This window comes from Microtetraspora fusca (assembly GCF_001570365.1).
GTDB lineage: Bacteria > Actinomycetota > Actinomycetes > Streptosporangiales > Streptosporangiaceae > Microtetraspora > Microtetraspora fusca.
The window spans coordinates 56,506-170,200 of the sequence record NZ_BBYK01000038.1; the positions used below are offsets into that span (position 1 = coordinate 56,506).

Genomic DNA, 113,695 nt, shown 5'->3' on the forward strand with positions numbered 1-113,695 from the left:
GGACCCGCAGCCCGGGCCGCATCGCCTTGGCGGCGCCCGCGTCCACCGCGTGGACGAGCGAGGTGTCCGCGCCGTCCATCCTGATCGTGGCCCAGGCGAACGGCCGGTCGAGGGGGTGGCCCGCGCGCGGCGCGCTCACCCACGCCCACGCCTGGACGGTGCCGGCCGGGCCGACCTCGACGTACTCGCCGGTCACGGCCTCGCCGGTGTCCGGGTCGTACTCCAGGGGAGGCACCAGCACCCGGGCGCCCGCCGTGCGGACGCCCACGATGCGCCGGTCGCGCAGCTCCGTGAGGAAGCGGCCGATGACGGGGCCGGTGCTGCGGGTGTAGCCGCCGGGGAACTCCAGGACGTGCCGGGCCTCCAGCGGGTCGGACACGGCGGGCGGAGTGTCGGCGGGTAAAGCGGACGGCGGGTCAGATGGCACGGTCCCTGCCCTCCCAGTAGGGGTCGCGGAGCTTGCGCTTGAGCAGCTTGCCGTTCGGCTCGCGCGGCATTTCCTCGATGAAGTCGATGCTCCTGGGCCACTTCATCTTGGACAGGCGGCCCTTGAGCGAGTCGAGGATCTCGGCGGCCAGCTCGGGCCCCGGGGTGGAGCCGGGCGCGGGCTCGACGACGGCCTTGATCTGCTCGCCCCACTCGTCGTCCGGGATGCCGAAGACGGCGGCGTCGGCGACCTTGGGGTGGACCAGCAGCTCGTTCTCGATCTCGGCGGGGTAGATGTTCGCCCCGCCCGAGATGATCATGTCCGCCTTGCGGTCGCAGAGGAACAGGAAGCCGTCCTCGTCGAGGTAGCCGATGTCCCCGACGGTGAAGTAGTCAGTGTCTCCCCCGACCCCCCTTCGGGCACCCACCCCCACCGGCAACCGGGCCGCCTCGGTCTTGGCCGGGTCGCCCTTGTACTCGAAGACGGCGCCGGCCATCTTCATGTAGACGGTGCCCGGGGTGCCGGCGGGCACCTCACGCAGGTCGTCGTCCACGATGAGGATCTCGCTGATCGGCCAGGCGTTGCCCACGGTGCCCGGGTGCTTCTTCCAGTCCCCGGGGGTCGCGATCGTGCCGCCGCCCTCGGTGGCCGCGTAGTACTCGTAGATCACGTCGCCCCACCACTCCAGCATCTGGAGCTTGACCGGTACCGGGCAGGGCGCGGCCGCGTGGATCATCCACCGCAGCGAGGACAGGTCGTACGCGCGGCGGGTCTCCTCGGGCAGCGACAGCAGCCGCTTGAAGTGCGTCGGGACCATGTGGGAGTTGGTGACCCGGTACTTCTCGCACAGGCGCAGGGTCTCCTCGGCGTCCCACTTGTCCATGTAGACGAGGGTGTGCCCCATGTGCAGGGCGGTGCCGCCGAACTGCGTGACCGCGGTGTGGTAGCTCGGCGAGGTGACCAGGTGGACGTTGGGCCGTCCGCTCGTGATGCCGAAGAACCCGAGCAGGAACGACAGGAACTCGGCCGCGTCGTCCGGGTCCAGGCCGCTGAGCGGACGCCGCACGCCCTTGGGGCGGCCGGTCGTGCCCGAGGTGTAGTGCATGGTCGCGCCGGCGGTGCGGTTCTCGGGGAGGGTGTCCGGGCGGCCGTCGGTCAGTTCGGCGAACGGGCGGAACCCCTCGACCCGGCCGAACGCGAAGCACCGCTCCGGCGCGATGCCGGACTCCTCGGCGCCCTTCGCCCCTTCGGCCGCGTACCGCTCGTGGACGAAGAAGGCCTTGGCCTCGCTGTCCGCGACGATGTAGCCGATCTCGGGTCCGGTCAGGTGCCAGTTGACGGGGGTGTAGTACCACCCGGCCTGCAACGCGGCGAGATAGAGGGTCAGGCCGTCCACGCCGTTGGGCACCAGTCCGCAGATGCCGTCCCCCGGCTGGAGGCCGAGCTCACGGAGGCCGTGGACCAGACGGTTCGCCCGGGCGAGCAGGTCTCCCGCCCGGTGTTCCGTGCCGTCCGGATCCACCGCGGCGATCCAGTCCGGATCGGCCTGCGCGATCCTCCAGAAACCAAGCGAGCCCATGTCCATGCTCCCTGTCCGGTGCGTTTCGGCGCGCCCCATCCGTGAGCCGAGGACTCCGTCGCGGCGCGGTCTCTCCCCCTGTTTCTGCCCCCAGAACACGCCAGGCTGTGTCGGCCCCTGGCCCGACCGGCGATGCCAAACGAGAATCGGTTCTAGTACGTTGCGGGCAGACTAACCCGGGCATGCTCGCCGATCAAGCGCTCGTTTTGTCAATCTGGCGGCGGCGGGCGGGGCCGATCTAGGATCAGGTTCTCTCTTGCGTGACCAAGCGCTTGACTAAGCGGAGGTGTCCGTGGATCTCCTGCCGATCAGCACGCCGCACTGCCGGGTCGAGAGGGACGGCCCCGTCGTGATCGTCACAATGGACCGCCCCGAGGCCAAGAACGCGCTCTCGACCGACATGCTGGTCGGCCTGGCCGACGCGTGGGCCTACATCTCGGCCGAGCCGGAAGTCCGGGTGGGCATCCTGACCGGCGCGAACGGCACGTTCTGCGCCGGAGCCGACCTCAAGGCCATGGGGTCGCCCTCGGGCGACGAGCGGACCCGCCGGCGGGCCGCCGAGATCGGGGACTACCACTGGAAGGGCCTGCTCCGCGACACCGCGTCCCTGCCCACCAAGCCGATCATCTCCGCGGTCGAGGGGTACGCCGTGGCCGGCGGCACCGAGCTGCTGGTCGGCACCGACCTGCGGATCGTCGCCGACAGCGCCACCCTCGGCCTGTTCGAGGCCCGGCGGGCGCTCTTCCCGATGGGCGGCTGCGCCATCCGGCTCCCGCGCCAGATCCCGTACGCGTTCGCGATGGACATCCTGCTCACCGGCCGGGCGATCACCGCGTCCGAGGCGCTGGCGATGGGCCTGGTCAACCGGGTCGTCCCGGACGGCACGGCCCTGGAGCACGCCCGCGAGCTGGCCGCGGAGGTGGCCGCGTGCGGGCCGCTCGCCGTCCAGGCCATCCTGCGGACGTACCGCGAGACGCTCGGGATGGGCGAGGCCGAGGCGCTGGAGGTCTCCGACGCCATCGGATGGCCGGTCATCGGCTCGCAGGACGCCAAGGAGGGCGCGCTCGCCTTCCGGGAGAAGCGCCCGCCGGTTTACCGCGGAGCGTGACAGGGGCGTCGCGACCGTTGTGAATTGGGACTGTTCGCGACACCGGGGGCACGTTACGATCCCTCCCGCCATTACCAAGCAGTAGCTTGGTTCACCCCCCGAGGAGGACGTCACGATGCCCCCGCGTATCGCGATCACGACCGCCGTCGGCGCCGCCCTGCTGGCGCTCGCCCCGGCCGCCCCCGCCCAGGCCGACGACGTGACCTACTACCTCGCCCTCGGCGACTCCCTCTCCGTCGGCGCGCAGCCGCTCGGACAGGACAACGCGACCGTCCCGACCGACGAGGGCTACGCCGACCAGCTCTACGCCAAGCTCAGGGCGGAGGAGCCCACGCTGCGGCTGGTCAAGCTCGGCTGCCTCGGCGAGACCACCAAGTCCTTCGTCCAGGGCGGCGTCTGCTCGTACGACGGCGCGAAGTCGCAGCTCGCCGCGGCCAGGAAGTTCCTGCGCGAGAACGGCGCCAAGGTCAGGTACGTGACCGTCAGCATCGGCGCGCAGGACGTCTACGGCTGCATCACGCCCGACGGCGGCGCGAACACGGGCTGCATGCTCAAGGGCACCGCCTCGGCCGCCCTCCACATGCCGGAGGTCGTCGGCGGCCTGAAGCTGGCCGCGCACCGCTCGACCCGGCTGATCGGCATGGACTGGTACAACCCGGGCGTGGCCGCCTGGCTGCTCGGCGACGACGGCAAGAGCCAGGCCAAGCAGTCCGTGCTGCTCAACGACACGCTCAACAGCACCCTGAAGGTCAACTACGGCGCCTGGGGCTTCAAGGTCGCCAAGGTCAACGCCGACTGGCAGTCCAAGAACTGGACCGAGGACACGCCGTTCGGCTGGCCGCGCAACGTCTGGGAGCTGGTGGCGCGGAGCTGGATCGCCAACGTGCCCGGCGTCTGGCTGCCGAAGGGCCACGGGTACGGCAACATCGCCGACACGTTCTACGCCGTGGCCCGCTGACCCGGGTCACGGCCTTCCCGCGGGACCACTTCATGGAGTTGGTGCTCGACGAGGCGGCCGAGCCAACGCCCGACGGCGCCCGGACATGGGCGGGGGCGTCCGGTGACCATCTGCCCCCCGTCACCGGCGGGAAGAACGCCCGCCCTCCCCGTGACGGGAGGGCGGGCGTTCTTTCTGTGAGATCATGAGCACGCTACTTGCTCTTTTCGTCTAGCGGCCCAGGACACCGAGCACCCGCAAGGGACTCGGAAACGCCGGTTCGAATCCGGCCGAGAGCACCGTGATCATGTAGCTATATGTGATGACCGACCATGACGGGTTCCGGGCGTAGCCGTATTCCTGTCTGCCGCATGACCTGGCCGGCCAGAGTGCGCAGCGCGGTGGCGAACGCCGTGGCGGTGGCGCCGTCGCTGGCAACCAAGGTGAGGGTGCGCCGGGTAGAGCAGTACACGCCCGGGGCCAGGCGCTGACCTGGGTGGTGACCACACTGCTGCAGAAGCCATCCGGCGCTGGCACGGACGATCTGCCGCCCGTCGGTGCTGTCGTGGCGGTTGAGCGGTCCGCCGGAGGCCCCCACCATGGCCGCCTGGTTGGGGGTGAGCGGAGGGTTGAGGAAGACCGATCCGACCTGGCGGGCGTCCGGACCGTCGATGGGAAGCAGCAGGCCCCGGGAGCGTCGGTCTGCCAGGACACCGTCTACGGCCTCGGCCAGCGGCGGCCGGGTCCCGAGCGGCACACCAAGCGTGTCGGCCAGGTGCTGATACGTCACGGGTGCGGCGTGGCGGCTGCGGGTAAGGCGCAGGGTGACGGCCAGGATGGTCCACCGCCCGGGCTCGGTTTTGAAACGCGAGGTGCGGTAGCCGAAGCCGCAGGATGTGGCCGGCAGGTGGACGATCTGCCCCGACCGCCAGTCGTGGGCGGTGACGGCGGTCAGGGTGTCGGCGATCTGCTGGCCGTAGGCGCCGCTGTTCTGCACCGGAGCGGCCCCGACGCTGCCGGGGATCCCGGCCAGATACTCGATGCCCGACAGGTGCTCGGCCACGGTGTAGCGGACCAGGTGCTGCAGAGGTTCCCCGGCCTGGACGGTCACTTCGACCGCGCCGTCGCCGACGGCCCGGGCGCTGATGCCGGTGGTGGCCATGCGGATCACCAGGCCGGGGTATCCGGCGTCGGCGGCCAGGATGTTGCTGCCGCCGCCGAGCGTGCAGGGAGGGTTGGGATGCCGGCGGGCAGCGTGTGCGAGGTCGGGCCAGGTGGCCGGGTCGGTGTGGGTGAGCAGTTCCTGGGCGGGTCCGCCGAGGCGGAGGGTGGTGTGCTGGGATAGCTGCTCACCCATGATCGGATCCCTTCGTTCAAGCGGCGGAGAGGGTTTTCAGGGCCAGGTCGCGCAGCGGCGCCAGGCGTCCGCGGCCGTACCCGTAGTAGACGGCGTTCGTGCAGATCACCACGTAGCGGCCGTCGTGCGGGGCGAGGTAGAGGCTGGTTCCGGTCCAGCCGTGGTGGTAGGCGAGGCGGCTGTCGTCGGCTAGGATCCACGCCAGGCCGCGCTGCACGCCCGGCTCGATGGTCACCTGACCGATGAGGCTGGCGCGCAGCCACCCGCCCAGCTCCGACTGGCCATCGGAGTACGCGGCCAGGAGCTGCTCGGCGTAGCGGGCCAGATCGAACGGGGTGGCGAAGACACCGGCGTGCCCGGCGATACCCCCGAGCAGGGCGGCGTTTTCGTCGTGGACGCTGCCCCAGATGCGGGGCGCGCCCGGGATGCGCTGCTCGGTGGGCGCGACGTCAGGCCGTCGGGCGACGGGGCCGTAGCAGGTGGACGTCATGCCGATCTGGCCCCACAGGTCGTCGGCGAGAGCCTCCAGCGGCAGTCCGGCCATGTGCGCGATGGCGAGGCCGAGCAGGATGTAGCCGCGGTTGATGTAGCGGTGGGTGCCGGGCTCGTCCTCCAGGGGCTCGCGGCACAGCAGCTCGTGCAGGGGTGCCTCAGCTCCGCGGTAGTGGTCCAGCCGGGTGGCCGCGCGCAGCCCGCTGGTATGGCTGAGCAGTTGGCGGATGGTCGCCTGACCGCTGGGTGCCTCGCCGGAGAAGACGGGTAGGAAGTCGCGTACCGGCGCGTCGAGCTTCAGCAGGCCGGCGTCGAGCTGCTGGCCAGCAAGCGGCCAGGTGGACACCACCTTGGTCAGCGAGGCGATGTCGTACAGGGTGTGCTCGGTGGCGGGCGCTCCGCTGGCTTCCTCTCCGATGGTCCCGGCGGTGATGACGTGCCGTTCGCCGTCGCGGGTGCCGCAGACGATGACGCCGCCCGGGGTGACGCGGCCGTCGACGGCTTGGCGGAGGGTTTCGGCCAGGCGGCTCGTGTCGTCGAGGGTGAAGTCTGTGGGCATCAGGCTGCCTCCACATCGTGGATGGTGATGTCGGCTCCGAGCGCGGCGAGTTTGGCCGGTAGGCTGCCGTAGCCGCGCCGCAGGTGGTACATCCCGGCGATGGTAGAGGTGCCGTGGGCGGCCAGTGCGGCGATCAGCAAAGCTGTCACCGCCCGGATGTCGCCGCCCTCGACGTGGGCGGCGCGCAGGCTGGCTGGGCCGCGCACGTGCACGGTGGTGCCGGTGGCGTGCACGTCGGCGCCGAAGCGGCGCAGCCCGGCCGCATGGGTGTCGCGGCGCGGGTAGACGCGCTCGTCGACCGCGGAGCCGCCGCGGGCCTGGGTGAGCAGGGCGGCCAGTTGCGGGGCCGTATCGGTGGGCAGGCCCGGGTGCGGCCCGGTGGCCACCCGAACCGCCTGTAGGTCGCCAGGCACGCTGGCCACCAGGCCGCTGGGTTCGTCGGCCAGGTGGACGCCCGCCGCCCCCAGGGTCTGCAGCAGCCCTTCGGGGAGGGCGCTGGTGGTGACGCCGTCCAGCTGGACACGGCCACCGGTCGCGGCGGCAGCCATGATCAGGGTGGCCGCCTCGATCCGGTCGGCGGCCACGGCGAACGTGCCGCCTCCGGTCCGGTCGCTGCCAGCCACGTACAGGCCGGTGCCGTCGAACGAGACGGTGATGCCGAGCTGGGCCAGGAAGCGGGCGGTCTCGGTGACCTCGGGCTCGATCGACGGGTTGGTGATCAACGAGGTGTCGTTGGCACGGGCGGCCAGCAGCATCGCGGTCACGGTGGCACCCAGACTCGGCCCGTACGGCGTGGCCACGTCGACGTGGAACGGGCGCACACCGCCGCGTGCGCACACCGCCCGGATGAGGTGGCCGTCGCCGGTGACCTCGGCCCCGGCGGCGCGCATGGCGGCCAAGTGCCGGTCGATGCGGCGCTGGCAGAAGGCGTCCCCGCCCGGCGCGGGGAAGGTCACCTGCCCGGCTCGGGCCAGCACGGCGGCTGCCAGCACCGCAGTGGTGCGCACACGGCCGCCGAGCAGCGGGTCGATCACCGGGGTCAGGGCGGTGGCGGGGGTGATGGACAGGCGGCCGCCCCAGAAGCGGGCGGGGGTGCCGGTCGCGGTCAGGATGCGGGCGCACACGTCGGTGTCCAGGATGTCCGGGGCGCCTGCCAGCACGACGGGGGCGTCGGCGAGCAGCGCGGCGGCGTACAGGTGCAGCGCGATGTTCTTACTGCCCTGCACCGGTACCCGCCCGTTCAGCGGGATACCGCCGGTGGCCTTCACCACGGCGTTCAAACCGCTGCCGTGAGTGTTGCCGGTCGGGGTGCTGTTGCTGGTCATGGTGTCTCACCGCACCCGGGCGCCGGCGGGCAGGAAGCCGCCCACGTGGTCGCGGGGGTAGATGACGGTTCCGGGGCCGATCAGGGTGCCCGGTGACAGCACGGTCCCGGCTGGTAGCGCGACGCCGTCGCCGATCACGGCCCCGAACTTGGTCTGCCGGGTGCCGATCCGCTGCCCGTCCAGGGTGATGGTGATCTCCTCGGTGGCGGGCTCGGCCACCGGCCCTCGGTCGCAGCGCAGCCCGGTGGTCGAGCAGAATGCGCCGATGTTGACGCCTCGCCCGATGACGGAGTCGCCGACGAAGCAGGGGTGTTTGGCCAGCACGTCCGCGACGAGGAGGCTGCGGGTGATCTCGGCGGCGAAGCCGATGCGGCAGCCGGGGCCGATCACGCTGTGGTCACGCACCAGCGCCCCGGCTGCCACCACTGCGCCCGAGCAGATGAGCACTGGGCCGACGACGTGGGCGCCGGCCTCGATGCGGGCTCCGGCCTGAACGATGACCAGGCCCTCCACATGGGCGTCGTCGGCGACGAAACCGCCGCTGGCGACAGCCAGAATTCCGGGGGTGTCCAGGTCAGCGCACATGACGGGCTTGATGTCGAACACCGTGCGGCAGCGGGCCAGCAGGTCGGCCACGTATGGGCTGGCGGCGGCGTCGGTGTAGTAGGCGGGGATGAGCCGGGTGTCGGCGGTGTGGGTGCCGGCCGCAGGCGTGGTGATCTCGCAGCGGCCGAGAGTTCGGGTGGGAGACGACATCAGCGGTTCTCCTCTCATCGTGGCTTGATGCAGCGATGGGGCGGACGGCCGTTCAGGGCGGCCATTTGCAAGGAGAATCCCGTCATGTCGCGCAGAGAAGTGGATTTTCACGGGTTGCACGGGCGAATGCAGAATTTGCAAACGGGCTGGACAGCAGTGGCGATCGGCCTACCATGAAGCCGACGAGCTGACCATCCGATCATGATCAGTCACGGAAGGTACTCACAGCCGGGGTGGCCGGGCGACCTTCGGGAGCCGTGATGGGCGCACATGACAGCGTGTGGTGCTCTCCACAAGCACGGTCGTTGATCGCAGCTCGTGACATCGGCGGCGCGATCAAATTCGCCCGGCAGCTACGCGGCTGGAGGCAGGCCGACCTCGGCCGGCACGTCGGATACTTGGCGTCGACGATCTCCCGGCTGGAGACCAGCAAACGCGCATCGACGGACATGGCGATCCTGCACCATGTCATGTCCGTGCTCGACGTGCCCGTCGAGGTTCTGGGCGAGCTTTTGGGCCTCACCGCCGCGCGGGTAGCGACAACGACGGCCCAGCCGATAGAGGATGACCCCATGCGTCGACGCACGTTCCTCGCAGGCATCATCCCGCTTGGGCTGCTGGCCAGTCTTGAAGACGCCTTGGTACTGCTGCCGTCGCCGGCACGGTCCGCTCACTCCGGAGAGGTAGCGGCTCGCCTCGCCCGCGCGCGCCACCAGTTCGACATGGGGGCCGTGTCCCGCCTCGTCGCTGATCTGCCTGATCTGCTCGCTGTCGCCCACGAGGCGACCGACCGCGAAGGCACGCCCGCCTCAACGGCGCGGCTGGCTGCCTGCTACGACCTCGCCGCGGAGGCGCTCAACAAGGTCGGTGCCACCCGTGCGAGCAGGGTGACCGCGGACCGGGCGATGCTGTACGCGAGGCAATCCGGCTCGCCGATCGCCCAAGCCGCCGCTGCGCGGTCCCTGGGCATCGTGCTCCGGCACGACGGCCGCCACCGTGTCGCCGACCAGCTCGCCTCCGATGCGTTGTCCGCCCTGGAGATGACTGGCCTCAGGACCCAAGCCCAGTCGGCGACCTACGCTCAGATCCTTTGCACCAGCGCTTACACAGCTGCGCAGGCGGGGGATCGCGACCGTGCCTTGGAGATGATCCGAGAGGCGCAGCGCGCCACCGTCACCCTGCCTGATTATCCGGTGCCAGGCCAGCCGTTCACCGTCACCCCTGCGCACGTCACCCTCTATCAGGTCGGCGTGCATTGGTCCCTGGGCGATGCCGGCGCCGCCCTGCATGCTGGGCGTGTCCTACGTGCGGCCCAGTTCTCAACGCCCGAGCGGCGTGGACGTCTGCACACCGATCTGGCGCGCGCCTGGTGGCAGTGGCGCAAGCCTGAGCAGACGGCGTCAGCCCTGCTTGCGGCGCATGGGCATGCTCCGAGCGAGGTCCGCGACCGGTCCGCGATCCGGCAAATAGCAGTGGAGCTGGCCGAGCGGCATCCCCGCGTGGCCGGTGTGCCCGAGCTCGCCGCGGCGATCGGCTACCGGCGGGCCTCTCCCCGCTGACCACAGCCTGGTGGCGAGTCCGCGGGAGGCGAGCAGCGCGATCTGTCGGCGTGCCTCCTAGGGTTTCAGGAAGCTCATGACGTGCAGCCGAACGTGGTCGAGCACGTCGTCTTTCACGAGCGGCAACGCGGTCGCTGGGCCGGGTCACGGGGTGGTGTTCGGGGCGGGGATCCCGAGCACCACCCCGGTCACGCACAGATCCACCGACGGGTCCGCCAGGGTGAGCGTCATCGCGGATCCCGTCCCCGTGGCGGGGAAGTAGACCCCCGCCTGCCCCGCGCGCAGGGAGAGCTCCGCCCGCGCCGTTCCGAGCCGGGCCGTCGCGGCGGTGGCCCGCTCCGCGACGTAGGTGAACCCGGCCACGGCGTACGCCCCGTCGGACCGCACGGGGAGCGTCACCGTGCCGTCCTCCTGGGGGAAGCACCGGCTCCCCCGCTCGGGCGCGGCATAGCCGCCGAGGATGCGCGGCGCACCAGGCTCCGGCCGTCCTCGGCCAGGACCAGCGGCTCGGCGGTGGGGCGCGGGTGGCGCATCCGGTCCCGGAGCGGTTCCGGGGCGAGCGGGCTGAGCAGGTGCGAGCTGAGGTTGCCCTCGCCGAACCCGTAGATCAGCACGTCCTCCGGGAGCGGCTGCGGATAGACGTCGGCGGTCGCCGGGGCCGCCGCCAGGGTCGCCCGGACCGCCTCGACGTAGCCGCGCGCCCGCGCCCGCTGCGCCGCGAACTGCCCCGTGTACGCGTCCGCCGAGGCGTACGACGCGACGAGGAACACGCCCACCAGCACGACAGAGACCGCGGGGACGGCGAGGCCGCGCGGCGGCAGCGCCCGGTACGGCCGCGTCTCCTCCCCCACCGGCAGGATCGTCAGGCCGGCGCAGAGGGCGAAGACGACGGCGGCGTCGGCCACGTAGCGCGGTTCCAGGGCCTGCGCCTCGAACGCGCCGCGCCCGAGCAGCACCGGGAGAAGGTCGGCGACCACCAGGTAGGAGAGCAGGGTCGTCCACGCCCGGGCCACCCGCGCCCGCAGGACCAGCGTCGCCGCCGCGTACAGCGCGAGCACCGCCCACGCCAGCGCGATGCCCCACCAGGAGGGCGCGACCAGCCCGCCGAACCAGGTGTCCGGGCCGCCGAGGGCGGTGGTGGGGAAGGTCTCGCCCAGGAGCCGCGCGGCGAACAGCGCGGTCTCGCCGGCTCCGGGCAGGCGCACCGGCTGGTGGCCGGTGTCGGCCGTGACGGCGTACAGCACAGCCGCAGGGGCGAGGACCACGGCGAGCGCGCCCCAGACGGGCAGGTTCCGGCGCAGCGCGGTCCAGCAGCCGCGCGCCCACGGACCCGCCGCGAGGTACGCGCTCGTGAGCAGGAACAGCAGCAGCGGGATGCCGACCGCCGCCTTGAGGAAGAACGAGGCCAGCCCGAACAGGTACCAGCCCGCGACCGCGACGACGTGCCGGATCCGGCGGGTGCGCGCGTAGTGCACCTGTGCGGCGAGCGCCATGCAGATCGCGAGCTGCAGCGGCACCAGTTCGAGCCCGGCGGCCCACCACAGCAGGCCGGGCAGCGTCAGCGGCGTGAAGAGGTACAGCCCGAGCGGCACCAGGATCAGCGGCCGAGCCCCGAACAGCACCCGCAGCAGCCGGTACATCGCGAGCGAGGCGGCGGCCTGGAGCGCCAGCAGCGCGCCGCTCGCCAGCTCCCAGCCGTACGCGTCGATCCGGGTGACGACCCACGCGAGCGCGAACCCGGCGGGCAGCAGCTTCGGACCCCACGGAGCGGTGAGGTAGTCCCACCCGAGGCCGCGCTCGGCGGCCCTGGCCACGAAGGCGAAGTCGTCGCCCCAGAAGTAGCCGCGACCGAACAGCGACCATTTCCAGAGCAGTTGCGCCGCGACGAGCGCGAGCGCGGCGGACGGCAGCGCCTACCGGCGCAGGAACGCCACGCTGAACCAGCGAGGGAGTTCGATCTCGAAGCTCCTCGACGGGGCGCCCGCGCCAGCTCTCGGTTCCACCGGCTCCGCTCCTCTGTGAGGTCGGCATCTCCCCGCAGCGGCCGAAAATCATGCTGGGAGTCACGTTTTACCGCAGATCACCACAAGGGAATGAGCACACGGCGATAACGTTTGATCGCGGAGCCGGTGAGTCCGATTTCTGGAGATTTTCGTCGTCGGTGGCCGCTCAGTCGTCGGAGATACGGCCGAGGCGGTCCATGGCCTCCACGTAGCCCTCGACCAGGTCGAAGACGACCTGCTTGGCCGACTTGACCTGGTTCATCGTGCCGATGATCTGGCCTGCCGGGAACGTGGCCAGCTCGCCCGCGTCCGACCGGCCGATCCGGCGCAGCGCGTCGGAGATCAGCATGAACTGGAGCGGCATCGGCAGGGTGCCGGGCGATTCCGCCGACTCCCACGCGTCGGTCCACTCGTTCTTGAGGAGCCGGGCGGGCTTGCCGGTCCAGCTCCGGGAGCGCACCGTGTCGCGGGAGGTGGCGGCGAGGATCCGCTGCCGGGCCAGCTCGGGCGTGTCGGCCTCCTCGACGGTGAGCCAGATGGAGCCGGTCCACACGCCCTCGGCGCCGAGCGCCATGCCCGCCGCCATCTGGCGCCCGTCGCCGATGCCGCCCGCGGCCAAGACCGGCACGTCCACCGCGTCCACCACCTGGGGGATGAGCACCATCGTGGAGATCTCGCCGGTGTGGCCGCCGGCCTCGGTGCCCTGGGCGACGACGACGTCCACGCCCACCTCGACCTGCTTGACCGCGTGGCGGGGCGTGGAGGCGAGCGCGGCCACCTTGACCCCGTGGGCGTGCGCCTGCTCCACCACGTCGGCGGGCGGCGGGCCGAGGGCGTTGGCGAGCAGCGCGATCGGGTGCCGCAGCGCCACCTCGACCTGCGGCCGCGCGGTCACGTCGGTCCAGCCGAGCAGCACCTTGCCGGGGTCGTCCCCGGTGAGCGGCGGCACGTCGTGCCGGGCCAGCAGGTCCTCGACGAACTGGCGATGCCCGGCCGGGATCATGCCCTGGAGCCGGGCGAGCAGGTCGGCGGGAGAGTCGACGCCGAGGTCCGCGCCCTCGTAGGAGGCCGGCATGACCACGTCCACGCCGTACGGCCGGCCGCCGACGTGCTCGTCGATCCACTTGAGCTCCATTTCGAGCTCTTCGGGGGTGAAGTTGAGGGCGCCGAGCACTCCCATGCCGCCGGCGCGGCTGACCGCGGCGACGACATCACGGCAGTGACTGAACGCGAAGATCGGGAACTCGATCCCGAACATGTCGGTGACACGTGTCCGCATGGCCCGACTGTATGCCGGGCCCCACCAGACTGCAACGTGTTCTAGTGAGAACCTTTCTCCGGCTTTTCTGAACGCCACGCTACTGATCAGTAACCAGAGCTCGGCAGTCAAATAGAACGCGTTATATAGATCGTTTCCGATATGTCGCCCGGCGGTTCTCCGGCGACCCGCCCCGGGGGCCTCCCGCGCGCCGTCAGCGGGGCATCCGCCGCCAGATCGCCTGGGGCAGCAGCCGCATCACCGTGAAGGCCGGCCGCAGCCGCGCCGGGACCCACACCACCCGCGCCCGCGACCTGAGCGCCTCGATCACCGCGTCGGCGACCTCGTCCACGCCGACCGCCATCGGCGCGGGCGTCATCCCCTCGGTCATCCGCCCGATCACGAATCCCGGGCGGACGATCAGCACCCGCGCCCCCGAACCGTGCAGGGCGTCCCCCAGCCCCTGCGCGAAGCCGTCCAGGCCGGCCTTGGCCGAGCCGTACACGAAGTTGGCCCGGCGGACCCGCACCCCGGCGACCGAGGAGAGCACGACCAGCGTGCCGTGGCCCTGCTCGCGCAGCCGGCGCGCCGCGGCGAGCCCGGCCGAGACGTGGCCGCCGAAGTTGACCGCGACGTCGCGGGCGGCCACCTCCGGATCCCGGTCGTAGGCCGCCTGGCTGCCGAGCACGCCGAAGGCCGGGATCACCACGTCGAGATCACCCAGCTTGGCCGCGGCCGTGTCGATCACGTCCTGGTGCGTCTCGGGCCGGGACGCGTCGAAGTCGACCACGTGCACCTCGGCGCCGAGCCGCCGCAGCCGCTCCAGCTCCTCGTCCGGGACCGTGCCGCCGCGCGCCGCCAGCATGACGCGGCTCGCGCCGTCCCGGACCAGCCGGGCCACGATCGCCAGGCCGATCTCGCTCCTGCCGCCCAGCAGCAGCACCGTGTCCACCGAACCGAGCGCGTTCCTCACGCCCACCCCTCCTCATGCGACGGCCGGTTCACAGCCGCAGCCTCCTGGCCAGATCCGACCGGAACACGCCGTCCGGGTCGGCGGCGTCCCTGATCGCGCGCCACTCCTCCAACCGGGGATAGCTCGTGGCGACCGACGCGGCCGACGTCCGGGAGTCCTTGGCCAGGTAGAGCCGCCCGCCCGCCTCCACGACCCAGTCGTCGAACGTCCGCAGCAGCCCGGCCAGCCCCGGCACGCCCGCCGGGATGTCCAGCGCCAGCGTCCAGCCCGGCATCGGGAACGACAGCATGCCGGGAGTGCCCACGCCGAACCGCTTCAGCACCGTGAGGAACGACACCACCCGGCGGGTCGACAGGGTCCCGACCACCCGCCGCAGGGTGTCCTCCGCGCCGAACGGCACCACGAACTGGTACTGCACCAGGCCGCCCGAGCCGTACATCCGGTTCCAGCCGGCGACGGCGTCCAGCGGGTGGAAGAAGGGCGTGACGCCCTGGATCAGCCCTCGCCTGGCCTTGGGCGCCTTGCCGTACCAGACGGCGTTGAACGCGCCGACGGTGGCCCGGTTGAGCAGGCCGTCCGGCACCCAGGGCGGCGCGGCCAGGCGCTGCCGGGGAGCGAACGCGAGCGGGTCGCCGCGCACCACGCCGCGGACGTCCTCGCGGGTCGCGTGGTCGCCGCGGGTGAGCACGCTCCGGCCGGTGCGCCCGCCGCGGGCCATCAGGTCGATCCAGGCCACGGTGTAGCGGTAGCGGTCGTCGGTCGCGGTCATCACGTCGAGCGTCTCGTCCAGGTCGCGGGTCCGCTCGACGTCCACCCGCATCCGGGACGTCTCGATGGGGACGCACGCGAAGGTCGCCTCGACGATCACCCCGGTCAGGCCCATGCCGCCCACGGTCGCCCAGAACAGGTCGTCGGCCGGGCCGAGGACGCGGACGCTCCCGTCGGCCGTGACCAGGGTCAGCGAGCGCACGTGCGCCCCGAACGACGAGTCGACGTGGTGGTTCTTGCCGTGGACGTCGGCGGCGATCGCCCCGCCCACGGTGACGTACCGGGTGCCCGGCGTGACGGGTACGAACCAGCCGCGCGGCACCAGGGCATTCATCAGGTCGTGCAGGCTGGTCCCCGCCGACGCGGTGACCTCGCCCGCCTCCGGGTCGAGCGTCCAGGACGGCGGCAGGGCGGTGCAGTCCAGGACCGTGCCGCCCGCGTTCTGCGCCGCGTCGCCGTACGCGCGGCCGAGGCCCCGGGCGAGGAGCCCGCGCCCGGCCGTGTTCTCCTTCACCAGCGCCGCCACCTCGTCGGCGGAGCGGGGGCGGGCGAGCGTGGCGGGGGTGGGGGCGGTGCGTCCCCAGCCGGTCAGAAGCGTCATGTGAGGTAGATCCCGATGGCGAGCAGGAGGAGCAGCAGGCCGAGGAAGACCTGCAGCGGCCGGTCCCTGAGGGCCAGTTCCTCAGGTTCCTCCCCTATGCCGCGATCCACAAGTAGCGCGTGTCTCAGGACGACGAGGACGAACGGGACGATGCTCAGCGCATGGAGGCCGAGGGCCGCCCCCTGGTGCTCCTGAAGCGCCCACAGGCAGTACGTCACGATCATCGCGCCCGAGGTCATGGAGCGGACCCCGGCCAGATAGGACGTGGTGTACACGCTGAGCGTCGAGCGGGTTTCCCGCGCCTTGCCGGCGTTCCGGCTCTTCGCGGGGTTTGCAACTTTCACCCCCTTCCGCTCCTGCGCGCGCAGCTCGGCCTCCCGCTTGCCCGCGACCAGCAGGAGCGACCCCAGTGTGATCACGACCAGGAACCAGCTCGTGACCGGCACCGACACCGCCACCGCGCCCGCGTACGCCCGGATCACGTGGCAGCCGGCGACCGCGACGAGATCGACCACCGGCTGGTGCTTGAGCCAGATCGTGTAGCAGAAGGTCAGCACGAGATAGCCCGCGACGACCGCGCCGAGCCGCCACCCCCCGGCCAGGCCGACGGCCAGGCCCGCGACCAGCAGCACCGCGCCGGCCGCCCGCGCCGCCGGGACCGGCACGATCCCCGCGGCGATCGGCCGGAACCGCTTGCGCGGATGGTTGCGGTCCGCCTCCACGTCGGCGGCGTCGTTGAAGAGGTACGTCGCGCTGGCCGCCAGGCAGAACGCGGCGAACGCGATGAGCGAGCCGCGCGCCCCGGGCCCGGTCGTCAGCACCCCGGCGGCGGCCGGGGCCGCGAACGTCAGCACGTTCTTCAGCCACTGCCGGGGACGGCAGGCCCGCAGCAGCCCGACCGCGAGAGACCTCCGCGCGCGAAAGCCCGCCGGCGGCGGTGCCACCGGCGGGCGGACGGGCGCGCCTCCGCGCCCCATCAGGCCTCGCGGGACGACGGGACGCGGAGAAGCACGATCCCGCCGAGGACCAGGGCCACGCCCAGGATCAGCGAGACCAGCGGGAGTGCGGTGGAAATGAGGGTGATCTGGCTCAGGTTGTCGCGGACCGTTTTGGCCAGGTTCTTGACCGTCTCCGGCGTCATGACCGCGGTCGCGACGAACGCCGGCATGCGCTCGACGCCGTCGCTGGTCTTGAGCACCTCGTGGCGCTGCTGCTCCTGCTTCACCGGCGCGCCGGTCCTCGGCTCCACCCAGAACGTGTTCACGCCGTCGTACACGCGGTCGGCCGCGACGTCACCGGTCTCCGTCATGCCGAGTACCGAGGCCGGGACGTTGAGGCTCTGGACGACCGTCGGCGGCACCTTCTGCACGAACTTGTAGACCGAGAGGCCTTCGACCGTGTCCTCTCCCGCGAACACCGCGTCGTACGCCTTGCGGGTCGACGAGTTGAAGACCTTGTACGTCTTCTTCTCGACGCCGAAGGGGAACAGGTAGATCTGGCCCTCGAGCTGTACCGGCTCGGTGTCCACGTTCGCGCCGCAGCAGTTCACGCCGACGCCGTCGTACTTGTTGAAGGCACTGCGGAACTCCGTCATGGAGATGCCCGGCCGCCCGTTGGTGACGTCGCTGACGGAGGTGAACTGGTCCCAGACGACGTGGTCGTCCTTCGCCTCCTTGACGTCGCCGCGGGTGGTCACCGTGATGTCGACCGTGCCGGTGAGCACCTTCAGGTCCGGGATGCTGAAGTACTGGGCGTTCTCCGCCTTGAGATAGGTGACTCCGTACTGGTCGGCCGGGGCCTGGATCAGCTTGCCCGCCACCACGAATTTGACCAGCGGTGCGAGAACGATGAAGAACGCGCCGGCTGCCAACAGAACCACACCAACTAAGCGGCGCATCGCTCCTCCTGGGGGGTGAAGGCATCGTCTGCCGTTTTGTTCTGAAAACCGGTTCTATTTCGCGATATGTTAGTGCGGAGAGTGATCCACGTCACGAGGGATGCGGAAAAGTGACCGAAACAGGTTCTAAAAACGGCCCGCTCTCCCTCCCTCCGACCGCCCTTCCGAACGAGCCGGCGCCGGGGTCTCCCGAGCCGGTCGGGTTGCCCTCCGTCAGCGGGCACGAGACGTCGCTCGACGGCATCCGCGCGCTCGCCGCCTTCGGCGTCCTGCTGTTCCACGTCGCGATCGAGACCGGCGCCGCGCTGCGCAACGGCTTCGTCGGCGGGCTGCTGGCCCGGGGCGAGGTGGGTGTGCCGATCTTCTTCACGCTGTCCGGGCTGCTGCTGTACCGGCCGTGGGCCCAGTCCGTGCTCGCCGGCGGCCGCGAGCCGGACACGCAGACCTACCTGTGGAAGCGGTTCTTCCGCATCATGCCGGCGTACTGGCTGGTCGTCGTGGTCGCCCTGCTGCTCTGGGCCGAGGAGCACCGCACGGACGCGTGGACGTGGACCGAGATGCTGCTGCTCCTGCACAACTACGACATCGACCACTGGTGGTTCGGCCTCGGCCCCCGCGGGCTCGGCCAGATGTGGAGCCTCTCGGTCGAGGTCGCGTTCTACCTCACCCTGCCGATCATGGCCGCGCTGCTCCGCGCGTACGCGACCAGGGGAGGCGTCACGGACGTCGGCCGCCGGGCCAGGCGGCTGCTGGTCGGCCTCGCCGCCGTCGGGGCGCTCTCGTACGTCTACACGATCTTCGAGTTCCATCCCGAGTACCGGCCCTGGATGAACCTGTGGCTGCCGCGCTCGTGGACGTTCTTCGTCCCCGGCATGATGCTCGCGGTGCTCGCCGCCTGGGCGCGTCTGGAGGACGGCCTGCCGCGCCGCCTCTGCCACGCCGTCACCTCGTCCACCGGAACCCTCTGGCTGGTCGCGGCCCTGGCGTACGTCATCGCCTCGACGCCCGTCACCGGGGCGCGGTTCGTCGGCATCGACGGGCTGTGGACCGGCCTGTTCGAGCAGGTCCTCTACACCACGGTGGCGTTCTGCCTGGTCGCGCCGGCCGCGCTGCAGCCCGACCGGCCGAACGTCGTGCGCTCCCTGCTCGGCAACCGGGTGATGAGCCACCTCGGCCGGATCTCCTACGGCGTGTTCCTCTGGCAGTTCGTCGTCCTCTACCTGTGGTACGAGTTCACCGGCCAGCAGACCTGGACCGGCGACCTGCTGCTCAACTTCGTCCCGGTGGCCGCGCTCACCGTCCTGGTCGCGCACCTGACCTACCGGTTCGTCGAGGAGCCCGCCCGCCGCCTGATCCGCTACGTGAACACGCCGCGGTCCGCGGAGCCGAGGGAGCGGGCCCTCGAACCCGCTCCCTGACCGGGTCGCCGTCAGCGGGACTCGGCGGGGACCGCCGCGCCGAAGGCCACCGCCTTGAGGCAGAACCCGGCGGTCTCCGGGGCGTCGAGGGCGATGCGCAGCCCCGTCCCGGCCCCCGGGTGGGGGAAGTAGACGAGCCGGTTCTCCCCCGTCGCGGGCAGGTCGATCCGCCGGGTCACCGTGCCCAGGGACACCTCGACCGTGACGGGACGCGCGCTGCGGTACGACAGGGCACCCACCCCCTCGGGGCCGCCGAGCGCCTCGACGGGGAAGGCGACGGCGCCGGACCGCAGCTCGTAGCACGTCCGTTCCCTGCCCGCGGCGCGGCGGCCCGTGGTCCCCGTGGCCCTGCCGCCGTCCCCGTTCAGGTTCTCCGCCATGTCGAAGTACCCGAAAAGGTGATCTATCGGCACTATCTTCCCCGAGTCGTCCACGACATACGGCTGTTCGGCCGGGGCGGGGTCGCGCATCCGGGCCCGGACCGCCTCGTCCGCGAGCGGGGCGAGGACGCGCGAGGTCAGCCGCCGGTCGCCGTTCCACGGCAGGACCACGTGATCGGGAACAGGCCGGGGATAGATCTGGGCGCCCTCGGGGAGCCGCGCCAGCGAGTCCACCACGTTCTCCACGTACGGCCGGACCCGGTCGGCGGCGGTGAGCGTGTTCCCGTACGCGTTGACGGACGCCACCGAGGCCACCAGGAACGCGACGGTGAGCAGGACCGTGGTCAGCGGCATGACGCCGGGCAGCCGCCTGCGGTAGGCGTCGTCCTCGCCCCGGAGCGGCAGCGCACTCAGCGCGAGGCAGACGGCGAAGACGACGACGGCGTCGGCGACGTAGCGGGTCTCGGTGCCGACCAGCGCCGTGTACCTGCCCCGCGCCAGGATGGTCGGGATCGCGTCCGCGACGACGACGTAGAGGGCGGCGACGGTCCACGCCCGCCAGGCGCCCCTGCGGTGGAGGCAGGTGAACGCCACCACGGCGGCCAGCGCCAGCCACGCCACCACGATCATGGCGATCGGCGGGTCGGCGAACCCTCCGGTTCCGGCCAGGCCGCCCCAGTTCAGCGGGCCGCCGACGATCCCGGTCGGGAAGGTGCGGCCGAGCATCCAGCCGACGAGGTCGCGGGCCACGTCCGCCTTGGGGACTCCCGCCCCCTCCTCCCCCGCGGTCCCCTGCCGCAGGAGGTAGAGCAGGGCGTAGCCGGCGAGCAGCGCCGCGTACGCGCCCCAGAGGCGGGGGCGGGCGCGCACCTCGCGGACCGCCGTCCGCGCCCAGCCGCGCGTACGGTCCGCCCCGAAGTACGCGGTGGTGAGGGCGAAGGTCACGAGGGGCAGGAAGGCGCCCTTGGTGGAGAACGCCATCCCGAAGGCCGCCCAGGCCAGGCCGCGCCAGGCGTGCCGCGCGGTCCCGGCGCGCAGGAACCGCGCGTGCGCGGCCAGGGAGAACACCATGGCGACCTGGAGCGGCACGGCGTTGAGCGCGGCCGACCACCAGCTCAGCGCGGGCACGGTGAGCGGCGCGAAGAGGTACAGGGCGAGCGGGACGAGGATGCCGACCCGGTCGCCGAAGAGGCGGCGCAGCAGGACCAGCATCCCCACGGACGCCGCCGCCTGCAGCGCCAGCATGACGGCGGCGACCAGGAACCAGTTATAGGGCGCGATCCGGGAGAGCACCCAGACGAGGGCGAGCGCGCCGGGCATGAGGTGCCCCTTGTGCACCCGGGTGAGGTAGTCCCAGGTGAGGCCGTGCTCGTACGCGTCCCCGACGAAGAGGAAGTCGTCCTCGATGAAGTAGCCGCGCGCGAGCATCCCGGCCTTGAGCACCAGCGAGATCACGATCAGCGCGAGCGCCGCGAGGACGACCGGACCCAGCCTCAGCGAGGGGATGCGGATCTGGACGACGTCCGGCCGCCCCTCTCGCGCGACGTCCGTCTCGGTCATGGAGGACCCTTCCGCAGAATTCGTCAATGAAACACGTTCTATATCGCAACACGTTCTATATACCGTGTAGGCTCCGCCGCGTGGAGACCCACATCCCACCCTTCCGCGCCGATCTCGGTCGCTCGGTCCGGCTGCTGAGCGCGTTCCGCAAGGAGCAGACCGACCCCGACTTCTTCTACGGCATGCTCGCCGCCGACACGGTCGCCCAGCTCCGCGGCTACACCCGCCTGGACGGGGCGCTCGTCCTGGACGTGGGCGGCGGCCCGGGATACTTCGCCGACGCCCTCCGAGAGGCCGGCGCGCGCACGGTGTGCGTCGACTGCGACGCGGGCGAGATGCGGGCCAGGGACGGCGCGATGCCGGAGGGCGCGGTGCTCGGCAGCGCCCTCTGCCTGCCGCTGCGCACCGGCTCCGTGGACGTCTGCTTCTCCTCCAACGTGCTGGAACACGTTCCGGATCCGCGCGCGATGGCCGCCGAGATGGTCCGGGTCACCCGGCCGGGAGGGCTCATCTACCTCTCGTACACGAGCTGGTTCTCGCCCTGGGGCGGCCACGAGACCTCGCCGTGGCACTACCTGGGCGGCCACCGCGCGGCCCGCCGCTACGAGCGCCGGTACGGCCGTCGTCCCAAGAACGTCTACGGCGAGAGCATGTACGCGGTGACCGTGGCCGAGATGCTCGCCTGGGCCCGCCGTGAGCACCTCCGGGGGGACGCGGAGCTGGTCGAGGCGCTCCCGCGCTATCACCCCCGGTGGGCCAGGCATGTCGTCCTCCTACCGGGCGTCCGCGAGGTCGTGACCTGGAACCTGCTCCTCGTGCTCCGCAGACGCTGACCTGCGGAGCAGGAGCCCCGCGCCGACCAGGACGGCGCCGAGGGCGACCCCGGCGATCGGGAGGACCACGCGGATCCACCGCGTCCACGACGCGAACGCCTCGGCCTCGGCCAGGTTCGCGGCCAGATCCTCCGCCGGCGTGCGCAGGTCCGCCTGGAGGGCGACCAGCCGGTCCACGCCGTCGGCGGTGCGGAAGGTGTGCCGGACCCGCTCCTCGGTCTTGACCGGGACGCCGCTGACCGGCTCCACCCAGATCGTCCGCTCGGTCCCCGCCCAGCGGGTGACGGGCGCCGAGCGCGTCATGGGCAGGCCGAGCAGCCGCCCGGGGAGCGGCGTCGCCACGTCCTCCGTCTTCACCGGCAGGGTGCGCTGCGTGTACCGGTAGGTGAGCGTGCCGTTCAGCGTCTCGGCACCGGAAAACGTGATGGGCAGCGCCCGCCGCGCCTCGACGTCGTAGTACTCGTAGTCGCGCTGTTCCGCGCCGAGTGGCCACCGGAAGGCCAGGCCGGACTGGCGGGCCGAGGTGTCGCCGTCCACGTACGCGCCGCAGCAGTCGACGATCGCGCCGGTCCGCCGGTCGAAGGCGACCCGCCGCTCGTGGTAGCCGATCCGGTCGCCTTCGAGGGTGGTGAGCGAGGCGAACTCGATCCACACCGCGTGGTCGTCGTCCCCTGCCTTCGCGTCGCCGGTGACCGTACGGGTCAGTACGATCGGCCCGGTGCGCGTCCGCTGGGTCGCCGGATCGAAGAACGTCGCCGACTTGGCGTACAGGCGGGCGACCGACGACCGCTCCAGCGGCGCGCGCACCACCTGGTCGTACACGTAGCCGCGCAGCAGCGGCACCAGCGTCAGCAGGAAGCCGCCCGCGCCGACCAGCACCAGGGCCAGGGCGCGCCGCGTGGCGGCCGTGCGCAGCAGGGCGGCGGCCGCGCGGACCGCGCTCGCGAGGACCGGGTTGGACGTCAGGGTCGTGGGCGGGGTCATGGCGTGGGCACGGCCTCCCCGACGGTGACGTCGCCGGTGCAGAAGCCGCTGCCCGCCGGGACGTCGGTGACCAGCACCCGGTCGACGCCGGGCGGTACGAGGAAGAAGACCTTGCCGAAGCCCTCCCTGAGGAAGAGCCCGGTGCTTCGATCCCCGATCCACAGCGTCACCCTGACCGCCACGCGCGAGGCGTAGCCGAGCCGGACCAGCGTGCCGGCCGGGCCCGGGGCCGCGGTCGGCCTCCTGATCGGCACCTCGACGGCGGCTCCGGACGCCGGCCAGCACCCGTCGAGGGTGGTCGGCACGGTCCTCTCCCCCTTCACCTCGGCCGGGACGAGCCGCCCGGCGGCGTCGAAGACGAACCCCACGGGCGACGCCGGGGGCCGGTACATCCGCTCGCGCAGCTTCGGCGTCGCGAGCGGCCCGAGCACCCGCGACGTCAGCGCGTACGAGCCGTAGGACGGGGCCACGACGTCGGCGGGCGCCGTCCGGTCGTAGACGACGGCGTCGGCGGGCGCGGCGGCGAGGGCCCGCCCGGCGGTCGCGACGTAGGAGTGGCGCCGCGCGCTCCCGAGGTGGCCGCCGAAGACGGCCGTGGACGCCAGGGAGGCCACCGTGAAGCCGCCCACCACCAGGCCGCCCAGGCCGTGGACGACCTCCCGGGACGGCAGCGCCCTGCGGTACGGTTCCGCCTCGCCCGCCAGGGGCAGCACGGCGAGGGCCGCGACCAGCGCGAGCAGCGGCATCGCGTCCGCCACGTAGCGCGAGTCGCTGCCCGCGAAGGAGCCCACCAGGGAGACGCGGCCATAGAGGGGCGGCACGATGTCCGCGACCACGACGTACGCCAGGAGGATCCCCCACGCGGCGGCGGCGTGGCGGCGGTAGCGCACGGTGCCGGCGAACAGGGCGGCGGCCGTCACGAAGGAGAGCGCGACGAGCACGCCGGGCGGCGACGTCACCGCCCAGTCGCCGCCGGAGAACCACTTCCACGGCCCCCCGAGCACGGTCGGCAGGAACGTGCGCGCGACCAGTCCCCACACGAACCCGATCGCGTCGTCCACCTCGGGCACGCGACCGCCCTCGGCGTCGCCCGCCGCCACGCGGACCAGGTACACCGCCAGGTAGGCGAGGAGCGTCCCGCCGTACAGGAGCCAGACCCGGGTGTGCCGTCGCAGCGCGGCGCGCGGGCCGCCGAAGTAGACGGCGGTCAGCGCGAGCAGAACGAGCGGGATCGCGAACGCCTTGAGGAAGAAGGCCAGCCCGAACAACGTCCACCCGGCGGCGGCCGCGACGTGGACGGCCCGCCCGGAGCGCAGGTACAGCACGTGCGAGGCGACCGCCATGGGCAGCGCGATCTGCAGCGGCACGGTATTGAGGCCGGCCGCCCACCAGGCGAGCGCGGGCACGGTCACCGGGGCGACGAGAAAGACGAGCAGCGGCACGACGACGGCCCGCCGCGGCCCGAACACCACCCGGAGCATCCGGAAGACGGCCAGGCCGGCGCACGCGTGCAGCGCGAGCACGGTGCCGCTCGCCAGGCCCCACCCGTACGGCGCGAGCCGGGCGGTCACCCAGGCGAGCAGGAAGCCGCCGGGCATGAACTGGCCGTGGTGGACCCGCGTGAGGTAGTCCCAGGTGAGGCCGCTCTCGGCGGCGCGCGCCATGAACTCGAAGTCGTCCTCCTTGAAGAACGCCTCGGCGACGACGGACGCCTTCCACGCGGTCTGCAGCAGGACGAGTCCGAGCGCGGCGAGGAGGAGGCCGTGCCGGCGGAGGAGGTCACGCGCGCCGCGCAGGAAGGACACGAGTTCGGGCGGGAGCGTGATCCGGATCTTCGCCGTTCCCTCGACGGGCGTGATCACGTTTGTCACGGTACTCCCGAAAGGCTGGGATCACGAGTGGCGATCTCGACCCGCGGCAGCGAGGGCGCCCGGACGGCGACCGGCCTGCCGGGGATGTTCCCGAACAGGCAGGCGAGCAGCGCCAGGCAGAGGAGCTGGGGCACCAGGTCGGTCAGCGGGCGGCCCCACGCGGTGTTCTCCACGCCGAGCAGGTACGTCCCCACGGCCAGGCTCAGCCCGGCGAGGGCGAACGACACGATCCCGAGGCGCGGCGAGGCGAGCGCCCGCAGCAGGCGGAACAGGGCGCCGCGTCTGGCGTGCGCGGCGGTCGAGATCCGGCGGAACCACAGCGTCGCGGCGAAGACCGCGGCCAGCACGACGAGGCCCACGACGCCGCCGGTCCAGAAGCCGTACGCGGCCGTGACCGGCCAGAGCCACCGCGCCGCGACACGCCTGGGCGCGCAGGCGGGCAGCGCGGGGCCGTCCCGGCGGCGGGTGGGGGCCAGCGCGAGCGCGACCACGAGGAGGGAGAGGACGCCTCCCGCCACCAGCCCGGCGCGGTACACCGCGTCCGGCTCATACCGCATGGTCACGGTCCCCGCCGTGCCCTCGGGCAGGATCCACGCCTGCCGCCAGCCGTCGAGCCGCGCCGCGGTCAGCTCCCGGTCGCCCGCGTAGGCGTGCCAGCCCTGGTTGAAGTTCTCGTTGACGACCAGGTAGCTCTCCCGGCCCGCCGCGACCCGGACCCGGCGCTCCCAGCCGGTCCACTCCTCCTCGTCGACCGCGCGCATCGCGGTGGCCGGCGCCGTCGCCGCCCCCGGAGCCCGCACGACCGCCGCCTGGATGCGGTACGGATCGTCCGCCGCCGCGGTCAGCCGGGTCTCTCCGGGGAGGACGCTCACCCGCTCGCACGTCCGGAACGTCAGCGGCCGGCCGGCCAGGACGTCCGCCAGCGTGCCCCCGACGATCTCGGTGTTCACCGGCACGTCGTTGACCCGCAGCGTCGGGCCGTAGCCGCAGGGCAGCCGCAGCGCGAAGCCGCCCAGCCCACCGAGGGGACGCACGCCGGGGATCGTGATGTCGGTGACCTCCAGCGAGCGCGAGCTGGGCGCGCTGAACTCGATGGTCAGCTCGCGCGCCTTGAGCGGAGGGAAGGCGATCCACCCGTTCCGGCCCACCCAGCCCTCGCGGACGCCGCCGTCCTTCGCCCGCAGCGTCACCCGTACGGGAGGGGCCCCGAGATGGGAGTCGGGGAAGACGACCTTGATCCGGGACAGCGTGGTCTCGCGGGCGAGCCGCACGTCGAGCGACGGCCTGCGGTCGAACGGATAGGCGTACCAGACCGTCTTGGGGTCGCCGTCGAAGGCCGACCTGGCGAGCGCGGCCGGGTGGCCGGTGAAGGTCGAGGAGGTCGTGACGGTCAGCGGGTCGTTCGGGAGCGTGGTGAGCTTCTCGACCGCCGTGCGGTCGGTGAGCACGGCCTGGCCGGTGACGACCCGGTCGCCCGACCCCTGCGAGACGTAGGAGCGGTCGAAGCCGTACCCGTCCTCGCCCAGCACCTCCAGCCGCCCGGAACACGTCCACACGTAGGAGCCGCGCATGCAGGCCGGCACGTTCCCGTTGCGGCTGAACGACACGGTCGCCTCGCCGGACCGGTCGCCGGGCACCTCGGGGACGACGACGGTGCGGCCCGGCCGCACGCCGGGGATGGTCAGCTCGGCGACGCCGACCCGGCTGCCGAGCGTCGTCTTCGGCGGGTAGGCCAGCCGGGTGACCCGGACGCGGACCCGGCTCGTCTCGCCGGGCGGGACGGCGAGCCGCTGCTCCGCCTCGGTGTCGCGTACGGGCTGCCGCAGTGTGCCCGCGTCGGTCTCCACCTCGATCTCCGCCGGCGGCGGTCCGATCGCGGCCTGCTCCAGCGCGATCGTCACGTACGGCAGCTGGACCGGCCGGGTGAGGCGCACCTCCAGCCACTCGCCGACCGCTCCCTTCCAGCCGCTGGAGCGCCAGCTCGTCCGCAGGTCCCCGTCCAGCGCCGCGTACGGCTGGTGCCCGGGGTCGCGCGAGCCCGGCATGGCGGTCACGTCCGCCTCGGACGAGGAGGCGCGCACGTCCACGATCTCGAACAGCCGGGCGGTCGACTGGAACGTCGTCCACGCCGGATCGGTCAGGTCGGTGCCCGGGTCGGGGTCGTCCCTGGTCAGGGTGGCGGTGGACGCCTGCCTGAGGTCGCTGACCGCGACCCCCCTCTTCCGCAGGGTGTCGGTGACGATCGTGTCGTACGGCGGGATGTCCAGCGCGCCCGGGTCGTCCCCGAGGATCACCGGGCGGTCGCCGGAGAGGAGGTCCTGCTCGGCGAGGGTGAGCAGGGCCTCCGGCGCCCCGCCCACCCGCAGCGCGCCCTCGACCGGCACGGTGCCGGCGCGCGGCGCGGGGTTCTCGACCTGGTAGATCTCCACCGCGTGGTACGGCTGGTCCAGCCAGCCGGAGGCGGTGTCGTTCCGGGCGATCCCGACCCCGGGGCCGAACCTCGCCACCAGCCTGAGGCCGGGCGAGTCCTCGATCGCCTGATGGACGCGGGCCGGCCAGGCGCCGCCGATCGTGCGCCGGTCGAGGTCGTTGCGCACGACGAGGTGGGAGACCCCGATCCGGCGCAGGGTGGCGGTGAGCCCGGCCGACCCCTGGCCGCTGGAGAAGCGGTCGTCGATGGCCGCGAGCAGCCGGGTGACGCCCGCCGACCCCCACGGCACGATGGTGTGCGTCGCCCAGCGCGCGGTGAGCAGCGGCTGCATGGGCTCGTCGAGGGGGCGGCCCCACAGGTATTCGCCGTGCTTGGACCCGGGCAGGGCGAGCACCGTGCCGTCGCCCGCGTTGTCGTCCAGCCAGGTGGTCGCCTGCTTCCAGTAGTCCGGGATCTCCGCGAACGCCCCGGAGGGGGCGAGCCCCTGGGCGACCACGGGCACGCAGGTGAGCGCGACCAGCGCGGCGCTCGCCGCGGCGAGCCGCGGCCGCCACCGCGCCCGGGCCAGGGTGAGCAGCCCGGCCAGGCCGAGCACCATGGGCAGGCGGATCAGCGCGTCGAACTTGTGCAGGTTGCGGAACGGCGCGAGCACGCCGTCGAGCAGGCCGAGCACGGGAGGGTTGAGCGGGCCGGCGACCGCGCTGGCGTGCCCGGCGACCACGATCGCCACCCCGGTGAGGAGCGAGATCAGCAGGAAGGCGCGCTCGGGCAGGTCGCGGCGCAGCAGGCCGGCCAGTCCGAGGCAGGCGATCAGCACCGTGACGACGATCAGCCAGGGGCGCAGCGCGTGCTCGTAGGCCGCCGCCATCCACGGCTCGCCGTCCACGGACAGGAACGCGAGCCAGCTCGACGTGCCGCGCAGGGTGTTGGTGAGCGACGTGACCTGCGTGGTGGCGGCGGCGTTCTCGATGTACGGCAGGAACGAGAAGACGTACCGGCCCATCACCAGCAGCGGGACCAGCCACCAGCAGGCGACGGCGGCGACCGCGCCGAGCCACCAGGCGAGCAGCCGCCGGCGGCGCGGCCCCGGCGCCCGGGTGAGCAGGTAGACGAAGGGGACGATCAGCACGGCCAGTTCGGCCGCCGCGTTGACGCCGCCGCAGAACAGGAACGCGACCCCCGACAGCGCCGCCGCCCGGCGCGGCCCCAGCTCACCCCTGGCCCCCTTGACCAGCGGCAGCATGACCCACGGCAGCATCGCGCTGGGCAGGAACTCCGAGGAGTTGATGCCGATCAGCGCCTGCGCGTGGGGGGCCAGCGCGTACGCGAACCCGGCTAGGATCCGGGCGCCCGGCGTGCCGATCCGCAGCGCACGGGCGAGCTGGACCGTCCCGAGGAAGGCGGCGCACAGCACGAACGTCATCCACAGGCGCTGCACGTTCCACGCGGGCATGTCCAGCGCGAGGAACAGCGCGTAGAAGGGGCCCATCGGGAACAGGTAGCCGTACGCCTGGTTCTGCAGGTGGCCGAAGTAGGCGTCGTCCCACAGGTGCAGCGCGCGGCCGAGGAACGCGAGCGGGTTGACCGCCATGTCGAGCTTGGTCTCGGCGATGATCTTCTCGGTGGCGGTGTTGAAGGCCACCGCGGCGAGGAGCAGGCATCCCGCGAGCAGGCGCAGCCGATGCCGAAAGCGCCCGCTGTAGCCGCCGTCCCCGCCACCGCCGTCCCCGCCACCACCGTCCCGTCCGCCGTCGTCACCGGCGTCGTGGTTCGGCCACGCCCCGGGGTCGGCCCCGGCGCGGCTCTCCGTGTCGTTCTCGCGGCCGTTCCGGGGGACGTTCCCGGGGCCGTTCTCGTGGTCTGAAGGGGGTGGTGCCACCTGGCGGATCCAGCCGGCAAGGGTCACTGAGCTGCTCCGGGAAAGGGGGTGCTCTTGGCGAGCTCGGCGGCGACGAGATCCGCCATGCTAGCTCCGGTTTTGCCCCATGTGAACTCCCTTGCCCAGTTTCGGCATGCGTCCTGGATCCGGGCGCGCCGCTCCGGGTCGGCCAGCTCCTTGAGCGCGCGTTCGACGACGGTGGCCAGACAGTCGCCCTCGCGCACCAGCCAGCCGGTCACCCCGTCGTTGACCGAGTCGCGCAGCCCGGCCACGTCGTACGCCACGGTGGGCACGCCGAGCGCCGCCGCCTCGATCACCGTGAGGCCCCAGCCCTCGAACTCCGAGGCGGTCACGTTGAGCACCGCCGCCTTGATGACCGCGTTCTTCTCCGGCTCCGAGAGGTAGCCGTGCAGGCGCACCCGCTCGGTCACGCCGCGCTCCCGCGCGCGGTCCGCGAGCCGGTCCAGCTCCGGACCGCGCCCGACCACGTGGACGGCCAGGCCCGGCCACGCCTCGCGCAGGTCGGCGGCCAGGTCCACGACCCGGTCGATCCGCTTGTGCCCGACGAGGCGGCCCACGTACACGAGGGCCGGCTCGCCCTCCACCGGCATGTCCGCGACGGGCCGGGCGACCGGGCTCCCGTTGGGGACGATCACGATCGGCGCCCGCCAGCGCAGCCGGGCGCGCAGCTCGTCGCGCGACGACTCCGAGACGGTGACCGTGGTCCGGTTCCGGTACACGACGCGGGCGACCGGCCCCTCGACGAAGCAGCCGATCCACGCCAGCCAGCGGGGGAAGAACGCGTAGAACTGCCGGTCGTGGACGTGGTGGACCAGCGACACGACGGCGGTGCGCCGCGCGACGACCAGGGGCGCGAAGAACGGGATGCCGTTCATCGAGTCGATGACCAGGTCGAACCTCCGCCGCCTGAGCAGCAGCCACAGCGGCACCAGCAGGTAGACGAGGTAGCGGTTGCCCATCCGCCGCAGCTCGATGCCGTCCCGCAGCTCGGCCGCGCGCTGCCCGGGCTCCCGGCTCGTGACGAAGTGGACCAGCGCGCCCTCGCCCACGAGGAAGCGGCTGACCTGCCAGGCGTACTCCTCGGCGCCCCCGGCGACCGACTGGAGCGGTTCGCGGAAGTTGAGCACGGCGACCCGCACGCCGCGCAGGGAGGGCTGGGAGGCGGCGGCGGGCCCGAGGAGCTGGGGACGGTGCCGGCCGCGCCGCTCGGGCGCGAACGGGCCACTCGCTCCCACATCCGGTACGGCCACGATCGCTCCTCCCGTTCCTCGTACGGCTCCGCCGCACTTTGGCTCCCTGGTGCCGGCTCCGCCGCACTCTGCTTTCCGACGCGGCTCCGCCGCGCTCTGCGAAGAAAATCGAAAAGGCGGGAAATTTCGTGAATACTTGCGACGGCCCGGAAACCCGGAAAAGGCATGGCGAAACAGAACCCATCGCCCGCCGGGCCCGCGGACCGGATTTACCGGTGATCTAGTTCAGCGCGATCGAAAAGATCAGCGAGTGCCGTAGTTGTAGAGCGGCTTGTTCGGAGGCTCAGGCGTCGGCGAAGCGACGTTGACGACCGCCACCGAGGCGACGCCGGCGAGCACCGCTCCGACCGCCAGCGCGGCCAGCACCTTCAACATCGTGCCTCTCCCTCCCGGATCCGTACGCAGTGTGCCGAGAGTAGAACGTGATACAGGTCATAAGCCAGAGCGTTAGTCAAACCGTGACAATGCAAGTTACCCTCTGGTATCCGGCCAATTGTCCGGTAATCCCAGCTCACAGCCGCAACAAGAGCAGCTCTCCGGCACTCAAAATCGGCCGCGCCCCGGGGAATCGAGACGAGAACTCGTTCTCATTTTTTTGCGCGATGAGAACGAATTTCACGTCTTCGCGGAGGAAGGCCGCGGTGAGCGGGCCGTGCCCGTCCCGGATCAGCGCGCCGATCCGCCGGGCCCGCGGCGCCTCCGCCGCGACCCGGATCGCGCCTCCGGCCCGCCGCTCGACCACGAGCGTGTCGTCCCACAGGACCGGTCGGGCGAACATCTTGGTGGCCGGGTCGAGGATCACCCGCCCGCCGTTCCACGCGAACGCGCGGTGCGCGCCCCACGGCAGCGACACCAACGCGCCCGGGGCCGGGTCGGCATTGACGAGGGCCTGGACCCGCCGCCACTCGTCCGGATAGTCCACCGCCGCCAGTCGGCCGAACGCGCCCAGGGCGAACGTGGGCAGCACCAGCACGGGCACGGCCGCCGCGGCGAACCCCATGCGTCCGAGCCGGTCGGCCACGTACGCGAAGCCCATCGCCTGGCAGAGCACGAGAGGAGCGATGAAGAGTTGGCCGTCGCGGAACGGGCCGAACCCCGGCCACCACCCGATCAGCCCCTTGAGCACGCCAGGTGCGAAGGCGCCCAGGCAGGCCACGCCCAGGCCGGCGACCGCCGCCACCGCGAGCCCCGGCACATACCGCCCGGCGCCGGCGTTCCTCCCCCAACCCCTTCCGGCCAGCCTTACGAACCCGGCGAGGGCGAACCGCCGCTCCCCCGCGACGGCGACCCGGGCGAATCCCACGAACCCGGCCAGCGCCACCACGCTGAGGACGAGACGCACGGCGGCGACACTCCACGAGCCCTGCCCCGGCACCCCCGCCTCGGCGTTCCAGACACCCCCGAGGCTGAGCAGACTGCCGAGCGTCCCGAAGGGCCCGTCGGCCCGCGCCGCGAACGCCTCCACCCCCGCGGGATCCGTGACCGCCCGGCTGAGGAGAGCCGGGACCAGCCACGGCAGGCTCAGCACGCCGACGACCACAACGCTCACCAGAACGGCCCGCGCCCGTTCCGACAGGTCCCGGCGGCCGAGGTGGCGCAGCGGCGTCGCCACCTGGTGGCCGTCGGCCAGGCCACGACCGAGCGCCGCGACCGGCAGCACGACCAGTGCGGAGACGAGCATCGCCTGGAAGCCGCCGACCGCGGCGGGCACGAGCGCCACCGCCAGCCGCGCCGTGTCCCCCGCGACCTCGCGCAGGCGCGCCACGCCGGAGCGGGCGCAGAGCCGGGCCGCCGCGCGCACCGCCCAGGGCAGCCCGGCGAACCCCAGGAGCAGCGCCCACTGGCCGAGCAGCAGCCGCTGCGCGAGATAGGCGTTCCACGCGTAGAAGGCGGCGGCCGCGAGCCGCGCCGCCGTCCGGTCCCCCGGCGACAGCGCCGCCGCCCCTGACGCGGCGAGCACGAAGACGCCGAGCAGGAGCGCCTTCTGCACCACGTCCGCCGGGAGCGCGAGCGACAGCAGCGCCACGACCTGGTCGCTCGGCACCGCCCGGGGAAAACCGCCGGACCCGCCCGATCCGAGGACCAGCGGCGGGTCCGGCACGAACACCATGTCGTACCGCAGCGCGAAGCCGGGTCCCAGCGCCGGCCCGAGCGCCAGCACGCCGAGCAGCAACCCGACGGCGGCCGGGGCGAAGCGCGCGAGCAGGCGGCGGGAGCGGCCTGGCCGCGTCACGTGCGGGCGCACCGGCGCATCGCTCCCTCCACCGCTCCCGGCCCGTCACCGACCGGCGCGGGGAACGGGCCTACTTGCCGGGCTCCGGGTCGCGCGGCAGGCCGAGCATACGCTCAGCGATGATGTTGAGCTGCACCTCGGTCGTGCCCCCGTAGATCGTCATCGCTCGGGTGGCGAGGATGGCCCGGTTCCAGTAGCCCGCGTCGCCGAGCTTCCAGTCGGCGGCGGTCACCGCCGCCGCGCCGAGGAGGCCGACCGCCGCCTGCGCCACGTTCTGCGCGTGCGAGGTGGACAGCAGCTTGCGCACGGACGCGTCGGCGCCGGGCTCGCTCCCGGCGAGCTGCTTGAGCGTGACCCGCAGCGACAGCGCGTTGATCGAGTGGCTCTCGCAGACGACGCGGGCGAGCTCCTGCCGCTCCACCGCGGTGAGCTCCCGGTTCAGCTTGCCGCACAGACCGAGCAGGTCTGGCACCGAGGCGCCGGTCCCGCCCGAACCGGACGACAGCGACACCCGCTCGTTGGACAGGGTGTTGCGGGCGACCTTCCAGCCCTCGTTGACCGCGCCCACGACGAGGTCGTCCGGCACGAACACGTCGTCGAGGAAGACCTCGTTGAACAGGTTCTCCCCCGTCATCTCGGTCAGCGGCCGCACGGTCACGCCCGGCGCCTTCATGTCCACGATGAAGTACGTGATGCCCTCGTGCTTGGGCCGGCTGCTGTCCGAGCGGGCGATGCAGATGGCCCACTCCGCGACGTGCGCGACCGACGTCCAGATCTTCTGGCCGTTGAGCCGCCAGCCGCCCTCGACCTTCTCCGCCTTCATCTGCAGCGAGGCGAGGTCGGAACCCGCGCCCGGCTCGGAGAAGAGCTGGCACCAGATCATCTCGCCGCTCAACGTCGGCGGCAGGAAGCGCTCCTGCTGCTCGGGCGTGCCGTACGTGACGATGGACGGCACGACCCAGGCGCCGATGATCATCTGGGGCAGCGCGACCTTCGCCGCGCGCAGCTCCTGGTGGATCAGCACCTGCTCCAGCGGGCTCGCGCCCCGGCCCCACGGCTTGGGCAGGTGCGGCAGGACGAAGCCGGAGGAGGCCAGCGCGCGCTTCTGCTCGCTGCCCCGCCCGCCGGGGCCGTCCGGCTCGGTGGACAGCTCAGCGATCCGGGCGATCTCCTCCCGGATCGCGACGCGCAGCGGCTCGGCATCCTCGGGCAGGTCGATCTCCATCTCGCGGGAGACGCCGCCGAGCGCCAGCGAGGCGACGGTCTCGGCCCAGTCCGCCGACGGTCCGAGCAGCGCCCGCACGCTCAGCGCGCGCCGGTAGTACAGGTGCGCGTCGTGCTCGAAGGTGTAGCCGATGCCGCCGAACGCCTGGATGGCGTCCTTGGCGCACTGCACGGCCGCGTCGGGAGCCGTCACGCCCGCGATCGCGGCGGCGTAGGCCAGCTCCTCGCCGGTGGCCCGGGTCGCGTCCCACACCGTCGCCCTGGCCTGCTCCAACGCGACCAGCATCCGCGAGATCTTGTGCTTGATGCCCTGGAACTGCCCGATCGGGCGGCCGAACTGCACGCGGACCTTGGCGTAGTCGGCGGCGGCCGAGACGCACCAGGAGGCGACGCCCGCCGCGTCCGCGCCGAGGACGATCGCGGCCAGGTTGAGGACGTCCGGGCCCTCCAGCCCGTCGAGGACGCGCTCGGCGGGCACGGCCACCGACGACACCTCGACCTTGGCCACACCGCGGGTGAGGTCGAGCGACGGGATCGGGGTGACGGTCGCCTGGGCCGCGTCCAGCGCGACCCACTCCTCGCCGCGGTCCGTCGAGACCGGCAGCACCAGCACGTCGGCGAGCGTCGCGCCGAGCACCGGCTCGGCCACGCCGCTGATCGTCAAGACCCCGCCCTCGCGGACGCCGGAGATCGCTCCGGTGAGCGCGACCGCCCCGACCAGGGTGCCGTCGGCCAACCCGGGCAGCAGCTCCGCGTGGGCCTTGCCGTCGGCCGCCAGGATGGCCGCGCCCGCGAGCACGGTCGGCACGATCGGGCCCGGGGCCACCCGCTCCGAGAGCGCCTCGATCGCCACCGCCGCCTCCAGCAGGCCGTACCCGGCGCCGCCGTGCTCCTCGGGGATGTGCAGGCCGAGCAATCCCTGTTCGGCCAGGCCGGCCCAGAAGGGAGGACGTTCCTCGGCCCCGCCGCCGGCGGCCGCCACCGCGCTCCGCACCACGTCGGCGGGGATGGTGCGCTCGGCCCACCCGGTGACCGACTCGCGCAGCGCCTCGTGTTCCTCGCTCAGACCGATCGCCATCCGACCCTCCAGGCTCGAACCATCGCAGGGGAATTTCCCAGAATCATATTCTGGAGGATTGTTCTCCGGCTACATCCCTCTACATGGGACGAAGGGTCCAAAAGAGCATATTGAGGTCGCGATAGAGCTCCTGGCGCGTGTCCGGGACCGTGGCGAACAGCAGCGCGGGCTTCTTTCCGCCGGTGCCGACCACGGCCACGATCGCCTCGGACGCGTGCCTGCGCCCGTCGATCCGGTATGTCACGCGGTAGCCGAGCAGCCACCCCGTCCCCCGCCGCAGCGGTTGCGACGCCGTCCAGTCAAGGGAACCGCCCTCCGGCTGGAAGCGCAGCGTCCACCTGGCCGCCCGCGCCGCGACCGCCCGGTACGCCTCCGGGGTGGTGAGGCCGCCCGGGACCGTTCCCGGCATCGGGCAGGAGACGATCAGCGCCCGGCCCGCGCGCTGCGTGTGCGTGAACGGGGCGGGGTGGGCGGCGGTCCGCCACGGGGCGGCGAACCCGCCGTACCCGATGCCCGATTTCTTGTCCACCACGAAGTCGCCGGCCGGGGTGCCCGCGCCCGGGTGGACGACCATGGACAGCGCCGTGGGGACCGGGGGCAGCCGGACCGGCCGCGGTACGGCCGAGGCGGAAGGGGACGCCGAGACGGTGGGACCGGTCCCCGGCCGCCCCTGGTGGAGCGGCGTGGGCGCGGCCCCCGGCCGGTCGCCGGAGAACGCCGTGAACACCAGCACGATGGCGACGGCCGTCCCCACGGCCGCGAGCGCGGTGTAGATCAGGCGGGCCCGCCGTGGACGTGGAGGCGGCTCCGGCCGCACCTGGGGCATCGGGGTCGTGTAGGGCTCACCAGCCTCGGCCATGCCCGCAGATTACGCGACAAACGCCACGTCGCGACGGCATTGTCACAGTCCGTCAGGAATACCTCCCTCCACGGGGGTAGTCGCTCGCGCATGGGACGTTCACGCACCCTCGGCCGCACCGCGGCGTCGATGGCGTTGCTCGTCTGCGCGGCCTGCGGAAGCCCGATGGCCGGCCTCACCGCCGGCGCTTCCGCCCCGACCGGGACACCGCCCCCGTCACCGTCCGCCCCGGCGGGCGCGACGCCCGCGCACCCGGGCGGCCCGTCCGGGCTGGAGGGCTCGTACGAACAGGTCATCAAGCGGGTCCTGCCATCGATCGTGCAGATCACCACCAACCGGGGCCTGGGCTCCGGCATCGTCTACGACAAGGACGGCCACATCCTGACGAACGCCCACGTGGTGCAGGGGGCCAAGCGGTTCTCGGTGACGCTCGCGACCGGCGGGAAGCAACGGACCGGCCGGCTGATGAACGTCTTCCCGGCCGGCGACCTCGCCGTGATCAAGGTGGACAACACGCAGGGCCTGCAGCCCGCGTCCTTCGGCCGCTCCGCCGACCTGCGGGTGGGCCAGATCGTGCTGGCCATGGGGAACCCGCTCGGCTACTCCGGCAGCGTCACGGAGGGCATCGTCTCCGGGCTGGGCCGCACTGTCAGCGGATCGAGCGGCGAGGGCACGCCCACCTCGACCATCCCGGACGCCATCCAGACCTCCGCCGCGATCAACCCGGGCAACAGCGGCGGCGCGCTCGTGGACATGAGCGGCCGCGTCATCGGCATCCCGAGCCTGGCCGCGGTCGACCCCGAACTGGGCGCGGCGCCCGGCATCGGCTTCGCCATCCCGAGCGACACGGCGTCCGACATCGCCAACCAGATCATCAAGAACGGCAGGGTCGTCAACAGCCACCGGGCGGCGCTCGGCATCCAGGTGGGCACCGCGGTGGACGCGCTGGGCTCGCCGATCGGCGTGCTGGTCGGCCGGGTCACCAACGGAGGCGCCGCCGAACAGGCCGGGATCAGGCCGGGTGACGTGATCGTCAAGGTCAACGACACCCCGACCCCGAACACGACGGCGCTGTCCGAGGCGCTCGCCCGGCTCCAGCCCGGCCAGAGCACCAAGGTCACGCTGCTGTACCCGAGCGGGACCACGAGCACCGTCACCGTCACCCTCGGCCAGCTCCCGGGCTGATCCTGACATTCTTGTGTGAGAAAGGGCGTTCGAGCTTGGTACGGGGTCGGCGACCGTTGTTACGGTCATCCGGTGATCGCTCCCGACCTCACCGAATTCATCGCCGGGCTGCCCAAGGCCGAGCTGCACGTGCACCACGTGGGCTCCGCGTCGCCCCAGATCGTGGCCGAGCTGGCCGCGCGCCACGAGGGCTCAACTCCCGTCCCGGCCGACCCCGACCTCCTCGCCGACTACTTCGTCTTCCGCGACTTCGCCCACTTCATCGAGGTGTACCTGGCCGTCGTCGACCTGATCAGGGACCCCGAGGACGTCTGGTCGCTCTTCCACGGCGTCGGCCGCGACCTCGCCGCGCAGCGGGTCAGGTACGCCGAGCTCACCGTCACGCCGCACCTGCACCTCTCCCGGGGGTTCGCCGCCGCCGAGTTCTGCGAGGTGATCGAGGACGCCCGGCGCGCGGTCGAGCGCGACTACGGCACGATCCTCCGCTGGTGCTTCGACATCCCCGGCGAGGACGGCGTGCACGGCGCCGACCAGACCCTCAAGGTGGCCCTGGAGCAGCGGCCGGACGGCCTGATCAGCTTCGGCCTCGGCGGGCCGGAGATCGGCGTGTCCCGCGCCCAGTTCGCGCCGCACTTCGCCGCGGCCCGCGCCGCCGGGCTCCACTCCGTCCCGCACGCGGGCGAGACGACCGGGGCGGCGACGGTCTGGGACGCGATCCGCGAGCTGAAGGCCGAGCGGATCGGGCACGGCGTGCACAGCGTCGAAGACCCAGCGCTGCTCGACCACCTCGCCTCCGAGGGGATCGTCTTGGAGGTCTGCCCCACGTCGAACGTGCGGACCCGGGCCGTCGCCGACCTGGCCGAGCACCCGCTCGCCACCCTGGTCAAGGCGGGCGTGCCCGTGACCATCAACTCCGACGACCCGCCCATGTTCGGCACCACCCTGAACAACGAGTACGCGGTGGCCGCGGAGCTGCTCGGGCTCGACCGGGACGGCGTGGCCGACCTGGCCCGCAACGGCGTACGCGCGTCGTTCCTCACCTTCGAGGGCAAGAACGCCCTGCTCGCCGAGATCGACGCGTACGCGGCGGGCGTCGGCGCCTGAAAACAGGCCGAGGGGCGGTCGTCGCGTCGGCGATGTCCACCGACGCGACCGCCCCTCGCGGCTCCTGCCCTGGGTTCCGCACAAAGACGCGCGGGACAGCCGGCGGACGCGGAGATCACTGCGGGCGCAGGACGAACTCGGCCACCAGCCGGACCCACTCCTCCGGACGTTCCAGCAGCACGACGTGCCCGCTGTCGATCTCGGCGTACTCGCTCCCCGCGATCGCCGCGTGCAGCTCCCTGGAGTTCTCCACCGGCACGGTGAGGTCCCGGCCGCACCCGATGACCAGGGTGCGCGCCTGGATCTTCGGCAGCAGGTCCCGGACGTCCACCCGCAGGTTCAGGTCGATCTGGCGCAGCCGCTCCCGGTTCGGCCGCAGGTTCGGCACCAGCCCCTCCACCCCGTCCGGGCCCAGCGCGTTCAGGAACTCCCGGCTGAACCCGGTGAGGGTGGAGAACCGGCCGAACGCGTCGGCGTCGTCCGCGATCCGCCGCCACACGGTCATGAGATTCCGCAGGTACTCGTCGCCCGGACCGGCCCACCCGGCCACCAGCACCAGACTCCGTACCAGCTCGGGCCGGGTGGCCGCGAAGGCGGCGGCCACCGGCGCCCCCAGGGAGAACCCGACCAGATCGACCGGACCGGTCCCGGCGTCCCCGATCACCACGTCGAGCTGCCCGGTCAGCGCCTCCACGGTCAGGTCCCCGCCGTCGTCCTCGGCCGGGTCGCTGCCCGACAGATCGGGCGTGATCACCGTACGGGCGTCGGTGAACCGGTCCGCCACCCCGTCCCAGGTGATCCCCGCCCCCGGCCCCGTGCCGTGCACGAGCACCAGCCCAGGACCCGACCCCTTCATCCCGTACGGCACCAGCGCGTCGTCCACCCGCACACTCGGCATGATGATTCCTTCCTCATCCGTCATCGGTCGACCGGTGTTCCGGTCGCCCCACGAGGAGGCTGCCCGAGCCCGCCGGCGTTGAGGAGCGGAGCGCTTTGCCTAGGACCGACGGTCCGTGGTTATGGTCAGCGTGAGCTGCCAGAATTCCCGACATGGCGATGAATCGCGACGAACTCGCCGATTTCCTCCGTCGATCCCGCGAACGGCTCCGGCCAGAGGAGGTCGGACTCCCGTCAGGGCCCCGGCGGCGCACCCCCGGACTGCGCCGGGAGGAGGTCTCCCGGCTCGCCGGCATGTCGGCGGACTACTACATGCGGCTGGAGCAGGCCCGCGGCCCGCAGCCGTCGGTCCAGATGCTCGCCGCGCTCTCGCGGGCGCTGCGGCTGGACGAGGACGGACGCGACCACCTCTACCTGCTCGCCGGGCACCGCCCGCCCGCCGGCCGCCAGGCCGGATCACACGTACGGCCCGGCCTGCTGTTCCTGCTCGACCGGCTGTCCGACACCCCGGCCCAGATCCTCAGCGACCTCGGCGACCTGCTCGCGCAGAACACGCTGGCCGAGGCCCTTTTCGGCTGCGTGTGCTCCGTCAGTCCGCCGGACCGCAACATCGTGTGGCGCTGGTTCACCGACCCCGTGGTCCGGGCCGCTTATCCGGAGGACGAGCAGGAGCACTACAGCCGGGTCCACGTCGCCGACCTGCGCGCGGCCTTCACCCGGCGTGGCGGCGACGCCCCCGCACGGGCCCTGGTCGCCCGGTTGCGCGCCGCGAGCCCCGAGTTCGCCGAGCTGTGGGACCGGCACGAGGTCGCGGTACGGCGCGGCAGCCGGATGCGCGTCCTGCACCCGGAGATCGGCTTGCTCGAACTGGACTGCGAGACCCTGCTCACCCCCTCGGAGGACCAGCGGGTGCTGGTGTTCACCCCGCCGCCGGGCACGGCCGGGCTGGACCACCTGCGGCTGCTCGGGCTGCTCGGCCACGACAGTTTCGTCCGCGCACGCCCCGGCCCCGGCCTCGGACCGGCCGCGCTCGACGCCGCCGCAGGGGCCTGAGAACGCGCCGAGGGGCGGCCCCGTCGGTGATGTCCACCGACGCGACCGCCCCTCGCGGCTCCTGCCCTGGGTTCCAGGTCCCGGACAAAACAACGACCCGCGGAAGACGACTACCAAACCGTCGACCACGGGTCTGCATTCGGAGGTTCCAGGGGGTCGACCCCCTGGGTAAAAACAACGACCCGCGGAAGACGGCTGCAAAGCCGTCGACCACGGGTCTCCCAAGTGGAGGTGGCGGGAATCGAACCCGCGTCCTTCAACACCAAGACAGGGCTTCTCCGGGTGCAGCCTGTTACGTTTTTCTCAGCCCCGGCAATCTCACAGGCGAGTCGCCGACGGGCTCAGTCACTGTTTGGTTTCCCGATCGACCCCGTGACCGGGTCGCTCGGTTGAGCCTCCTAGCGATGTCAGATCCGGGCCGGAGGCGGTCCCGGGCTGACAGAGGTCTCTCGCTGCTTAGGCGGCGAGGGCCAGGGAGCCCTGGCTGACCTCAGTGCGCGTGTTATTGGCACTTATTGGTTTGCGGTCACAGTGTTAACGAGGTTATGTCCGCAGTCCTCGACCCGCTTCCCCTGACTTGCAATGTCGAAGTCGAAACCGGTCACCCCCTGTTGAGTTGTCAACCCGGCCCCCGCGGGGATCGGCATCGCAACCATACATGCCCAACACTGGGCACGCGAACCCAATTCCCGATCAGCCGGCGGGGATGACGAAGCCCCCGGAGGCGCGCCATCACGCACGCCCCCGGGGGCCGACCGGCAGGGTCGAGCCGGTCCGGACGGCAGGGCTCCCCCCGAGATGGAGCCCTGGTCTCATCACGGTGACTGAGTCCGCAACCCCCCAAGCGGTGCTCAGTCACTTAGACAGACGCCTCCGGAGGCCCGGATGGTTGCTCGCCTCTCAGATTTTTTTCTGTCAGAGCTTCTTCGGGTCCGCCTGGCGGAAGAATCGCCCCGCCACCGTCGCCGCTGCGGAGGCGTCGGTGCTCTCCGCCACCACGGCGACCGCGATGTCGCCCTGCCAGCCGACGAACCACGACAGGTCGCGCCGCTGCTTCTTCACGACGTAGCCGATGCCGGCCGCCACGCCGTACACGGGGTCGCCGGGAGCGGTGGCGGCGTGGGCCGCCCCGGAGGTCACCCCGGCGCGCATGAGCGTGCGGATCTTCTCGACGACCGTGGGGTCGAGCGGTACGGGGGCGGGCGGCGCGGCCGGGGCCACCTCCGCGGTGGGGTCCGGCGAGGACGGCGAGGTGACCAGCACCGGCGGGCGCCAGGTGCCCGACTTGACCGCCCCGGCGACGAGCGCCATGGTCAGCGGGCTCACCCGCACGGTCTGCCCCGCGATGAGCTTCGCGGTGGCGGCGTCGCTCGCCGGGTTCGGCAGGGCGCCGCTGAACGAGGCGAGCGGGAGCTCCCACGGGCTGCCGATGCCGTACTTCTCCGCGCTCGCGACGACCGCGTCACCCGTGACCCGCCGGGCCAGGGACGCCAGCGCCGTCACACAGCCGCGTGCGAAGTCGGTCGCGAACGTCGGGGTGGTCCCTCCGGTGTATCCGGCGTGCTGGAACCGCGCCCCGGCCACCGAACGGTCCGCGCTGCACGGCACCTTCTGCTTGGCGTCGAAGCCGTTCTTGAGCAGCGCGTCGGCGGCGATGATCGAGAAGGTGGTGCCGGCGGGGAACTTCCCGGCCAGGGCGTCCTTCTGCTGGCTCATCCCCTGAGTGGAGACCGCGCGGATCTCGCCGGTGGACGCCTGGAGCGCCACCAGCGCGACCTGCTGCGACGCGGCGACGGCGCTGTCCCCCGCGGCCTGCAGGCCGGAGTCGATCGTCGTACGGACCGAGGTGTTCGCCCGGCCCGGCCACGCCTTGAGCTCCTTGACCTGCTTGCCCGAGGAGTCGAGGATCACGACCTTGGTCTCGGTGGAGCCGGTGAGCTGGTCCTGGTAGGCCTTCTGCAGGCCGTCCCGGCCCACGGTGTCGCCGGCCCGCTGCGGGCCGCCGAGCTGCTGCTCCGCCTCCGGGGTGATCGCGGCGACGCGGCCGACGATGTCCTTGGGCGACTTGGGCGCCACCGGCAGGCTGTCCGTCACGATCGAGATGCCCTTGATGGCCTTCAGCTTGTCCTTGACCTGGCTGAAGGTTCTGCCACCGAACGTCGCGAGCGGCACGAACGACTGCGGCGGCGACGACAGGATGCGGCTGAGCAGGCGGTCCTCCGCGAACCCGGTCACCTGGGACAGCTGCGCGCACAGCGCCGTCTTGTCCGCGATCTTGTCGGGATAGACGCCCGCGACGTAGCGGAGCGTCTCGTCCTGCAGCGACTCGCCCGCCCGGTCGAGGATCGGCTGCCGCGCCAGCGGCTCAACGTCCACGGCGAACCGTTCCCCGGCGTGCAGCTCGGGGTGGATCACGCTCGGCGACCACTGGATCTTCCACTGGCCGTCCACCTGGTGGAGCGGCAGCGTGCTGTCGTACTCCCACAGCGGGTTGTTCTCACCGAGATCCACCTCGGCGTGGTACTCGGCCTTCGCGCTGTCGCCGTCACGCTTCACGCCCTTGAGCGAGAACCGGAACGACGCGGCGTCGAGTTGGACGCCGACGTCCTCCAGGGCCCGCCGTACGACGGCCGGGTCGCCGTCGGCCCTGCGGGCCGCGCCCGCGTAGTCCCCACTCTGCCAGCCCACGAGGAAGTCTCGTACGGCGTCGAGCGGGGACGGCTCCTCGAAACAGGCGGTCAGCATGGGCACGGCCAGCCCCAGGGCCAGCGCCGCCCGTACGGCTTTCGCGGCGGACACGGCCTAGCGGCCCCCCCGACGCCGGACGGCGTTGGACATCGCCCGCGCCATCTCGCGGCTGGCCTGCTTCTCCATCAGGGTCTGCCGCTTGTCGTAGTCCTTCTTACCGCGCGCGACGCCGATCTCGACCTTGGCCTTGCCGTCCTTGAAGTACAGGGAGAGAGGGACCAGGGTCAGGCCGCGCTCCTTGAGGATCTGCAGAATCTTGCCGATCTCCTTGCGGTGCAGCAGCAGCTTGCGGGTGCGCCGCGCGGCATGGTTGGTCCACGTGCCCTGGCTGTACTCAGGGATGTACGCGTTGATCAGCCATGCCTCACCGCCGTCGACGGTCGCGTAGCCGTCGGTGAGATTGGCCTTTCCGGCCCGGAGGGACTTGACCTCCGTGCCGGTGAGGACGAGCCCGGCCTCGTACGTGTCCTCGATGAAGTAGTCGTGCCGGGCACGCTTGTTCTGAGCGATGAGCTTGCGCCCGATCTCACGTGGCATATAGGGAGCCTACCGGCGGCCGGAGCCTCGAACGGCGCGGAAGAGCGCGACCATGGCCCCGTCACACCTTCAGATAACGACGCAGGGTCACGAAGGACGCCAGGAGACAGATCACCACACCCACGACCATGGTCAGCGTGATCACTCCGGCGAGCGTGTTCCAGCTCAGCGGCGCGGTCATGTACATCTGGATCTGGTCGAAGATCAGGATCTTCGTGACGATCAGCAGAACCGCGGCGAGAACACCGCCGATCAGGCCGGCGATGACGCCTTCCATGACGAACGGAAGCTGGATGTAGACGTTCGAGGCACCGACCAGCCGCATGATGCCGGTCTCTCTCCGGCGGTTGTACGCCGAGAGCCGGACCGTGTTGCCGATCAGCAGGGTCGCCGCGAGCACCATCAGGATGGCGATGGCGAGGGCCATGTTGCGGAGCTTCCCCATGAAGCCGAAGACCGAGTCGAGGATCTGCCGCTGGTTCACGATGTTGGAGACGCCCGGCTGGCCCTTCAGGCTCTGCTCGACCGCCGACGCCTTGTCCGGGTCCTTGAGCTTCACCCGGAAGGACTCGGGCAGGTCCTCCGGCTTGAGCACCGAGAGCAGGATGCTGTTGCCCCCGGAATCCTGGAAGTTCTTGTACGCCGCGTTCTGGTCCTCGTAGTCGACCTTCTGGACGTCGGGCATGGCCTCGATCGTCTGCTTCAGCTTGGTCTTCTGGTCCGGGGTGATCGCGCCCTTGTTCTTGCAGGCGGGGAACGCGTCGTTCTTCCCACAGAGGAAGACCGAGAGCTCGACCTTGTCCATCCAGAAGTTGGTCAGGGACGAGACCTGGGAGTTGATCATCAGTCCGATGCCGAGCAGCCCCATGCCGACCGCGACGGTCACGACGACCGCGATGGTCATCGTGAGGTTTCGGCGGAGGCCGATCCAGACCTCGGAGAAGATGAAATTGGCCCGCATGCTCCCCGTTACTCCAAACTGACTACGCGGCGCCCAGGCGGCGCCTGGCGCCGCCCCGGACCGCCACTCGTGGGCTAGTACGCCTGGCCGTACACCCCGCGCGACTGGTCACGGACGATCTTGCCGTCCTCCAGCTCGACCACACGCTTCCGCATGGAGTCGACGATGGCCGCGTCGTGCGTGGCCATCAGCACGGTGGTGCCGGTCCTGTTGATGCGGTCGAGCACCTTCATGATGCCGATGCTCGTCGCCGGGTCGATGTTCCCGGTCGGCTCGTCGGCAAGGAGGATCATAGGACGGTTCACGAACGCGCGAGCCATGGCGACCCGCTGCTGCTCACCACCCGACAGCTCCTCCGGCATGCGGTGGGCCTTGCCCTCCAGGCCGACCAGCTCGATGACCTCGGGGACCACCTTGCGGATGAACCGGCGGGGCTTCCCGATGACCTCGAGGGCGAACGCCACGTTCTCGTAGACGTTCTTCTTGGGCAGCAACCGGAAGTCCTGGAAGACACATCCGATGCGGCGCCGCAGGTGCGGCACCTTGAAATTCGAGAGCTTCGCGAGGTCCTTGCCGGCGACATGGATCGCACCGGAATTTGGCCGCTCCTCCTTGAGGACCAGCCTGAGGAAGGTCGACTTCCCCGATCCCGACGGACCCACGAGGAACACGAACTCGCCCTTGTCGACATCCACGCTCACGTGGTCGAGGGCGGGCCGGTTCTGGTTCGCGTAGACCTTGGTGACATTATCGAAATGGATCACGAGCGCATCACGGCATGCCAGTCTAGGGGTTGGGACAACCAGCCCGGGGGGCGCCGGTCTCTTTGCGAAGGATCGACGTTCCGATTGGCCGAAGGCCAGTCTAGGGGTAACACTGACACGGAACGTCCATAACGGAAACAAAACGATTAGGGTCTGGCTGGCGGGAAGGAAGAGCTGCCATGAGCTGTGAACATCTGATCTGCGCCGCGTGCGCCGGCCCTGTCGTCGAGGGACGCTGCCCGGTGTGCCGCGCGGGCCGGGCCAAGGTCCACCACCACGGCTTCCTCGGGCTATCGCCCATGGTCATCGCCCTGACGGTGATCCTCGCCCTGGCCCTGCTCGCGCTCAAACACGTGGGCTGAGCTACGGCGTTTATTTGCGCTCGCTCCGCTCGCGCGGGCTCGGGGCGCTGTGTTCATTGCGCTCGCTCCGCTCGCGCGGCTCAGGCCGCCCAAAGGCGATGTCTTCCCTCGTCACTCGGAGTCGCTCGTCCCTCGCTCCCCACTCGCTCCTCAGTCCAGACACCGCCGCGTCCGTGTCTATTTGCGCTCGCTCCGCTCGCGCGGGCTCGGGCCGCCCAAAGGCGATGTCTTCCCTCGTCGCTCGGAGTCGCTCGTCCCTCGCTCCCCACTCGCTCCTCAGTCCAGACACCGCCGCGCCCCTCGCGTGATGGTTCGGCGCCGTAAGGATTGATGGCGCTCGCCGGTGGCGAGGGGCGCAGAGAAGGAGAGAAGGGCCGGGGACTACTCGTTTTCCTGGCGGCGCATCCAGCGGATCTCGCCCTCGATGAACTCGTCGAGATCGCCGTCCAGCACGGCGGTCGGGTTGCCGGCCTCGACGCCCGTGCGCAGGTCCTTGACGATCTGGTACGGGTGCAGGACGTAGTTGCGGATCTGGGTGCCCCAGGAGGTCGTGCTCTCACCGCGGAGCTCGTTCATCGCGGCGGCCTCCTCCTGGCGCTTGCGCTCCAGCAGCTTGGCCTGCAGGACCGCCATGGCGGTCGCTCGGTTCTGCAACTGCGAGCGCTCGTTCTGGCAGGAGACCACGATGCCGGTGGGCAGGTGGGTGATGCGGACCGCCGAGTCCGTGGTGTTGACGCCCTGACCACCCGGCCCGGAGGAGCGGTAGACATCGACGCGGATGTCGTCCTCGTTGATGTCGATGTGGTCGGTCTGCTCGACGACGGGCACCACGTCCACGCCCGCGAAGGACGTCTGGCGGCGGCCCTGGTTGTCGAACGGGCTGATCCGGACCAGGCGGTGGGTGCCGTGCTCGCCGCGCAGGGTGCCGTACGCGTAGGGCGCCTTGACGGTGAACGTGGCCGACTTGATGCCGGCCTCCTCGGCGTACGACGTCTCGTAGACCTCGGTCGAGTAACCCTTGCGCTCGGCCCAGCGCAGGTACATGCGGAGGAGCATCTGCGCCCAGTCGGCGGCGTCCACGCCGCCCGCCTGCGAGTTGATCGTGACGAGCGCCTCGCGGGAGTCGTACTCGCCGGACAGCAGCGTGCGCACTTCCAGGGCGCCGACGTCCGACTTGAGCGCGGCGAGCTCCCTCTCGGCCTCGGCGAGCGCCTCGTCGTCGCCTTCCTCGGCGGCGAGCTCGAACATGACCGGCAGGTCGTCCAGGCGCCGGGCCAGGCCCTGCACCCGGTTGACCTCGCCCTGCAGGTGAGAGAGCTTGCTGGTGACCCGCTGCGCCTGCTCCACGTCGTTCCACAGGTCAGGCGCGGCAGCCTGCTCCTCCAGCTCGGCGATCTGCTTGTGCAGGGCGTCGAGGTCGAGCACGTCCTGAATGCCCTTCAGGGTGCCGGTAAGCTCGTTGATCTCTTCGGCTGGATCGATGACTGCCACGTCTGTAAAGGGTACGCGAACACGGGACCCTGTTGAGTACGGCGCCTTGGCTACGATGTGGCCGGGATGTGGCCCCTCATGCGGCCGCTGTCAGCGTGCCGGGTGCGCGAGAGGAGGCCACGGTGGACGGAGCCGCACGCGTGCTCGCCTCCGCCTGCCGTCCGGCGCTCGCGCTCGCCCTGGCCGCCACCGCCGCCTGCTCGGCGGCCGCGCCGGCCCCCTCACCCAGCCCGGTCGCCGCCACCGCGAGCGCGTCGCCCTCGGCGAGCCGCCCGCCGGCCTCGCCCGCCGTGACGCTGGCGGAGGCCCGCAGCGCGCTGGACACCTTCCTCGCGACCGACGACGTCGTACGCGCCGGCCGGGCGCAGCGCTGGACGCTCCAGCTCTATCGGGACGGCCAGCGCCCGATCACGATCGCCCAGTTCCACTCCTCCGGCGGGAAGCCGCCCCGCTACACCTGGGGCAAACGCACCCTGCTGGTGCCCCGGCTGCCCGCCAAGGCGTCCCACCAGTGGTTCGCCGCGACCGCGGAGCGCCGGGACTCCTCCGGGCAGGTCAGGACCGCCCTGCTGACGTTCGTACGGCAGAACGCCGAGTCGGCGTGGCAGAACAGCTTCCAATCCCTGCTGTACAAGGACGAGAAGGCCCCCGAGGTGGCCCTCGACGCGGACGGCTACGCCGCCCCCCTCGAGTCCCGCGACCAGAGTGTGGCGATCAGCCCGAACCTGATGGGCCCGCTGCACGCCACGATCGCCGAGGAGGGCAAGGACGGCTTCGCCTCCGGCCTGATCGCACCCGGCCCACAGACCACCGGGTACGCCACCGATATCAAGAACCGGCGGGAGAAGGCGCGCCAGGCCGACTGCATGAACTTCGACTCGCTGTTCGCCGCGGCAGTGGACTACCCGGTCTTCGCGCTGCGCACGAAGGACGGCGGCGGCCTCATCCTCTACACGCTGCTCCGGACGAGCACGTGGTCACCCGTGCTGAGCTGCGGGTACGGCCGGCCGCTCGCCATACCGAAGGACGCCCGCTGGGACCTGAGCAACCCGGTGGTGCGCAGGGAGCGGCGGATCATCGAGACGCAGCAGTACGCGAGCGCGGTGCCGCCCAGGAGCTCCACCGCGCCCGCGCACGTCATCGGGTACGACGGCCGGGTGACCAAGGCCACGACCCGCTGACCTCGGTCACCCCGCGCCTCACTCGTCCGTGTGCGGCAGGTTGCTGGACGTGACCAGGGTGCGCACCGCCCGCAGCGCCACCGACAGGGTGGCGAGGTCGAAGTGGTCGCTCTCCCAGATCTCGGACAGCGTCTGCCTGGCCCGTCCGACGGCCGCCTCGTTCGCCTCCGACCAGCGGGCCAGCCGCTCCTCGGGGGACAGCCCCGACTCGCTGCGCAGCAGCACCTCCCTGGTGAGGGTGGCGTGCGCGGCGTACAGGTCGTCGCGGAGCGCGGAACGCGCCATCGAGTTCCACCGGTTGTCCCGGGGCAGCGCGATGACCCGCTCCCTGAGCCGGGCGAGCTGCAGGCGGTCGGCCAGGTCGAAGTACACCTCGGCGACCTCGTGCAGCGGCAGCCCGGTCAGCGCGGCGATCTCGACCAGGTCGAACGTGGAGTACGCGGGCACCATCGCGGCGACCCGCTCGGCCAGCTCGTCCGGCACACCGCGCGCCACGAAGCCGTCCCTGCGCTCCTCGTACGCGGCCAGGTCGAGGCCGGTGAGCAGCTTGGGCAGGTGCGGCAGCAGCGCGCTCGCGCCGTCGGCGAAGAACCGGGCGGTCGTCGCGAGGTCGAGCGGCGGCCTCCGGTTGCCGAGCAGCCAGCGGGTGCCGCGCTCGGACAGCTTGCGCCCTTCGAGCAGCATCGCGATCCGGGTCGCGGTGTCCACCTCGTTGTCCAGCGCCTCGACCTGGCTGGTGAGGCTCGGCAGGTCGAAGACCTCGCGGGCGACGAGGTAGGCCCGGACGATGTCCGGCGTGGACGCGCCGGTCTCCTCGCCGAAACGGAACACGAAGCTCGTCCCGCCGAAGTTGACCACGTCGTTCACGACCCGTGTCGTGATGATCTCCCGGCGGAGCGGGTGCGCGTCCATGGAGCCCTGGTACCGGTCCTGCAGCGCGGACGGGAAGTACGACACCAGCCACGGAGCGAGGTAGGGGTCGTCGGGCAGGTCGGAGGCGAGCAGCTCGGCGTCCGCCACGAGCTTGGTGTAGGCGAGCAGCACCGAGAACTCGGGCTGGGTGAGCCCGAGGCCGGCCTGCCGCCGCTCGGCCAGGACCTTGTCCGAGGGGAGGTGCTCCAGATCGCGGTTGACCAGCCCGGCTCGCTCCAGCTTCCGCAGGTAGCGAGCGTGGATGTGCAGCATGTCGGGCGCCTGGGCGCGGGCCGCGGCGAGCACGACGTTCTGCGCGTAGTTGTCGCGCAGCACCAGCTCGCCGACCTCGCCGGTCATGTCCAGGAAGAGCTCGTCGCGCTGCCGGTCGGCCAGATCGCCCTCGCGGACGGCCTGGTCGAGCAGGATCTTGATGTTCACCTCGTGGTCCGAGGTGTCCACACCGGCGGAGTTGTCGATGAAGTCGGTGTTGATCAACCCGCCGTTCAGGGCGAACTCGATCCGGCCGAGCTGGGTGAAGCCGAGGTTGCCGCCCTCGCCGACGACCTTGCAGCGCAGGTCGGCGCCGTTGACGCGCAGGCCGTCGTTGGCCTTGTCGCCGACGTCCGCGTGGCTCTCCGACGCGGCCTTGACGTACGTGCCGATGCCGCCGTTCCAGAGGAGGTCGACGGGGGCCCTGAGTATCGCGCTGATCAGCTCGTTGGGCGCGAGGGCGGTGACGCCCTCGGGGATGCCCAGCACGACCCGCATCTGCGGCGAGATCGGGATCGACTTGGCGGTGCGCGGCCAGACGCCGCCGCCCGCCGAGATCAGCGAGGAGTCGTAGTCGGCCCAGGAGCTGCGCGGCAGCCCGAACAGCCGGCGGCGCTCGACGTAGCTCGTCGCCGAGTCGGGCGACGGGTCCACGAAGACGTGCCGGTGGTCGAAGGCCGCCACCAGCCGGATGTGCTCCGACAGGAGCATGCCGTTGCCGAAGACGTCGCCCGACATGTCGCCGACGCCGACGACGGTGAAGTCGGTGGTCTGGACGTCCACGCCCAGGCCCCGGAAGTGGTACTTGACCGACTCCCAGGCGCCCCGCGCGGTGATGCCCATGGCCTTGTGGTCGTAGCCCACGGAGCCGCCGGAGGCGAAAGCGTCGCCGAGCCAGAAGCCGTACTCCTTGGCCACCCCGTTGGCGATGTCGGAGAACGACGCGGTGCCCTTGTCGGCGGCGACCACGAGGTAGGTGTCGTCGCCGTCGTGCCGCACGACGTCCGGCGGCGGGACGACCTCGCCGTTCACCAGGTTGTCGGTGATGTCCAGCAGGCCGGAGATGAACTGCCGGTAGCAGGCGATGCCCTCGGCCAGCACCTCGTCCCTGCCGCCCGCGGGCGGGTGCTTCACGACGAACCCGCCCTTGGACCCGGTGGGCACGATGACGGTGTTCTTCACCATCTGGGCCTTGACCAGGCCGAGGATCTCGGTGCGGAAGTCCTCCATGCGGTCGGACCAGCGCAGGCCGCCGCGGGCGACCTTCCCGAACCTGAGGTGGACGCCCTCGACACGCGGCGAGTAGACGAAGATCTCGTACTTGGGGCGCGGCAGCGGCAGCACGCTGATCGCGTGCGGGTCGAACTTGAGCGAGATGTACGGCTTGCGCCCGCCGCCCTCGGCCCTCTGGTAGAAGTTCGTCCGCAGGGTGGCCGCGATCATCTCCCGGTAGGCCCGCAGGATGCGGTCCTCGTCGAGCGAGGCGACCTCGTCGAGGGAGGCGAGGATCTCCTCATTGAGCGCGTCGCACAGCTCCGACCGGACCTCCTCCGAACGCCCGGGCGCGAGCCGCGCCTCGAAGAACCGCACGAGCAGCCGGGCCAGCCGGACGTTGCCGAGCAGCACCTTCTCGATGTAGTCCTGGCTGAACGTGGTGCCCGCCTGGCGCAGGTACTTGGCGTACGCGCGCAGGATCTCGGCCTGCTCCCAGGTGAGGCCGCCGGCCAGCACGAGCGCGTTGAAGCCGTCGTTCTCGACCTCGCCGCGCCACAGGGCCGCGAAGGCGTCGTGGAACAGCCGCTTGACGTCGTTCCTGTCGACCTCGCCCGAGGGGGTGTAGCGCAGGCCGAAGTCGTAGATCCAGGCGTCCTTGACCGCGTCGCCGTCCCGCCTGATCTCGTACGGCCGCTCGTCCACGACCTCGACGCCCATGCGCTGCAGCAGCGGCAGGGCGTGCGACAGCGAGATGTGCGCGCCGATCCGGTAGATCTTGAAACGCCGCTCGCCCTCGGCCGCGCCGTACGGCTCGTAGAGGTTCATCCCGATGTCGCCGGTCTCGTCCTCGCGAAGCTCCTCCAGCCGCTTCAGGTCGGTGACGGCGGTACGTGCCGGGAAGTCGGCCTTGTAGCCCTCAGGGAAGGCGTTGGTGTACCGGGAGACGAGGGCGGGGCTCTCCTCGGGGGAGCACAGCCCGGTGATGGCGTCGACCAGGTCCTCGTCCCAGGAACGGGTGGCGGCGGCGAGCCGCGCCTCCAGCTCCTCGACGTCGACCGGCACCTCGGCCAGCGACTTGCCGCGCTCGCCGCGGATCACCACGTGCAGGCGGGCCAGCGGCTGCTCGCCGATCATGGTGCTGTAGTCGAGCGAGGAGCCGCCGAGCGTCTTGAGCAGGATCTCCTGCATCCGGAGCCGGATCTTGGTGGTGTACCGGTCGCGGGGGAGGTAGATCAGGCAGGAGATGTAGCGGCCGTAGTCGTCCCTGCGCAGGAACAGCTTGACCTGCTTGCGCTCGCGCAGCCGGAGCACGCCGAGCGCGATCGGCAGCAGCTCGTCCGCCGGGATCTGGAAGAGCTCGGCCCGGGGGTAGGTCTCCAGGATCTCCTTCAGATCCTGACCGTCGTGGCTGTCGGCGGGCAGCTCGACCCGGTCGAGCACGTCGGCGAGCTTGCGCCCCAGCACGGGGATCCGCGTGATCGACTCGTTGTACGCGTCGTGGGTGAACAGGCCGAGGAAGCGGCGCTCGCCGATCACCTCGCCCTGCGGCGAGAAGAGCTTGACGCCGATGTAGTCGAGGTAGGCCGGGCGGTGCACGGTGGCGCGGCTGTTGGCCTTGGTGACGATCATGAGCTGCTTCTCGCGGGCCTTGGCGCGCACCTTTGGCGGCAGCGCGGCGAAGCTCTCCGAGCCCGCTTTGTCGGCGCGCAGGATGCCGAGGCCGGTGCCGGGGATGGCGCGCAGCGCGTCGCCCTCCTCCGTCTGCTCCAGGCGGTACTCGCGGGAGCCGAGGAAGATGAAGTGGTCGTCGGCCAGCCAGCGGAGCAGCTCGACGCCGTCCGCGATCTCGGCGGCGGCGAGCGGCGGCGGGTCGGCGGCGACGTCCTCCGCCGTGTTGACGGCCAGCGCCCGCATCTTGGGGAAGTCCTCGCCGGCCTGGCGGACGTCCTGCAGGACCCGCTGCAGGTCGGACTCCAGCTCCTTGAGCGCGGCGGGGTCGGTCTGCCGGTCGATCTCGATGTGCATCCACGACTCGGGCAGGACCTGGCCGGCGGCCTCGTCCTGGCCGGAGCCGAGCATCGCGCCGGCCATGTCCCGGCGGACGCGCATCTGCGGGTGGACGAGGAGGTGGATGCCGATGTGGTGCCGGTCGAGCTCCATCATCACCGAGTCGACCAGGAACGACATGTCGTCGGTGACGATCTGGATCACGGAGTGGCCGGGGTCCCAGCCACACTCGTCCATGGTCGGTGTGTAGGCGCTGACCAGCGCCCTGCCCTGGGGCCGGTTCCGGGCGAGGTCCCGGTGGGCCATGGCCGGGCCGTACACGTCCACGGGGTCGCGGTCGGCCAGGTCCTCAAGGGGGACGAGGCGATAGTAGTCACGGAGGAAGGCGAGGATGTCCCCGCCCGAGGAGGCTTCCGGGGCGGGTGCGCACTTCTCGGCGGCGGCGCGGAGCAGTCTGTCCAGCGCCTCCTCCGGTTCGCGCCCCGTCCGAGTTCCGTCAGGTTCCGGCTCCGTCTGGGCCGATTCCGATCCGCGCGCCGTTCCCGGTTCGCGCCGGCTCCCCGCCGTCTCGAGCGGCATCTCGCTACTCACTCCTTTGTGAGGTACTGGATATTCGTTGCGGTCCTGGTGGTACTGCCCCATGACAAGGCGATCGGTCCGCGAAAGGGGGAATCATGTGTGGTCGGCACCCGCTGTCGGGATTCCGATGACCTCAGCGGAGGGTCCATGACCTCGTGATAAGAGGCGGACCGGTCACGCCGGAAGAGGACGGTACGACCAGCATCCCACAGCGCGGGGCGCAGCCCCCGCGACGCGACCGACGCGTCCCCGACATGTCATCTCTCCTCAGGTGCCCGTCTCGTCCCCCGATCCCCATTGACCGGGGGCTCCACGCCACCCACGTTCCCGATACCACCTCAGAACGCCACACACGTCAACTCAGCCGCCGCCGGTCGGATTCCATACGGTGCCGGGATTTCACGCGAGCCGATACGGCGCGGTGACCGGAATGTGACCAAACCATCATCGGTCTCGGGACGTCTCACGAGGGAGATCAAACCTCGGGGAGTGAACCATGATCGATCGGCGTGCCTTCCTCCGCGTGTCGGCGCTGGCGGGAACGGCGCTCGCGTCGGGCGCGGCCCTCGCCTCCGGCACGCCCGCGTGGGCCGGTCCGCGCCCGGCGGACTGGTCGGCGCTCGGCCGCGGGCTCGGCGGGCGGCTCATCCGCCCCGGCGACGCCTCCTACGACTCCGCGCGCAAGGTGTTCAACACCGCGTTCGACGGGACGCGTCCGGCCGCCGTGGCGTACTGCCGGACGGCGGCGGACGTGACCGAGTGCCTGGCCTTCGCCCGCAAGTACGGCGTGGCGGTGACCTCGAGGTCGGGCGGCCACAGCTACGCGGGCTGGTCCACCGGCCCCGGGCTGGTCGTCGACGTGTCGCCGATGAACGCGGTCAGCTACTCGGGCGGCCGGGCGACGGTCGGCGCGGGCGCCCGACTGGTGGATGTCTACTCCCGGCTCGGCGCGCACGGCGTGAGCATCCCCGCCGGGTCCTGCCCGACGGTCGGCGTCGCCGGGCTGACGCTGGGCGGCGGCATCGGCGTGGTCTCCCGCAAGTACGGCCTGACCTGTGACGTGCTGGAGTCGGCGCGGATCGTGACCGCCGACGGGCGGGTCGTCACCTGCTCCGCCACCGAGCACCCCGACCTCTACTGGGCGTCGCGGGGAGGCGGCGGGGGCAACTTCGGCGTGGCGACGTCCTTCACGTTCCGGACCCACGCCACCCGCGACGTCACCGTGTTCTTCCTGCACTGGCCGTGGAAGAAGGCGGCCGCGGCCGTCCGGGCCTGGCAGGCGTGGGCGCCGTACGCGCCGGACGCGATGTGGTCCAACCTGCACCTCAACCACGACCCCTCGCTCGACGTGCAGATCGGCGGGCTCTACGTGGGCGACCGGGCGGGCTGCGAGCGCCTGCTCGCCGATCTCGTCCGGCGGGTGGGGTCGGACCCGTCCAGCCGGTGGATCTCCCCCTCGTCGTACGGCCACGCCATGATGATCATGGCGGGCTGCTCGACGATGACGGTGTCGCAGTGTCACCGCCCCGGCTCTCTGCCGGGCCAGACCTCGGACGGCCGGCTGGTGCGCGACGCGTTCTCCGCCAAGTCACACATGGCGTACGCGCCCCTGCCGGCGGCGGGGATCACCGCGCTGCTCGGGCAGGTGGCCGCCTCCGGGCGGCACTCCGTGCTGCTCGACGCCCTCGGCGGCGCGGTCGGCCGGATCGCGCCCGACGGGACCGCGTTCCCGCACCGCCGGGCCCTGTTCAGCGTGCAGTACTACGCCCATCAGGCCGGGGGCGCCGCCTGGACCAGGGCGACGCACGCGGCGATGCGCCCCCACTTCGGCGACCACGCGTACGTGAACTACATCGACCCCGAGCTGACGGGCTGGCGGCGGCAGTACTACGGGGCCAACGCCGAGCGGCTGGCCCGGGTCAAGGCCGCCTACGACCCGGACCGCCTGTTCCGCCTCCCCCAGGGTGTCTGAGAGGTCCGGTCACGCGTCACGGCGGCGGAACAGCACCGCCGCCACGGCGAGGGGCGCCACGACGTACGCCGCGAGCGCGACCGCCGCCCAGGCGGGCGGCAGGACGGGGATCCGGGCCCACGGCCCGACCACCACCTCCTCGGACCGCCACCCCAGCGAGCCCGCGATCTGGTCCGGCAGGTTGGGCAGCATGACCGCCGACAAACGCGTCCCCCAGGGCGCGGGCAGGTAGGTGATCCCGGCCGGGATCACGAACAGCAGCGCGACGACCGACACGATGGCCCCGGCCGTGGACCGCGTCGCCACCCCGAAGGCCAGCCCGACCATCGCGCACACCGCCACGGAGAGCCCCAGCAGGAGGAGCTGCGGCGCCTGCTGGGCGACCGACGCGCCGTGGTCGGGGATGGGCCGGTCGCCGACGAGCGCCCGGGTGACGAGGAAGGTCGCGAACACGGCCGCCTGACCGGCCGCCAGCGCGACGGCGGCCACCGCCGCCGCCTTGGCCGCCAGCAGCGTGCCCCGCGCGGGCACGGCGACGAGGCTGGACCTGATGGTGCCGTGCGCGTACTCCGAGGTGATCGTCAGCACGCCCAGCACGCCCAGGGCGAGCTGGACCATCGGCAGCATGTACTCCTCCATCGGGATCACGCGGAACTTCTCCCGCCGATCCAGGGGCAGCCCGTCGAACGCCGCCATCCCCTGCCAGACGAACAGGGCGCCGATGACCACCGCGAGGGCGACCACCGCGAGGACGACGTACGTCGAGCGGACCGAGCGGATCTTCAGCCATTCCGACGACAGGGAGGCGATCATCGGGCCGCTCCGTGCTCCACGCTGCCCGCGGTCAGCCGCAGGTAGGCGTCCTCCAGCGACTCGCCGTCGGGCACGAGGTCGCGCATGTGGCAGTCCGCGATCAGCCGCCCCCGGCCGATGATCACGAGGTGGTCGGCGGTGAGCGCCATCTCGCTCATCAGGTGGCTGGACAGCAGCACGGTGCGCCCCTCGGCGGCGAGCGAGCGCATCAGCTCGCGGATCCAGCGCACGCCCTCCGGGTCCAGGCCGTTGACCGGCTCGTCCAGCATCAGCACGGCGGGGTCGCCGAGCAGCGCGGCGGCGATCCCGAGGCGCTGCTTCATGCCGAGGGAGAACGTCCCGGCCCGCTTTCTGGCCACGCCCGCCAGCCCGACCGACTCCAGCAGCGCGGCCACCCGTCGCGGTCCGATCCCGTTCGTCCGGGCCAGCGTGAGCAGGTGGTCGTACGCGCTGCGCCCGGGATGCACCGCGCTCGCGTCGAGAAGCGCGCCCACCTGCTGGAGCGGGCGGCGCATCGCCGCGTAGCGCCGGCCGCCGATCAGCCCCTCCCCCGAGGTCGGCGCGTCGAGGCCGAGGACGATCCGCATGGTCGTCGACTTCCCGGCCCCGTTCGGGCCGAGGAATCCGGTGACCTGCCCCGGCCTCACCTGGAAGGACAGCCCGTCCACGGCGACGGTGCTCCCATAGCGCTTGACGAGGTCTCTCACTTCGATCATGTCCGTCACGATCCCGCGCGGTGTCCGTCCGGCACATCGCGCCGGGGCGGGATTTCCCGGGTCGGCCGCCGCTCCGACACCGTCGTACGGACCCGGCCGGGTGTCAGACCAGGGGATGACGGCCTCCGGGCGGAGGCGCGGCCGGAGCCCGGCGGGTACGGTCGGCCGGGTGAACGCTTCCCCGACGGAGAGCCCCGGGGGCGCCTCCGGGGACCGGTGGGCGCTCGTCGCCTTCGACTGCGCGGTCGCCCTCTGTTACACCTCCCTCGTGGTGGCGGTCACGCTCCAGTCGGACCGGGCGACTGGGGCGCCCACGTGGGCGCAGGCGCTGGTGCTCGCCGGCGTCGGCCTGCCGGTGGCGGTCCGGCGGCTGTGGCCGGTCGCGGTCCTTTCCACCGTCGTCACCATGTCACTGGCCGCGCTGCTGCTCGGCGTCCTGCGTGACCCGTTCCTCGCGGCCTGCTACGCGCTCTACGCCGTCGTGCTCGCCCGGCCGCCGCGCGGCAGGACCGCGACCTCGGTCGCCGGCGTGCTCACCGCGGCGGGCTTCACCGCGCTCCTCGCGTTCGGCCTGTCCCTCCCCGAGACGCCGTCGTGGTGGATGAACCGCCTCGGGTCCGTCCCGGTGAGCCTCGTGGCCATGGCCGGCACGCTGACGGTCGCCCGTGCCGTACGGGGACGCCGGTACTACGCCGCGCGCTGGGCCGAGCAGGTCGCCCAGCGAGCGGTGACCGAGGAGCGGCTGCGCATCGCGCGCGAGTTGCACGACGTCGTCGCGCACGGCATGAGCCTGATCGCGGTCAAGGCCGGCGTGGCCAACCACGTCGCCGAGGCACGCCCGGAGGAGGCCCGCGAGGCGCTGCGCGTCATCGAGACGGCGAGCCGCGACGCGCTCGCCGAGATGCGGCGCATGCTCGGCGTCCTGCGATCGGAACAGGAGCCGGACCCCGGCCGGGACGCGGAGGGCGCGTTCGGCCCGGCTCCCGGTCTCGCGGGGCTGCCCGCGCTGGCCGAGCGCGCGGGCATGGCGGGCGTCCGGGTGGAACTGGAGGTACGCGGCGCGGAGAGGCTGCCGGACGGCGTCGAGCTGTCGGTCTTCCGCATCGTCCAGGAGGCCCTCACCAACGTGGTGAAACACGCGGCCCCGGCCCGCTGCCGCGTACGGGTCGAGGCCGGCGCGCGCGAGGTGCGGGTCGAGGTGACCGACGACGGCCCCGGGAGGCGCACCCTCCCACCAGCTCCCGGGCACGGGCTCGTGGGGATGCGCGAGCGCGTCATGATGTACGGCGGAACGTTCGCCGCCGGACCGCGACCCGAGGGAGGCTTCGAGGTGTCCGCTCGCCTGCCGCTGACCGGGACGCCGCGGTGACCGCGGTCTCGGAGGGCCCGGTGCGCGTGCTCATCGCCGACGACCAGGCCCTGCTGCGCGGCAGCTTCCGCCTGCTGGTGGAGACCGCCCCCGGCCTGACCGTGGTCGGCGAGGCGGGCGACGGCGCGGAGGCGGTGGAGCTGGCCCGGCGCGAGCGTCCCGACATCGTCCTCATGGACATCCGGATGCCGGAGATGGACGGCATCGAGGCTACCCGCCGGATATGCGGCGCGGCGGAGACCGCCGGGACGCGGGTGATCATCCTCACCACGTTCGACCTCGACGCCTACGTCTACGGCGCGCTCCGCGCGGGCGCGAGCGGCTTCCTGCTGAAGGACACGCCGCCGTCGGGCCTGCTGGCCGCCATCGACGTGGTCGCCTCCGGCGACGCGCTCCTCGCGCCGAGCGTGACCCGCCGCCTCATCGCCGAGTTCGCCCGTCGGCCGGAGCCCGCGCGCCGCCCCGCCTCCACGCTGGACGGGGTGACCGACCGCGAGCGCGAGGTGCTCACGCTGATCGCCCGCGGGCTGTCCAACACCGAGATCGCCGACCACCTGAGCGTCAGCATGGCCACGGTGAAGACGCACGTCGGCCGGCTGCTCGCCAAGCTGAACGCCCGCGACCGGGCCCAGCTCGTCATCGCCGCGTACGAGGCGGGCCTCAGGTCGCCGTGAACCCCCGAGCGGCCGGACGCCGCTCGGGGGGACGGCTCACGACTCCGGGACGAAGTGGGCGAGGACCTCCGGGTTGGCCATCGCGTCGCGGTTGGCGGCCTTCTCGACCGGGGTGCCGAGCAGGATCTTCCGTACCGGGACCTCCAGCTTCTTGCCGGAAAGGGTCCGCGGGATGCCGGGGACCCGGTGGAACTCGTCCGGCACGTGGCGGGGGGACAGCTCGCTGCGCAGCGCAGCGCGCAGCCGCGCGACCAGGTCCTCGGTCAGCTCCGCGCCCGGCGCGAGGGTGACGTAGAGCAGCAGCCGCCCGTCCTGGCCGAGCTGCCCGGTGTCGATCACCAGGCTGTCCTCGATCTCCTCGAACCGCTCGACGACCCGGTAGAACTCGCTGGTCCCCATGCGGACGCCGCCGCGGTTGAGGGTGGAGTCGGAGCGGCCGTAGATCACGCATCCGCCGTCCGGCAGGATCTTGATCCAGTCGCCGTGCCGCCAGATGCCCGGGTAGTCGGCGAAGTACGACTCGCGGTAGCGGTCGCCGGACGGGTCGTTCCAGAACATGACCGGCATGGACGGCATGGGCGTGGTCACCACCAGCTCGCCCACCTCGCCGACGACCGGGTTCCCGGCCGCGTCGAAGGACTCGACCCGGGCGCCCAGGCAGCGGCACGGGATCACACCCGCGCGGATCGGCAGCAGCGGCACCGCGCCCACGAAGCCGGTGCAGACGTCCGTGCCGCCGGAGAACGACCCGAGCTGCACGTCCGGCTTCACGTCCGAGTAGACCCACGCGAAGCCCTCGGGCGGCAGCGGCGACCCGGTCGAGCCGATCCCCCGCAGCCGCTCCAGCCCGGACGGCCGCAGGCCCGCCTTCATGGAGGCCACGATGTACGGCGCGCCGGTGCCGAAGTAGGTGACGCCCTCGCGCGCGGCCACCTCCCACAGCGCCCCGGTGTCCGGGTGGGCGGCGCTGCCGTCGTACAGGACGACGGTGGCGCCCACGAGGAGGCCGCCGATGAGGAAGTTCCACATCATCCAGCCGGTGGTGGTGTACCAGAAGAACACGTCGCCCTCGCCCAGGTCCTGGTGGAAGCTGAGCGCCTTGAGGTGTTCGAGCACGATGCCGCCGTGGCCGTGCACGATCGGCTTGGGCAGCCCGGTGGTGCCGGAGGAGTAGAGCACCCACAGCGGGTGGCCGAAAGGGACCCGCTCGAACGCGGGCTCGGCGACCTCGGCGCGGAGCGTCTCCCAGTCCAGCTCCTCGCCGGCGGCGACGTCCGCGCCGTCCTCGGCGGGAACCGAGGGGATCCACACCGTCGCGGCCAGGCCGGGCAGCTTGGCCGCGATGTCGCGTACGACGCCCGCCCGGCCGAACTGCTTGCCGTTGTAGCGGTAGCCGTCCACGGCGACGAGCACCTTCGGCTCGATCTGGGTGAACCGGTCGATGACGCTGGGCGCCCCGAAGTCGGGCGAGCAGGACGACCAGATGGCGCCCAGCGACGCCGTGGCCAGGAACGCGATCAGTGCTTCCGGAATGTTCGGCACATATCCGGCGACCCGGTCGCCGCACCCCACGCCGAGCCGGATCAGGCCCGCCCGGACCCGGCCCACCTCGGCGCGCAGCTCACCCAGCGTGTACGTCCGCCTGTTTCCGGATTCATCACGAAATATCACGGCAAGGCGGTCGGGGTCGCCGCGCAGCGCGTTCTCGGCGTAGTTGAGGGTCGTGCCCTCGAACCAGGTGACGTCGGGCATCGTCCCGCTGAGGACCGGCCCGTCACCCCGGTCGCCCACCACGGCGAAGTAGTCCCAGATCGACGTCCAGAACTCGGCCGGAGACTCGACCGACCAGCGCCATATGTCCTGGTAGTCACCCTCCCTGCCGAGCCACTCGGCGTAGCGGGTGATCTTTGCGTTGCGCACGACCTCCGCGGTGGGTTCCCACAGCAGAGCACCTTCCTCGACCATGCCCCCATCCTGACGAGGCAGGCCCGCCGTGTCACCATCTCCATCCACATACGACAGACCCGTCATATGGTGCCCGCCCCCATGAACCGCGCCCGCAGGTGGTCCACCGCGACCCGCGCGGCCGTCCCGATCGCCGCGTCCGCGCGCGGCTGGTTCTGGGCGGTGCCGATCGACCGGGTGAACACGGCGATGGCGTACCGGCCGCCGTCGGGGTACTCGATGACGCCCACCTCGTTCCTGACCGTCGGCAGCGTCCCGGTCTTGCCACTGACCGCCACGTCGTCGTACGGGAAGCCGGAGGCGAGCCGGTGCGGCCACACCTGCAGGCCCATCAGCCGGCGTACGGCGGCGCACGAGGCGGGCCCGGCGGCCTCGTCCCGCCAGATCATGCCGAGCAGCCGGGTCATGTCCCGGCACGTGCTGCGGCTGGTTCTGGCCGGGTCGAGCACGCGGAGCCGGGAGAGCACAGCCGGGTCGGTGGTCATCTGGGAGAGCTCGGCCATGTCCGCCGCCCCCGCGTCCTCCCGCATCGTCGTGAACAGTTCGGCGCACGAGTGCTCGACCCACGTGTGGGACAGGCCGAGGTCCGCGAGCACGGCGTTGACCTCGTCGAGGCCGACCCGCGCGAGCAGCGTGTCCGCCGACGCGTTGTCGCTCACGCTGATCGTGAGGTAGGCGAGGTCCCTGAGCGAGGCCGTGACCTCGTCCAGCATGGCCGAGACGCCGGTGCCGCCTCCGGGGCGCCCCTCAGCGGACACCGTGACCCGTTCCGCCGGATCGATCAGCCCGCGCTCCGCCTGCCGATAGAACGCGACCAGCAGCGGCACCTTGAACACCGAGGCCAGCACGACGGGCTCGTCGGCGCCCAGGCCGACCTCGCGGCCGGTGTCGATGTCCACCGCGTGCAACCACCCGGTGACCCCCGCCGTACGGAAGATCTGTTCGAGCTGCTTCAAGAGAGGAACCCCATGGCGGGACGGGGGGCCACCCACGTGCGCGGCGGCGCGCCTTCGTCGGACATCCCCGCATCCTCCCGCAGAACGCGTGTGGTGAGATCGGCGAACCCCGCCACGTGCTCGGACGGTTCGCCGCGCCAGGCGGTGGAGATCCGCCAGGCCAGCGGGGAGCCGGCCAGCGGGCGCCAGACCACACCGGGCACGTCCGCGCGCTGCCCGAGCGCGACCGCGGTCCCGGCGAGGACGAGCCCGATCGTGAACTGACCGTGGACGGCGTGCCGGACCTCGGCCGGGACGAAACCGTGCCGCCTGCAGCCGGCCAGGGTCTCGTCGTGCAGGCCGGGTTCGAGCGTGCGGGGCGGCAGCACGAGCTCGCGCCCGGCCAGGTCGGCCAGGTGCACCGTGGCCAGCGTGGCCAGCTCGTCCTCCTCACACAGCAGCACCCCCGGGTGCTGGACCAGGACGGGGCCGAAGCCGAGTCCCGACGCCGCCACGGGATGCCGCAGCACGCCCAGGTCGAGCTCGCCGCCGAGCAGCGCGTCCACCTGGTCCGACGTGCCCATCTCGGCCGGCGTGAGCCGTACGTCGGGGTTGTCGGCGCGGAACCGGGCGATCAGCGCGGCGAGCACCGACGCGCCCAGGTCGGGCGGGACGGCGGCGCGCAGGCTCGCCGTGTCACCCCGCACGGTCCGCGCCATCAGCTCCCTGATCCGCTCGGCCCGGGCCACGAGCTCGCGCGCCTCGGGCAGCAGCAGCCGCCCGGCGCCGGTGAGCCTGACCTGGCGGCTGGTCCGGTCGAACAGCCGGACGCCCAGCTCGTCCTCCAGCCGCTTGACCCGCTGGCTGAGCGGGGGCTGCGCCATGCCGAGCCGGGCCGCCGCGTTGCCGAAGTGCAGTTCCTCGGCGATGACGACGAAGTACCTCAGATGCCGTACGAGGTCCATGGGCTGTGATGATATCCGGTTCAATATCGGTTTGACACCGATATCACTATTGGACACGAACGCCGGGGTCTGGTCCTCTTGCCTGCACGGACACGCAAGGGGGAAATGTGCCGCGATTTACGGAACTTAGGATGCAGCAACACGAGGTGAAGAGGCGGCGCCGGTGGCCGCTCGTGACGGCCGCCGCGCTCGTACCGGTCCTGGCGGCCGGCGGCGCGGTGTGGGCGCTGCGCACCACGGGGTCGCCCGAGGAGACCGCGGCGTCCTTCCTCGCCGCCTGGTCCAGATCCGACTACGGGGCGATGCGCGCGCTGACCGCCGACCCGCCCGCCGACTTCCAGCGCGTGTACACGGACTTCCGCGCCGCCCTGAAACTCGCCTCCGCCCGGTTCACCGTGAAGGGGAAGGCCCGCGAGAACGGCGACGGGAGCGAGGCCGTACGGTTCCACGCGGCGCTCGACGCGGCGGTGGACTTCTCCTACGACGGCGAGCTGCGGCTGGTGGAGCGCGACCGCGCCTGGCGGGTGGCGTGGACGCCGGCCGCGCTCCATCCCGGCCTCGCCGGAGGCGGCAAATTCCGGGTCATCTCGGCCAAACCGGAACCGGCGCCGATCACGGCGGCCGACGGCACCAGGATCGACACCCCGGACGCGCCCGGCTCGGTCCGGCAACTCGTCGAGGCGCTCAAGGAGCGGTACGGCTCCCGCCTCGCCGGCACCCCGTCCACCAGGGTGGATCTCATCGGCGCGGACGGCTCGGCCCGCACCGTCGCCGCCGCCGAGAAGTCGCCGGGCGAGGCGCTCACGACCACGATCGACCTGGGCGTCCACCGGGCCGGGGCCCGGGCCCTGGAGGAGGTGTCCAAGCCCGCGTCGCTCGTCGCGCTGCGCCCCTCGACCGGCGAGATCCTCGCCGTCGTGAACAAACCGGGCGGATTCAACCGCGCGCTGCTCGGCACGTACCCACCCGGATCGACGTTCAAGGTCGTCACCGCGTCGGCGCTCGTCGCCGACGGCATGAGCGCCACCGAGACCGTGAAGTGCCCGGCGGAGCAGACGATCGGCGGCTACACCTTCCACAACTCCCACCACGAGGACTTCGGCACGATCCCGCTGCTGGCGGCCTTCGCCCACTCGTGCAACACGACGTTCGGCGACCTCGCCGTCAACCGGCTCGGCGCGAAGCGGATGAGCGCGGTCGCGTCCGGCTTCGGCTTCGGGCTGCCGATCCAGCCCGGCGTGCCCGCCGTCCGCGCGCAGTTCCCCGCCCCCAAGGACGCGACCGACCTCGCCTCGGCCGCGATCGGCCAGGGCCGGGTGCTGGCCAGCCCGCTCAACATGGCCGCCGTCGCCGCCGCCGTCGCGAACGGCACCTGGCGACCGCCGCGGCTCGTGCCCGCCGACCTCGTCCCGCCCGGCGGCTCCGGCCCGCGCGAGCTGGAGCCGGGCGTGGTGCGCGCGCTGCGCCGCCTCATGCCCGCCGTCGTCTCCGAGGGCACCGCCCGGGGCGTCGCCTTCCCCGCCGGCACGGCCGGCAAGACCGGGACCGCCGAGTACGGCTCGGGCGAGGAGCCGCCCACACACTCGTGGTTCATCGGCTACCGGGGCGACCTGGCGTTCGCCGTCATCGTCGAGGGCGGCGGCATGGGCGCCGCCGTGGCCGCGCCCGCCGCGGCCCGCTTCCTGGACGGCCTCACTCAGCGGCCGGTGAGGCGGGCGACGGCCGCCACGACCTCCGAGGCGTTGGACAGGTCGGGCAGGACGATGTCCGCCCCCGCCTCGCGCAGTTCGGCGGCGGTGGACCGGCCCGACGCGACCGCGATCATCGCCGCGCCGCCGATGCGGGCGGCCTGCACGTCCCGGGTCGAGTCGCCGATCAGCACCGTGTTCGCGGAGGTGAACGCCCCGCCGTACCGCTCCTTGGCCCGCCCCTGGGCCACCTGGAGCAGCGTGGCCTTGGGATAGACCTCCTCGCCGTATCCCCCGACTGCGAAGTCGATCGTCTTGTCCAGCTTGAACGCCGTGAGCTTGTGGACCGCGTTGCTCCGGATCGTCCCGGTGAGGACCGACTGGATCACGCCGTCGAGCCGGGACACCGCCTTGAGCGCGTCCTTCGCGCCGGGCATCGCCCGCCCCTCGGCGGCCAGCCGCTTGCGCTTCGCGGCGAAGCTGACCTGCAACGCGTCGAGGAACTTGGGCAGGTGGTGATCCTCCACCGCGATGCCGTTGACGGCCAGCGTCTCAAAGACGATCTCGGAGTCGGGGCGGCCCATGGCCGGGGCGAGCTTCACCAGCGGCCGCCCGGTCACCATGCGGAACGCGTCGGCGTACGCCTCCCGGGTGACGATGGTGACGTCGACCAGGGTGAGATCGACGTTCCAGAGAACGAGGCGGTTGATCGTGGCCTCCGGAGGGGGACGCGGGCCGGGTTCAGATCAGGTCGAGGGCGTTCGCGAGCGAGTCGACGACGGGGACGCCGACGCCCTCCAACTCGGCGCGGCTGCTCATGCCGCCCGTGTAGAGGATGGCCCGCGCGCCGACGTGCTGCGCGGCGAGCGCGTCGTCCACGCTGTCGCCGATCACGACGACCTTCTCCGGGTCGATGCCGAGAGCCAGGACGTGCGCGGCCATGTGCTCGGCCTTGGGCCCGCCGGCGGCGGCCCGCAGGCCGTCCACCCGGCTGAAGTGCCGGTCGATGCCCATCTCGCCGACCTTGGGCACCAGCCGCTCGTGGCTCCACATCGACAGCAGCGACTGGGTCCGCCCGGCGGCCTCCCACTCCTGGAGGCAGGTCAGGGCGCCGTCGGCCAGCTCGCAGGCGAGCATCAGGCGGTGGTAGTTGTCGTGGAACCCCTCGTCGAGCCGCTCCCATTCGCCGTCGTGGAGCGACCTGCCGAGCATCCGCTCGTACGCCACCCAGATGGGGCGGGTGTAGACGGCGCGGAACCCGTCGGGGTCGAAGGGGCCGATGCCGTACGGGCGGAAGACCTCGTTGGTCGCGCCCACCACGGCATCGATGTCGTGAAACAGCGTGCCGTTCCAGTCCCAAACAATGTGTGTCATATCAACATGGATGATATCCAGCCATGACACCGGCGCAGGAGCGCTCCGCCACCTCATAGCGGTGACGCGCCACACCAACGCCCCCAGGGCCACCGCGAAAGGCCCGCTGAGGAGAGCCTGTCACATGCTGCCCGTCGCGAGTGCGGATCCAGATGGCTGCGTCACGAGGCGGAGGAGGAGGTCGGAGCCAAGCCTCCGGCCGACCATCCCGAGCCCCGCGGAGAGTCCGTGCCTGCGAGAACTGCGACCTAAGAGGTCGCGCGGATAGGCGTGCGGTCACGGTCGGCGGTCCGGGCGTTCGTCCCAGCGGTGAGTCGTCCATGCCTGCCTGATCCGGCTACGCACGGTAATGATCGTGTCGGCGAGGTCGAAGAATGCGTCGATGACGGTGGTGCGCCGCTCGTAGCAGCGGGCGAGCCGGCAGAAGGCGTTCTGCCAGGCGTGAGTGCGTTCGACATGCCAACGCTGACTGGCCTGGCTGGGCGCCTTCTCCCCCTTGTGCGCGATGCGTCCGTGCAGGCCGCGTTCGTTGAGCAGAGCGCGGGTCTTGTCCGAGTCGTAGCCGGCGTCCAGGTGCACGGTGATGTCGTCGGGCAACGGTCCCAGGTCGTCAAGACGGTCCAGGGTCGGGGCGAGCAACGGGGAGTCGTGACGGTTGGCGCCGGCCAGGACACGGCCCAGTGGAATACCGTATCCGTCCGTCATGCCCGAGCGTTTGAGGCCCTGTTTGCCGCGGTCGACCGGTGAGCGGCCGGCGGCCTCGCCGCCTCCGGGGGCCTTGGTGATGGAGCCGTCGACGGCAATCTGGTCGAGGACAAGGCCGATGATCCGGTCGTAGGAGTCCAGCGCTATCTGCTTGAGCCGGGCGAACACGCCCAGGCGTATCCACTCGTCGCGACGGCTGCGGATCGTGGTGGCCGAGCAGGTTGTGTCGGCAATCGCCTCGTAAGAGCAGCCGAAACGAAGCAGTTGCAGGAGCTTGTCGAAGATGACCCGGTCACTGATGCGCCGACGGTGGCAGCCGAGCGGATGGCCGGGGTGGTACTCCGGCCGCTCGGGCAGCAGGGCTGCGAATTGGCCCCAGAGCGGTTCTGTCAGCCATGATGGAAGCGCGGGCACAAGTCTCCCCAGTGATCACAGAGCGTCGCAACTCCCTGATCGTCGGCACCCGTGCCTGTCCTGCTGCCGGGCCCCACCATCGAGCCACGGCCTTGACCACCGGCGTCTCTGTGCGCGATCCGCACCCGACGAGCATGAAGTGCTGGGTGTAGATCGCTGTGACGTGAAGACGGGCAGGCGCGGTTCGTGCGGATCAGTGGGCGCTGCATTCGATGAGCAGTGCATCGGTGAGGACGAGTCGGGGTCAGAGGGCGCTGAGCGGCTCAGCCGTGGAGAGTGACGTGGGGCAGCGGACGGCCAGTGGCGTCGAACAACGCGGCTCCACAATCGCAGCGCTCGTCGGCCAGGGTCTGGTCCGCCGACAATTCCCAGACCAGCATCTGCGAGCAGTTCGGGCAGTCCAGGCTGACCAGGGTCTCTTCGGGTTCCGAGCCCCAGGCCCGCACCGGGAGGCCCTGGTGCATCAACCCAGTCGGCTCACGCTCATCGGTCAGCGCGACCAGTACCTCGTAGGTGTCGGTGCCGTTCTCCCACACCATGAGCGTGCAGCGGAGATCTGCCAGCACACCGGACAGGTGATCGAGCTGACGGACCGGCAAATCACCGCGGCGCAGAGTCGGGTCGGTCTCGGCCGCTCGGTAGACGACGTTGGTGTCGACGTTTGTCAGCTCCGCCCCGAAGGCCCGTACTCGACCAGCCACGAACGCAGCCAGCTGGCCCGGGTAGTCCTCACCGGCCCAGTCCATCGTGAACATCACGCTGTCGACGTGATCCCCCTGGGCCCGTTCGCCGGGGCTCAGGACCAGCTCTTCCAGTTCTGTCACGACGATCACGCTATCAACTGCCGGGCGGCGGACGGTGCCGTTGTCGTGCATGACCAACATCAGCCTCTGCACCTACCTGCGCGACCTCCTAGACCAGCAGGTCGGGGATCTCCTGTGTCGCGTACCACATCAGCTCGTGGGCCTCGGCTCCGTCCACGGTGAACCGGGCGTCGTCGTCCCCCAGGTCGGCGGCGGACAGCGCCGCGACGGCGGCCTCGATGTCCGGGGCCGCGACGGCGTCGTCCACGTGCGCCGAGGCGATCCGGGACATCGGGACCGGCTCGGTGAGCCGCACCCGCGCCCGCTCGTCCGGATCGGGGCTCATCGCGACCCAGGCGTCCGGCACCTCGGCCGCCAGCACGACCCGCCTGGCCGGCCCCGCGGCCTTGTCCGCCCCGGCCTGCTCCGCCCCGATCCGCTCCGTGCCACCCTGCGCGGCGAGGTCGCCCGCCCGCTCCCCCGCGCCCTCCTCGGCGAGCATGCGCAGCGAGGCCCGCGCCGCCTCCGTCATGGCGACGTACTCCAGCTCCTCGGTGTCGCCGGAGGCGTACCACTCGACCAGCGCGGGCGTCACCGCGTACCCGGTCAGCGGCGCGGGGCCGAGCTCGCCCTGCGCGACCACGCGGGCCAGCGCGGAGAGCGTGCACGGGAGATAGACGCGCATGGGAACCTCTCGTCGGTCAGGTCAGGGGGCGCAGCGGCAGGCCGAACAGGCCCTCCAGCTCGCCGATGGTCGCGGAGGCGTCGCTGTGGTGGATGCCGAGCAGCCCGAGCGCTTGGGCCGCGACGATGTTCGCCTCGATGTCGTCGATGAACACGCACTCCTCGGCGGGCAGCCCGACCTGGTCGAGCGCGTGGTGGAAGATGCGCGGCTCGGGCTTGCGCATGCCGACCTCGCCCGAGATGACGATCGCGTCGAACAGCCCGTCCCAGGAGTCGCGGGGATAGTCGTTCTCCCAGGAGTTGGACAGCAGGCAGGTGCGGATGCCGGCCGCGCGGGCCCGCCGCAGCATCTCGTTCATCTCCTCGACCGGCTTGAACCCGAGGAACATCCGGGCGAGCAGCCCCTCGGCCGCCGGCGGGACGCCGTCGAGGGTCATCAGCCTGGCCGCCAGGTCCCGCTCGAAGTCGGCCGCCGAGATCTCACCGCGTTCGAGCGCGTGGATGGCGCTCTCGCCGCCGCCCTCGTACGCGTGCAGGACCAGGTCGCGCATCACGTCCTTGTAGTGCGAGGCGTCGATCCGGTCCTGGGCGATCCAGCCCGCGATCGAGTCGGAGAGGCTCGTGGTGAGCACCCCGCCCCAGTCGATCAGCACTCCCTTGAGCACGGCACCTCCCGGTGGAATCTGGTTCAAAAGAATAGAGCGTCAGGGAAGGTTCGCCTCCCGGGCGAGCCGCCGGGCGAGGCTCAGATGGGCCGCCGAGCGCACCGACGCGGGGTCGGTCGTCACCTTGCCGAACATGCCCCGCTTCGCCTTGAGCCGGAGGATCCGGGTCACCGAGGCGTCCAGGCGGGCGGCCGAGATGCGCCCGGACTTCACCGCCGCGAGGACCGCGCCGTACGCCTTGGGCATGTCCGGCGGCATAAGCAGCACGTCCGCCCCGGCCAGGACGGCGCGCACCGCCACCTCGGCGTCGCCGTACTTCTCCCGCACCCCCGCCATGTTGAGCGCGTCGGTGCTGATCACGCCGTCGAAGCCCAGCTCGTCGCGGAGCAGACCGGTCAGGATCGTCCGGGACAGCGTGGCCGGGTCGCCCGAGGGGTCGAGCTTCGGCATGACGACGTGCGCCGACATGATCGCGTCCACGCCGTGCGCGATGGCCTCGCGGAACGGCGGGGCGTCGAGCTTGCGCCACTGCGCCTTCGTGTGGGTGATCACGGGGAGGCCGGTGTGGCTGTCCGTCGAGGTGTCGCCGTGACCGGGGAAGTGCTTGGCGGTCGAGGCGACGCCGGCGGCGTGAAAGCCGTCGACCGCCGCGCCCACCATGGTGGCGACCTTGCCGGGATCGGAGCCGTAGGCCCGCGGCCCGATCACCGGGTTGCGCGGGTTGATGTTGACGTCGGCGACCGGCGCGAAGTCCATCGTGATGCCGAGGGCGCGGAGCTCGGTGCCGGTGAGCCGGGCGGCGGCCCGCGCGTTCGCCGGATCGCCGGTCGCACCGATGGCCATCGCCCCCGGGAGCTTGGTGACGATCGCGGAGAGCGGCGAGACCGTGCCGTTCTCCTGGTCCACACCGATCATCAGCGGGACCCGCGACGCCTCGCGCAGCCCGGTGGTCAGCGCGGCGAGCTGCCGTGCGTCGGAGACGTTGCCCGCCCACGGGAAGATGATCACGCCGCCCGGGTGGTACTTCTTGATCACCTGGACCGGGCTGCCCGCCCCGAACCGCGCGCTGTTCTCCTGGTGCGCCGCGTCGGCGCGTGAGCCGTACACCACGGGCATGAAGAGCTGGCCGACCTTCTCCTCCACGCTCATCCGGGCGAGCGTGGCGGCGACGTCTCCCGTCGCGGCTCCGGCGCCGCCGCCCTCCGTCGCCGGGTCGCCCGCACCGGCGGCCTCGCCGGACGGCGTCTCCTCCGGGGACGGCGTCGCCCCCGCCCCGCCCGGCGCGGCGGAGGAAGGGGAGGCGGCGGGGGTGGGGCGCGCCGTCTGCTCCGCCTCCACCGCGGAGCAGCCCGCCATCGCGATCACCAGCAGTCCGAGGCCCAGTCGTCGAAACACCCCTTCACCGTATCCGCGCTTCGCACCATGTGCCCCACAGTTATCCACAGGCGCAGGGGCACCTCAAAGCGACAGGTCGGCGAGAGCCGGGAGTTCGGCGCGGGCGGCGGTCCGCGCGGCGGACGCCGTGCCGGCCGCCCGCGCGGCGGCCGCGGCCCGGCGGCAGTCGTCCACGGTGTGCCGGGCGAGCGCGGCGCGCACCCGGGGCAGCGCGGCCGCGGCCATGGAGAGCGACGTCACGCCCAGACCGACGAACACGCAGGCCAGCGCGGGGTCGGCCGCCGCCTCACCGCAGACGCCGCAGTCCCGGCCGGAGCCCATGGCGGCCGCGGCGGTCAGCGCGACGAGGTCGAGCACGGCGGGGTGCCAGGGGTCCTGCAGCCCCGCGAGCGCCCCCGCCTCCCGGTCGGCGGCGAGGGTGTACTGCGTCAGATCGTTCGTCCCGATCGAGAAGAAGTCGGTCACCGCCGCGATGTCGGCGGCGCGCAGGGCGGCCGCCGGGATCTCGATCATCACTCCGACCGAGGGCAGCCCGGCCGCACGGCACGCCTCACCGAACCAGGCGGCCTCCTCCGCCGTGGCGACCATCGGCGCCATCACCTGGACCCGCGCCGACGTGCCCTTGGCCGCCCTGGCCAGCGCTTCGAGCTGCGCGGCCAGCACCTCGGGGAAGTGGCGGAACATCCGCACCCCGCGCTCGCCCAGCGCGGGGTTGGGCTCGGGAGCCGGCGGCGGCAGGAAGTCGAGCGGCTTGTCGGCGCCGGCGTCGAGGACGCGGACGATCACCCGCGAGCCCGAGAACGCCTCGAACACCTCGCGGTAGGCGTCCTGCTGCTCCCTCCAGGTCGGCGGGTCGACCCGGTCCAGGAAGAGGAACTCGGTGCGGAACAGGCCCACGCCCTCCGCGCCCGCCGCCAGCGCGGGCGCGATGTCGGCCGGCCCGCCCACGTTCGCGAGCAACGGCACGACGTGGCCGTCGGCGGTGGCGCCCGCCCCCGAGACGGCGGCGAGGAGCGCCGTGTTCTGCTCCGCCCCCCGCACCGCCCGGGCCACCTCGTCCTCATGGGGCGACAGCCGCACGACGCCGGACGAGCCGTCAACCAGCAGCGGCGTGCCGGGCGGGATCGCGCTCGCTCCGGCGCAGCCCACCACCGCGGGCACGCCCAGCGCCCGGGCCAGGATCGCGGTGTGACTGGTCGGCCCGCCCTCCTCGGTCACGAACGCCACGACCGTCGCGGGGTCGAGCAGCACGGTGTCCGCGGGCGCGAGGTCCCTGGCCACCAGCACGTACGGCTCGGCGGGGTCGGCGGGCAGGCCCGGCAACGCCAGCCCCTCCAGCGCCGCGACGGCCCGGTCCCTGATGTCGTCGACGTCGGCGACCCTCGCCGCCAGGTAGCCGCCCGCGGCGGCCAGCAGCTCCCGATATCCGGTGAAAGCGTCGAAGACGGCGCGGGAGGCCGCGACGCCCTGCTCGATCAGCTCGGCCACCCTCGCGGCGAGGTCGGGGTCGCGGGCCATCATGGCCTGCGCGGCGAGGACGTCCCGCGCCTCGCCACCCGCCCGGTCACCGCGCGCGGCGAGGTCGGCGGCCACCCGTTCCAGGGCCTGCTCGGCCCGCCGCAGCTCGGCCCGCGCGTCCCCGCCGTGACGCGCGGCCCTGGGCGGCTCGGGGATGTCGCGCACCAGCCGGTGCGCCGGGCCGTAACCGGCGCCGGGGCTCACGCCCACGCCGGCCAGCCGATCCGCGTGCATGGTCAGGGCGCCGACGCGATGGCGGCGAGCCGGTCCAGGAATTCGTCCGCGCCATCGGCGTCGGCGCTGATGACGATGGTCTCGCCCTGGCGCACGTCCAGGGCCAGCACCGACAGGATGCTCTTCGCGTTCACCGGCGGGACGCCGAACTTGGCGATGGTGACGTCGAAGGGCGCCTGGGCCGCGGTCTGCACGAACGTCGCGGCGGGACGGGCGTGCAGCCCCACTTCGGACATGACGGTGACCTTGCGCTCGGCCACGGTTCCTCCTTTTCGGTCGGGGTTCTCCCGGCGTTTTCTCACGGATTCCCCCGGATCATCGGAGGTCTCCCCCGGGGATTCTGCTCGGCACGGGCGGTCCGCCGCCAGGCGGGGCCCCGTTCGGCACTCATTTACCCGGCGGACCGGCGTTCACGACCGCCCGGAGCCGCTCCGGCGCCGCGGCGGAACCGCGGACGACGGCCGGCTCCGCCGCGCCGTACCGGAACCGCCGGACCTCCTTCGGCGGGCCGCCGTCACGACCAGCGGAACAGCTCGTCGCCCGCGCCCACCCCGCCGCGGACCTCGCCGTCGACCTCGCCGGCCGCCGCGTCCAGGGCCACCACCGGGCAGATCGGCGACCGGCCGCCCGCCTCCACCGCGGCCGGATCCCAGAAGACCACCGGCTGGCCGGCTCGGACCCGGTCCCCCTCGGCGGCGAGCAGCCGGAAGCCCTCCCCTTTGAGCTGCACGGTGTCGATGCCGAGGTGCACGAGCACGCCCCTGCCGTCGTCCCCCATGACGATGTAGGCGTGCGCGCGCAGCTTGACGATGGTCCCGCTGATCGGGGCGACGGCCTGGCCGGGCTCGCGCCACGGATCGATCGCCGACCCGGGCCCGACCATGGCCTGGGAGAAGACGGGGTCCGGCACGGCCGCCAGACCGACCGCCGTCCCCGCCACCGGGGCGAGAACCGTCGTCACCACGCCCCCTCCTGTCCGGCTCGGCCCCTCGGCGTCAGCCGATGATCTCCTCGATGTCGCTCGCGATCGTGTCGGCGTCGGGGCCCACCACGACCTGTACGACGTTGCCGGCGAGCATCACGCCGTGGACGCCCGCCGCCCTGAGGGCCGCCTGGTCGACCTTGGAGGCGTCGTACACCTCCGTCCGCAGCCGTGTGATGCACGGCTCGATCTCGATGACGTTGTCCACACCACCGAGCCCAGCGATGATCGCCCGGACATCTGCCGCCATGTCGGTCCTCCTCGATATGCGTGCTGTGCGCAGGCTAATCGGTCTGGGTGACCTTGTTCAGACCTCGCGGAGCGTCGGGGTCGATGCCCAGCCTGCGGGCGAGCGCCTCGGTGAGGAGCTGGCCGGGGACGATCAGACCCATGGGTGCCACCCATTCGGGCAGGTCGGGACCGTTCAGCGCGGCAGTGGCCGCCGCGGCGAGCGACGTGCCGCCGCCGACGCCGAACGCGGAGGCGCCCGCGCCGGTGACCCGCTCGGCGAGCGCGACCGTGCCGGGCAGCGTCGGCCCCTCGCCGGCCGCCACCAGGATGGCCGGGGTGTCCTCGTCCACGACGGCGATCGGCCCGTGCAGCAGGTCCGCGTACGACAGGCCCATGGCGTGCAGGTAGCAGGCCTCCTTCAGCTTGAGCGCGAGCTCGAGCGCGGTGGAGAAGGCGAAGCCCCGGCCGGAGACGACCACGCCGGGCTTGCCGACGAGGCCCTCGACCACGGCGGACAGGTCGCCCGGGTCGTCGATCAGCTTCTCCACGGCGTCCGGCACCCGCTGCAGGTCGTCGGCGTTCACGTCGGCACCGACCCCGAGGGCGAGCACCGCGAGCGCGGCGAGCTGCGTGGTGTACGTCTTGGTGGCCGGGACGGCCTTCTCCTCGCCCGCCAGCGTGCACAGGGCCAGGTCGGCGACCTCGGCCAGCGGCGAGGCGGGGCCGCCGTTGGTGATCGCGACGGTCTTCGCGCCGCAGCTCTTCGCCCAGTCGAGGGTCTCGACGATCTCCTCGGTGCGCCCGGACTGGGACAGGCCCACCGCGAGCACGCCGTCCAGGTCGACCCTGCGGCGATAGGTGGTGGCGATCGACGGAGCACCGAGCGCGCACATGCGACCGGCGCGGGCCTCGATCAGGTAGCGGCCGTACACCGCCGCGTTGTCCGACGTGCCGCGGGCGACGAACAGCAGGTGCCGGGTCTGTCCGGCGAGTCGCCGCACCTCGTCCACCCGGGGCAGCAGCGCGTCAAGCGTGTCGCGGAGCGCGGCGGGCTGCTCCGCGATCTCGCTGCGCATCTTGGTCGTCATTTGGTGCCATCCTCAAATCCCGGCTTGGCGAGACCTTGCCGTTATCGATCCGTCTCTGGTCCGTACATTGACACACAATTCCCAGCTGTGGTCTAGTCCGGACTAGACCAGCACGAACCATAACCCAACTGAAATGATCAGATCGAGAGGGGAGGGATCAGTGGCTCAGATCGATCCGGACAGCCCGGTGCCCAAGTACTTCCAACTCCGGGAGATCCTGCTCGATCTCATCGAGAGCAACGAGCTGGCGATCGGCGCGGCGATCCCCTCCGAGCGCGAGCTCTGCCAGCGGTTCCGCCTCTCGCGCATGACGGTGCGGCAGGCGGTCGACCACCTGGTGTCCGAGGGCAGGCTGCACCGGGTTCCGGGCAAGGGCACGTTCGTCGCCCGGCCCAAGATCGAGCTGGCCCTCCAGCTCACGTCGTTCAGCGACGACATGCGCGCCCGGGGCCTCACGCCCGGCTCGCGCGACCTGGACCGCCGGATCGTCCGGGCCAGCGCCCACCTCGCGCGCGAGCTCGGCATCCAGCCCGGCGACGCCGTCCACTTCATCGAGCGGCTGCGCACCGCCGACGGGGAGCCACTCGCCATCGAGCGCGCCCACATCCCCGTGGCGCTCGCCCCGGACCTCGACGCGTACGACCTGTCCGGGCGCTCGCTGTACGCGCTGCTCGAGTCGCGGTACGGCCTGGTGCTCGACGCGGGCGAGCTCACCATCGACGGCGGCATCGCCGACCCGGGCGACGCCGACCTGCTCAAGCTGCCCAGGGGCGGCGCGGTCCTGCTGCTCGCCCGGCGTTCCTTCGCCGGCGGGATGTGCGCCGAGCTCGGCGTCTCCACCTACCGCGCCGACCGTTACCAACTCAGAACGCTCCTGGAGATCCCCGTCCGCCGTCCGTAGCGCAAGCGATCCTCCCGAACCCCAGCCCTGGAGGAACACCGATGAGTTCACGCTCGGCCGAGACGGGATCGCCCGCCGTTCCGTCCTCGGGATCCGTCGTGATGGGCCTGCTGCAGCGCCTGGGCCGTTCCCTGATGCTGCCGATCGTCGTGCTGCCCGCCGCCGCGATCCTCAAGCGGTTCGGCCAGCCCGACATGCTGGGGTCCAACGGGCCCGCGCCCGGCGGCCTGGCGGACGTGTCGGGGTTCGAGTGGGTCGCCCACGTCGCCACCGTGCTGCTCAACGCCGGCGACGCGCTCTTCGACGCCCTGCCGCTGCTGTTCGCGGTGGGCGTCGCGGTCGGCTTCGCCCGCCGTTCGGACGGCTCGACGGCCGTCGCGGCGCTGGTCGGCTACCTGGTCTTCGACCGGGTGACCAAGGGGCTGTTCTTCCAGGCCCCCGTCGTGGACGCGGTGCACAAGCGGGTCGCGCAGACGGTGGTCGGCGCGGACGGCGTGGCGCGGGACACGATCAACTGGTCCGCGAACAACCCGACCGGGGTGCTCGGCGGCATCGTCATCGGCGTCGTCACGGCGCTGCTGTGGCAGCGGTACTACCGGATCAAGCTGCCCGCCTGGCTGGCCTTCTTCGGCGGCCGGCGGTTCGTCCCGATCGTGACGGCCTTCGCCGGGGTCGTGCTCGGCGTCGTCTTCGGCCTGATCTGGCCGCCGGTCGGCGAGTGGATCAACAGCTTCGGCAAGGTGCTCGCCGACAACAGCGTGGTCGGCGCCGGCGTGTACGGCGTGGCCAACCGCCTGCTCATCCCGCTCGGCCTGCACCACATCATCAACTCGATCGTGTGGTTCCAGGTGCCCGGCTGCTCGAACGCGGCCGGCGCGCAGTTCGCCGGCGACCTGACCTGCTACCTCCAGGGCGCGGACGGCTTCGGCTCGTTCATGACCGGCTTCTTCCCGGTCATGATGTTCGGCCTGCCGGCCGCCGCGGTGGCGATCTGGCGGGCCGCTCCCGCCCACCGGCGTCAGGCCGTCGGCGGCATCATGATCTCCGCGGCGCTGGTCTCCTTCGTCACCGGCATCACCGAGCCGATCGAGTTCGCGTTCATCTTCGTCGCCCCGCTGCTGTTCGTGGTGCACGCCGTACTCACCGGCGTCTCCATGGCGCTCACCGCCTGGCTGGGGGGACGGCTCGGCTTCGGGTTCTCCGCCGGCGCCACCGACGCCCTGCTCAACCTCAGCAAGAGCAACACCCACCAGTTCTGGCTGGTCATGGGCATCGGCGTCGTCTACGCCGTGATCTACTACGCGGTCTTCAGCTTCCTGATCAAGAAGCTGAACTTCATGACACCGGGCCGCGAACCCGAGCCGGACGTCGACTCCGGCGAGAGCGCGGAGCCGGTCCGCACCCGCCTCTGATCCGGTCAGGGCGAAACTCCGCCCGGCATGCGCCGTAATCCGGCGGGCATCGCTCCAACCGCCTGCCGTACCGGCCGGATCTTGCGCGCATAGCGCCACATCACCACCCCTCGGACCGGAAAGTTGGCGGCGTTCGTATCAACCGGCCGGGCCGGAATCTCTAGTAGTCGTCATGTCCGCCGACGAACCCGGGGGTTCCGATGCCCGTACCGACGCCGCGCCCGATCCGCCTGCCGCGGCTCCTACCCGTTCCCGCCGCCGATCCCGCGTACGACGAGGCCCCGACCGGTCGCCTGTCGGCGGACGCGACCGTGCCGGACGACCCGCCCCGGACGTACGGCGCGCTCGCCCTGGCCTCGGGCGGCGGGCCGCTCCTCCACGGGCCGTCCGGCGCGCTGCCCGACGAACGGCGGCTGCGCGGCCTCGGCCGCGCCATGGCGGAGATCCTCTGCGGACGCCGTCCGCCCGCCACCGTGCAGGACCGGCTCAGCGAGCGCGCGTACGGCGAGCTGATCCGGGCGGGGAAGATGATCGACGCGCCACGGCCGCCCATGGTCGGCGCTCCGCACATCCAGCGGCCGGACGACGGCGTGGTGGAGATGTGCCTGCTCATCCACTGCGGCCCGCGCAGCCACGCCCTCGCCCTGCGCCTCGAACGCCGCGGCGTCCAGTGGCTCGTCACCGACTTCGAGACCGCGTGACACCAGGGGACGTGCCACCGCCGGACGGCCCGCTGACGCCGAACCGGCCCGTGCCGGCCGATGCGCGCCGACAGGCGCGGTTCACCGTGCGAGCACGGGCCGTTCCGGCGAGAAAAGGGGAGGCCCCCGCCGTCTCTCCGGCGGGGGCCTCCCCTGACCACGCGGTCAGGCCTCGGCGTTCCTCGGGTCGCCGTGGCACCGCTTGTACTTCTTGCCCGAGCCGCACGGGCACGGGGAGTTGCGCTCCACGTTGCCGTACGCGGCGCGCTGCTCCGGCGTGGAACGGACCCGGCTGACCTCGACGTCGCCGGTCTCGCCGGGCGCCGTGTAGACCATCTCGCTGGGGCGGGCCGGCTGGCGCAGCGCCCTGGCGATGATCGAGCCCGCCTCGGACACGGCGTCCCCGTGCTCATGCTCGTGGTCGTGGTCGTGCTCCTCGACGATCGGGTTCGCCTGAACCTCGACCTCGAGGTTGAACAGGTAGCCGGCCGACTCCTCCTTGATGCCGTCGAGCATCGCGGCGAACATCTCGAAGCCCTCGCGCTGGTATTCCACCAGCGGGTCCTTCTGCGCATAGGCGCGCATGCCGATGCCCTCCTGGAGATAGTCCATCTCGTAGAGGTGCTCGCGCCACTTGCGGTCGATCACCGAGAGGATCACCCGGCGCTCCAGCTCGCGCATCGCCTCGGAGCCGAGCTCCTCCTCGCGCCGCTGGTACGCCTCAAGCGCGTCGGCCTTGATCTTCTCGGCGATGAGCGCGGCGTTCAGGTCCTCGCGGTCGCCGCCGGCCTCCTGCACGAGCTGCTCGACGGTCAGCGAGATCGGGTAGAGCTGACCGAACGCCTTCCACAGCTTGTCGAGGTCCCACTCCTCGGCGAAGCCCTCGGCCGTGGCGGCCTTGACGTAGTCGTCGATCACGTCGGTGACGAAGCCGCGGACCTGCTCGTGCAGGTCGGCGCCCTCAAGCACCCGGCGACGCTCGGCGTAGATCACCTTGCGCTGCCGGTTCATGACCTCGTCGTACTTGAGGACGTTCTTGCGGATCTCGAAGTTCTGCTGCTCGACCTGGTGCTGGGCGGACGCGATCGCCTTCGAGACGATGCCGGACTCGATCGGCACATCGTCGGGGATGTTCAGCCGCGTCATGATCATCTCGACCCGCGCCGAGTTGAACAGCCGCATCAGGTCGTCCTCCAGCGACAGGTAGAACCGGGACTCGCCCGGGTCTCCCTGACGGCCGGAACGGCCGCGGAGCTGGTTGTCGATGCGGCGGGACTCGTGCCGCTCGGTGCCGAGGACGTACAGGCCGCCGAGATCGGTGACCTCCTCGTGCTCGGCCTTGACGGCCTCCTTGGCCTTCTCCAGCGCCTCGGTCCAGGCCTTCTCGTACTCGTCGGGGGTCTCGATCGGAGACAGGCCGCGCTGCTCCAGCTCGAGGGAGGCGCGGAACTCGGGGTTGCCACCGAGCATGATGTCGGTGCCGCGGCCGGCCATGTTGGTCGCGACCGTGACGGCGCCCTTGCGCCCCGCCTCGGCGACGATCGTGGCCTCACGGGCGTGGTTCTTCGCGTTCAGAACCTCGTGCTGCACGCCCTGGCGCTTGAGCATCCGCGACAGCTTCTCGGACTTCTCGACGCTGGTCGTGCCGACCAGGACCGGCTGGCCCCGCTCGAAGCGCTCCTTGATGTCCTCGACGCACGCCTGGAACTTGGCGTCCTCCGTCTTGTAGACGACGTCCGCCTGGTCCTTGCGGACCATCGGCCGGTTCGTCGGGATGGGGACGACGCCCAGCTTGTAGGTCTGGTGGAACTCGTTGGCCTCGGTCGCGGCGGTGCCGGTCATGCCGCCGAGCTTGGCGTAGAGGCGGAAGTAGTTCTGCAGGGTGATGGTGGCGAGGGTCTGGTTCTCGTCCTTGACCTTCACCCCCTCCTTGGCCTCGATGGCCTGGTGCATGCCCTCGTTGTAGCGGCGGCCGTGCAGCACGCGCCCGGTGAACTCGTCGACGATCAGGACCTCGCCGTCGACGACGATGTAGTCCTTGTCCTTCTTGAACAGTTCCTTGGCCTTGAGCGCGTTGTTGAGGAACTGCACCAGGTGGGTGTGCTCGGGCTTGTAGAGGTTGTCGATGCCGAGCCAGTCCTCGACCTTCTCGACACCGGCCTCCAGGACGCCGACCGTGCGCTTCTTCTCGTCGACGACGTAGTCGCCGGTGCTCTCCTCGCCGTCCTTGCCCTCGGCGCCCCGGCGGAGCCTGGGCACGATCTTGGCGAACTCGGCGTACCACTTGCCGGACTGCTCGCCGGGGCCGGAGATGATCAGTGGGGTGCGCGCCTCGTCGATGAGGATCGAGTCCACCTCGTCGACGATCGCGAAGTTGTGGCCGCGCTGGACGCACTCCTCGATGGACCACGCCATGTTGTCGCGGAGGTAGTCGAAGCCGAACTCGTTGTTCGTGCCGTACGTGATGTCGGCGTTGTACTGCTTGCGCCGCTCGTCCGGCGGCATGTTGGCGAGGATGACGCCGACCTCGAGGCCGAGGAAGCGGTGGACGCGGCCCATGGTCTCGGCGTCGCGCTTGGCGAGGTAGTCGTTGACCGTGACGACGTGGACGCCTTTGCCGGAGATCGCGTTCAGGTAGGCGGGGAGAGTACAGGTGAGCGTCTTGCCCTCACCGGTGCGCATCTCGGAGATGTTGCCCATGTGCAGGTTCGCGCCGCCCATGAGCTGCACGTCGTACGGGCGCTGCCCCAGGACCCTGCGCGCGGCCTCCCGGACGGTGGCGAACGCCTCGGGCAGCAGGTCGTCGAGCGACTCGCCGTCGGCGTGGCGCTGCCGGTACTCGTCGGTCAGGGCACGCAGCTCGGCGTCGGACAGGCTCTTGAAGTCTTCTTCAATGGAGTTGACCTGCTCGGCGATTCGCTTGAGCTTGCGCAGAGTCTTGCCCTCGCCGGCGCGAAGGATCTTGTCGAGAATGGCTGCCACTTTTAGTAAAGCTCCTCGCAGGTCTACCCCGGCGGATCCACCGGAGTGTGAGGACGAGACATACTTCCCCGCTGCCATCGTAGGCCGTTCCTCCACCGGACACAGCCACCGTGGAGAGGACGGAGCGGCGTCATTACAACGGCCGAAGCCTCTCAGTCGTTCCCCGGCTCGCATACCGACAAGGCCATCGGGTAGAAAACGTTGTATGGCAGAAAGCGCACATCAGGGCAGTCATGGCGGAAGCCCCAAGTCTTGGCTCGCCGTCATCATCATCGTCGCCGGTTTCACCGTCGGCGGCGTCGGCCTCACTCTTGGCCCGAGTTGGATCACCTTCTGGGTCGGAGCGGGCATCTGCGCGGTCGGCGGCGTGGTCGCCCTCCTCGTCGACATCTTGTCCGATGTGATCATCGACGCTCCGCGGGTGATGCCAGAGCGCGAGCACCACTCCCCCTTCGAGCACCACGAGCTGACCCACCACTGATCCAGCCCTGCACACCGTCGTAAGCGTTTTGTCGGTCACAGCGTCTAACATCGGCCGCTGTGACGGACCTGACAGCAGACGAGGCCCGCAGGATCATCCTCCGGGCCCAGGGTTTCCTCGGCGCCCGCTCCCGGAGTGGCGGAGTGCGCGGCATGCTCCGACGCGTGGGCGCGGTACAACTCGACACCATCTCGGTGCTCGCCCGTTCTCATGAACTCGTCGCGTACGCCCGGCTCGGGGCCATCGGCCGGGCGGCCGCCGAGCGGGCGTACTGGCACGATCCGGCGCAGGCCTTCGAATACTGGTGCCACGCCGCCTGCATCCTTCCCCTCGAACACTGGCCCCTGTACGCGTTCCGCCGCCGCGCCTACCGGGAGCGGCGGTACCGCTGGCACGAGGTGCCGCCCACGATCGACAAGATCCTGGAGCAGGTCCGCCAGGACGGCCCGATCACCACGACCGACATCGGCGGCGCCAAAAACGGTGGCCCCTGGTGGGACTGGTCCGACGCCAAGATCTCGATCGAGTACCTGCTGGACATCGGTGAGGTGGTCTGCACCCGGCGGATCGGCTGGCGGCGCGTCTACGACCTGGCCGAGCGGGCCGTCCCCCGCGAGCTGCTCGATCGGGAGATGACCGACGCGGAGGGCGTGGCCGCGCTCACCGCGATCGCCGGCCGTTCCCTCGGCGTGGCGACGCGGGCCGACCTCGTCGACTTCACCCGGGTCAGGGGCGGGTACGCGGAACTCCTCGACGACGCGCTGGAGAGCGGGGCCGCCGGGCTGGTGCCGGTCCGCGTCTCCGGCTGGCCGGCCGCGCGGTCGCGACGGGGCACGGCGGGTGACGGAGCGGCCAACGCCTGGGCCGATCCGGCCGCCATGGAGAGCGAGCCCCGCGGACGGCACCGCACGACGCTGCTGTCCCCCTTCGACTCGCTCATCTGGGAACGGGCGCGCGCCGAGCGCGTCTTCGGGCTGAACCACCGTCTGGAGGCGTACGTCCCGAAGCACAAGCGCGTGCACGGGTACTTCGCGATGCCGGTGCTGGCCGGCGGGCGGATCGTCGGCCGGGTGGACCCGGCCCGCGAGGGGTCGGTCCTCGTCGCCCGGCAGGTCGGGTTCGAGCCGGGGCTCCGACCGGCCGCGGCCGTCGAGGCGATGCGGGACGCGCTGTGGGAGGCCGCGAGCTGGGTCGGCTGCACGAGCGTCCGTGTCGAGCGCGTCACCTCGCCCGAGCACGAGGGCCCGCTCCGCGCCGCGCTCGCCGCTCAGGCGGAGCCGCCGGACGGTCCCGCCTGAGCCACCGTCAGGTGATCTCCAGCAGGCGCTCCCGGACGGCGTAGACCACCGCCTCCATCCGGGAGTGCAGCTGGAGCTTCTCCAGGATGTTGCGCACGTGGTTCTTGACGGTGTTCTCGGAGATGAACAGGTCCTTGGCGATCTCGCGGTTGTTCATGCCCTTGGCGACCAGCCGGAGCACCTCCATCTCGCGGTCGGTCAGCCGGGGCACCGGGAGCTGCGGCGGCCGTTCGGCCTCCTTGCGGCTCATGTGCTGGAACTCGCTGATCAGCTTGGCCGCCATCGCCGGGTTGATGAGCGACTGGCCCTCGTGGACGCCGCGCACGGCGTCGGGCACCTCATCGAGTTGGACGTCCTTGAGGAGGTAGCCGGTCGCGCCGGCCTTGATCGCGTCGAAGAGGTCCTCCTCCTCGTCGCTCACGGTCAGCATGATGATCCGCGTGCTCGGCACCGACTCCTTGATGCTCCTCGTCGCCCCGATGCCGTCCTGCCGGGGCATCCGGACGTCCATGAGCACCACGTCGGGAAGCAACCGGCCGGCGAGCTCCACCGCCTCCTGGCCGTCGCTCGCCTCGCCGACCACCTCGATGTCGTCCTCGGCCGCCAGCGCGAGCTCCAGGCTGCGGCGGATCAGCGCGTGGTCGTCCACGATGAGGACACGGATCGGCTCACCGCTTCGCTCCCTCACTTCTCCTCCTTGCGGGGGTCAAGGTAGCCGGATCGCCATCATTACACGGCTTCCGGCGCGAGAGAGGATCTTCGTTCGCGGGGGGCGGGCCGGGCCCGTGGATTCCGCGGGGCGCGGAATCCACGGGTGGCTCCTATCGCTCGACCAATCTGAGCACGCCGTAGTTGTAGCCGCGCCGGCGGTAGACGACGCTCGGCTGCCCGCTCTCCTTGTCTCTGAAGAGGAAGAAGTCGTGCCCGACGAGCTCCATCTCGAGCAGAGCCTGGTCGATGGTCATCGGGTCGGCCTCGTGGAACTTCTCCCGGACGACGAGCGGCCCCTCGCCGTCCATCTCGATCTGTACGATCGGTTCCTCATACGCAGTCTGCTGCGGGACCTCGGTCCGGGGCTCAACCTGGGGCGAGGGCTCGGTGACCTCCGGTATGGCCTCGCCCAGTCCGGCGGTGAGGACGCCCACTGAGGGCGGGCAGCTCTTCCCGTGATGGATCTTGCGCCGGTCCGCAAGCTTGCGCATGCGCGCCTCCAGCTTGCCCAGCGCGAGGTCCAGCGCCGCGAAGCGATCGTCCGCCGCGGCCTCGGCGCGGATGGCCGGGCCTCGGGAGCGGACCGTCAGCTCCACGCGTTCCCGCTGATCGCTCATCCGAGGATTCCGCTCCTTGGACACTTCCACGTCCGCCCGGATGAGCCGGTTGTCCAGTCGCTCGATTCTGGCCAGCTTCGTGGTCACGTGCTCACGGAATCGGTCACTCACACCGGTGTGCCGTCCCTTGACGATGATGTCCACGCAAAAGCCCCCCTTCGCATCTCGACTGTGATGGAGAGCGCAACGCGCTCGCGGCACCCGTCCGGCCGACCTGGTCTTCGTCCCCACATCCGCCTGCTGAGGGTTTCGCAGCTCTTTGCCACTAGCGCCCTTCTCTCCTTGCGGGGGACATCTGGACCCCCGGGAAGGCAGGACTTACCTCTAAGCCGCACCGTGATCGGACGACCAAGAGTCGCCTTACGTGGACCGTTTCGCCTGCGGCTGGCATCGGCTAGCAGAACCGGCCCCCTCAAGGGGGTCGATCCGGCGCAACCACGGACCCGAACGGGTGCCATGTCCTGAACGCTAGTCGCTGCCGGGCCGAATGTCAGCCGCGTGTCCCGCCGATTGATCACAGCCGGTGACCTCCAGGGGGATCCGCCCTCCGCGCCACCGGTCCGGCGCGGACGGTTCACCCCTGCCGCACAGGGGTATCAGTGCCCGCTGAACAGGACTTCCTGTCCATCACGGACCAAAGTTGTGGCATCGGACACAGGGCCTGGATCGATCGTTTCTTTACCCTCCGTCAACCGCGTGATCTATGTCTCCCCGGCGTGTCGCGCCGCCGGATTCCGGTCCCTGGCCCGGGTTCTCGGCGTGGCGGCGACGGTGATCGCCAGCGGCACCTCTGCGCCGGCCTCCCGTACGGCGCGGGCCGCCTCCGCGAGGGTCGCGCCGGTGGTGACGATGTCGTCGACCAGCAGGACGGCGCCCACGCGGCCCCCAGAGGGCCGTGCAGTGCCGGTACGGCCGGGGACTACCACGAATGCGTCCCGCAGGTTGGCGGCCCGCTGCGTGGAGCTGAGGCCCGCCTGGTCCGCCACCCGGCGGCCCTGCCGCAGCATCGGCGCGGCGGCGACCGGAAGCCCGCGCCGCCGCAGCAGTTTCGCCGCCCCGGACGTGATCACGCCGACTGGGTCGTGGCCGCGCCTCCGCGACGCGGCGCGGGCGCTGGGCACGGGCACCAGGGCGATCTGGCCGGGCAGCGCGCCCCGAGCCGCGGCCGCGGACCGCCCCGCCGGCCCGCCGCGTTCGGCTCCGACGCGCCCCGTGTCGACGGAGGGACGCCAGGCGTGGGCCGCGAGGGCGCTCTCCGCGACCTCGGCCAGGACCGCCGACAGCAGAGGAGCCAGGGCCGTACGGCCGCGCTCCTTGTAGGCCAGCAGGACACGGCGGGCGGCGCCGTCGTAACAGGTCGCCGACCAGCACTCGGGCAGGTCGGGAGGAGCCGGGTCGGGTGGGCGCGGCGCCGGCTCGCGGAGGATCTCCTCCAGGCAGAGCGGGCAGACAAGCGCGCCGGGCTCGCCGCACCCGGCGCAGCGGGGCGGCAGGACCAGGTCGAGCAGGGCCGCGAGCACCCGCCCACCCTGCCAGGGACCACCGACAGTTCCGGCCCGGCGCTGCTCCCGTTCCGGCCGGTCACGCCCCGGTACAGCCCCCTCAGACCGTCTGTCAGCCGAGGGGGTAGACGGGGGTGCTCGCGCCGTCCTTGGCCTCGGTCACCCACTCGCTCTTCTTGCCGTCCCAGGACAGGACCTCGCCGCCGTCGCCGCCGTCGTCGCTGCCGGCGAGCAAGGAGTCCCCCGCAGCGCTGATGCTGGACACCTGCGCGGCCGACTTGGGCTCCTCGGACCGCCCGTCGGTCACGGAGTACGCGGTGTAGACGCGGCCGCCGCCCTTCTTTCTCTCGGACAGGACGACGACGTGCTGGCCGTCCTTCCAGGCGACGTCGTAGATGCGCTGGCCCTCCTTGGCCTCCACCAGCGTCCGCAGCTCGCCGATCCGCAGGTTGCCCTCGTCCCGGAGGATCGGGCCGGTCCGCACCTCGGGTCCGTGGCCGCTGTCGACGATCATCGCCACACGGGCCCCGTCGCGGGAGACGCGGAGCGCCTCGACGTTGGCCGCGGCGATGTCGGCCGGGATGAGAACCCGCTGCGGCGCCGCGCCGTACGCGGTCCAGACGCGCAGCTCGCCGGGGATGTTCTCGGCCGTCCACACGGCGCCGTACCGGTCCCAGGAGGGTGGGGTGAGGATGCTGCCCTTCGCCCCGCCGATCCACTTGTCCCAGCGGCTGTCCTCGGCCATGGAGGTGACGTAGACGGCGCCGTCGTCGCCGAGCGCGGCCACCTTGGCCTTCCGGTCGGTGCCGGAGATCGCCGGGGAGGAGAAGCCCATGGTCTTCTGGCCCGCCGCGCCCTCGACCACGGGGTCGTCCGCTTCGTGGTCGATCCGGCGCAGCACCCCGCCCCTCATGAAGTAGGCGGGCTGCTCGCCGGTGAGAACGGCGGGATTGAACTCGGGGTAGTTCTGCCACTTGATGCTGCGGCCGTCCCCGGGGAGCGGCTCCCCGTTCACCTGGATCTGGATGCTCTGGCCGGGGATGACCTGGTTGAGCGTCCAGGCGAGCTGCGCACAGACCGCCCTGAACTGGTCGAGCCGGTCGCCGATCACCGCCATCGAGGAGGTGAAGTCGAGGATCACGCTGTCGCCGTCGGCGACGACGCGGATCAGCCGGGTACCCGAAGGGAGGACGTTCCCCACCGCGCCGCGCAGCGACCGGCCGGGGCCGCGCAGCAGCCACCGCACCAGGGTCTCCACCTGGCTCTCGCTCGGATCGATCGGGATGGCGACGTGGTCGGCGATGAGCCACCTGCCGCTGACGTCCGGGTAGTAGACGTCGAACGCCCCGTACGCGCGCTTGACGTCGGCGGACGAGAGGAGCAGCCCCGGCGGCGCGGAGGAGATGCGCCATTCCTGGCCGACCTTGCTGAGCCCGAACGTCACGTCCCGTTCGACGCCGGTGAGCGTGAGGTCCTGGTAGCGCCCCTCGCCGTCGATGGTCGCGGCGACCGTGCCGTGGAAGGTCATGGTGACGCCGTCGCCGTCGTTCTCCTGCTTGGGGCCGGCCCCGTCGAAGACGGTGACACCGCTCGCGGGATCCCACTCGGTGAGCGCGTCGCCGGTGAGGTACTGCCTGGCGATCTTCCAGCCGGGGTCCTCCACGCTCGACATCGCGGCGCGGAAGCCCGCGACGATGTCGCGCGGCTGGGCGCCGGGCCGCGGCGGCGCGGCGATCATCCGCACGTACGGCGCGTTGAGCGGGTCGCTGTTGCTCTCTTCCTTGGCCGGGATGGGGCTCCCGCTGGTCGGGATGATGGCGCACGCCGTCCCGCCGCCCGCGAGCGCGAGCGCGGTGACCGCTGCCGCCGCGTACCTGAGCGGGCCCGACCTAGTCCACATCGAAGACGCCCCCGTCCCCCATCCCCGTGGGCAGCGCGGGCACGTGACCGCGCCAGCTCCGCCGCATCTCGACCTCGGGCGGGACGAGGGGGAGCGGCGACCCCTTCAGCTCCGCCCCCGCCTGACGCGGGAGCGACAGCCGGAACTGGGTCCCCTCCCCCGGCGACCCCCACGCCTGGAGCCAGCCCCCGTGCAGCAGCGCGTCCTCGCGCGAGATGGCCAGGCCGAGCCCCGTGCCCCCGATGGTCCTGGCCCGCGAGGGGTCGGCCCGCCAGAACCGGTCGAAGACCATGTTCTCCTCGCCCGGTTTCAACCCCACGCCGTGGTCGCGTACGGCGACCGCCACGGCGTCCCGGTCGCCGCCAAGCGTGACGACGATGTCCTTGCCCTCGCCGTGCTCGATCGCGTTGAAGAGCAGGTTGCGCAGGATGCGCTCCACCCGGCGGCTGTCCACCTCGGCCATGCAGGGCTCGCTCGGCAGGCGCAGCTCGAAGCGGGTCGCGTGCTGCTCGGCCAGCGCCTCGGAGTCGCCGATCGCGCTCAGCACCACGTCGCGCATGTCCACCGGATCCAGGTCGAGCGTCGCGGCTCCCGCGTCGTACCTGCTGATCTCCAGCAGGTCGGCGAGCATCGACTCGAAGCGTTCGAGCTGGTTCTGCATCAGCTCGGCGGAGCGCCTGGCCGCCGGTTCGAAGTCGTCGCGGCTCTCGTACAGCAGGTCGGCGGCCATCCTGACCGTGGTCAGCGGGGTGCGCAGCTCATGCGACACGTCGGACACGAACTGCCGCTGGACCTGGGACAGCTCCTCAAGCTGGTGGATCTTGACGGCGAGGTTGGACGCCATCTCGTTGAACGACGTGGCCAGCCGGGCCAGGTCGTCCTCGCCGCGCACCTTGAGCCGCTCCTCCAGGCGGCCGGCCGCGAGCCGTTCCGCCGCCTGGCGGGCGAGCCGTACCGGCGTGACGACCTGCCGGGTGACCAGCGAGGCGATGGCGGCGAGCAGCAGCACGAGGACGGCGCCGACGACGATGAGGAGCTGCCTGATGGACGACAGGGTCCGCTCCTCCTCGCCCATCGGGAAGAGGTGGTAGATCTCGTAGACGGTGCCGTTGTACGAGACGACCTTGGCGCCGACCACCATGCCGATCTCGGGGGCCTTGCCGAGGAAGTGCAGCGGGACGCCGATCTGGGCGTAGGGCGGGTCCAGCGGGCCGAGCTTGCGCACCTTGTCGCGCATCTTCTCGGGAACGCTCCGCCAGTCGATGTTGCCGGTCGCCCGGTCCTCGCCCACCGCCGACTCGTTGCGGATGACCACGCTGTAGCGGGAGCCGGCCCGCTCGGCGAGGCTCTTGGCGACCACGTCCACGGGGTTGTCCGAGGAGGTCGCCGCACCGTCCCCGGACGCCTGCTGCTTGCTGGAGTCGCCGGCGAGTGGGGGGTTCTCCAAGTAGCCCGAGATGGTGGTGACGTTCGCGGCGGCCTCGGCGACGGCGACGTTCCTGCGGCCGTCGACCATGGACTTGACGATGGACTGCATCAGGAAGACGCCGAGGACCACGACCACGGTCATCGAGATGACCAGGGTGCTGGTCACCACCTGGAGCTGGAGCGAGCGCCGCCACACGCCGCGGGCCCGGCGCGCGGCGCGCCGGGCCCTCCGGCGGACGCCGCGCGCGATCTGGCGTGGGCTCCTCCGGAGGGGGTGTTTGGCGGGGGCGGGCATCGCGGGTCGGCCGGGAGGCTAGGCGGGGCCGGCCTTGTACCCGACACCGCGGACCGTGACGACGATCTCGGGGTGCTCGGGGTCCTTCTCGATCTTGGCGCGGAGCCGCTGGACGTGCACGTTGACCAGCCGGGTGTCGGCCGCGTGGCGGTAGCCCCAGACCTGCTCCAGCAGGACCTCGCGGGTGAAGACCTGGCGCGGCTTGCGGGCCAGGGCCACCAGCAGGTCGAACTCCAGCGGCGTCAGGTTGATGGTCTCCTCGCCGCGCTTGACCGAGTGTCCGGCGACGTCGATGGTGATGTCCCCGATCTGGAGGATCTCGGGGGTCGGCTCGTCGGTGCGGCGCAGCCGGGCGCGCACCCGGGCGACGAGCTCCTTCGGCTTGAACGGCTTGACGATGTAGTCGTCGGCGCCGGACTCCAGCCCGAGCACGACGTCGATGGTGTCGCTCTTGGCCGTCAGCATGACGATCGGCACGCCGGACTCGGCGCGGATGCGGCGGCACACGTCGATGCCGTCGGCGCCGGGGAGCATCAGGTCGAGAAGGACCAGATCAGGCCGCGTGTCCCGGAATGCGTCGAGCGCCTTGTCGCCGTCGGAGACGAAGGACGGCTCGAATCCCTCCCCGCGCAACACGATGCCGAGCATCTCGGCGAGAGCGGCATCGTCATCGACGACCAGCACGCGTCCTTTCATGGCCCCTCATTCGTTCTACGCAATTTGAGAGATATGGGCGATATCACACGTTCATCGGAAGGCTACCGTGGCGACCGTATGAGCGATACACGACCATGACAAAGGAAGGAGTTTAGGCGCACGGGGCGGAACGCGCGATGATGTGACCAAATGCGGCCAGGGCCGCACCACGTCCTTTGCCCGGCCGAACGGGAATTCCCGCACGGATCCGCGTGCGGAGCCCTTGATCGTTTCGCTATTTCGATCATGGAAGCGGCGTTCACGCGGGCGGGATCGGGCTTTCCCGCGCCGTCTCTCCCTGCCGGGAGGTCGTACATCATGCCAGGATTGGGACATGACAGACGGCCCTGACCACGACGGCCCCGCCCCCGATGTGCCGCCCGGTTGGGCGTCCGACCAGCCTCCGGCGTTCCGGGGAACCCCGGGATCCTCCTGGGCCGCCCCGGGCGGGCCGGGCGGGCCGGGCAAGACGCCGCCGCCTCCTCCCCCGCCCCCGCCGCCGCAGGGCCAGCCGTACGGGCAGTCGCAGTACGGCGGGCAGCCGGGCGGATACGGCTCCTACGGCGCGTACGGCCCGGGGCCGCAGGGGTTCCGGCCGCCGCCGCAGGCGCCCCGGCCGGGGATCGTCCCGCTGCGGCCGCTGGCCCTCGGCGACATCCTCGACGGCACGATCAAGATGGTGCGGTCGCACCCGAAGGCCACCCTCGGCCTGTCGGCGATCGTGGCGGCGATCACCACGCTCCCGGTGTCGGCCGGGCAGGCGATCTACGTGCGTTCCTCGTCGGCGCTGCTCGCCGACCCCGAGGCGGTCGGGACGGCCGACGCGCTGGGCGGGGTGGCCGCGCAGTTCCTCGGCGCGCTGATCTCGATGGCGCTGACGTTCGTGGCGACCACGATCCTGACCGGCATCATGACCCGGGTGCTCGGCCGCGCGGTGTTCGGCGGGAGGATCACCGTCGGCGAGGCCTGGCGGCTGACCAGGCGTCGGCTCCCCGCGCTGTTCGGCCTCGTGGTGCTCGAAGGCCTGGTCCTGATCCTGCCCGTGCTGCTCATCTCCGCCGTGTTCATCGGACTGATCGCGTCCGGAGCCCTGGACCCGACCACGGACTCCTCCGGCGTCCTCGGCTGGGTCGGCCTCCTCATGCTGTGCTTCGTCGCCTACATCGTGTACGCGCTGTTCTTCAGCACCAAGTTCGCGCTGTCGGCGCCGGCGGTCGTGCTGGAGGGGCGCGGCCCGGTGGACGCGATGCGCCGCTCGTGGGGGCTGGTCAGGGGCGACTCGTGGCGGATCTTCGGCATCGTGCTGCTGACCGGGCTGCTCGCCGGGATCATCGGCTCCATCCTGGCCTTCCCGTTCTCACTCGCCGGCACGCTGGTCGGCCTGATGGGCGGCTCGTCGGCGGGGGTGGCCGTGCTGGTCACCCTCCTCACCGCCCTCGGCAGCACGCTGAGCGCGATGATCACCTATCCCTTCCAGGCCGGCGTGAACGGCCTGCTGTACGCCGACCGGCGGATGCGGGCGGAGGCGTTCGACCTCGTGCTGCGCTCGGCCGCGGCGCAGAACCAGACGCAGGGCTGGGTCCACTCCTCGGTGGACGACCTGTGGGACCCGTCCAACGCCGCGGCGGCCGGCGCCGGGGCCTCCGCGTACGGCCCGTACGGCACCGGCCCGGGTCAGGACGGGTGGGGCGGGTACGGCGCGCCTCCGGGCGGTCCCCGGCTGTGACCCTGCCCGCATCCGCGCCGGCCGCGGCCCTGGCGGCGCTCGGCCCTTCCGGCCCCCCGCTGGACCTCGGCCGCGACGAGGCCGGGCAGGAGGCCGCGAAGGAATTACTGCGCTCGGGATACCAGCAGGAGTCCCTGGTCGACCGGTTGTGGCGGCACCTGACGCAGTTCCTCGGCGACCTGTTCGACAGCGCGCCCGGAGGGCAGGCCGGGGGCGTGGTCGCGCTGATCGTCATCGTCGCGGTGATCGTCCTGCTGGCGGCGCTGCTGCTGTGGTCGCTGCGCCGCGTGTCCCGGTCCCGCCGGGCCGTGGAGGAGGGCCTCCTCGGCGGCGGCGTGCGCACGGCCGCCGAGCACCGGGCCGAGGCCGAGCGGCTGGCGGCCGCCGGGAACTGGGCCGAGGCGATCAGGGAGCGGCTCCGGGCGGTCGCCCGCGACCTGGAGGAGCGGGCCGTCCTCACCCCCATGCCGGGCCGTACCGCCGTCGAGCTGGCCGCGGACGCCGGACGGGTGCTGCCCGCCCACGCCGCCGCGCTGACCGCCGCCGCGCGGCTCTTCGACGACGTCACGTACGGCGAGGCCCCGGGCAGCAGAGAAGGCTACGCGAGCGTGGCGGAGCTGGACGGGCGCCTCGCGGCGGCCCGGGTGAGCCTGGGGGCGGACGCGTGAGCGCCGTGACCCCGCCGACGTCGGTCTCCACCTCTCCGACGGCCCGGAGCGTGTGGCGAGGCGGGCGCGGCGTGCTCGTGATCGCGTTGCTGGTGCTCGTGACCGCGATGGTCCCCGTGCTGGTGTCGTCGCCGGACACGCGGGACCGCCCGCTCGATCCGGCCGACTCCTCACTCCTGGGCGGCAAGGCGCTCGCGGAGCTGCTCCGGCGGCACGGCGTGTCCGTCGAGCGGGTGGAGAGCGTCTCCGCGATGGCCGCGAGCGCGGGCCCGGACAGCCAGCTCCTCATCGGTGACACCGTCGCGCTCAGCGCGGACGACGCGCGCGCGATCGCCGCGTCCGGCGGGGACCGGCTGATCGCGGGGCACCAGACGCACCTCGACATCCTGGCCAAGGGCGTGCTCACCGGAAAGGACGTCCGGTCCAGGTCCCGCGAGCCGCAGTGCGCGCTCCCCGAGGCGACCCGCGCGGGCAGCGCCTTCATCGGCGGCGTGTCGTTCACGGTCCCGGAGGGCGCCACCGGCTGCTATCCGGCGGCGGGGCGGCCGACGCTCGTGCGGCACACCGTGGACGGCGCGACCGTCACCGTGGTCGGCGACAGCGCGTTCATGACGAACCAGCGCCTCGGCGAGGACGGCAACGCCGCGCTCGCGCTGAACCTGGCCGGGACGAAGCCCCGGCTGATCTGGCTCACCGCCCCCGAGGAGCCGACGTCCGGCGTGACCGGCACCGGCGGAAACAAGACGCTGGGCGAGCTCATCCCGGACGCCGTACCGTGGGCGATCCTGCAACTGGCCGTCGCGGTGGCCGTGGTCGCCGTGTGGCGAGGACGCCGCCTCGGTCCGGTCGTCGCCGAGCGGCTGCCGGTGGTCGTCCGGGCGTCCGAGACCGTGGAGGGGCGCGGTCGCCTCTACCGGTCGCGGCGGGCGAGGGACCGGGCCGCGCAGGCGCTGCGCGCCGCCGCCATCGACCGGATGGCCCCCCGCCTGGGGCTGCCCCCGACGGCCTCACCCGAGGAGATCGTCGCGGCGGCCGCCGTACGGACCGGGCGGGAGGCGCCGGAGGTGCGCTCCGCGATGTACGGGCCGGCGCCCGCCGACGACGGCGCCCTGGTGGCCCTCGCCGCACAGCTCGACACACTCGAAAGGCAGGTACGGGACTCTTGACCACATCTACACCCGGCTCCCCGGGGGCGGACGCGGCCCGCGAGGCGCTCGCCACGTTGCGCGCCGAGGTCGCCAAGGCGGTGGTGGGACAGGACTCGGTCGTCACCGGGCTGGTGATCGCGCTGCTGTGCCGGGGGCACGTGCTGCTCGAAGGCGTCCCCGGCGTGGCCAAGACGCTGCTGGTCCGCACGCTCGCCGCGACGCTGTCGCTGGACTTCAAGCGGGTGCAGTTCACGCCCGACCTGATGCCCGGCGACGTGACCGGCTCGCTCGTGTACGACGCCAGAACGGCGGAGTTCGAGTTCCGCGAGGGGCCGGTCTTCACCAACCTGCTGCTCGCCGACGAGGTCAACCGGACCCCGCCGAAGACCCAGGCCGCCCTCCTTGAGGCGATGGAGGAGCGCCAGGTCAGCGTGGACGGCGCGGCCCGCAAGCTGCCCGACCCGTTCATCGTGGTGGCGACGCAGAACCCGATCGAGTACGAGGGCACCTACCAGCTTCCCGAGGCCCAGCTCGACCGGTTCCTGCTCAAGCTGACCGTGCCGCTGCCGCCGCGCGAGCAGGAGATCGCCGTGCTGGAGCGGCACGCCCTCGGCTTCGACCCGCGCGACCTCTCGTCGGTCGCCGCCGTCGCGTCCGCCGCCGACCTGGACGCGGGCCGGGAGGCGGTCAAGCAGGTCCACGTGGGCGCGGAGGTGCTCGGCTACATCGTCGATCTGGCCCGCGCCACCCGGAACTCGCCCTCGCTGCAGCTCGGGGTGTCCCCGCGCGGCGCCACGGCGCTGCTGGCCGCCGCCCGGGCCTGGGCCTGGCTGTCCGGCCGCTCGTACGTGACGCCGGACGACGTGAAGGCGCTCGCCCGGCCCGCGCTGCGGCACCGCGTGCAGCTCCGTCCCGAGGCCGAGCTGGAGGGCGCGACCCCGGACGGCGTCCTGGACGGCATCCTCGCCGGCGTCCCCGTCCCCCGCTGATGACGCGCGAAGCGATGAACGGAGGGACGCGGCGGTGGCGCTGACCGGACGTGCGGGCCTGCTCGCGGCGCTGGGCGCGCTCGTGGTGCTGCTGGCGCCCGACCCGTCTGTGGCCGTGCTGGGGCTCGCGTTGCTGCTCGCCGTACTCGTGGCGGTCGACCTGCTGCTCGCCGGCGGTGTGCGCGGGCTGCGCCTCCACCGCGACGGCGAGCGGCTGGTACGGCTCGGCGAGTCGGTCGCGGTGGGACTGGTCGTGGAGAACCCCGGCCGGCGCCGGGTCAGGGGCGTGGTGCGCGACGCGTGGCCTCCGTCGGCGGGGGCGGCGCCGCGTCACCTGAAGCTGGACGTCCCCGCGGGGCAGCGCCGCCGCCTGGTCACCACGCTGACGCCGACGCGCAGGGGCGACCGGGAGGCGGTCACCGTCACCGTACGGTCGGTCGGCCCGCTGGGCCTGGCCGCCCGCCAGGGATCGCACCTGGTCCCGTGGTCGGTGCGGGTGCTGCCGCCGTTCCTCAGCCGCAAGCACCTGCCCGGCAAGCTGGCCCGGCTGCGGGAGCTGGACGGCCGCCACCCGGCGCTCGTCCGGGGCCAGGGCACCGAGTTCGACTCGCTCCGCGAGTACGTGGTCGGCGACGACGTGCGCTCGATCGACTGGCGGGCCAGCGCCCGGCGCAGCGATGTCGTGGTGCGCACATGGCGTCCGGAACGCGACCGGCGGGTGCTGATCGTCCTGGACACGGGCCGTACGTCGGCCGGACGCGTGGGCGTGGCGCCCCACCCCGGGCAGCCGTCCGGCTGGCCCCGGCTGGACTGGTCGATGGACGCCGCGCTGCTGCTCGCCGCCCTCGCGGCGCGGGCGGGCGACCGGGTGGACTTCCTCGCCCACGACCGCACGGTGCGCGCCTGGCTGTCCGGGACGTCCCGAAACGACCTGCTGTCGTCGCTGGTCAACGCGATGGCCCCGATCGAGGCGGAGCTGGTGGAGGCCGACGCTCCGGGGATGGTCTCCGCCGTGCTGGCCAGGGCGAAGCGCCGCTGCCTGGTCGTGCTGCTGACCGACCTGAACGCCGCCGCGATGGAGGAGGGCCTGCTGCCGGTCCTGCCGCGGCTGTCGTCCCGCCACACGGTGCTGGTCGCGGCCGTCGCCGACCCGCGGGTGGCGGACATGGCCTCCGGCCGGGGCACGGCGGAGCTGGTCTACGACGCGGCGGCGGCCGAGCGGCTGCGCGGCGAGCGGCGCTGGATCACCGCCCGGCTGCGCGGGCAGGGGGTCGAGGTGGTGGACGCGCCGCCGGAGGAGCTCGCCCCGGCGCTCGCCGACGCCTACCTGGCACTGAAGGCCGCCGGCCGCCTGTAGTTTTTGCGCTCGCTTCGCTCGCGCGGGCTCGGGGCGCCCTCAGGCGATGTCTTCCCTCGTCACTCGGAGTCGCTGTGCCTATTGGCCTCGCTTCGCTCGGCGGTTCGGGGCGCCCGAAGTCGGCTCGTGCCCTCCTCGCTCGGGGCTCGTCCCTCGCCCGCTCGCTCGTCGGTTACTTCACCGCCGCGCCCCTCACGTCCCTCGCTCCCACTCGTTCCTCAGTCCAGACACCGCCGCGCCCCTCGCGTGACTGTGGGGCGGTTCGAACCAGGACGTCACGCCTGTCACCTGACGGGGACGAGCGGCGTGCCCGCCAGGCGTGCTCCTATTAGGCGGTGGGGGCGAGGTCGGGGGCGTGTTCGATGTCGCCGGTCTCGCCCGCGCGGGCGGCCCGGCGGCCGAACACGGCCACGTAGACCAGGAAGAGGACCTCGGCCAGCACGCCGATGCCGATCCGTGCCCAGGTCGGCAACCCGGAGGGCGTGACGCCCGCCTCGATCAGCCCGGAGACCAGCAGGACGACGACGAGGCCGAGGGCGACGCTCATCACCGCCCGCCCCTGCTCCGCCAGCGCCTCGCCCCGCCGGCGCGGCCCCGGGTCGATGACCGTCCAGCCGAGCCGCAGCCCCACCCCGGCGGCGAGGAACACCGCGGTCAGCTCAAGCAGGCCGTGCGGGAGGATCAGCCCCCAGAACACGTCCGCCTTGTCGTACGCCGTCATCAGCCCGCCGATGAGGCCCACGTTGGCGGCGTTCTGCCACAGGATGTACGGGATCGGCAGCCCGAGGAGGACGGCCGAGATGATGACCTGCGCCGACACCCAGGCGTTGTTGACCCACACCTGGCCGGCGAACGAGGTGGCCGGGTTCTCCGAGTAGTAGTCGGCGAAGTCGTGGTCGACCAGCCGCCTGATCTCCTCGGGCGTGCCGACGGCCGCCTGCACGTCGGGGTTGCCCGCCACCCAGGCGCCCATCACGTACGCGACCACGAGCGAGGCCAGGGCGGCCCCGAGCCACCAGCGCCGGGCGCGGTAGGCGACGACGGGGAACGAGACGGTGAAGAACCGGACCGCCTCCCGCCAGGCGGGCGTGTGCGCCCCGGTCACGGCCGAGCGGGCCCGCGCCACCAGCGAGGAGAGCCGGCCGACCAGGACGGCGTCGGTCGAGGCCGAACGGACGACGGACAGGTGGGTCGCGACCCGCTGGTACAGCTCGACGAGCTCGTCCACCTCGGGCCCGGCGAGCCGGCGACGGCGCCGTACCAGGTCCTCCAGCCGGTCCCAGGTGGGCCGGTGGGCCGCGACGAACGCATCGATGTCCACGGTGGGCACTCTATCGATCGCTAATGCCCCAGTAGGGTGCGGTATGTGGCCGATGTTGTGACCGGCGAGGCCGTCGTCGTCGAGGTGCGGATCGCGCAGCTCCCCACGCGGGGCGTCGCGCTCCTCATCGACTGGGTCGTGCAGTGGGCCGCCCTCATCGTGATGTACATCCTGCTGGGCAGCGCGTCGCTGGTCACGGACACGGCCATGACGGCGGGGCTGATGATCCTGCTGACGGTGCTCGTGCTGGTGGGCTACCCCGTCGCCTTCGAGACCGCGAGCAGGGGGCGCAGCCTCGGCAAGCTGGCGATGGGCCTGCGCGTGGTCGGCGACGACGGCGGGCCCGAGCGGTTCCGGCAGGCGCTGTTCCGGGGGCTCGCGGGCTTCCTGGAGTTCTGGATGTTCTTCGGCGCGCCCGCGCTCATCACGTCGCTGGTCAACCAGCGGGGCAAGCGGCTGGGAGACGTCTTCGCGGGCACGATCGTCATCTCCGAGCGCGGGCCGCGCCAGGAGCCGCCGCCGGAGATGCCGCCGGGGCTCGCGCCGTGGGCCGCCTCGCTGGAGCTGTCGCAGCTCACCGGCGAGCTGGCCGACACGGCCCGGCAGTACCTGAGCCGGTGGTACCAGCTCGGCCCCGACGTACGGCACCAGATGGGCGTCCGGATCGCGGGCCAGGTGTCCGCCGTGGTCGCTCCCCCGCCGCCGCCCGGCCTGCCGCCGCACACCTATCTCGCCGCCGTGCTGGCGGAGCGACGCCGCCGCGAGGAACTGCGCCTCACCCGGGCCAGGGCCGCGGCGCCGTCCTTCGGAGGCGCGTACGGCGCGGCTCCGCACGCGGGCGCGCCCTACGGCGGGTCCCCGTACGCAGGCGCTCCTCACAGCGGCACATACGGCGGCGCTCCCCGGGGCGGCCCGCCGGCTCCCGTGACCCCGCCCCCGCCTTCGGATCCCGCCGGTCCCACCCCGGGGGGATTCGTCCCGCCAAATTGAGGTGTAGAAGCCGCAAAGCAGGGCACATGTGACGACCTGCGGGTTATGGGGGCATGCCCGCAAGGGGGCAGGGTGGAGGCGGCCGGCCGCAGAGGGACAGAGTCGGCCGGCCGCCTCCATCCGACTGAGCCGCCTCCATCCGACTAACAAGGCTCAGGAGCCCGCACGGCAGGAGTCGCGGGGTGACGCGACGGCTCGCCCGAAGGTGTTCGAAACCCCGTACGTCCGTACTCAGGAGCCGGCGCGCCAGGAGTGCAGGTAGTCCTCCTGCTCGGCGGTCAGCGCGTCGATCGCGATGCCGGTCGCCGCGAGCTTGAGCCTGGCCACCTCGGCGTCGATGTCGGCGGGCACGTCGTACACGCCGGGCGGCAGCCGGTCCGCCTCGCCGGCGAGCCAGGCGACGGCCAGGGCCTCGGCGGAGAACGACATGTCCATGACGGCGGCCGGGTGTCCCTCGGCGGCGGTCAGGTTGACGAGGCGGCCCTCGGCGAGCAGGAGAAGCCGCCTGCCGTCCGCCAGGACGTACTCGTCCACGTTGGGGCGCACCCCGTAGTTCACTGAATCGGCCAGCGCCTCCAGGGCGCGGACGTCGATCTCGACGTCGAAGTGGCCCGCGTTGGCCAGGATGACGCCGTCCTTCATCGCGGCCAGGTGCTCGCCGCGGACGACGTCGCGGTTGCCGGTGACGGTGACGAACACGTCGCCCACCTCGGCGGCCCGCCCCATCGGGAGCACCTCGTAGCCCTGGAGCGCCGCGTCGAGCCCCTTCACCGGGTCGATCTCAGTGACGATCACCCGCGCGCCGAGCCCCTTGGCCCGCTCGGCCACGCCGCGCCCGCAGAACCCGAAGCCGGCGACGACGACGGTCCGCCCGGCGAGCAGCGCGTTCGTGGCGCGCATGATGCCGTCGAGGGTGGACTGCCCGGTGCCGTACCGGTTGTCGAACATCCGCTTGGTGCGGGTGTCGTTGACCGCGACGACGGGAAACCTCAGCGCACCCTCGGCGGCCATCTGGCGCAACCGGATGATCCCGGTCGTGGTCGCCTCACAGCCGCCGCGCACGGCGAGCTCCGAGCGCTGGGTGTGCAGGATGTTGACCAGGTCGCCCCCGTCGTCGAGCACGATGTCCGGGGGGACGTCCAGCGTCTGGTGGATGTGCCGGTAGTAGGTCTCCATGTCCACCCCGGCCCGGGCGCGTACGGCGATGCCGTACCCGCCGAGGGCGGCGGCGACGTCGTCCTGCGTGGACAGCGGGTTGGAGGCGGCCAGCGCGATCTCCGCGCCGCCCGCCCGGAGCGCGCCCATCAGGACGGCGGTCTCCGCCGTCACGTGCAGGCAGGCGGCGACGCGCAGGCCGTCCAGCGGCCGCTCGTCGGCGAAGCGCGCGGCGATCGCGGTGAGCACCGGCATCGACCGCCGCGCCCACCCGATGCGCCGCTCGCCCGCCTCGATCAGGTCGGTCAGCTCGCGCGCCGTCATCGTCGTCCCCGCCCGCCGGTCATCTCGCCCGGGTCCGGCCGGTGTGCTCGATCAGTAGCGGTAGTGGTCCGGCTTGTACGGCCCCTCGACGTCGACGCCGATGTACTCCGCCTGCTTCTTGGTCAGCGTGGTCAGCTTGACGCCGAGCGCGTCGAGGTGGAGCCGGGCCACCTTCTCGTCCAGGTGCTTGGGCAGCACGTAGACGCCGACCGGGTACTGCTCGGTCTTGGTGAACAGCTCGATCTGGGCGATCACCTGGTTGGTGAAGGAGTTCGACATCACGAAGGACGGGTGGCCCGTCGCGCAGCCCAGGTTCATCAGGCGGCCCTCGGCCAGCACGATGATCGAGTGGCCGTCGGGGAAGACCCACTCGTCGACCTGCGGCTTGATGTTGTTCTTCACGATGCCCGGGATGCGGGACAGCCCGGCCATGTCGATCTCGTTGTCGAAGTGGCCGATGTTGGACACGATCGCCTGGTGCTTCATCTGCGACATGTGCTCGGCGGTGATGATGCCGAAGTTGCCGGTCGTCGAGACGAAGATGTCCGCGATGCCGACGACGTCCTCCAGCGTGGTCACCTGGAAGCCGTCCATGGCCGCCTGCAGCGCGCAGATCGGGTCGATCTCGGTGACGATCACGCGGGCGCCCTGGCCGCGCAGCGCGTCGGCGCAGCCCTTGCCCACGTCGCCGTAGCCGCAGACCACGGCCACCTTGCCGCCGATCAGCACGTCGGTGGCGCGGTTGAGGCCGTCGATGACAGAGTGGCGGCAGCCGTACTTGTTGTCGAACTTCGACTTCGTGACGGAGTCGTTGACGTTGATCGCCGGGAAGAGGAGCCCGCCCGCCTTGTGCATCTCGTACAGGCGGTGCACGCCGGTGGTGGTCTCCTCGGTGACGCCCTTGATCTCCTCGGCGATCCGGGTCCACCGCTTGTCGTCGGAGACCGTACGGCGCAGCGTCTCCAGGATGACGCCCCACTCCTCGGGGTCGTCCTCACCGGCGACCGGCACGGCGCCGGCCTCCTCGAACTCGGCGCCCTTGTGGACGAGGAGCGTGGCGTCGCCGCCGTCGTCGAGGATCATGTTCGGGCCGGAGCCGTCGGGCCACATGAGCGCCTGCTCGGTGCACCACCAGTACTCCTCCAGGGTCTCGCCCTTCCAGGCGAAGACCGGCACACCGGAGGGGTTGTCGACCGTGCCCTCGGGGCCGACGACGACCGCGGCGGCGGCGTGGTCCTGGGTCGAGAAGATGTTGCAGCTCACCCAGCGGACGTCCGCGCCGAGCGCGACCAGCGTCTCGATGAGCACGGCGGTCTGGATCGTCATGTGCAGCGAGCCCATGATCTTCGCACCCTTGAGCGGCTGCGCGGCGGCGTACTCCCTGCGGGTCGCCATCAGCCCGGGCATCTCGTGCTCGGCGAGTCGGATCTCCTTGCGGCCGAACTCCGCAAGTGAAAGGTCGGCGACCTTGAAGTCCATGTCGTGTGTCCCTCCGGTATCGGTCGCCTGCGAGTTTAGGCGTCCCGTCCGGCACGACGCACGCCGGGACGCGCAAACCTGACACAAGAATGTAAGGTTCACGCCTCCGGGGCTGCCAAAGGGCCGCCGCGGTGTCTACCGTTGCCAGGGGGACGTCACGCGACAGGCGTCGGCGGCAGGACGGGGAACGGAGCGGGGAGCCCGATGCGGATCACGGAGGCGGCCAGGCGGCTCGGCATGTCGCCTCGCATGCTGCGGTACAGGGAGGCGCTGGGACTCCTGCCGCCCGTCCGCGACCAGGGCGCGCACCGCAGGTTCGGCCCGGAGGAGCTGGCGGCCGTCGGCCAGGCCCTGGAGCTGGAGCGCCGTTTCGACGTCTCCCCCGCCGAGCTGGCCTTCGCCCTCCGGGCGCTGTCCGAACCCGCGGTCGCCCAGGCCGTACGGGACCTGGGGGTGCGGATCGGCCGCATCCAGGCCCCGCGCCGGGCGCTGGACTTCGAGAAGGAGAAGGCCCTGCGCCTGCTCAGGGGCCGGTGAGCGGCCGGTGACTCAGCGGGCGAGTTCACTCGAAAGAGTGACGACGCCATACTCGGACATCCACGACAATTCCCGACATGAATCTCACGGCGAAGCTCGACAAGGTTGAGCGGCAGGTGGCGGATCTCGATCTCCGGAGGATCATCGAGTCCCCTCTCCTCGACATCGTCATCGGTGTCGGCCTCTTCCTCCTCGCGCTGGACCGGCTCGGGGCCTTCCGCGGCTACCTCAGCACCCTCCAGGTGCTCGCGGCCGGGCTCGCCACCCTGCCGCACATCCTGCGCCGTCGCATGCCCCTCGTCGTCGTGGCGCTGACCGCCCTGGGAGCGCTCGGCCTGGTGTACCTCGGAGGCGGCAACCTCTTCGGCCTGTCCGCCCCTGTCTACGCGTCGGGGCTGCTGTCCGCCTACACGGTCTTCCGTCAGGTGAGCCGGGGGGCCTCCTGGCTCCTCTGCGGTGTCGCGATCGTCCTCGCCGGCTTCCTGGTCTTCTGGTCCTTCTGGAACCGCTTCCCCTTCGCGATGGCCCTTACGTGGGGAAAGGGCATCGGCCAGGTGCCGGCCAGCGCCGTGCCTTTCATCCTGACCGCGGCGGCGGCGCTGGCCGCGGCGGCCTTCCTCGCCGATGTACGGCGCAGCCGGACCGAGGTACGGCAGGCCCAGGCCGACAATGTGGAGGCACTGCGCGAGCAGGCCGCCATGGGCGAGCGGGCCAGGATCGCCCGCGAGATGCACGACGTCGTGGCTCACTCGATCTCGCTGATCGCGGTACGGGCCGAGGCGGCGCCGTACACGCTCAAGGACCTTCCCGATCCGGTCAGGACCGAGTTCGCCGAGATCGCCACGTCGGCGCGGGAGACGCTGGGCGAGATGCGCAGGCTGCTCGGCGTGCTGCGGGCCGACAGCGGCGCGGAGACCGTGCTCGCTCCACAACCGGGGCTGGAGCGAGTACGCGAGCTCATCGAGGGACACGGCGGCGAGGTGGACCTCGACATCGTCGGCGAGGAGCGGCCGCTGCCGCAGGCGGTGGACGTGTCGGCCTACCGCATCGTCCAGGAGTGCCTGGCCAACGCCCGCGCCCACGCCTCGGGCTCACGGGTGTCCGTCGAACTGGCCTACCAGCCGAACCTCCTCTCCATCCGAGTGACCGACGACGGCCCCGGCCCCGGCCAGGACGCCTCGGGCGGGCACGGGCTGATCGGGATGCGGGAGCGCGCCCTCGCACTGGGCGGCTGGTTCAGCGCCGAGCGCGGCCCGAACGGCGGCTTCCTCGTCCGGGCGGGCCTCCCGACCGAATGACCACCCCCATGACCGCGCCGATGACCAGCGTCATCGTCGCCGACGACCAGCCCGTGGTGCGGCGCGCGTTCGCCGCCATCCTCGACGCCCAGCCGGACCTCACCGTGGCCGGGGCCGCCGCCGACGGGGCCCAGGCCGTACGGCTCGCCCAGGCCGTACGACCGGACGTCGCGCTGATGGACATCCGAATGCCGGAGATGGACGGCATCGAGGCGGTCCGGCGGATCGTCGCCGACCTCCCCACCCGGCCCATCATGATCACGACCTTCGACCTGGACGACTACGTCTACGACGCGCTCGCGGCGGGCGCCGCCGGGTTCCTGCTCAAGGACGTCACCGCCGCCTCGCTCGTGGAGGCGGTGCGGATCGTCGGCAGGGGCGACGCCCTGCTCGCGCCCAAGGTGACGCGGCGGCTGATCGCCGAGTTCGCGCGGCAGCGTCGCAGAGTCTCCCGTCCGACGGACGGCCCGCCACTGACGCCCAGGGAGACGGACGTGTTGACGCTGATCGCCCGCGGCATGTCGAACGCCGAGATCGCCACCGAGCTGGTGGTGTCGGAGCACACCGTCAAGACCCACGTGGCCCGCCTGCTGGCCAAGCTGGGCCTGCGCGACCGCACCCAGGCGGTCGTCCACGCGTACGAGACGGGCCTGGTCAGGGCGGGGACGGGCGGGGCTTGGGAGTGAGCGGTGGGCTCAGCTCACCGGCGCGTTGCTTGAGCGGTAGAGGTCGGGCTCCAGGTAGATGACCCGGGCGATCGGCACGGCCTCGCGGATGCGCCGCTCCGCCTCGTCGATCCCCTGGGCGACCTGCGCCGCCGTGTCGTCGTGCTCGACCGCGATCTTTGCCGCGACCAGCAGCTCCTCGGGGCCGAGGTGGAGCGTCCGCATGTGGATGACCCGGGCGACCTCCGGAGCGCCTTCGAGCACCGCGCGGATCCGCTCCTCGATCTCCGGGTGGGCGCTCTCGCCGATCAGCAGCGACTTCGTCTCCAGGGCGAGGATGACCGCGATCGCCGCGAGCAGCAGGCCGATCATCAGCGTGCCGATGCCGTCCCAGATCCCGTCGCCGGTCACGACGGCCATCGCCACGCCGAACAGCGCGAAGAGCAGGCCGAGCAGCGCGCCGAAGTCCTCAAGCAGGACGACCGGCAACTCGGGGGCCTTCGCCCGGCGGATGAACGAGAACCACGAGTGGTCGCCCTTGAGCTGGCGCGACTCCTTGATGGCGGTTCGGAACGAGAAGCCCTCGGCGACGATCGCGAAGACCAGCACCCCGAAGGCCCACTGGGGCGCCTCCACCGGGTGCGGATCGGAGATCTTGTGCCATCCCTCGTAGATGGAGAACAGGGCGCCGACCGTGAACAGCACGACCGCCACCACGAAGGCGTAGAAGTAGCGCTCACGCCCGAAGCCGAACGGGTGCCTGCGGGTGCGCGCGCGCTCCGCCCGCTTGCCGCCGATCAGGAGCAGCGCCTGGTTGCCCGAGTCGGCCACCGAGTGCACCGACTCGGCGAGCATGGAGGACGATCCCGTGAAAAGGAACGCTACGAACTTCGCAGCCGCGATCGCCAGATTGGCGCTCAGCGCCGCGACGATCGCCTTGGTACCGCCACCAGCGCTCACAGAACACTCCTCACGAATCGACCAGAGGGATCCTATTGGGAAACTCTGGCCCGAAGCTCGGCGATGACCGACATCGGCGCGGGATCGAGCCCATAGCCGAGGGCGAGGTAGGCGGCGGCGAAATCGCCCAGGCCGACAAGCGCGGCCAGCCGCTCGAACGGGTGCGCCCCCTCGGACGCGATCTCCGAGACCGGGACGCCCCGGTCCTGCGCGAGCCGCAGGGACGTCTGGCGGCGCTCGGCCACCTCCGGGTGCTCGTCGGCGTCGCGCAGCAGGAACAGCCGCACCCGCGCCCGGGGACCGGACGCCTCGTCGTCACCGAAGTCCTCGAAGATGTCCCGGGCGGCGAGAGGGCCGTCGAGGACGCCCGCCTGGTCGTGCGCGGCCTCCGGCAGCGCGCCCCAGACGGCGGGACAGCCGGCCTGCTCGGCGAGCTGCGCCGCCAGCCGGTGCGCGGCCACGGCGGCGATCGGCGCGGTGCCCCAGATCATGGGGATGCCGTCGGCGAGCTCCATGGCGAGGGTCTTGCCGGGGTTGATGAAGGAGTCGCTCGCCGGCCGGCACCGGTGCGCGATGTCCTCAAGCCGCTGCGCCGCCGCCTCGAAGACCGGCTCACCCGCGTCGGTCAGGCCGAGCGCGGACGCGGCGACCAGCAGCGGCACCGCCAGGCCCCACATGGTCGCCGCGGGCTGACCCGCCACCGTCGAGATCGGCACGAAAGGCGCCCCGGCCTGCGCGGCGAGCGCGCTGAGCGGTGTGTCCGCCGGACCCGCCGCGAGCAGCGAGCACCCCCGGCGCACCGCCTCGGCCCCGAGCGCGAGTGCCTCGTCGCCCCGCCCGGTGAACGAAAGCACCATGACCATGTCGGCCGCGCCGATCCAGCCGGGCAGGCGGTACCCCCGCACGGTCACGATGGGCAGGGGCGCGCCCGGCCCGCAGACCGCGTTCAGGACGTCGCCCGCGATCCCCGCGGCGCCCACGCCCGCCACCACCAGGGCGCGCGGCCTGCCCTGCCCGGCCACCCGGGCCGCCCCCGCCTCCACGGCGGCGCGGTACGCGGTGCGGATCTGGGCGGCCGAGGACGCCACGGTGCGCAGCATGCCTGATGGATCGCCGTCGGCCAGGTACGCCTGGTCGTCGAGCCTGCTCGGGTCGAACCGGGGGACGGACGCCCCGCCCGAGAGCGTCATGCCTTACGCGCCTCGTCCACGAGCAGGACGGGGATGTCGTCGCGTACGGGATACACGAGCCCGCACGACTCGGAGGTGCACGCCAGCTCGTCGGCGTCCGTGCGGGGACGCAGCGGGGACTTGCACGCCGGGCAGGCGAGGACGTCCAGCAGCCAGTCGTCGATCTTCAAATCCTGTCAGCTCCTTAGGGCGGCGAGGACCTCGTCCCGCACGGCCGCCATCTTCTCCTCGTCGGCCGCCTCGGCGTTCAGGCGCAGCAGCGGCTCGGTGTTGGACGGGCGCAGATTGAACCACCAGTCGTGGCCGTTCACCGTGAGGCCGTCCAACTCGTCGAAGGTAACACCCTCACGACCCGCGAAAGCCCCGCGCACGGTCTCCATGGCGGCGGCCTGGTCGGCGACCTCGCTGTTGATCTCGCCGGACGCGGCGTAGCGGGAGTATCGCCCGAGCAGCTCCGACAGCGGCCGGTCCTGGCCGCCGAGCGCGGCGAGCACGTGCAGCGCCGCGAGCATCCCGGAGTCGGCGAACCAGAAGTCACGGAAGTAGTAGTGCGCGGAGTGCTCGCCGCCGAAGACGGCGCCGGTGTGGGCCATCTCCGCCTTGATGAACGAGTGGCCGACGCGGGTGCGGACCGGGACGCCCCCGTGCTCGCGCACGATCTCGGGCACACCCCTGGAGGTGATCAGGTTGTGGATGATCGTGGCGCCCGGGTGCCGGGCCAGCTCGCGTACCGCGACCAGCGCGGTGATCGCGGACGGCGACACGGACTCGCCGCGCTCGTCGATCACCCAGCACCGGTCGGCGTCGCCGTCGAAGGCGATGCCGACGTCGGCGCCCCGATCGACGACGGCCTTCTGCAGGTCCACCAGGTTCGCCGGTTCGAGCGGGTTGGCCTCGTGGTTGGGGAAGCTGCCGTCGAGCTCGAAGTAGAGCGGGGTCAGCTCCACGGGCAGGCCGGCGAACACCTCGGGCACGGTGTATCCGCCCATGCCGTTGCCCGCGTCGACCACGACCTTGAGCGGCCGGACGCCGGAGAGGTCGACGAGCGTCTTGAGGTGGGCGGCGTACCCGGCGAGCAGGTCCCGCTCGGTGACCGTGCCCGCGCCGGGCGTGCCGCCGAGGCCCGACTCCAGCAGCTCGGCGGCGCGGTCGCGGATCTCGCCGAGGCCGGTCTCGCTGCCGATCGGCACCGCTCCCGCACGGCACATCTTCATGCCGTTGTAGCGGGCGGGGTTGTGGCTGGCGGTGAACATCACACCGGGCAGGCCGAGGCTGCCGCTGGCGTAGTAGAGCATGTCGGTGGAGCCGAGCCCGGCGTTCACCACGTCGGCGCCGCGCGAGGTCGCGCCGCGTGCGAAGGCGGCGGCCAGCGGGCCGGACGAGGCGCGCATGTCGTGCGCGATCACGAGGGAGCGCGCCTGCGTCACCTCGGCGAAGGCCGCCCCCACCGCCTCCGCGATCCGCTCGTCGAACTCGCCCGGCACGACGCCGCGCACGTCGTACGCCTTGAAGATCTTGGTGAGGTCGCCCACCGCAGCCCCCCATCGTTTGATTTGCCGCGCCCGAGCCTACAAGGCGCCGCCGACACGGCGCGCGTGATCCGTCGGCGGTCGGCCCGCCGTCACCGCTCCCGGTTGGGCTGGGCGGACTTGAGCACCCTCAGGTGGCCGCGGCGGCCGACCTCGACGGCCTGGCCGACGGGCTCGCCCGCGGCGGGCGCGGGCCGGGCGGCCTCGCGGACCGCGTTGGCGAGGGCTTCCAGATCGTCGCCGCTCGGCGCTCCGGGCTCGGACGGGAGCCGCACGACCTCCCACCCCCGGGGGGCGGTGAGCCGTTCCGCGTGCTCGGCGCACAGGTCGTAGCAGTGCGGCTCGACGTACGTCGCGAGAGGGCCGAGAACCGCGGTCGAGTCGGCGTAGACATACGTGAGTGTGAAGACGGCAGGCTGCCTGCAGGCGGTACGGGAACAGCTGCGGACGGGGCTCACGGAGGGACCGTATCCGGTCCGCGTTCACATTGCCACCACCCCGCCGCTCTTAACGAGCGTGTCGCCACAATCCGGACACCGCCTCACCCTCGGTACGACACGCCGCCACTCCTTTAAGCTGGCCGCGTGAGCGAGCGAAGCGGAGATTCCCGGCGCCGGGTGCGGCGGCGCGACCGGCACGGCCGTGGGCTGCGCGGACCTCTGGCGCCGTCGCACGTCCCGATCGCGAAATCGCGCGGCGAACGCTTCGACGACCTGGTCCTCGACGCGGTGGACCGGCTCAAGCCCCGGTGGGGCAAGCAGCTCGCGACGATGGAGTTCGCGGTCGAGGAGGTGCCGCCGCCCGCCGAGCTGATCGACGGCCCGGCGCGGCTGGACAGCGACCCGATCCCCTTCGGCCGGGCGGAGACCGCGGCGGGGTCGGATCCCGCGATCGTGGTGGTCTACCGCCGTCCCCTTGAGGCCAGGGCGCGCGACCGCGACCAGTTGGGGGCGTTGGTGAGCGACGTCATCGTGGAGCAGGTCGCCAGCCTGCTCGGTCTCACCCCGGAGACGATCGACCCCGGGTACGACGACCGGCACTGACCCCGCGCCCGCCTACGGCAGGACCGCGCCCGGCCACTCGGCGGTGGCGGGCACCAGCGCCCAGGTCCGCGCCTGCGCCAGCGGCTGAACGGTGAGCAGCACGCCCTCCGGGGTGTCCTCGCTCAGCACCCGCCCGCCGTACACGGGGCCCGATCCGGCCACCGGCACGATGTGGACGGCGAAGCCGGAGCGCGAGCCCGGCGGCGGCTTGAGCTTGATCTCCTTGCTCCGGGCGGCGGGCAGCGCCACCTCGACCGGCTCGGCCGGGGCGCCGTCCTGCGGCAGGATCCGGATCCGCACCGTCGCGGCGCCGAAGGGCGCGGACAGCACCAGCCGGGACTGCTGCACGCCACCGCTCTTGGCGGACTTCGCACCCGGACCGCCGTCGGCGACCACGCTGCCGAGGTCGATCGGTGTTGCGCCCGCGGTGAAGGCGACGTCCTGCCGCGAGCCCGTGCCGGTCATCCTCATCCCCGCGACGATGGGCTGGTCCGCGGTCAGCACCAGGGCGCCGGCCTGGCCTCCGACACCCGTGGTCAGGTCGAGCGTGGTCGTGGAGCCGGCCGGCACCTCCACGGTCTCCTTGTTCTTCAGCGCGTACGAGCCGTCCTTCAGCACCGCCTTCACCTGGACGATGGCGTCTTGCTCGCCGGGGGTGGCGACGTACAGCTCGCGCTGGCCGGCGCTGCCCGGGATGCCGGGCACGACCACCTGGGTGGACGGCGGCGCGGCGGCGGGCAGCCAGTCCACCCCGCGGCCCTCGCCAAGGGACGCCCGGACGGCGGCGGCCACCCGGCCGCCGCTGGTGGTCACCTGCACGGCCATCACCAGCGGCGACGGCGCGAGGTCGCGCAGCTTGACCTCGCGGTACTCGCCGGGCTTGATCACCAGGCCGTTGCCGCGGTCGGAGAGCACCGGCCCCTCGCCCGCGTAGACCATGACGGCGACGTCGGCCGCGGCCTCGTCGGAGTTGGCCAGATGGAGGGTGACGTCGGCGGCGGCCGGGCCGGGCCCGATGAACCACGCCTCGGCTCCGGGCTCGACGCAGCGCACGCCGGACAGCCCCCGCTGCGCCCCGGAGGTGACGCGGGTGGTCTGCGCGGCCTCCAGGCCCGCCGCCATCGCGCCCATCCCGGCGACCGTGACCGGCCGGGTGCGCAGCGGGACGTCCTGACGCCACAGTGCGCCGACCTTGTCGAGCGAGGCCAGCGGCTTGCCGCCCTTCATCTGCTCGACCGTGGCCGCGCCGGACCCGCCGTCCCCGGTTCCCTGCTCGGCGGGGGGCGTGATCACGTTCAGCCGGCCGCCGGCGGGGTCGGGGCACACCATGGACACCGACTCCACCGCCGTCTTGACCTTCTGGGCCGTCTTCTGCGGCACGGGCGCGGGACGGCTGACGAAGGCCACGCCGTACAGCGCTCCGAGTGCCACCAGCACCAGAGCGAGCAGGCCGAAGCGGTTCTCGATCAGACCCTTCATGCGGGCACCCGCTCCTCGGGGTTCCTCGGACGCCTCCGGGATGGCCGGGCCGGCTCCGGCGCGTCTCCGTAGTCGTCGTACTGCTCCGCCGTACGGGCGCCGGGCGAGGCCAGGACCAGCACGAGCGCGACGAGTGCCGCCTGCGCCCACAGCCAGGTCCGGTGCCATCCGTCGCTCCCGGCCGGAGGGCGCGGCACGGTGACCGTGCCGACCACGCGCCACAGCCCGCCCACCTCCGAGAGGTTCATCCGCGTCAGCGCGGGCTCGGAGTCGAGGACGCGCTGCAGCGAGGCCTCCACGGGGCCGGGCACGGTGACGAACTGGATGCCGTACGCGGCGAGCGTCCGTACGTCGTCGCCGCCCCGGCCGGAGGCGAGGCCCGCGACGGCCGCGCCGACCCGGGCGGTGTCCGCCTCCGGCGAGCGCAGGTCGGACTCGCCGATCAGCGGCGCGCGTCCCGGCAGGATCGTGTACGTCAGGCGGCCGCCCTCGGGACGCATGAGCAGCGTGCGCTCACCGCGCGGCGAGAACGCGGCGGCGAGCGGCGGCAGGGGGTCGCGCAGGTCGCCGCGCAGCGGGCCGCCCGCCCCACCCTTGATCCACAGGCCGGCCGCCGCCAGCGGCGTGGCGAAGGCCACCGCGACGATCAGCAGGGCGCCCAGCCGCCGCACCCCGCCCGCCGCGCGGAACTCGGCGATCCGGTGCGCGGTGAGCGCGGTGGCGACGAGCAGGCCGGTGGCGGCGAACGCCAGCGGGACGCCGGGCCACTCGCCGAGCCTGCCCACCACGACCGCGAGCAGCACGCCGAACAGCGTGACGCCCCAGCCGATCGCGACGACCGTCTGGTGGCGGCGCAACAGCAGCGCGCCGAGGGCGACCGCGACCAGGCCGCCGGTGACCCAGACGGGCGGCGTCCCCGGCCCGCCGGGGTTGAGCATGAGCAGGGCGTCCGCGCTCACCCGTGGGTCGGCGAGCGCGGGATCGGCCAGCCCCGACTCGAGCAGGAGGCGGCGCGGCTCCAGGACGATCCCGGCGATCCAGGGGAACAGCAGGACGATCGGCGTGCCGAGGCCGATCGCCAGGGAGAGGCCCACGCCGCGCCGGATGCCGCCGAAGGACACGGCGGCGAGGCCGCCGAGGATGGCGACCACCACGTAGACGAGCGGGTCGAACGCGGTGCCGACCGCGAGGAGCAGGCCGAACCCCCACGCGGCGCGGCGCGACCCGGCGACGACCCGGGTGGCGAGCGCGGCGTAGACCGGGATCAGGATGAGGATCAGCGCGGTGCCGACCCGACCGGCCGCGATCACGCCGGTCGCCAGCGGCAGCAGCGCGTAGGTCGCGGCGAGCCACACCCGGGCGGGGGTGTAGGAGATCATCCGTCTGGTCGCGGCGTACGCCGAGAGCCCGGCGAGGGGCACGCAACCGAGCAGCAGGACGGACACGGCCAGCGCTGTGTTGCCGAAGAAGAGGGTGGACAGCGCCGCGATGACCGCGACGTACGGCGGGGCCCAGGTGTCCGAGCCGAGCCCGGCGACGTGGTGGCTCTCCGTGTAGAGCCGCCACAGGTCGGAGGCGCCGCCGGTGACCGGGACGAGCGCGCCTCCGCCGAGCAGCCCGCCGCCGGTGAGCAGCGGCCACTCGGCGGCCACGGTGATCCCGGCGAGCAGGAGGAAGAGCAGCACCCCGGGGCTGGAGAAGATCCGCTGGGACAGCCCGGAGTCGGTGAGCAGCTCGTCGCCCTCCTCCTCGGCTGCGCCAGCGGCGTGGTGCCGCCCGGCCGAGTCGACCGGCCCCTCCCCCGCGAGGTACCGCTGGACCATGTCGGCCAGCCGCCGCCAGGTGGCCCCGGGCGGGGTGAGCAGCCGCGCGACCGCGGGATATCCCTGTTTCCTGCCCTTCTTCCGCGCCCGCCGGGCCTTGATGAGCCGTACGGGATTGCCGAGGACAGAGCCGAGCGCGGCGACCTCGTCCAGCGCGTTCGCCGGCTGCTTGGCGAGGAGGAACAGGACCGTGCGGGCCAGCGAGCCGGCGATGTTACGGAAGATCGAGCGGACCAGCGCCAGGAACGGCAGGTTCGCCATGATGACGAACAGGCCGTTGCGCCGGTCGAGGCGGCGGGGGTGGTCTTCGCTGACGGCGATCCGCCGCCGGCGGCGGGACGCCGCCTCCGCGTGCCAGGCGACGGCGGCGGTCACGTTCAGCACCCGGTGCCCGGCGACCCTGGCCCGCCAGCACAGGTCGAGGTCGTCGCGGAAGAGCGGCAGCACCGGGTCGAGCCCGGCCAGCTCCTCCCAGACGTCGCGGCGGATCAGCATGCCCGCGGTCGAGACGGACAGGACGTCGAGCACTCCGTGGGTGCCGTCGTGCTGGCCCTGGTCGTACTCGCGGGGTTCGAGCCCGGTGTCCCTGCGCCCGGATCGGCCGACGGTGACACCGATCTCCAGCAGGACACGCCGGTCGAGCCAGTCGCGGAGCTTCGGTCCGAGGATCGCGGCCTTGGGGTTCTCGTCGGCGGCGCGCAACAGCGCGTGGAGCGCGTGCGCGTCCGGAGCGCAGTCGTCGTGGAGCAGCCACAACCACTCCTGCCCCTGGGCACGCGGAAGGCGTCGTACGACCTCGTGGACCGCCTCACCGAACCCCGTGGAGCGGGACAGGCTCAGCACGCTGCCCGGGCCGAACGCCTCGGAGAGGAGCCGGCCGCTGCCGTCACGGCTGCCGTTGTCGACGCCGGCGACGCGGTCGAGCGGCCGAGACTGGCGGAGCACCGCGTCAAGCGTCTCCTTGAGCCAGCGGGCGCCGTCGTGGGCGACGACTATCGCGGTGACGGAGTGCACGTGGATGAGTCCTCGGGGGGTTGTCCCGCAATCCCATTACATGTCACGAAATCGCGGGGGATTTCGGGTCAAGCGCGACAACCCTACGGCACCCCACGCCGAACCGATCAAACCGAGAGCACTAATCGTCGGCGGGGTCACGCGCCAACCGCGTGACCCCGCCGACTCACACCGCCTGGCGCTTGATCCTGCGCCGCTCCCGCTCCGACAGCCCACCCCAGATGCCGAACCGCTCGTCGTGTTCGAGCGCGTACTCAAGGCACTCCGCTCTCACCTCGCACGAGCGGCACACCTTCTTGGCCTCGCGGGTGGAGCCACCCTTCTCCGGAAAGAACGCCTCCGGGTCGGTCTGAGCGCACAGCGCACGCTCTTGCCACCCAAGATCCTCACCGTCGAGCGCCTGTGCCATGACCTGCTCGGCCATTGCACACCTCCCTGTCGCTCGCCAGCCCACAATGGAGCCCCCCATGGAACGCCTTCCTGGTTACCCAGTTATTGGAAGGCGTAACAACATGTCTGTAATTACACGCGCGTGTCGCGTGTGGCGTCAAGCGGCATACCGATACCCGGGGAAAGACCTGCTTGCCCCGGTTCGCGACCCTTGTGTTAGCCGTATCAGCGTTGGGAACCGTACCAGGGGGCCTGCGGGTCAGATCCGTGACCTGCCTGCTCTGTGCTCACACCTTCCTCAAGCTTTGCCTGCGACCGCTCGGGAGCGTAGATCGCGGTCGGATCGATGGTGTCCTCGCGACGCGACGGCCCGCTGATCGGGTCCCCCTGATAGAGGTTGGCGTCGAAACGCATGGTCTGGTCGCTCGGGGCGGAGTATCGGGAGGGCTCGGGCGTCTGGGAGTGTCCGAGCGGGTTGTCGTAGTAGTCGGGATAGTCCTGGGGCGCGGTCTGGGAACCCGCGTAGTCCACCGGCTGGGAGTGCTGCTGGTAGTTCTGCGCCTGCTGGTAGGCCGCGGCGAGCTGCTGCTCCCTCGGGTCCACGCCCGGCTCGTACGGCCGGGACGGGTCGAAGGCGGTGGCCGGCTGCTCGAACGAGGAACCCTGGTCGGCCCCCTGCCCGCCGAAATGGCCGCCCTGGTAGCCGGCGAACGCCCCCTGGCCCTGCTGGCCGTACGGCTGCTCGGCCTGCTGGCCCTGCTGGCCGTACGGCTGCTCCGCCTGATGGCCCTGCTGACCGTACGGCTGCTCCGCCTGCTGGCCCTGCTGACCGTACGGCTGCTCCGCCTGCTGGCCCTGCTGGCCGTACGGCTGCTCCGCCTGCTGGCCCTGCTGACCGTAGGGCTGCTCGGCCGGGCGGCCGTAGGGCTCCTGCCGGCCGTACGGCTGGGCCTGCTCGGCGGCCGGGTAGCCGGGCTGGTTGAAGCCCTGGTCGGCGTACCCCTGGTTGGCGTAGCCGGGCGTCTCGACCTGGGGCGCCGGCGGGAACGGGGGGCCGTCCTGCCGGGACCCGAAGGCGCCGTAGCCCGATCCCTCGCCCTGCTGCCCGGCGTAGCCGTGCTGGTCGAACATCGGACCCTGCGGCGGCTGCGGGTAGCCGCCGGTCTGCTGCGGGAACGCCTGCGGAGCGGGCTGCGCCTGCTGAACGGGCTGGACGGGCCCGGGCTGGTGGGGCGCCTGCTGCTGGGAGGGCTGCTGGGAGCCGTACGGCACGACCGCGGCGGACGAGGGCTCGCCGGCGTACGTCGGGGAGTCGGAACCGTAGCCCTGGGCGCCGAATTGACCGGCGGGCTGGGGGTCCTGCTGCGGGAACCCCTGGGTCCCCTGCGCGTACCCGTCCTGGTAGCCCTGGACGGGCGCGTACGGCTCGGCGGGCGAGGGGCTCTGGACCGGCGGCGCGGCGGGGACCGGGGACGGGGAGGCGGGGGCGCCCGGCCCGGCGGCCGCGGCGGCGAAGGGCTGCTGGTCGTGCTGCGGCCGACCGTACGGGGGCTCCTGCTGGCCGAAGGACGAGTCCTGGGCCTGGCCGAACCCGCCATCCTGGGGGC

General features: G+C 72.1%; 91 protein-coding genes, 1 tRNA gene, 1 other RNA gene and 3 pseudogenes (1 of these 96 cut by a window edge). 30 read left to right on the plus strand and 66 right to left on the minus strand.

Annotation, left to right across the window (positions count from 1 at the left end):
- Nucleotides 1-379: the beginning of a Zn-ribbon domain-containing OB-fold protein gene (locus AWQ68_RS00460; RefSeq protein WP_174554062.1), read on the minus strand. 542 nt of this gene lie to the left of the window's left edge; only the first 379 of its 921 coding nucleotides appear in the window; the start codon lies at nt 377-379; the stop codon falls past the left edge of the window.
- A gap of 37 nt (nt 380-416) precedes the next feature.
- Complete coding sequence (locus AWQ68_RS00465) at nt 417-2,006, minus strand: acyl-CoA synthetase (protein ID WP_066934057.1); 1,590 nt, start codon at nt 2,004-2,006, stop codon at nt 417-419.
- A 292-nt stretch (nt 2,007-2,298) separates the two neighbouring features.
- Between AWQ68_RS00465 and AWQ68_RS00470 the strand changes: the two genes are divergently transcribed.
- The 3 genes from AWQ68_RS00470 (at nt 2,299) to AWQ68_RS41885 (ending at nt 4,350) form a co-directional block, all read left to right on the plus strand.
- Entirely contained in the window at nt 2,299-3,114 is an 816-nt protein-coding gene (locus AWQ68_RS00470) for a crotonase/enoyl-CoA hydratase family protein (RefSeq protein ID WP_066934062.1), read from the plus strand.
- A gap of 115 nt (nt 3,115-3,229) precedes the next feature.
- Nucleotides 3,230-4,072: an SGNH/GDSL hydrolase family protein gene (locus AWQ68_RS00475; RefSeq protein ID WP_066932762.1), complete on the plus strand. Its 843-nt coding sequence runs from the start codon at nt 3,230-3,232 to the stop codon at nt 4,070-4,072.
- A gap of 199 nt (nt 4,073-4,271) precedes the next feature.
- Nucleotides 4,272-4,350 (plus strand) — tRNA-OTHER (locus AWQ68_RS41885).
- A 14-nt stretch (nt 4,351-4,364) separates the two neighbouring features.
- Here the strand turns inward: AWQ68_RS41885 and AWQ68_RS00480 are convergent.
- From AWQ68_RS00480 to AWQ68_RS00495, 4 genes are read right to left on the minus strand one after another with little or no spacing between them, the layout of a single operon-like run.
- On the minus strand, nt 4,365-5,408 hold the full coding sequence (locus AWQ68_RS00480; protein ID WP_066932765.1) for a UDP-N-acetylmuramate dehydrogenase: 1,044 nt from the start codon (nt 5,406-5,408) through the stop codon (nt 4,365-4,367).
- A gap of 16 nt (nt 5,409-5,424) precedes the next feature.
- A complete protein-coding gene (locus tag AWQ68_RS00485) occupies nt 5,425-6,459 on the minus strand; it encodes a serine hydrolase domain-containing protein (RefSeq protein ID WP_066932767.1) in 1,035 nt (344 codons plus the stop codon).
- A complete protein-coding gene (locus AWQ68_RS00490) occupies nt 6,459-7,784 on the minus strand; it encodes a UDP-N-acetylglucosamine 1-carboxyvinyltransferase (protein WP_066932769.1) in 1,326 nt (441 codons plus the stop codon). Before AWQ68_RS00490 ends, AWQ68_RS00485 begins: the two co-directional genes overlap by 1 nt.
- A 6-nt stretch (nt 7,785-7,790) precedes the next feature.
- Complete coding sequence (locus AWQ68_RS00495; RefSeq protein WP_066932772.1) at nt 7,791-8,540, minus strand: LbetaH domain-containing protein; 750 nt, start codon at nt 8,538-8,540, stop codon at nt 7,791-7,793.
- Nucleotides 8,541-8,800: 260 nt separating this feature from the next.
- On the opposite strand from AWQ68_RS00495, the gene AWQ68_RS00500 reads away from it, so the two are divergent.
- On the plus strand, nt 8,801-10,099 hold the full coding sequence (locus AWQ68_RS00500) for a helix-turn-helix domain-containing protein (protein WP_066932837.1): 1,299 nt from the start codon (nt 8,801-8,803) through the stop codon (nt 10,097-10,099).
- A gap of 144 nt (nt 10,100-10,243) precedes the next feature.
- Here AWQ68_RS00500 and AWQ68_RS00505 read toward each other — a convergent pair whose 3' ends face one another.
- From AWQ68_RS00505 to pgfA (AWQ68_RS00535), 7 genes are all read right to left on the minus strand, one after another.
- Complete coding sequence (locus tag AWQ68_RS00505) at nt 10,244-10,498, minus strand: hypothetical protein (protein WP_066932840.1); 255 nt, start codon at nt 10,496-10,498, stop codon at nt 10,244-10,246.
- On the minus strand, nt 10,495-11,913 hold the full coding sequence (locus AWQ68_RS00510) for a hypothetical protein (RefSeq protein ID WP_066932843.1): 1,419 nt from the start codon (nt 11,911-11,913) through the stop codon (nt 10,495-10,497). The genes AWQ68_RS00505 and AWQ68_RS00510 overlap by 4 nt, the downstream gene beginning before the upstream one ends.
- Before the next feature lie 355 nt (nt 11,914-12,268).
- The gene (locus tag AWQ68_RS00515) at nt 12,269-13,381 is read right to left on the minus strand and encodes an NAD(P)H-dependent flavin oxidoreductase (protein ID WP_066932846.1); all 1,113 of its coding nucleotides are present in this window, start codon (nt 13,379-13,381) and stop codon (nt 12,269-12,271) included.
- Nucleotides 13,382-13,574: 193 nt separating this feature from the next.
- Nucleotides 13,575-14,333, minus strand: coding sequence for a decaprenylphospho-beta-D-erythro-pentofuranosid-2-ulose 2-reductase (dprE2, locus tag AWQ68_RS00520; RefSeq protein ID WP_066934066.1), 759 nt, complete (start codon nt 14,331-14,333; stop codon nt 13,575-13,577).
- Nucleotides 14,334-14,361: 28 nt separating this feature from the next.
- A complete protein-coding gene (gene dprE1 / locus AWQ68_RS00525; protein WP_066932849.1) occupies nt 14,362-15,702 on the minus strand; it encodes a decaprenylphosphoryl-beta-D-ribose oxidase in 1,341 nt (446 codons plus the stop codon).
- Nucleotides 15,699-16,679, minus strand: coding sequence for a decaprenyl-phosphate phosphoribosyltransferase (locus tag AWQ68_RS00530; protein WP_084463521.1), 981 nt, complete (start codon nt 16,677-16,679; stop codon nt 15,699-15,701). The genes dprE1 and AWQ68_RS00530 overlap by 4 nt, the downstream gene beginning before the upstream one ends.
- Nucleotides 16,679-17,599, minus strand: a complete 921-nt coding sequence (gene pgfA, locus AWQ68_RS00535) for a cell envelope lipid trafficking protein PgfA (RefSeq protein ID WP_066932852.1) — start codon at nt 17,597-17,599, stop codon at nt 16,679-16,681. Before pgfA (AWQ68_RS00535) ends, AWQ68_RS00530 begins: the two co-directional genes overlap by 1 nt.
- A 110-nt stretch (nt 17,600-17,709) precedes the next feature.
- Here pgfA (AWQ68_RS00535) and AWQ68_RS00540 point away from each other — a divergent pair, with 110 nt between their 5' ends.
- Nucleotides 17,710-19,017, plus strand: a complete 1,308-nt coding sequence (locus AWQ68_RS00540) for an acyltransferase family protein (protein ID WP_157544726.1) — start codon at nt 17,710-17,712, stop codon at nt 19,015-19,017.
- A gap of 11 nt (nt 19,018-19,028) precedes the next feature.
- On the opposite strand, the gene AWQ68_RS00545 is transcribed toward AWQ68_RS00540, so the two are convergent.
- Entirely contained in the window at nt 19,029-20,957 is a 1,929-nt protein-coding gene (locus tag AWQ68_RS00545; protein WP_066932858.1) for a glycosyltransferase family protein, read from the minus strand.
- Nucleotides 20,958-21,037: 80 nt separating this feature from the next.
- Here AWQ68_RS00545 and AWQ68_RS00550 point away from each other — a divergent pair, with 80 nt between their 5' ends.
- On the plus strand, nt 21,038-21,790 hold the full coding sequence (locus tag AWQ68_RS00550; RefSeq protein ID WP_245655682.1) for a class I SAM-dependent methyltransferase: 753 nt from the start codon (nt 21,038-21,040) through the stop codon (nt 21,788-21,790).
- On the opposite strand, the gene pgfA (AWQ68_RS00555) is transcribed toward AWQ68_RS00550, so the two are convergent.
- From pgfA (AWQ68_RS00555) to AWQ68_RS00585, 8 genes are all read right to left on the minus strand, one after another.
- Nucleotides 21,731-22,774 carry a cell envelope lipid trafficking protein PgfA gene (gene pgfA, locus AWQ68_RS00555; protein ID WP_066932861.1) on the minus strand — a complete coding sequence of 348 codons (1,044 nt, stop codon included), beginning with the start codon at nt 22,772-22,774 and terminating at the stop codon, nt 21,731-21,733. The two genes, AWQ68_RS00550 and pgfA (AWQ68_RS00555), sit on opposite strands and share 60 nt — an antisense overlap.
- A complete protein-coding gene (locus AWQ68_RS00560) occupies nt 22,771-24,636 on the minus strand; it encodes a hypothetical protein (RefSeq protein WP_157544728.1) in 1,866 nt (621 codons plus the stop codon). The genes pgfA (AWQ68_RS00555) and AWQ68_RS00560 overlap by 4 nt, the downstream gene beginning before the upstream one ends.
- A gap of 5 nt (nt 24,637-24,641) precedes the next feature.
- Nucleotides 24,642-28,982 (minus strand): alpha-(1->3)-arabinofuranosyltransferase, encoded by a 4,341-nt coding sequence (locus tag AWQ68_RS00565; RefSeq protein ID WP_066932867.1) that lies wholly within the window; start codon nt 28,980-28,982, stop codon nt 24,642-24,644.
- Complete coding sequence (locus AWQ68_RS00570) at nt 28,979-30,226, minus strand: glycosyltransferase family 4 protein (RefSeq protein WP_245655683.1); 1,248 nt, start codon at nt 30,224-30,226, stop codon at nt 28,979-28,981. The genes AWQ68_RS00565 and AWQ68_RS00570 overlap by 4 nt, the downstream gene beginning before the upstream one ends.
- A gap of 243 nt (nt 30,227-30,469) precedes the next feature.
- Nucleotides 30,470-30,601, minus strand: coding sequence for a hypothetical protein (locus AWQ68_RS45560; RefSeq protein ID WP_281195720.1), 132 nt, complete (start codon nt 30,599-30,601; stop codon nt 30,470-30,472).
- A gap of 136 nt (nt 30,602-30,737) precedes the next feature.
- Entirely contained in the window at nt 30,738-32,471 is a 1,734-nt protein-coding gene (locus AWQ68_RS00575; RefSeq protein ID WP_245655684.1) for an MmpA family trehalose lipid delivery protein, read from the minus strand.
- 58 nt (nt 32,472-32,529) lie between these two features.
- On the minus strand, nt 32,530-34,761 hold the full coding sequence (locus AWQ68_RS00580; protein ID WP_066932873.1) for an acyl-CoA dehydrogenase family protein: 2,232 nt from the start codon (nt 34,759-34,761) through the stop codon (nt 32,530-32,532).
- Nucleotides 34,762-34,840: 79 nt separating this feature from the next.
- Nucleotides 34,841-35,620 (minus strand): hypothetical protein, encoded by a 780-nt coding sequence (locus tag AWQ68_RS00585; RefSeq protein ID WP_157544730.1) that lies wholly within the window; start codon nt 35,618-35,620, stop codon nt 34,841-34,843.
- 90 nt (nt 35,621-35,710) lie between these two features.
- Here AWQ68_RS00585 and AWQ68_RS00590 point away from each other — a divergent pair, with 90 nt between their 5' ends.
- Complete coding sequence (locus tag AWQ68_RS00590; RefSeq protein WP_066932879.1) at nt 35,711-36,805, plus strand: S1C family serine protease; 1,095 nt, start codon at nt 35,711-35,713, stop codon at nt 36,803-36,805.
- Between the two features lie 72 nt (nt 36,806-36,877).
- Nucleotides 36,878-37,909, plus strand: a complete 1,032-nt coding sequence (locus tag AWQ68_RS00595; protein WP_218006734.1) for an adenosine deaminase — start codon at nt 36,878-36,880, stop codon at nt 37,907-37,909.
- A 115-nt stretch (nt 37,910-38,024) separates the two neighbouring features.
- On the opposite strand, the gene AWQ68_RS00600 is transcribed toward AWQ68_RS00595, so the two are convergent.
- Nucleotides 38,025-38,807, minus strand: a complete 783-nt coding sequence (locus tag AWQ68_RS00600; protein WP_066932882.1) for an alpha/beta fold hydrolase — start codon at nt 38,805-38,807, stop codon at nt 38,025-38,027.
- 152 nt (nt 38,808-38,959) lie between these two features.
- On the opposite strand from AWQ68_RS00600, the gene AWQ68_RS00605 reads away from it, so the two are divergent.
- Nucleotides 38,960-39,859, plus strand: a complete 900-nt coding sequence (locus AWQ68_RS00605) for a helix-turn-helix transcriptional regulator (protein ID WP_084463523.1) — start codon at nt 38,960-38,962, stop codon at nt 39,857-39,859.
- A gap of 223 nt (nt 39,860-40,082) precedes the next feature.
- On the opposite strand, the gene ssrA is transcribed toward AWQ68_RS00605, so the two are convergent.
- The 5 genes from ssrA to ftsE all read right to left on the minus strand — a co-directional run bounded on the left by ssrA (nt 40,083) and on the right by ftsE (nt 44,869).
- Nucleotides 40,083-40,468: a transfer-messenger RNA gene (gene ssrA / locus AWQ68_RS00610) on the minus strand.
- Nucleotides 40,469-40,774: 306 nt separating this feature from the next.
- The gene (locus AWQ68_RS00615) at nt 40,775-42,658 is read right to left on the minus strand and encodes a penicillin-binding transpeptidase domain-containing protein (protein ID WP_084463524.1); all 1,884 of its coding nucleotides are present in this window, start codon (nt 42,656-42,658) and stop codon (nt 40,775-40,777) included.
- Nucleotides 42,659-42,661: 3 nt separating this feature from the next.
- Nucleotides 42,662-43,144 (minus strand): SsrA-binding protein SmpB, encoded by a 483-nt coding sequence (smpB, locus tag AWQ68_RS00620; protein WP_066932885.1) that lies wholly within the window; start codon nt 43,142-43,144, stop codon nt 42,662-42,664.
- Nucleotides 43,145-43,205: 61 nt separating this feature from the next.
- Nucleotides 43,206-44,105, minus strand: a complete 900-nt coding sequence (gene ftsX, locus AWQ68_RS00625) for a permease-like cell division protein FtsX (protein WP_066932888.1) — start codon at nt 44,103-44,105, stop codon at nt 43,206-43,208.
- 74 nt (nt 44,106-44,179) lie between these two features.
- Nucleotides 44,180-44,869, minus strand: coding sequence for a cell division ATP-binding protein FtsE (ftsE, locus tag AWQ68_RS00630; RefSeq protein WP_061253481.1), 690 nt, complete (start codon nt 44,867-44,869; stop codon nt 44,180-44,182).
- 179 nt (nt 44,870-45,048) lie between these two features.
- On the opposite strand from ftsE, the gene AWQ68_RS00635 reads away from it, so the two are divergent.
- Nucleotides 45,049-45,231 (plus strand): RING finger protein, encoded by a 183-nt coding sequence (locus AWQ68_RS00635; protein WP_066932890.1) that lies wholly within the window; start codon nt 45,049-45,051, stop codon nt 45,229-45,231.
- Between the two features lie 381 nt (nt 45,232-45,612).
- On the opposite strand, the gene prfB is transcribed toward AWQ68_RS00635, so the two are convergent.
- Nucleotides 45,613-46,722, minus strand: a complete 1,110-nt coding sequence (gene prfB / locus AWQ68_RS00640; RefSeq protein ID WP_066932893.1) for a peptide chain release factor 2 — start codon at nt 46,720-46,722, stop codon at nt 45,613-45,615.
- Between the two features lie 122 nt (nt 46,723-46,844).
- Between prfB and AWQ68_RS00650 the strand changes: the two genes are divergently transcribed.
- Nucleotides 46,845-47,903 (plus strand): DUF8094 domain-containing protein, encoded by a 1,059-nt coding sequence (locus AWQ68_RS00650; RefSeq protein ID WP_157544732.1) that lies wholly within the window; start codon nt 46,845-46,847, stop codon nt 47,901-47,903.
- Between the two features lie 18 nt (nt 47,904-47,921).
- Here the strand turns inward: AWQ68_RS00650 and AWQ68_RS00655 are convergent, their stop codons facing one another.
- Nucleotides 47,922-52,889, minus strand: coding sequence for an NAD-glutamate dehydrogenase (locus AWQ68_RS00655; protein ID WP_084463525.1), 4,968 nt, complete (start codon nt 52,887-52,889; stop codon nt 47,922-47,924).
- A gap of 496 nt (nt 52,890-53,385) precedes the next feature.
- Here AWQ68_RS00655 and AWQ68_RS00660 point away from each other — a divergent pair, with 496 nt between their 5' ends.
- Nucleotides 53,386-54,861, plus strand: a complete 1,476-nt coding sequence (locus AWQ68_RS00660) for an FAD-binding oxidoreductase (protein ID WP_174554063.1) — start codon at nt 53,386-53,388, stop codon at nt 54,859-54,861.
- Between the two features lie 9 nt (nt 54,862-54,870).
- Here AWQ68_RS00660 and AWQ68_RS00665 read toward each other — a convergent pair whose 3' ends face one another.
- Together AWQ68_RS00665 and AWQ68_RS00670 are read right to left on the minus strand one after the other, a co-directional pair.
- Nucleotides 54,871-55,674, minus strand: a complete 804-nt coding sequence (locus AWQ68_RS00665) for an ABC transporter permease (RefSeq protein WP_066932902.1) — start codon at nt 55,672-55,674, stop codon at nt 54,871-54,873.
- A gap of 71 nt (nt 55,675-55,745) precedes the next feature.
- Nucleotides 55,746-56,390: pseudogene (locus AWQ68_RS00670) on the minus strand (ABC transporter ATP-binding protein); the annotation flags it as partial.
- 169 nt (nt 56,391-56,559) lie between these two features.
- Between AWQ68_RS00670 and AWQ68_RS44090 the strand changes: the two are divergent.
- Complete coding sequence (locus tag AWQ68_RS44090) at nt 56,560-57,759, plus strand: sensor histidine kinase (RefSeq protein WP_218006735.1); 1,200 nt, start codon at nt 56,560-56,562, stop codon at nt 57,757-57,759.
- Nucleotides 57,756-58,433, plus strand: coding sequence for a response regulator (locus AWQ68_RS00680; protein WP_084463527.1), 678 nt, complete (start codon nt 57,756-57,758; stop codon nt 58,431-58,433). Before AWQ68_RS44090 ends, AWQ68_RS00680 begins: the two co-directional genes overlap by 4 nt.
- A 36-nt stretch (nt 58,434-58,469) precedes the next feature.
- On the opposite strand, the gene AWQ68_RS00685 is transcribed toward AWQ68_RS00680, so the two are convergent.
- The 3 genes from AWQ68_RS00685 to AWQ68_RS00695 all read right to left on the minus strand — a co-directional run bounded on the left by AWQ68_RS00685 (nt 58,470) and on the right by AWQ68_RS00695 (nt 62,298).
- On the minus strand, nt 58,470-60,398 hold the full coding sequence (locus tag AWQ68_RS00685) for an acetoacetate--CoA ligase (protein WP_066932905.1): 1,929 nt from the start codon (nt 60,396-60,398) through the stop codon (nt 58,470-58,472).
- A gap of 62 nt (nt 60,399-60,460) precedes the next feature.
- Nucleotides 60,461-61,354: a serine hydrolase gene (locus tag AWQ68_RS00690; protein WP_066932908.1), complete on the minus strand. Its 894-nt coding sequence runs from the start codon at nt 61,352-61,354 to the stop codon at nt 60,461-60,463.
- Nucleotides 61,351-62,298 (minus strand): LysR family transcriptional regulator, encoded by a 948-nt coding sequence (locus tag AWQ68_RS00695; protein ID WP_066932911.1) that lies wholly within the window; start codon nt 62,296-62,298, stop codon nt 61,351-61,353. Before AWQ68_RS00695 ends, AWQ68_RS00690 begins: the two co-directional genes overlap by 4 nt.
- A 131-nt stretch (nt 62,299-62,429) precedes the next feature.
- On the opposite strand from AWQ68_RS00695, the pseudogene AWQ68_RS00700 reads away from it, so the two are divergent.
- Nucleotides 62,430-63,971 (plus strand): annotated as a pseudogene (locus AWQ68_RS00700) (penicillin-binding transpeptidase domain-containing protein); the annotation flags it as partial.
- Nucleotides 63,972-63,994: 23 nt separating this feature from the next.
- On the opposite strand, the gene AWQ68_RS40325 reads toward AWQ68_RS00700, so the two are convergent.
- From AWQ68_RS40325 to AWQ68_RS00760, 12 genes are all read right to left on the minus strand, one after another.
- The gene (locus AWQ68_RS40325; protein ID WP_084463528.1) at nt 63,995-64,696 is read right to left on the minus strand and encodes an HAD family hydrolase; all 702 of its coding nucleotides are present in this window, start codon (nt 64,694-64,696) and stop codon (nt 63,995-63,997) included.
- A gap of 31 nt (nt 64,697-64,727) precedes the next feature.
- On the minus strand, nt 64,728-65,360 hold the full coding sequence (locus AWQ68_RS00710; RefSeq protein WP_066932921.1) for an HAD family hydrolase: 633 nt from the start codon (nt 65,358-65,360) through the stop codon (nt 64,728-64,730).
- Between the two features lie 276 nt (nt 65,361-65,636).
- Complete coding sequence (locus AWQ68_RS00715) at nt 65,637-66,479, minus strand: IS5 family transposase (protein WP_066932925.1); 843 nt, start codon at nt 66,477-66,479, stop codon at nt 65,637-65,639.
- A 263-nt stretch (nt 66,480-66,742) separates the two neighbouring features.
- Entirely contained in the window at nt 66,743-67,363 is a 621-nt protein-coding gene (locus AWQ68_RS00720; RefSeq protein ID WP_218006736.1) for a hypothetical protein, read from the minus strand.
- 28 nt (nt 67,364-67,391) lie between these two features.
- A complete protein-coding gene (locus AWQ68_RS00725) occupies nt 67,392-67,967 on the minus strand; it encodes a DUF6912 family protein (RefSeq protein ID WP_066932928.1) in 576 nt (191 codons plus the stop codon).
- 16 nt (nt 67,968-67,983) lie between these two features.
- Complete coding sequence (locus AWQ68_RS00730) at nt 67,984-68,631, minus strand: HAD family hydrolase (protein ID WP_066932931.1); 648 nt, start codon at nt 68,629-68,631, stop codon at nt 67,984-67,986.
- Nucleotides 68,632-68,670: 39 nt separating this feature from the next.
- Nucleotides 68,671-70,026: a beta-N-acetylhexosaminidase gene (gene nagZ, locus AWQ68_RS00735; protein WP_245655685.1), complete on the minus strand. Its 1,356-nt coding sequence runs from the start codon at nt 70,024-70,026 to the stop codon at nt 68,671-68,673.
- A gap of 63 nt (nt 70,027-70,089) precedes the next feature.
- Complete coding sequence (gene ptsP, locus AWQ68_RS00740; RefSeq protein ID WP_066932934.1) at nt 70,090-71,778, minus strand: phosphoenolpyruvate--protein phosphotransferase; 1,689 nt, start codon at nt 71,776-71,778, stop codon at nt 70,090-70,092.
- A gap of 2 nt (nt 71,779-71,780) precedes the next feature.
- Entirely contained in the window at nt 71,781-72,038 is a 258-nt protein-coding gene (locus AWQ68_RS00745; RefSeq protein WP_066932937.1) for an HPr family phosphocarrier protein, read from the minus strand.
- Nucleotides 72,039-72,292: 254 nt separating this feature from the next.
- Nucleotides 72,293-72,739: a PTS sugar transporter subunit IIA gene (locus AWQ68_RS00750; protein WP_066934101.1), complete on the minus strand. Its 447-nt coding sequence runs from the start codon at nt 72,737-72,739 to the stop codon at nt 72,293-72,295.
- 34 nt (nt 72,740-72,773) lie between these two features.
- A complete protein-coding gene (locus AWQ68_RS00755; RefSeq protein ID WP_066932940.1) occupies nt 72,774-73,010 on the minus strand; it encodes a PTS sugar transporter subunit IIB in 237 nt (78 codons plus the stop codon).
- 34 nt (nt 73,011-73,044) lie between these two features.
- Nucleotides 73,045-74,079 carry an SIS domain-containing protein gene (locus AWQ68_RS00760; RefSeq protein WP_066932943.1) on the minus strand — a complete coding sequence of 345 codons (1,035 nt, stop codon included), beginning with the start codon at nt 74,077-74,079 and terminating at the stop codon, nt 73,045-73,047.
- A gap of 160 nt (nt 74,080-74,239) precedes the next feature.
- On the opposite strand from AWQ68_RS00760, the gene AWQ68_RS00765 reads away from it, so the two are divergent.
- From AWQ68_RS00765 to AWQ68_RS00775, 3 genes are all read left to right on the plus strand, one after another.
- Nucleotides 74,240-74,980, plus strand: a complete 741-nt coding sequence (locus tag AWQ68_RS00765) for a GntR family transcriptional regulator (RefSeq protein ID WP_245655686.1) — start codon at nt 74,240-74,242, stop codon at nt 74,978-74,980.
- Between the two features lie 41 nt (nt 74,981-75,021).
- A complete protein-coding gene (locus AWQ68_RS00770; protein WP_066932950.1) occupies nt 75,022-76,392 on the plus strand; it encodes a PTS transporter subunit EIIC in 1,371 nt (456 codons plus the stop codon).
- Nucleotides 76,393-76,592: 200 nt separating this feature from the next.
- Entirely contained in the window at nt 76,593-77,093 is a 501-nt protein-coding gene (locus tag AWQ68_RS00775) for an Rv3235 family protein (protein ID WP_066932953.1), read from the plus strand.
- A 165-nt stretch (nt 77,094-77,258) separates the two neighbouring features.
- Here AWQ68_RS00775 and secA read toward each other — a convergent pair whose 3' ends face one another.
- Complete coding sequence (gene secA, locus AWQ68_RS00780) at nt 77,259-80,075, minus strand: preprotein translocase subunit SecA (protein WP_066932956.1); 2,817 nt, start codon at nt 80,073-80,075, stop codon at nt 77,259-77,261.
- 205 nt (nt 80,076-80,280) lie between these two features.
- Here secA and AWQ68_RS00785 point away from each other — a divergent pair, with 205 nt between their 5' ends.
- Both AWQ68_RS00785 and AWQ68_RS00790 read left to right on the plus strand, forming a co-directional pair.
- Nucleotides 80,281-80,556 carry an HGxxPAAW family protein gene (locus AWQ68_RS00785; protein ID WP_066932959.1) on the plus strand — a complete coding sequence of 92 codons (276 nt, stop codon included), beginning with the start codon at nt 80,281-80,283 and terminating at the stop codon, nt 80,554-80,556.
- A gap of 59 nt (nt 80,557-80,615) precedes the next feature.
- Nucleotides 80,616-81,854 carry a winged helix-turn-helix domain-containing protein gene (locus tag AWQ68_RS00790; protein WP_066932962.1) on the plus strand — a complete coding sequence of 413 codons (1,239 nt, stop codon included), beginning with the start codon at nt 80,616-80,618 and terminating at the stop codon, nt 81,852-81,854.
- Nucleotides 81,855-81,861: 7 nt separating this feature from the next.
- On the opposite strand, the gene AWQ68_RS00795 is transcribed toward AWQ68_RS00790, so the two are convergent.
- From AWQ68_RS00795 to mtrA, 6 genes are all read right to left on the minus strand, one after another.
- A complete protein-coding gene (locus tag AWQ68_RS00795) occupies nt 81,862-82,542 on the minus strand; it encodes a response regulator (RefSeq protein ID WP_066932965.1) in 681 nt (226 codons plus the stop codon).
- 133 nt (nt 82,543-82,675) lie between these two features.
- Nucleotides 82,676-83,326, minus strand: coding sequence for a ribosome hibernation-promoting factor, HPF/YfiA family (gene hpf / locus AWQ68_RS00800; protein WP_066932968.1), 651 nt, complete (start codon nt 83,324-83,326; stop codon nt 82,676-82,678).
- Between the two features lie 557 nt (nt 83,327-83,883).
- Nucleotides 83,884-84,702: a ComF family protein gene (locus tag AWQ68_RS00805; protein ID WP_066932971.1), complete on the minus strand. Its 819-nt coding sequence runs from the start codon at nt 84,700-84,702 to the stop codon at nt 83,884-83,886.
- 94 nt (nt 84,703-84,796) lie between these two features.
- Nucleotides 84,797-86,584 (minus strand): LpqB family beta-propeller domain-containing protein, encoded by a 1,788-nt coding sequence (locus AWQ68_RS00810; RefSeq protein ID WP_066932974.1) that lies wholly within the window; start codon nt 86,582-86,584, stop codon nt 84,797-84,799.
- The gene (gene mtrB / locus AWQ68_RS00815) at nt 86,574-88,307 is read right to left on the minus strand and encodes an MtrAB system histidine kinase MtrB (RefSeq protein ID WP_066932977.1); all 1,734 of its coding nucleotides are present in this window, start codon (nt 88,305-88,307) and stop codon (nt 86,574-86,576) included. The genes AWQ68_RS00810 and mtrB overlap by 11 nt, the downstream gene beginning before the upstream one ends.
- 18 nt (nt 88,308-88,325) lie before the next feature.
- Nucleotides 88,326-89,003 carry an MtrAB system response regulator MtrA gene (gene mtrA, locus AWQ68_RS00820; RefSeq protein ID WP_030509347.1) on the minus strand — a complete coding sequence of 226 codons (678 nt, stop codon included), beginning with the start codon at nt 89,001-89,003 and terminating at the stop codon, nt 88,326-88,328.
- Between the two features lie 334 nt (nt 89,004-89,337).
- Between mtrA and AWQ68_RS00825 the strand changes: the two genes are divergently transcribed.
- Genes AWQ68_RS00825 through AWQ68_RS00845 form a run of 5 tightly spaced genes read left to right on the plus strand, consistent with a single transcriptional unit; the run spans nt 89,338 to nt 94,891 of the window.
- Nucleotides 89,338-90,729, plus strand: coding sequence for a DUF7847 domain-containing protein (locus AWQ68_RS00825; RefSeq protein WP_066932980.1), 1,392 nt, complete (start codon nt 89,338-89,340; stop codon nt 90,727-90,729).
- Nucleotides 90,726-91,397, plus strand: coding sequence for a DUF4129 domain-containing protein (locus AWQ68_RS00830; protein WP_245655687.1), 672 nt, complete (start codon nt 90,726-90,728; stop codon nt 91,395-91,397). The genes AWQ68_RS00825 and AWQ68_RS00830 overlap by 4 nt, the downstream gene beginning before the upstream one ends.
- Entirely contained in the window at nt 91,394-92,563 is a 1,170-nt protein-coding gene (locus AWQ68_RS00835) for a DUF4350 domain-containing protein (RefSeq protein WP_084463530.1), read from the plus strand. Before AWQ68_RS00830 ends, AWQ68_RS00835 begins: the two co-directional genes overlap by 4 nt.
- The gene (locus tag AWQ68_RS00840) at nt 92,560-93,534 is read left to right on the plus strand and encodes an AAA family ATPase (protein WP_066932983.1); all 975 of its coding nucleotides are present in this window, start codon (nt 92,560-92,562) and stop codon (nt 93,532-93,534) included. The genes AWQ68_RS00835 and AWQ68_RS00840 overlap by 4 nt, the downstream gene beginning before the upstream one ends.
- Before the next feature lie 34 nt (nt 93,535-93,568).
- On the plus strand, nt 93,569-94,891 hold the full coding sequence (locus AWQ68_RS00845; protein WP_066932986.1) for a DUF58 domain-containing protein: 1,323 nt from the start codon (nt 93,569-93,571) through the stop codon (nt 94,889-94,891).
- Between the two features lie 328 nt (nt 94,892-95,219).
- Here AWQ68_RS00845 and AWQ68_RS00850 read toward each other — a convergent pair whose 3' ends face one another.
- Entirely contained in the window at nt 95,220-96,212 is a 993-nt protein-coding gene (locus AWQ68_RS00850) for a stage II sporulation protein M (RefSeq protein ID WP_066934110.1), read from the minus strand.
- A 45-nt stretch (nt 96,213-96,257) separates the two neighbouring features.
- Between AWQ68_RS00850 and AWQ68_RS00855 the strand changes: the two genes are divergently transcribed.
- The gene (locus tag AWQ68_RS00855) at nt 96,258-97,202 is read left to right on the plus strand and encodes an RDD family protein (protein ID WP_066932988.1); all 945 of its coding nucleotides are present in this window, start codon (nt 96,258-96,260) and stop codon (nt 97,200-97,202) included.
- A 231-nt stretch (nt 97,203-97,433) separates the two neighbouring features.
- On the opposite strand, the gene AWQ68_RS00860 is transcribed toward AWQ68_RS00855, so the two are convergent.
- Both AWQ68_RS00860 and ahcY read right to left on the minus strand, forming a co-directional pair.
- Entirely contained in the window at nt 97,434-98,681 is a 1,248-nt protein-coding gene (locus tag AWQ68_RS00860) for an adenosylhomocysteinase (protein ID WP_066932991.1), read from the minus strand.
- Between the two features lie 51 nt (nt 98,682-98,732).
- On the minus strand, nt 98,733-100,160 hold the full coding sequence (gene ahcY / locus AWQ68_RS00865; RefSeq protein WP_066932993.1) for an adenosylhomocysteinase: 1,428 nt from the start codon (nt 100,158-100,160) through the stop codon (nt 98,733-98,735).
- A gap of 204 nt (nt 100,161-100,364) precedes the next feature.
- On the opposite strand from ahcY, the gene AWQ68_RS00870 reads away from it, so the two are divergent.
- The 3 genes from AWQ68_RS00870 to AWQ68_RS00880 all read left to right on the plus strand — a co-directional run bounded on the left by AWQ68_RS00870 (nt 100,365) and on the right by AWQ68_RS00880 (nt 102,681).
- The gene (locus AWQ68_RS00870; RefSeq protein WP_066932996.1) at nt 100,365-100,697 is read left to right on the plus strand and encodes a MerR family transcriptional regulator; all 333 of its coding nucleotides are present in this window, start codon (nt 100,365-100,367) and stop codon (nt 100,695-100,697) included.
- 77 nt (nt 100,698-100,774) lie between these two features.
- Nucleotides 100,775-101,995, plus strand: coding sequence for a sensor histidine kinase (locus tag AWQ68_RS00875; protein WP_066932999.1), 1,221 nt, complete (start codon nt 100,775-100,777; stop codon nt 101,993-101,995).
- 8 nt (nt 101,996-102,003) lie between these two features.
- Nucleotides 102,004-102,681, plus strand: coding sequence for a response regulator (locus AWQ68_RS00880; RefSeq protein WP_373281479.1), 678 nt, complete (start codon nt 102,004-102,006; stop codon nt 102,679-102,681).
- 9 nt (nt 102,682-102,690) lie between these two features.
- On the opposite strand, the gene AWQ68_RS00885 is transcribed toward AWQ68_RS00880, so the two are convergent.
- From AWQ68_RS00885 to AWQ68_RS00900, 5 genes are all read right to left on the minus strand, one after another.
- Nucleotides 102,691-103,620: a cation diffusion facilitator family transporter gene (locus AWQ68_RS00885; protein WP_066933002.1), complete on the minus strand. Its 930-nt coding sequence runs from the start codon at nt 103,618-103,620 to the stop codon at nt 102,691-102,693.
- Between the two features lie 32 nt (nt 103,621-103,652).
- Nucleotides 103,653-104,810, minus strand: coding sequence for an SIS domain-containing protein (locus AWQ68_RS00890; RefSeq protein ID WP_066933005.1), 1,158 nt, complete (start codon nt 104,808-104,810; stop codon nt 103,653-103,655).
- On the minus strand, nt 104,807-104,980 hold the full coding sequence (locus AWQ68_RS40330) for a Trm112 family protein (protein ID WP_084463531.1): 174 nt from the start codon (nt 104,978-104,980) through the stop codon (nt 104,807-104,809). The genes AWQ68_RS00890 and AWQ68_RS40330 overlap by 4 nt, the downstream gene beginning before the upstream one ends.
- 6 nt (nt 104,981-104,986) lie before the next feature.
- Entirely contained in the window at nt 104,987-106,342 is a 1,356-nt protein-coding gene (locus tag AWQ68_RS00895) for a phosphomannomutase/phosphoglucomutase (protein WP_066933008.1), read from the minus strand.
- A gap of 89 nt (nt 106,343-106,431) precedes the next feature.
- Nucleotides 106,432-106,797 carry a DUF3499 domain-containing protein gene (locus AWQ68_RS00900; protein ID WP_066933011.1) on the minus strand — a complete coding sequence of 122 codons (366 nt, stop codon included), beginning with the start codon at nt 106,795-106,797 and terminating at the stop codon, nt 106,432-106,434.
- Nucleotides 106,798-106,923: 126 nt separating this feature from the next.
- On the opposite strand from AWQ68_RS00900, the gene AWQ68_RS00905 reads away from it, so the two are divergent.
- A complete protein-coding gene (locus AWQ68_RS00905; protein WP_066933014.1) occupies nt 106,924-107,382 on the plus strand; it encodes a metallopeptidase family protein in 459 nt (152 codons plus the stop codon).
- Between the two features lie 12 nt (nt 107,383-107,394).
- Here AWQ68_RS00905 and AWQ68_RS00910 read toward each other — a convergent pair whose 3' ends face one another.
- The 4 genes and pseudogenes from AWQ68_RS00910 to AWQ68_RS00925 form a co-directional block, all read right to left on the minus strand.
- Nucleotides 107,395-108,861: a DUF5719 family protein gene (locus AWQ68_RS00910; protein WP_066933017.1), complete on the minus strand. Its 1,467-nt coding sequence runs from the start codon at nt 108,859-108,861 to the stop codon at nt 107,395-107,397.
- The gene (locus AWQ68_RS00915) at nt 108,858-111,698 is read right to left on the minus strand and encodes a glycosyltransferase (protein ID WP_084463532.1); all 2,841 of its coding nucleotides are present in this window, start codon (nt 111,696-111,698) and stop codon (nt 108,858-108,860) included. The genes AWQ68_RS00910 and AWQ68_RS00915 overlap by 4 nt, the downstream gene beginning before the upstream one ends.
- 166 nt (nt 111,699-111,864) lie before the next feature.
- Nucleotides 111,865-112,122, minus strand: coding sequence for a WhiB family transcriptional regulator (locus AWQ68_RS00920; RefSeq protein WP_066933023.1), 258 nt, complete (start codon nt 112,120-112,122; stop codon nt 111,865-111,867).
- 191 nt (nt 112,123-112,313) lie between these two features.
- Nucleotides 112,314-113,695, minus strand: a pseudogene (locus AWQ68_RS00925) (hypothetical protein); the annotation flags it as partial.

Coding starts and splice junctions, on each gene's coding strand:
- AWQ68_RS00465 (WP_066934057.1), bottom strand. CDS start 2,006: ATGGGCTCGCTTGGTTTCTGGAGGATCGCGCAGGCCGATCCGGACTGG.
- AWQ68_RS00475 (WP_066932762.1), top strand. CDS start 3,230: ATGCCCCCGCGTATCGCGATCACGACCGCCGTCGGCGCCGCCCTGCTG.
- AWQ68_RS00480 (WP_066932765.1), bottom strand. CDS start 5,408: ATGGGTGAGCAGCTATCCCAGCACACCACCCTCCGCCTCGGCGGACCC.
- AWQ68_RS00485 (WP_066932767.1), bottom strand. CDS start 6,459: ATGCCCACAGACTTCACCCTCGACGACACGAGCCGCCTGGCCGAAACC.
- AWQ68_RS00490 (WP_066932769.1), bottom strand. CDS start 7,784: ATGACCAGCAACAGCACCCCGACCGGCAACACTCACGGCAGCGGTTTG.
- AWQ68_RS00495 (WP_066932772.1), bottom strand. CDS start 8,540: ATGTCGTCTCCCACCCGAACTCTCGGCCGCTGCGAGATCACCACGCCT.
- AWQ68_RS00500 (WP_066932837.1), top strand. CDS start 8,801: ATGGGCGCACATGACAGCGTGTGGTGCTCTCCACAAGCACGGTCGTTG.
- AWQ68_RS00515 (WP_066932846.1), bottom strand. CDS start 13,381: ATGCGGACACGTGTCACCGACATGTTCGGGATCGAGTTCCCGATCTTC.
- dprE1 (WP_066932849.1), bottom strand. CDS start 15,702: ATGACGCTTCTGACCGGCTGGGGACGCACCGCCCCCACCCCCGCCACG.
- AWQ68_RS00530 (WP_084463521.1), bottom strand. CDS start 16,679: ATGGGGCGCGGAGGCGCGCCCGTCCGCCCGCCGGTGGCACCGCCGCCG.
- pgfA (WP_066932852.1), bottom strand. CDS start 17,599: ATGCGCCGCTTAGTTGGTGTGGTTCTGTTGGCAGCCGGCGCGTTCTTC.
- AWQ68_RS00545 (WP_066932858.1), bottom strand. CDS start 20,957: ATGACCGAGACGGACGTCGCGCGAGAGGGGCGGCCGGACGTCGTCCAG.
- pgfA (WP_066932861.1), bottom strand. CDS start 22,774: ATGACCCCGCCCACGACCCTGACGTCCAACCCGGTCCTCGCGAGCGCG.
- AWQ68_RS45560 (WP_281195720.1), bottom strand. CDS start 30,601: ATGTTGAAGGTGCTGGCCGCGCTGGCGGTCGGAGCGGTGCTCGCCGGC.
- AWQ68_RS00580 (WP_066932873.1), bottom strand. CDS start 34,761: ATGGCGATCGGTCTGAGCGAGGAACACGAGGCGCTGCGCGAGTCGGTC.
- AWQ68_RS00585 (WP_157544730.1), bottom strand. CDS start 35,620: ATGGCCGAGGCTGGTGAGCCCTACACGACCCCGATGCCCCAGGTGCGG.
- AWQ68_RS00590 (WP_066932879.1), top strand. CDS start 35,711: ATGGGACGTTCACGCACCCTCGGCCGCACCGCGGCGTCGATGGCGTTG.
- AWQ68_RS00600 (WP_066932882.1), bottom strand. CDS start 38,807: ATGCCGAGTGTGCGGGTGGACGACGCGCTGGTGCCGTACGGGATGAAG.
- AWQ68_RS00605 (WP_084463523.1), top strand. CDS start 38,960: ATGGCGATGAATCGCGACGAACTCGCCGATTTCCTCCGTCGATCCCGC.
- smpB (WP_066932885.1), bottom strand. CDS start 43,144: ATGCCACGTGAGATCGGGCGCAAGCTCATCGCTCAGAACAAGCGTGCC.
- ftsX (WP_066932888.1), bottom strand. CDS start 44,105: ATGCGGGCCAATTTCATCTTCTCCGAGGTCTGGATCGGCCTCCGCCGA.
- AWQ68_RS00635 (WP_066932890.1), top strand. CDS start 45,049: ATGAGCTGTGAACATCTGATCTGCGCCGCGTGCGCCGGCCCTGTCGTC.
- AWQ68_RS00655 (WP_084463525.1), bottom strand. CDS start 52,889: ATGCCGCTCGAGACGGCGGGGAGCCGGCGCGAACCGGGAACGGCGCGC.
- AWQ68_RS00660 (WP_174554063.1), top strand. CDS start 53,386: ATGATCGATCGGCGTGCCTTCCTCCGCGTGTCGGCGCTGGCGGGAACG.
- AWQ68_RS00665 (WP_066932902.1), bottom strand. CDS start 55,674: ATGATCGCCTCCCTGTCGTCGGAATGGCTGAAGATCCGCTCGGTCCGC.
- AWQ68_RS00685 (WP_066932905.1), bottom strand. CDS start 60,398: ATGGTCGAGGAAGGTGCTCTGCTGTGGGAACCCACCGCGGAGGTCGTG.
- AWQ68_RS00695 (WP_066932911.1), bottom strand. CDS start 62,298: ATGGACCTCGTACGGCATCTGAGGTACTTCGTCGTCATCGCCGAGGAA.
- AWQ68_RS00710 (WP_066932921.1), bottom strand. CDS start 65,360: ATGACACACATTGTTTGGGACTGGAACGGCACGCTGTTTCACGACATC.
- AWQ68_RS00720 (WP_218006736.1), bottom strand. CDS start 67,363: ATGTTGGTCATGCACGACAACGGCACCGTCCGCCGCCCGGCAGTTGAT.
- AWQ68_RS00725 (WP_066932928.1), bottom strand. CDS start 67,967: ATGCGCGTCTATCTCCCGTGCACGCTCTCCGCGCTGGCCCGCGTGGTC.
- ptsP (WP_066932934.1), bottom strand. CDS start 71,778: ATGCACGCGGATCGGCTGGCCGGCGTGGGCGTGAGCCCCGGCGCCGGT.
- AWQ68_RS00755 (WP_066932940.1), bottom strand. CDS start 73,010: ATGGCGGCAGATGTCCGGGCGATCATCGCTGGGCTCGGTGGTGTGGAC.
- AWQ68_RS00760 (WP_066932943.1), bottom strand. CDS start 74,079: ATGACGACCAAGATGCGCAGCGAGATCGCGGAGCAGCCCGCCGCGCTC.
- AWQ68_RS00770 (WP_066932950.1), top strand. CDS start 75,022: ATGAGTTCACGCTCGGCCGAGACGGGATCGCCCGCCGTTCCGTCCTCG.
- AWQ68_RS00775 (WP_066932953.1), top strand. CDS start 76,593: ATGCCCGTACCGACGCCGCGCCCGATCCGCCTGCCGCGGCTCCTACCC.
- AWQ68_RS00785 (WP_066932959.1), top strand. CDS start 80,281: ATGGCAGAAAGCGCACATCAGGGCAGTCATGGCGGAAGCCCCAAGTCT.
- AWQ68_RS00810 (WP_066932974.1), bottom strand. CDS start 86,584: ATGTGGACTAGGTCGGGCCCGCTCAGGTACGCGGCGGCAGCGGTCACC.
- mtrB (WP_066932977.1), bottom strand. CDS start 88,307: ATGCCCGCCCCCGCCAAACACCCCCTCCGGAGGAGCCCACGCCAGATC.
- mtrA (WP_030509347.1), bottom strand. CDS start 89,003: ATGAAAGGACGCGTGCTGGTCGTCGATGACGATGCCGCTCTCGCCGAG.
- AWQ68_RS00825 (WP_066932980.1), top strand. CDS start 89,338: ATGACAGACGGCCCTGACCACGACGGCCCCGCCCCCGATGTGCCGCCC.
- AWQ68_RS00860 (WP_066932991.1), bottom strand. CDS start 98,681: ATGACGGCGCGCGAGCTGACCGACCTGATCGAGGCGGGCGAGCGGCGC.
- ahcY (WP_066932993.1), bottom strand. CDS start 100,160: ATGGACTTCAAGGTCGCCGACCTTTCACTTGCGGAGTTCGGCCGCAAG.
- AWQ68_RS00870 (WP_066932996.1), top strand. CDS start 100,365: ATGCGGATCACGGAGGCGGCCAGGCGGCTCGGCATGTCGCCTCGCATG.
- AWQ68_RS00875 (WP_066932999.1), top strand. CDS start 100,775: ATGAATCTCACGGCGAAGCTCGACAAGGTTGAGCGGCAGGTGGCGGAT.
- AWQ68_RS00880 (WP_373281479.1), top strand. CDS start 102,004: ATGACCGCGCCGATGACCAGCGTCATCGTCGCCGACGACCAGCCCGTG.
- AWQ68_RS00890 (WP_066933005.1), bottom strand. CDS start 104,810: ATGACGCTCTCGGGCGGGGCGTCCGTCCCCCGGTTCGACCCGAGCAGG.
- AWQ68_RS00910 (WP_066933017.1), bottom strand. CDS start 108,861: ATGAAGGGTCTGATCGAGAACCGCTTCGGCCTGCTCGCTCTGGTGCTG.
- AWQ68_RS00920 (WP_066933023.1), bottom strand. CDS start 112,122: ATGGCCGAGCAGGTCATGGCACAGGCGCTCGACGGTGAGGATCTTGGG.